This window comes from Paenibacillus sp. IITD108 (assembly GCF_036541265.1).
Lineage (GTDB): Bacteria > Bacillota > Bacilli > Paenibacillales > Paenibacillaceae > Pristimantibacillus.
The window spans coordinates 1-110,883 of sequence record NZ_JAZHCT010000024.1 but is presented as its reverse complement, the minus strand read 5'-3'; the positions used below and the strand labels follow the sequence as shown (position 1 = coordinate 110,883).

The 110,883-nt window shown below is 42.3% G+C and carries 94 protein-coding genes, 2 tRNA genes and 1 pseudogene; 82 read left to right on the top strand and 15 right to left on the bottom strand.

Going from position 1 to position 110,883, the window contains the following annotated elements:
• The 45 genes from V1L65_RS20025 to V1L65_RS19805 all read left to right on the top strand — a co-directional run.
• Positions 1 to 502, top strand: a 502-nt coding sequence (locus V1L65_RS20025) for an NUDIX hydrolase (RefSeq protein ID WP_331701010.1), incomplete at its 5' end; no start/stop codon positions are given.
• Positions 503 to 522: 20 nt separating this feature from the next.
• Complete coding sequence (locus tag V1L65_RS20020; RefSeq protein ID WP_331701009.1) at positions 523 to 1,113, top strand: hypothetical protein; 591 nt, start codon at positions 523 to 525, stop codon at positions 1,111 to 1,113.
• Positions 1,114 to 1,155: 42 nt separating this feature from the next.
• Positions 1,156 to 1,659: a DinB family protein gene (locus V1L65_RS20015; protein WP_331701008.1), complete on the top strand. Its 504-nt coding sequence runs from the start codon at positions 1,156 to 1,158 to the stop codon at positions 1,657 to 1,659.
• Between the two features lie 29 nt (positions 1,660 to 1,688).
• Positions 1,689 to 2,045, top strand: coding sequence for a histidine phosphatase family protein (locus V1L65_RS20010; RefSeq protein ID WP_331701007.1), 357 nt, complete (start codon positions 1,689 to 1,691; stop codon positions 2,043 to 2,045).
• Between the two features lie 15 nt (positions 2,046 to 2,060).
• Positions 2,061 to 2,390 (top strand): low molecular weight protein tyrosine phosphatase family protein, encoded by a 330-nt coding sequence (locus V1L65_RS20005; protein WP_331701012.1) that lies wholly within the window; start codon positions 2,061 to 2,063, stop codon positions 2,388 to 2,390.
• Between the two features lie 146 nt (positions 2,391 to 2,536).
• On the top strand, positions 2,537 to 3,292 hold the full coding sequence (locus V1L65_RS20000; protein ID WP_331701006.1) for an SDR family NAD(P)-dependent oxidoreductase: 756 nt from the start codon (positions 2,537 to 2,539) through the stop codon (positions 3,290 to 3,292).
• 35 nt (positions 3,293 to 3,327) lie between these two features.
• Positions 3,328 to 4,491, top strand: coding sequence for an N-acetylglucosamine-6-phosphate deacetylase (locus tag V1L65_RS19995; RefSeq protein ID WP_331701005.1), 1,164 nt, complete (start codon positions 3,328 to 3,330; stop codon positions 4,489 to 4,491).
• Positions 4,492 to 4,510: 19 nt separating this feature from the next.
• Positions 4,511 to 5,605: an alanine racemase gene (locus V1L65_RS19990; protein ID WP_331701004.1), complete on the top strand. Its 1,095-nt coding sequence runs from the start codon at positions 4,511 to 4,513 to the stop codon at positions 5,603 to 5,605.
• A gap of 215 nt (positions 5,606 to 5,820) precedes the next feature.
• Complete coding sequence (locus tag V1L65_RS19985; protein WP_331701003.1) at positions 5,821 to 6,747, top strand: acetamidase/formamidase family protein; 927 nt, start codon at positions 5,821 to 5,823, stop codon at positions 6,745 to 6,747.
• Between the two features lie 456 nt (positions 6,748 to 7,203).
• Positions 7,204 to 8,103 carry a carbohydrate ABC transporter permease gene (locus V1L65_RS19980; RefSeq protein ID WP_331701002.1) on the top strand — a complete coding sequence of 300 codons (900 nt, stop codon included), beginning with the start codon at positions 7,204 to 7,206 and terminating at the stop codon, positions 8,101 to 8,103.
• A gap of 32 nt (positions 8,104 to 8,135) precedes the next feature.
• The gene (locus V1L65_RS19975) at positions 8,136 to 8,963 is read left to right on the top strand and encodes a carbohydrate ABC transporter permease (protein ID WP_331701001.1); all 828 of its coding nucleotides are present in this window, start codon (positions 8,136 to 8,138) and stop codon (positions 8,961 to 8,963) included.
• 217 nt (positions 8,964 to 9,180) lie between these two features.
• Positions 9,181 to 11,055, top strand: coding sequence for a sensor histidine kinase (locus tag V1L65_RS19970; RefSeq protein ID WP_331701000.1), 1,875 nt, complete (start codon positions 9,181 to 9,183; stop codon positions 11,053 to 11,055).
• Positions 11,039 to 12,655: a response regulator transcription factor gene (locus V1L65_RS19965; protein WP_331700999.1), complete on the top strand. Its 1,617-nt coding sequence runs from the start codon at positions 11,039 to 11,041 to the stop codon at positions 12,653 to 12,655. Before V1L65_RS19970 ends, V1L65_RS19965 begins: the two co-directional genes overlap by 17 nt.
• A gap of 106 nt (positions 12,656 to 12,761) precedes the next feature.
• The gene (locus V1L65_RS19960) at positions 12,762 to 14,132 is read left to right on the top strand and encodes an ABC transporter substrate-binding protein (RefSeq protein WP_331700998.1); all 1,371 of its coding nucleotides are present in this window, start codon (positions 12,762 to 12,764) and stop codon (positions 14,130 to 14,132) included.
• Between the two features lie 84 nt (positions 14,133 to 14,216).
• On the top strand, positions 14,217 to 15,251 hold the full coding sequence (locus tag V1L65_RS19955) for a Gfo/Idh/MocA family protein (protein WP_331700997.1): 1,035 nt from the start codon (positions 14,217 to 14,219) through the stop codon (positions 15,249 to 15,251).
• The gene (locus V1L65_RS19950) at positions 15,244 to 16,263 is read left to right on the top strand and encodes a Gfo/Idh/MocA family protein (RefSeq protein WP_331700996.1); all 1,020 of its coding nucleotides are present in this window, start codon (positions 15,244 to 15,246) and stop codon (positions 16,261 to 16,263) included. Before V1L65_RS19955 ends, V1L65_RS19950 begins: the two co-directional genes overlap by 8 nt.
• A 471-nt stretch (positions 16,264 to 16,734) precedes the next feature.
• A complete protein-coding gene (locus tag V1L65_RS19945) occupies positions 16,735 to 17,295 on the top strand; it encodes an AAA family ATPase (RefSeq protein ID WP_331700995.1) in 561 nt (186 codons plus the stop codon).
• Between the two features lie 101 nt (positions 17,296 to 17,396).
• Complete coding sequence (locus tag V1L65_RS19940; protein WP_331700994.1) at positions 17,397 to 17,858, top strand: hypothetical protein; 462 nt, start codon at positions 17,397 to 17,399, stop codon at positions 17,856 to 17,858.
• Positions 17,859 to 17,888: 30 nt separating this feature from the next.
• Positions 17,889 to 18,302, top strand: a complete 414-nt coding sequence (locus V1L65_RS19935) for a GNAT family N-acetyltransferase (RefSeq protein ID WP_331700993.1) — start codon at positions 17,889 to 17,891, stop codon at positions 18,300 to 18,302.
• Positions 18,303 to 18,327: 25 nt separating this feature from the next.
• On the top strand, positions 18,328 to 18,807 hold the full coding sequence (locus V1L65_RS19930) for a DinB family protein (protein WP_331700992.1): 480 nt from the start codon (positions 18,328 to 18,330) through the stop codon (positions 18,805 to 18,807).
• Positions 18,808 to 18,831: 24 nt separating this feature from the next.
• Positions 18,832 to 19,248, top strand: a complete 417-nt coding sequence (locus V1L65_RS19925) for an HIT family protein (protein WP_331700991.1) — start codon at positions 18,832 to 18,834, stop codon at positions 19,246 to 19,248.
• 103 nt (positions 19,249 to 19,351) lie between these two features.
• A complete protein-coding gene (locus V1L65_RS19920; RefSeq protein ID WP_331700990.1) occupies positions 19,352 to 19,735 on the top strand; it encodes a VOC family protein in 384 nt (127 codons plus the stop codon).
• Positions 19,736 to 20,159: 424 nt separating this feature from the next.
• On the top strand, positions 20,160 to 20,567 hold the full coding sequence (locus tag V1L65_RS19915) for a GNAT family N-acetyltransferase (protein WP_331700989.1): 408 nt from the start codon (positions 20,160 to 20,162) through the stop codon (positions 20,565 to 20,567).
• A 42-nt stretch (positions 20,568 to 20,609) separates the two neighbouring features.
• The gene (locus tag V1L65_RS19910) at positions 20,610 to 21,038 is read left to right on the top strand and encodes an NUDIX hydrolase (RefSeq protein ID WP_331700988.1); all 429 of its coding nucleotides are present in this window, start codon (positions 20,610 to 20,612) and stop codon (positions 21,036 to 21,038) included.
• Positions 21,039 to 21,114: 76 nt separating this feature from the next.
• Complete coding sequence (locus V1L65_RS19905) at positions 21,115 to 21,570, top strand: NUDIX hydrolase (RefSeq protein ID WP_331700987.1); 456 nt, start codon at positions 21,115 to 21,117, stop codon at positions 21,568 to 21,570.
• Between the two features lie 323 nt (positions 21,571 to 21,893).
• Positions 21,894 to 22,304 carry a DUF6157 family protein gene (locus V1L65_RS19900; protein ID WP_331700986.1) on the top strand — a complete coding sequence of 137 codons (411 nt, stop codon included), beginning with the start codon at positions 21,894 to 21,896 and terminating at the stop codon, positions 22,302 to 22,304.
• A 54-nt stretch (positions 22,305 to 22,358) separates the two neighbouring features.
• The gene (locus tag V1L65_RS19895) at positions 22,359 to 22,739 is read left to right on the top strand and encodes an NUDIX hydrolase (protein WP_331700985.1); all 381 of its coding nucleotides are present in this window, start codon (positions 22,359 to 22,361) and stop codon (positions 22,737 to 22,739) included.
• Positions 22,740 to 23,147: 408 nt separating this feature from the next.
• On the top strand, positions 23,148 to 24,980 hold the full coding sequence (locus V1L65_RS19890; protein WP_331700984.1) for a sensor histidine kinase: 1,833 nt from the start codon (positions 23,148 to 23,150) through the stop codon (positions 24,978 to 24,980).
• On the top strand, positions 24,973 to 26,601 hold the full coding sequence (locus tag V1L65_RS19885) for a response regulator transcription factor (protein ID WP_331700983.1): 1,629 nt from the start codon (positions 24,973 to 24,975) through the stop codon (positions 26,599 to 26,601). The genes V1L65_RS19890 and V1L65_RS19885 overlap by 8 nt, the downstream gene beginning before the upstream one ends.
• A 179-nt stretch (positions 26,602 to 26,780) precedes the next feature.
• A complete protein-coding gene (locus V1L65_RS19880) occupies positions 26,781 to 28,166 on the top strand; it encodes an ABC transporter substrate-binding protein (protein WP_331700982.1) in 1,386 nt (461 codons plus the stop codon).
• Between the two features lie 70 nt (positions 28,167 to 28,236).
• Positions 28,237 to 29,145 (top strand): carbohydrate ABC transporter permease, encoded by a 909-nt coding sequence (locus V1L65_RS19875; RefSeq protein ID WP_331700981.1) that lies wholly within the window; start codon positions 28,237 to 28,239, stop codon positions 29,143 to 29,145.
• Between the two features lie 27 nt (positions 29,146 to 29,172).
• Positions 29,173 to 30,006, top strand: a complete 834-nt coding sequence (locus V1L65_RS19870) for a carbohydrate ABC transporter permease (protein WP_331700980.1) — start codon at positions 29,173 to 29,175, stop codon at positions 30,004 to 30,006.
• Between the two features lie 144 nt (positions 30,007 to 30,150).
• Entirely contained in the window at positions 30,151 to 32,910 is a 2,760-nt protein-coding gene (locus tag V1L65_RS19865) for a carbohydrate-binding protein (protein ID WP_331700979.1), read from the top strand.
• A gap of 394 nt (positions 32,911 to 33,304) precedes the next feature.
• Complete coding sequence (locus V1L65_RS19860; protein ID WP_331700978.1) at positions 33,305 to 33,784, top strand: GNAT family N-acetyltransferase; 480 nt, start codon at positions 33,305 to 33,307, stop codon at positions 33,782 to 33,784.
• A 91-nt stretch (positions 33,785 to 33,875) separates the two neighbouring features.
• On the top strand, positions 33,876 to 34,730 hold the full coding sequence (locus V1L65_RS19855) for an aminoglycoside phosphotransferase family protein (protein WP_331700977.1): 855 nt from the start codon (positions 33,876 to 33,878) through the stop codon (positions 34,728 to 34,730).
• Positions 34,731 to 34,795: 65 nt separating this feature from the next.
• Entirely contained in the window at positions 34,796 to 35,299 is a 504-nt protein-coding gene (locus tag V1L65_RS19850) for a GNAT family N-acetyltransferase (RefSeq protein WP_331700976.1), read from the top strand.
• A gap of 36 nt (positions 35,300 to 35,335) precedes the next feature.
• On the top strand, positions 35,336 to 35,836 hold the full coding sequence (locus V1L65_RS19845) for a hypothetical protein (RefSeq protein WP_331700975.1): 501 nt from the start codon (positions 35,336 to 35,338) through the stop codon (positions 35,834 to 35,836).
• Positions 35,837 to 36,548: 712 nt separating this feature from the next.
• Positions 36,549 to 37,193, top strand: a complete 645-nt coding sequence (locus V1L65_RS19840; protein WP_331700974.1) for an HAD family hydrolase — start codon at positions 36,549 to 36,551, stop codon at positions 37,191 to 37,193.
• A 19-nt stretch (positions 37,194 to 37,212) separates the two neighbouring features.
• A complete protein-coding gene (locus V1L65_RS19835; protein ID WP_331700973.1) occupies positions 37,213 to 37,920 on the top strand; it encodes a class I SAM-dependent methyltransferase in 708 nt (235 codons plus the stop codon).
• 16 nt (positions 37,921 to 37,936) lie between these two features.
• Positions 37,937 to 38,617, top strand: coding sequence for a class I SAM-dependent methyltransferase (locus V1L65_RS19830; RefSeq protein ID WP_331700972.1), 681 nt, complete (start codon positions 37,937 to 37,939; stop codon positions 38,615 to 38,617).
• A gap of 17 nt (positions 38,618 to 38,634) precedes the next feature.
• On the top strand, positions 38,635 to 39,246 hold the full coding sequence (locus tag V1L65_RS19825) for a transglutaminase-like domain-containing protein (protein WP_331700971.1): 612 nt from the start codon (positions 38,635 to 38,637) through the stop codon (positions 39,244 to 39,246).
• A gap of 3 nt (positions 39,247 to 39,249) precedes the next feature.
• A complete protein-coding gene (locus tag V1L65_RS19820; RefSeq protein WP_331700970.1) occupies positions 39,250 to 39,717 on the top strand; it encodes a GyrI-like domain-containing protein in 468 nt (155 codons plus the stop codon).
• 222 nt (positions 39,718 to 39,939) lie between these two features.
• Positions 39,940 to 40,392 (top strand): VOC family protein, encoded by a 453-nt coding sequence (locus V1L65_RS19815; protein WP_331700969.1) that lies wholly within the window; start codon positions 39,940 to 39,942, stop codon positions 40,390 to 40,392.
• A 70-nt stretch (positions 40,393 to 40,462) separates the two neighbouring features.
• Positions 40,463 to 41,200 (top strand): SIS domain-containing protein, encoded by a 738-nt coding sequence (locus V1L65_RS19810; protein ID WP_331700968.1) that lies wholly within the window; start codon positions 40,463 to 40,465, stop codon positions 41,198 to 41,200.
• A gap of 106 nt (positions 41,201 to 41,306) precedes the next feature.
• A complete protein-coding gene (locus V1L65_RS19805) occupies positions 41,307 to 41,858 on the top strand; it encodes a hypothetical protein (RefSeq protein ID WP_331700967.1) in 552 nt (183 codons plus the stop codon).
• 76 nt (positions 41,859 to 41,934) lie between these two features.
• On the opposite strand, the gene V1L65_RS19800 is transcribed toward V1L65_RS19805, so the two are convergent.
• From V1L65_RS19800 to V1L65_RS19780, 5 genes are all read right to left on the bottom strand, one after another.
• A complete protein-coding gene (locus V1L65_RS19800) occupies positions 41,935 to 42,567 on the bottom strand; it encodes an HAD family hydrolase (RefSeq protein ID WP_331700966.1) in 633 nt (210 codons plus the stop codon).
• A gap of 108 nt (positions 42,568 to 42,675) precedes the next feature.
• Entirely contained in the window at positions 42,676 to 43,494 is an 819-nt protein-coding gene (locus V1L65_RS19795; protein WP_331700965.1) for a class I fructose-bisphosphate aldolase, read from the bottom strand.
• A 69-nt stretch (positions 43,495 to 43,563) separates the two neighbouring features.
• On the bottom strand, positions 43,564 to 44,439 hold the full coding sequence (locus tag V1L65_RS19790) for an MIP/aquaporin family protein (RefSeq protein ID WP_331700964.1): 876 nt from the start codon (positions 44,437 to 44,439) through the stop codon (positions 43,564 to 43,566).
• 16 nt (positions 44,440 to 44,455) lie between these two features.
• Positions 44,456 to 45,409: a ribokinase gene (locus V1L65_RS19785; RefSeq protein WP_331700963.1), complete on the bottom strand. Its 954-nt coding sequence runs from the start codon at positions 45,407 to 45,409 to the stop codon at positions 44,456 to 44,458.
• Between the two features lie 417 nt (positions 45,410 to 45,826).
• A complete protein-coding gene (locus V1L65_RS19780) occupies positions 45,827 to 46,561 on the bottom strand; it encodes a GntR family transcriptional regulator (protein ID WP_331700962.1) in 735 nt (244 codons plus the stop codon).
• A 182-nt stretch (positions 46,562 to 46,743) separates the two neighbouring features.
• On the opposite strand from V1L65_RS19780, the gene V1L65_RS19775 reads away from it, so the two are divergent.
• The 8 genes from V1L65_RS19775 to V1L65_RS19740 all read left to right on the top strand — a co-directional run bounded on the left by V1L65_RS19775 (position 46,744) and on the right by V1L65_RS19740 (position 55,965).
• Complete coding sequence (locus V1L65_RS19775) at positions 46,744 to 47,391, top strand: MarR family winged helix-turn-helix transcriptional regulator (protein WP_331700961.1); 648 nt, start codon at positions 46,744 to 46,746, stop codon at positions 47,389 to 47,391.
• A gap of 166 nt (positions 47,392 to 47,557) precedes the next feature.
• Positions 47,558 to 48,883, top strand: coding sequence for a glutamate-1-semialdehyde 2,1-aminomutase (hemL, locus tag V1L65_RS19770; protein ID WP_331700960.1), 1,326 nt, complete (start codon positions 47,558 to 47,560; stop codon positions 48,881 to 48,883).
• On the top strand, positions 48,880 to 50,103 hold the full coding sequence (locus tag V1L65_RS19765; protein WP_331700959.1) for a cysteine desulfurase: 1,224 nt from the start codon (positions 48,880 to 48,882) through the stop codon (positions 50,101 to 50,103). The genes hemL and V1L65_RS19765 overlap by 4 nt, the downstream gene beginning before the upstream one ends.
• Before the next feature lie 218 nt (positions 50,104 to 50,321).
• Entirely contained in the window at positions 50,322 to 51,113 is a 792-nt protein-coding gene (locus V1L65_RS19760) for a lipid II flippase Amj family protein (RefSeq protein WP_331700958.1), read from the top strand.
• A gap of 195 nt (positions 51,114 to 51,308) precedes the next feature.
• Complete coding sequence (locus tag V1L65_RS19755) at positions 51,309 to 51,548, top strand: thioredoxin family protein (protein ID WP_331700957.1); 240 nt, start codon at positions 51,309 to 51,311, stop codon at positions 51,546 to 51,548.
• A gap of 447 nt (positions 51,549 to 51,995) precedes the next feature.
• On the top strand, positions 51,996 to 53,468 hold the full coding sequence (locus V1L65_RS19750) for an aminotransferase class I/II-fold pyridoxal phosphate-dependent enzyme (protein WP_331700956.1): 1,473 nt from the start codon (positions 51,996 to 51,998) through the stop codon (positions 53,466 to 53,468).
• Between the two features lie 14 nt (positions 53,469 to 53,482).
• Positions 53,483 to 54,718 (top strand): serine hydroxymethyltransferase, encoded by a 1,236-nt coding sequence (gene glyA / locus V1L65_RS19745; RefSeq protein ID WP_331700955.1) that lies wholly within the window; start codon positions 53,483 to 53,485, stop codon positions 54,716 to 54,718.
• 65 nt (positions 54,719 to 54,783) lie between these two features.
• Entirely contained in the window at positions 54,784 to 55,965 is a 1,182-nt protein-coding gene (locus V1L65_RS19740) for an acetylornithine transaminase (protein WP_331700954.1), read from the top strand.
• Positions 55,966 to 55,986: 21 nt separating this feature from the next.
• Here the strand turns inward: V1L65_RS19740 and V1L65_RS19735 are convergent, their stop codons facing one another.
• The gene (locus tag V1L65_RS19735; protein ID WP_331700953.1) at positions 55,987 to 56,883 is read right to left on the bottom strand and encodes a LysR family transcriptional regulator; all 897 of its coding nucleotides are present in this window, start codon (positions 56,881 to 56,883) and stop codon (positions 55,987 to 55,989) included.
• A gap of 99 nt (positions 56,884 to 56,982) precedes the next feature.
• On the opposite strand from V1L65_RS19735, the gene serC reads away from it, so the two are divergent.
• Positions 56,983 to 58,068 (top strand): 3-phosphoserine/phosphohydroxythreonine transaminase, encoded by a 1,086-nt coding sequence (serC, locus tag V1L65_RS19730; RefSeq protein WP_331700952.1) that lies wholly within the window; start codon positions 56,983 to 56,985, stop codon positions 58,066 to 58,068.
• Between the two features lie 12 nt (positions 58,069 to 58,080).
• Complete coding sequence (locus V1L65_RS19725) at positions 58,081 to 58,695, top strand: HAD family hydrolase (RefSeq protein ID WP_331700951.1); 615 nt, start codon at positions 58,081 to 58,083, stop codon at positions 58,693 to 58,695.
• Positions 58,696 to 58,735: 40 nt separating this feature from the next.
• Here the strand turns inward: V1L65_RS19725 and V1L65_RS19720 are convergent, their stop codons facing one another.
• Positions 58,736 to 58,864, bottom strand: coding sequence for a hypothetical protein (locus tag V1L65_RS19720; RefSeq protein ID WP_331700950.1), 129 nt, complete (start codon positions 58,862 to 58,864; stop codon positions 58,736 to 58,738).
• Between the two features lie 154 nt (positions 58,865 to 59,018).
• On the opposite strand from V1L65_RS19720, the gene V1L65_RS19715 reads away from it, so the two are divergent.
• From V1L65_RS19715 to V1L65_RS19660, 13 genes and pseudogenes are all read left to right on the top strand, one after another.
• Positions 59,019 to 59,092: transfer RNA gene (locus tag V1L65_RS19715), tRNA-Cys, on the top strand.
• A 27-nt stretch (positions 59,093 to 59,119) separates the two neighbouring features.
• Positions 59,120 to 59,193 (top strand) — tRNA-Cys (locus tag V1L65_RS19710).
• Between the two features lie 117 nt (positions 59,194 to 59,310).
• The gene (locus V1L65_RS19705) at positions 59,311 to 60,021 is read left to right on the top strand and encodes a type 1 glutamine amidotransferase (protein ID WP_331700949.1); all 711 of its coding nucleotides are present in this window, start codon (positions 59,311 to 59,313) and stop codon (positions 60,019 to 60,021) included.
• Between the two features lie 898 nt (positions 60,022 to 60,919).
• Positions 60,920 to 63,067 (top strand): sensor histidine kinase, encoded by a 2,148-nt coding sequence (locus V1L65_RS19700; RefSeq protein WP_331700948.1) that lies wholly within the window; start codon positions 60,920 to 60,922, stop codon positions 63,065 to 63,067.
• On the top strand, positions 63,054 to 63,785 hold the full coding sequence (locus tag V1L65_RS19695; RefSeq protein WP_331700947.1) for a response regulator transcription factor: 732 nt from the start codon (positions 63,054 to 63,056) through the stop codon (positions 63,783 to 63,785). Before V1L65_RS19700 ends, V1L65_RS19695 begins: the two co-directional genes overlap by 14 nt.
• A gap of 361 nt (positions 63,786 to 64,146) precedes the next feature.
• Positions 64,147 to 64,308: pseudogene (locus V1L65_RS28775) on the top strand (S-layer homology domain-containing protein); the annotation flags it as partial.
• Between the two features lie 15 nt (positions 64,309 to 64,323).
• Positions 64,324 to 65,970, top strand: a complete 1,647-nt coding sequence (locus V1L65_RS19690) for a clostripain-related cysteine peptidase (protein ID WP_331700946.1) — start codon at positions 64,324 to 64,326, stop codon at positions 65,968 to 65,970.
• Positions 65,971 to 66,363: 393 nt separating this feature from the next.
• On the top strand, positions 66,364 to 72,822 hold the full coding sequence (locus V1L65_RS19685) for a hypothetical protein (RefSeq protein WP_331700945.1): 6,459 nt from the start codon (positions 66,364 to 66,366) through the stop codon (positions 72,820 to 72,822).
• Between the two features lie 3 nt (positions 72,823 to 72,825).
• A complete protein-coding gene (locus tag V1L65_RS19680; protein ID WP_331700944.1) occupies positions 72,826 to 78,513 on the top strand; it encodes a dockerin type I domain-containing protein in 5,688 nt (1,895 codons plus the stop codon).
• On the top strand, positions 78,510 to 80,108 hold the full coding sequence (locus tag V1L65_RS19675) for an S-layer homology domain-containing protein (RefSeq protein WP_331700943.1): 1,599 nt from the start codon (positions 78,510 to 78,512) through the stop codon (positions 80,106 to 80,108). Before V1L65_RS19680 ends, V1L65_RS19675 begins: the two co-directional genes overlap by 4 nt.
• A 720-nt stretch (positions 80,109 to 80,828) precedes the next feature.
• The gene (locus tag V1L65_RS19670; protein WP_331700942.1) at positions 80,829 to 81,542 is read left to right on the top strand and encodes a hypothetical protein; all 714 of its coding nucleotides are present in this window, start codon (positions 80,829 to 80,831) and stop codon (positions 81,540 to 81,542) included.
• Positions 81,543 to 81,873: 331 nt separating this feature from the next.
• Positions 81,874 to 82,374 carry a GNAT family N-acetyltransferase gene (locus V1L65_RS19665; RefSeq protein WP_331700941.1) on the top strand — a complete coding sequence of 167 codons (501 nt, stop codon included), beginning with the start codon at positions 81,874 to 81,876 and terminating at the stop codon, positions 82,372 to 82,374.
• 89 nt (positions 82,375 to 82,463) lie between these two features.
• Positions 82,464 to 83,024: a GNAT family N-acetyltransferase gene (locus V1L65_RS19660; protein ID WP_331700940.1), complete on the top strand. Its 561-nt coding sequence runs from the start codon at positions 82,464 to 82,466 to the stop codon at positions 83,022 to 83,024.
• 528 nt (positions 83,025 to 83,552) lie between these two features.
• Here the strand turns inward: V1L65_RS19660 and V1L65_RS19655 are convergent.
• Positions 83,553 to 85,811 (bottom strand): helix-turn-helix transcriptional regulator, encoded by a 2,259-nt coding sequence (locus V1L65_RS19655; RefSeq protein WP_331700939.1) that lies wholly within the window; start codon positions 85,809 to 85,811, stop codon positions 83,553 to 83,555.
• Between the two features lie 241 nt (positions 85,812 to 86,052).
• Here V1L65_RS19655 and V1L65_RS19650 point away from each other — a divergent pair, with 241 nt between their 5' ends.
• The 5 genes from V1L65_RS19650 to V1L65_RS19630 all read left to right on the top strand — a co-directional run bounded on the left by V1L65_RS19650 (position 86,053) and on the right by V1L65_RS19630 (position 96,280).
• Entirely contained in the window at positions 86,053 to 86,961 is a 909-nt protein-coding gene (locus tag V1L65_RS19650) for an ABC transporter permease (protein ID WP_331700938.1), read from the top strand.
• A gap of 12 nt (positions 86,962 to 86,973) precedes the next feature.
• A complete protein-coding gene (locus tag V1L65_RS19645; protein WP_331700937.1) occupies positions 86,974 to 87,840 on the top strand; it encodes a carbohydrate ABC transporter permease in 867 nt (288 codons plus the stop codon).
• Between the two features lie 89 nt (positions 87,841 to 87,929).
• Positions 87,930 to 89,510 (top strand): extracellular solute-binding protein, encoded by a 1,581-nt coding sequence (locus V1L65_RS19640; protein WP_331700936.1) that lies wholly within the window; start codon positions 87,930 to 87,932, stop codon positions 89,508 to 89,510.
• A gap of 179 nt (positions 89,511 to 89,689) precedes the next feature.
• Complete coding sequence (locus V1L65_RS19635) at positions 89,690 to 94,753, top strand: cadherin-like beta sandwich domain-containing protein (RefSeq protein ID WP_331700935.1); 5,064 nt, start codon at positions 89,690 to 89,692, stop codon at positions 94,751 to 94,753.
• 468 nt (positions 94,754 to 95,221) lie between these two features.
• Positions 95,222 to 96,280, top strand: coding sequence for a hypothetical protein (locus V1L65_RS19630; protein WP_331700934.1), 1,059 nt, complete (start codon positions 95,222 to 95,224; stop codon positions 96,278 to 96,280).
• A gap of 415 nt (positions 96,281 to 96,695) precedes the next feature.
• Here V1L65_RS19630 and V1L65_RS19625 read toward each other — a convergent pair whose 3' ends face one another.
• Positions 96,696 to 97,025, bottom strand: coding sequence for a hypothetical protein (locus tag V1L65_RS19625; protein WP_331700933.1), 330 nt, complete (start codon positions 97,023 to 97,025; stop codon positions 96,696 to 96,698).
• A 205-nt stretch (positions 97,026 to 97,230) separates the two neighbouring features.
• Between V1L65_RS19625 and V1L65_RS19620 the strand changes: the two genes are divergently transcribed.
• Entirely contained in the window at positions 97,231 to 98,103 is an 873-nt protein-coding gene (locus V1L65_RS19620) for an alpha/beta hydrolase (protein ID WP_331700932.1), read from the top strand.
• 104 nt (positions 98,104 to 98,207) lie between these two features.
• On the opposite strand, the gene V1L65_RS19615 is transcribed toward V1L65_RS19620, so the two are convergent.
• The 6 genes from V1L65_RS19615 to V1L65_RS19590 form a co-directional block, all read right to left on the bottom strand.
• On the bottom strand, positions 98,208 to 98,561 hold the full coding sequence (locus V1L65_RS19615; RefSeq protein ID WP_331700931.1) for an STAS domain-containing protein: 354 nt from the start codon (positions 98,559 to 98,561) through the stop codon (positions 98,208 to 98,210).
• Positions 98,554 to 98,991, bottom strand: a complete 438-nt coding sequence (locus V1L65_RS19610) for an ATP-binding protein (protein WP_331700930.1) — start codon at positions 98,989 to 98,991, stop codon at positions 98,554 to 98,556. The genes V1L65_RS19615 and V1L65_RS19610 overlap by 8 nt, the downstream gene beginning before the upstream one ends.
• Positions 98,984 to 100,606 (bottom strand): PP2C family protein-serine/threonine phosphatase, encoded by a 1,623-nt coding sequence (locus V1L65_RS19605; protein ID WP_331700929.1) that lies wholly within the window; start codon positions 100,604 to 100,606, stop codon positions 98,984 to 98,986. The genes V1L65_RS19610 and V1L65_RS19605 overlap by 8 nt, the downstream gene beginning before the upstream one ends.
• Positions 100,603 to 100,728: a hypothetical protein gene (locus V1L65_RS19600; protein ID WP_331700928.1), complete on the bottom strand. Its 126-nt coding sequence runs from the start codon at positions 100,726 to 100,728 to the stop codon at positions 100,603 to 100,605. The genes V1L65_RS19605 and V1L65_RS19600 overlap by 4 nt, the downstream gene beginning before the upstream one ends.
• A complete protein-coding gene (locus V1L65_RS19595; RefSeq protein ID WP_331700927.1) occupies positions 100,725 to 101,525 on the bottom strand; it encodes a bacterial transcriptional activator domain-containing protein in 801 nt (266 codons plus the stop codon). Before V1L65_RS19595 ends, V1L65_RS19600 begins: the two co-directional genes overlap by 4 nt.
• 120 nt (positions 101,526 to 101,645) lie before the next feature.
• The gene (locus V1L65_RS19590; RefSeq protein WP_331700926.1) at positions 101,646 to 103,244 is read right to left on the bottom strand and encodes a copper amine oxidase N-terminal domain-containing protein; all 1,599 of its coding nucleotides are present in this window, start codon (positions 103,242 to 103,244) and stop codon (positions 101,646 to 101,648) included.
• Positions 103,245 to 103,353: 109 nt separating this feature from the next.
• Here V1L65_RS19590 and V1L65_RS19585 point away from each other — a divergent pair, with 109 nt between their 5' ends.
• The 8 genes from V1L65_RS19585 (at position 103,354) to V1L65_RS19550 (ending at position 110,706) form a co-directional block, all read left to right on the top strand.
• On the top strand, positions 103,354 to 104,136 hold the full coding sequence (locus V1L65_RS19585) for a DUF3891 family protein (RefSeq protein ID WP_331700925.1): 783 nt from the start codon (positions 103,354 to 103,356) through the stop codon (positions 104,134 to 104,136).
• 15 nt (positions 104,137 to 104,151) lie between these two features.
• Positions 104,152 to 104,712, top strand: coding sequence for a GNAT family N-acetyltransferase (locus V1L65_RS19580; protein WP_331700924.1), 561 nt, complete (start codon positions 104,152 to 104,154; stop codon positions 104,710 to 104,712).
• A 37-nt stretch (positions 104,713 to 104,749) separates the two neighbouring features.
• Entirely contained in the window at positions 104,750 to 105,304 is a 555-nt protein-coding gene (locus tag V1L65_RS19575; RefSeq protein ID WP_331700923.1) for a nucleotidyltransferase family protein, read from the top strand.
• A gap of 160 nt (positions 105,305 to 105,464) precedes the next feature.
• Entirely contained in the window at positions 105,465 to 106,235 is a 771-nt protein-coding gene (fabI, locus tag V1L65_RS19570) for an enoyl-ACP reductase FabI (protein WP_432504904.1), read from the top strand.
• A gap of 222 nt (positions 106,236 to 106,457) precedes the next feature.
• Positions 106,458 to 106,730 (top strand): hypothetical protein, encoded by a 273-nt coding sequence (locus V1L65_RS19565; RefSeq protein ID WP_331700922.1) that lies wholly within the window; start codon positions 106,458 to 106,460, stop codon positions 106,728 to 106,730.
• Positions 106,731 to 106,938: 208 nt separating this feature from the next.
• Positions 106,939 to 108,564 (top strand): histidine kinase N-terminal 7TM domain-containing diguanylate cyclase, encoded by a 1,626-nt coding sequence (locus V1L65_RS19560; protein ID WP_331700921.1) that lies wholly within the window; start codon positions 106,939 to 106,941, stop codon positions 108,562 to 108,564.
• 359 nt (positions 108,565 to 108,923) lie between these two features.
• Positions 108,924 to 109,619, top strand: a complete 696-nt coding sequence (locus V1L65_RS19555) for a response regulator transcription factor (protein ID WP_331700920.1) — start codon at positions 108,924 to 108,926, stop codon at positions 109,617 to 109,619.
• Positions 109,612 to 110,706 carry a HAMP domain-containing sensor histidine kinase gene (locus V1L65_RS19550; protein ID WP_331700919.1) on the top strand — a complete coding sequence of 365 codons (1,095 nt, stop codon included), beginning with the start codon at positions 109,612 to 109,614 and terminating at the stop codon, positions 110,704 to 110,706. The genes V1L65_RS19555 and V1L65_RS19550 overlap by 8 nt, the downstream gene beginning before the upstream one ends.
• The last annotated feature ends 177 nt before the right edge of the window (positions 110,707 to 110,883 follow it).

Here is a 110,883-nt window from a genome sequence, read left to right as displayed (position 1 = left end):
CATTTTTACGCTGCAATCTTCGGCACTTTTATTATGCAATAAACAACGGTACATCGATAACATCGATAATGAGGCTGAAATTGTCATTCAGAATAGGGTAAAACCGAACGAGCCAATAACAATTGAACTTCCTGGCGGGCAGGTAGAACCATTTGAATCTCTGATTCAAGCATTGAGGAGAGAAGTGAAAGAGGAAACGGGTTTAGATCTTTCTGAAATTGAAGGAGAAGATACAAGAATTGTTACAGAAGGAAGATACTTTGAAGTAGAATGTATGAAGCCATTTGCTGCTTATCAAACTGTCAAAGGTCCCGTAGATTCTGTAGGCTATTATTTTAGATGCAAAGCAAACGGTGAATTGCTAGAGTCAGGAGACGATACAACAGGAGTTAGATGGATCAAGGTAACAGATTTAAAAGAATTATTGGAAAATAATCCTCAAAACTTTTCTGATGTAGACAGGGCTGGAATACAATACTATTTGAAGCAATTATACAAATAATAAAGCTCTCTGATTTTTTGATGCCATACGTAGTTGGAAAGGAAAGCCTTATGAAAAAAAGACCATTATATATAGCTCTGTTAATGTTGGTACTCTTTTATGCCGGTTATGTAAGTTATGAATACTTTAGTGATAATAGAATATTAAGTAATGTATTGAAGCGTGATCATTACACGATTACTAAGAAAGACAATATTAAGATTGATCTTGCGATCAAACCAGAATGGATTCCTTTTGATACAGAAGAACCTCAAGAACTTAATATTAAGATTGCGGAGACCCATAACACGAATATATTACTCCAGCAGGTGTGGAATAGGGGCAATGATATTTATTTTAGTTTTCATACAACTTATAACTTAGACTTTTATAATGGAAGTTTTCTTTATAATATGCTAATTAATGATGACGGAACGTATACTTCTAGAGGGTCATATAATGATCTTCGGCTAACAGATCTCCAAGGTAATGCGATTCAGCTCGGTCAAACAGGAGCCGGACCAGGGTCCGACTTTTCTTTTGGAATTGAACCAGGTGAATATGAAAAAATTAAAAACGGGTTTAACGTGAGTTATTCAGGGCTAATTTTATATGAGTACTCAAGAAAGTAAAGTGGGTTTGGGTTAGGAAAATATTAAATGAGGGGGCTTTATATGGAACTTCAAGAAATTCATCGAAATTTAAAAGAAACAAGAGAGGATTTGCTAAAAACTCTTAATGGACTGAGTGAAGAGCAATTACATAAGCAGAAAGATTCAAATAGCTGGACTATTAATCAAATTTATCAGCATTTAATTAAGACGGAAGAATTATATGTTGCTGCTATTAAAAGGGGCTTAAAGAGTAACGAGGATTCTGTCGTAGGGGATAAAGCACTGGATTTTTTACTGGATAGAAGTAAAAAGATAGAGGCCCCAGAGATTGCTCGACCATCTAGCGGATTTATTGATCGCCAAGAAATTATTGAAAAGCTAAACCATTCAAGGGCGAAGCTAAATGAAATATTAAACACGCTTGAAGATCCCACAGTGCTAAGCAGAAGACATTTTGTTCATCCGGTTTTTAAAGAGATGTTATTAATGGAATGGGTTAAATCAATATACCTGCATGAGCAAAGACATATTAAACAGATTATTGAAATTATTGACGGCAAATAATAACGAATCGAATTGGTGGTAGAGAAGTCGTGGAAACCATCTTATATTTTGTCAGACATGCGGACTCTGTCTTTGTAGAAGGCAGTGAGCGGACTAGAGGATTATCGGATCAAGGCGTTAGAGATGCACAAGTAGTAAGAAATATTTTGAAAAATGCTCAGAAAAGAGCGGTGAATGTTATTACAAGCATTATTGAATCAAATAAAGGCAGGAAAATAGTAATTGGAACGCATGGTGACATTATGACATTAATGTTGAACCATTTCGATAACCGATATGGTTATTCTTTTTGGGAATCGACGTCGATGCCCGATATTTATAAGCTAACATTAGATGCTAACAAGTTAATTGCAGTTGAAAGAATGTGGGGAAATGGAGAACGCTAAGAATAGGTGACAAACATAAAATTACTTTTTATTTGCAGCCGTAATAAATGGCGCAGCTTAACAGCGGAGAAGATTTTTGATAAATTTAATGGGTATGAAGTGCGCTCAGCAGGGACAGAAGAAGCCGCGAGAATTAAAGTGACAGAAGGGCATATCGGCTGGGCGGATGTGATATTTGTAATGGAAAAGAAACATGTAAGAAGATTGAGGGATAAGTTCCCATATGCAATTAAACATAAGGAATTGATTTGTCTGGATATTCCCGACGATTATAAATTTATGGATACAGAGTTGATTGAAATATTGAAGTCGAGAGTATCGGATTATATAGAAGTACCGGATTAACTGAAGAGAAACTCCTTTTTGTAAGTAGGGGTTTCTCTTTTTTTGTTAGCCCCAAATAATATACTTTGCAATTTTGAAACCAAGGTTTTATAATCGAACCATATCATACCAACTTCAGGTCAATTAATTAAAGGTAGGGGAAGCTTATGCGACTAATCGGACAACATACACTAATAACAGGCGGTTCGAGCGGTATTGGTCAAGCTATTGCGTATAGATTCGCGCAAGAAGGCGCAAGAGTGACAGTGGCGGGCATTGAGGATGGTGCTTTGGAAGAAACAGTACAATCTATCCATGCTTCTGGTGGGGAAGCTATTGCGGTGAACGCTGATGTCCGGTGCAAGTCGGATGTGGAACGGATGGTCTCCGAAGCGATTGCGGCCTTTGGACCGATTGATACGCTCGTGAACAGTGCCGGTGTTTGCAAACCGGCGCCGTTCCTAGAAATTGAGGAAGAGGATTGGGATCTTCATATTGATGTGAATTTGAAGGGCTCCTTCTTGGCCTCTCAAGCTGTCGCTAAGGAGATGTCAAAGACTGGACGGGGATCGATTATTAATATCTCCAGTGTGAATGGGATAGCATCTGAGGGAGATCAAGTTCATTACAATGCTTCAAAAGCTGGAATAAATTCTTTAACTATGTCTATGGCTTTGGAATTGGCGCCGATGGGTATCCGGGTAAATGGAGTTTGTCCGGGTTTTATTGAAACGAGGCTAACAAAACCGCTCATTGATAATCAGGAAGCCATTTCCGCTTATTTGAAAACGATTCCTCTAGGCCGGGTTGGTTTGCCAGAAGAGATAGCGGCTGCAGCGCTTTTCCTTGCCTCACAGGATGCTGCCTATATGACAGGACATTCTATTGTTGTTGATGGCGGGCAGCTAATAAAACTATCTTAATTTACTAGATTATGATCATGGGGGGAAGAGTGAGTATGAAAGTGATAGTGAATGCAAAAGTTGTGATGCCCGATCGCTTGATTGAACAAGGCACCGTATGGATAGATAATGGACGCATTATAGCATGCGGCGAGGCGGAGCAGTTACAGACGCCAGAAGGAGCGGAACTGATCGATGCCAAGGGCTTATACGTGGCTCCAGGCTTTGTCGATATTCACTGCCATGGCGGGGGAGGACACTGGGCGTATCGCAATCCTGCAGCTATGGCTCGTTTTCATTTGAACTATGGCACAACATCCATTCTGCCAACTTTCTCGTACAATGAGTCGGAACAGGAGATATTCGATGGGCTACATAGGGTTTTGCAAGCACAGGAAGGAGATTATGGGAGTCTTATAGTTGGTATTCACTTGGAGGGTCCTTATATAAATCCAAAGTATGGAGCAATTACCTCTCCGATACGCCCGGTTAACCCGTCGGAGTATTTGGAAATTCTCAAATTGGCAGGTCCGCAAATCAAGGTGTGGACGCTAGCTCCTGAGCTCGAGGGTCAGCAACTATTTATGAAGGAAGCGGCACGCTATGGTATTACATTCTCGGTAGGACATTCAGAGGCTGCTGTTGAGACGATTTTGGATAGTGTGCAATATGGACTCCGAATCGGCTGCCATTGCACGAATGCAAGCGGCGTGACACCTTCGCCTTCTCGCTACGCAGGAACAAGGGAGTTAGGTGTCGACGAGGCAGTGCTCTTAAGCGACGATATTTATGCAGAGGTTATTCCGGATCGTGAAGGGCGCCACGTTCGTCCTTTAATGCTTAAGCTAATTTTGAAAACAAAAGGATCAAATAAAGTTATCATCATTACGGATGCGATGGATAGTACTGGACAAATTGACTCTTCAGTTGACGTTAATCTGATTGAAAAAAATGAGTTTTCGCCTTCTCAGGCCGAAGATTATATGTTAGCTGGAAGTCTGCTTACGATGGACCGGGCTGTATTTAATATGAAACAGCATACAGAAGCAGACATGGTCGATCTATTCAAGATGGCTTCATTGAATCCGGCAAAGGTGATTGGTATCGATCATGAAGTCGGCAGCGTGCAAATAGGAAAGCGTGCAAATCTTATTTTTGTGACGGAAGATATACAAATTCGCAGTGTCTTTCTTGACGGTGAAATTGTAAACACAAAATAAAATTAAGGGAGGCAACGACATGTTTCAAGAACAAATGGATACTCCGGCGGTAGTAGTCGATCTTGATATTTTGGATGCGAACCTGAAGCGAACAGCCGAGCTTGCCGCAAAGTCAGGCATAAAGCTGCGGCCTCATATTAAAACCCATAAAAGTGTATGGATTGCAAGGAAGCAGCTGGACTATGGAGCAAAGGGCATTACGGTCGCCAAGCTTGGAGAGGCGGAAGTGATGGCCGATGGGGGCATTGATGATATTCTCATTGCTTTTCCTCTTGTCGGTTCTGGAAAGTTGAAGCGATTGGCTGCGCTGCTTAGGCGCGGCGTGCATATAACGGTCAGTGTGGATAGCTTAGAAGCTGCACGAGGAATATCGGATGTCGGCACAGAGTTAGGCATGCAAATCTCACTGTATCTGGACATCAACACCGGGTTGAATCGTTGCGGATTGGAGCCGGGACAGGCTTCTGCGGAGCTTGCACTCGCTATTAGCGCCTTGCCGGGTGTAGCAGTAACAGGGCTTATGACGCATGCAGGTCACGCTTATGGCTGTCGAGATGCAGAAAGTGCGCAAAAAGTAGCGTTTGAGGAAGCAGAAGGATTAATTGCGACTCAGAAAATAATTACGGATAGGGGCGTTAATGTACCGGAGATCAGCGTTGGATCGACGCCGACTTCGAAGTTTGCCGGTCAGTTGTCGGGAGTTACTGAAATGCGCCCCGGCGCCTATGTGTTCGGGGATGGATCGCAGTTGTTTCCCGGCTTGATTACAGAAGAAGAATGCGCCATGCGGATTTATACAACAGTCATTAGTACCCCAAGGCCTGGATATATAATTGTGGATGCCGGCTCCAAGACACTGACGAATGATGCTAGCATACATCGCAGCGGATACGGTTATTTGCCGGATTATCCTGAGATTATGGTAGAACGGCTAAGCGAGGAGCACGGCATTTTGGCTGTACCAGACAACTGCGGGCTTCAGATTGGAGATGTCGTATCTCTTATACCGAATCACTGCTGCACTGTAGTAAATTTACGGGATGAACTGTTTGGAACCCGCGGCGGCAAGCTGGAGCAAGTACTTAAGATCGATGCCCGCGGTAAAAATACTTGAAGAAATTAGGACACCTGTAGCTGGATTGAGATTATTAAAATTACTTTTTTATACACAAAACTATGATGCCCCTTATAAATGTCAATGTATAATCATGGTAGATACAGACACACATGACCCAGCCTGAGATAGCAGTTATCTAGGGCTGGGTTATGTTGTATATGCACAAATGGTATGAGAACGTGATGTAAAAAATAAGAAGATGAGGTGTTTCCATGGCTATGCATAGTATCCCTTTAAGTGAAGAAGCTCTAGTTGGCTCATTTTCTACAGACATTAAACCATGTATTTCAATTCATTCGGGAGACACGCTTCGATTAGAAACGCTTGATGGAGGATGGGGGAAAGGCAGCAGTTATGAGGAAAGAATAAAACCATTCGCCAGAAAAGGGAAAGGACATCCTTTAGCAGGAGCAATATTTATTGAGGAAGCAAGGAAAGGCATGACTCTGAAAATTCATTTTAATGACATTAAGCCGGGGCGTTATGGGTTTACAGCAGCGGGAGGATACCCGAATTGGCAAAATCAAAAATTGTCATTGTTGAATGATAAAGAAATAATTTTAGAGTGGACACTTGATAATCAAACAATGACGGGAGCTTGTATTATTAATGAACGTAAGTTTGTAGTATCATTAAACCCTTTTCTAGGGAACATTGGTATGCCTCCCGAGGTAGGTGGAGAGCATTCTACCTGGCCGCCAAGATTTTGCGGCGGAAACATAGATTGTAAGGAATTAGTGAAAGGGAGCACTTTATACCTCCCGGTATCAGTTGATGGTGCTTACTTGGCACTAGGCGACGGGCATGCTGCGCAGGGGGACGGAGAAGTAAGCTGCCAAGCAATTGAGTGTCCAATGGAGTTGGTGGATGTAACGATTGAAGTTTTACCAGATACAGTTATTTCGCTTCCAAGAGCCAACACTCCGACTGGCTGGATTACCTTTGGGTTTCATGAAGATTTAAATGAAGCTACAGTTCAAGCTTTAGATCAAATGCTGGAGCTGCTAGGAGAGCTTTATGGGCTCAGACGAGTAGAAGCCATGGCTTTGGGAAGTTCCATTATCGACTTGCGAATTACTCAAATTGTGAATGGAGTTAAAGGTGTACATGCTTTTTTGCCACACGGAATATTGTTGTAAAAAGCACTTTTATATTCTCAATCAAGCAGCGATAGAGGAACCACCTCTGGTCGTTGCTTTTTTGTTGATGTTGAGCTCGAATGGATCCTAAAGATGCGGACACGAATGACCGTTAGCGCTCATTTTTCGCCAACCTCCACTTTCTAGCGGACAGAAATATCCGTTAGCGGGAAAAAAGCTAGAGAATTCGGCGGAATTGTCTTCTAATGGTCATAAGTGTCCGCATGTGCAACAAAAAGACTGCTTTTTGGTTCTAACGGTCATTGATGACCGCACCACAAATAGCGACGCATCGCTTGTTTTTTAACATGATGAGGGCAACAAGTTAGGTCGCCGACACTTCATTGTATAAATGCATTACATATTATAGATTTGTATTATTTTTGTCCCAAGCTCCCCTAGATACAATAAGAACATCACAGATAAAGGCGCAACAAAGTGGGAGAGTGATTGTAGATGAATGCCATGAAAATATCGAAGCGAAATAAGTTAATGGACGGACTATGGGGATACGCATTCATATCGCCTTGGCTGATCGGATTGTTTCTGCTAACGCTTATTCCGATGGGACAATCGTTATATTTTTCGTTAACGAATTATCATTTGCTGGAGAGTCCTCAGTTTTCTGGTTTAAGCAACTATAAGGAAATATTTATGAATGACCAAACATTCACGCAAGCGTTAAAGGTTACTTTTGTTTATGTAGTAGTGTCAGTACCTCTGAAGCTGGCGTTTGCACTAGGCGTGGCGATGCTTTTGTACAAATCGATAAAAGGAATGTCGATATTCCGCTCCGTCTATTATTTGCCTTCCTTGATAGGGGGCAGTGTGGCGATTGCAGCGATTTGGCGCAATTTATTCGGTTATGACGGACTGGTTAATAAGCTGCTTGGCACATTCGGAATACCTACAACGGATTTTATTAATATGCCGAACACATCGTTATCTACACTCATTGTTTTGTCGATTTGGCAATTTGGTTCATCGATGGTTATCTTTTTGGCGGGATTAAAACAAATTCCGAAGGATTTATATGAAGCGGCTGCGGTGGACGGTGCCTCAAAGATTCGTATTTTTTTCAAAATGACACTGCCGATGCTGACACCTATTATTTTGTTCAATATGGTCATGCAAACGATTAATAGCTTCCAAATGTTTACGCAGGCTTTTGTTATTACAAAGGGCGGACCGATTGATTCTACTTTAGTATACGCCTTGTATTTGTATCAAAAAGCATTTGTTTTCTTCGATATGGGCTACGCCAGTGCGCTTGCATGGATTTTGCTCGCTATTATTGGATTAGCAACGATAATTATTTTTGGCACATCGAAAAAATGGGTGCATTATGAAAACTAATGCGAATTAGAGCAACAAGGAGGAGCTACACGATGTCTCATACAAAGCTGTGGACGAAATATATTGTACTGATTGCAGGCAGTATTGTGATGATTTATCCTATATTATGGCTGTTCGGCAGCTCGGTAAAATCCAATACGGAAATGAACAACACGAGTTTATTTCCTTCTCATTTTGAATGGAAAAACTTTTTGGACGGCTGGACCGCCATACCCGGTTTTACGTTCGGACAATTTTTCCTGAATTCTTTTTTGATCGCAGGTCTATCAGTTGTTGGTACGGTGCTGTCGAGTGCGCTCGTTGCGTACGGTTTTGCGCGAATCAAGTTTCCGCTTAGAAATTTTTGGTTTGCTATTCTTATGATTACGCTCATGCTTCCAACTCAGGTTACCTTGGTGCCGCAATATATTTTGTTTAAAAATTTTGATTGGATCGGCACTGCGCTGCCGATTATTGTTCCTCACTTTTTGGCAGTAGGACCATTCTATGTGTTTCTAATTAATCAGTTTGTGCGCGGCATTCCTAATGATTTGGACGAATCAGCGAAAATTGATGGCTGCTCACAGCTCGGCATTGCGTTTCGAATTGTGCTGCCGCTATGTATGCCGGCCATTATTACTTCAGCGTTGTTTTGCTTCATTTGGACATGGGACGACTTCCTGGCACAGATGCTTTATTTGACAGATACAGCGAAATATACAGTGCCGTTAGCGCTTCGTCTGTTTTTGGATAACTCCTCGGCTGTTACTTGGGGACCAATGTATGCGATGAGCGTGCTGTCCATTTTACCATGCTTTCTTCTATTCATGTTCTCGCAAAAATATTTTGTGGAAGGGATTGCTACAACGGGAATTAAATAGATTTTCAGGCGATTGCCGTTAGAGCTTGTGAGAAAGCTATATAAGGACAAATTGGAGTAGGCAGGGTATCCACTGAAGGAGCGATAGCGTCCGCCTTTGTCTGCACTAAATATCCGTATATCTGTTCATTTCAATAAAAATTTAGTGAAGACAACAGCGGCCGTAAGGGATACCCTGCAAACGTGTAATTAATTGGTTCCGATAGTAGCTTTTATTATTGTGTACAATTGACGAAAAATCATTTAATCTATTAACCGACAACCAAGTGACTAACTACCACGAGACGAAGGTGAAGGTTATGAAAAATCCGATTAAAGTGTTTTCCCTTCAAGCCAACCTTTTCACTTCTTTTATTATTATTTCTGCTATTCTCATCTTAACGCTTGGAATAACCAGCTATATGATTACGAATCAAGAGGTCGTCGACAAGACGATCTCTTCACGCATTTTATTGCTGGATGAAATTAACAAGCAAATCGATATTCAGCTGCAGGCTGTTGAATACGATTCCTTAGTTGTGGCCAGCCATCCCTTGATCGTGGAGTATTTGCAGGAAGAGGAAAATTCATTCTCCAGAATTGAGAAAAATGAACAGGTAATCGATTTGCTGAGCAGGCAGAGCTACATTAAGGAAGGGATTCATTCTGTTCAGCTGTATGCAAAGGGCAGTACGAACAATTACTATTCTGGGGTAAATGGTATTTTTGCTTACTCGATTTTAGAGCAATCCCCTATGTATGATAGGATTCAGCATGCTGATTATATATGGCTGGGCACTAATAAGCTTATTAATGGCAGTTTTGTGCAGCGCAAGGATGACGTGGTCAGTTTTAGCCGAAAGGTGCTGTCGCCGGAGGGCAAGGAGCTTGGCGTGCTCGTTTTTAATATAAATATTTCGTATATGCACAAGCTGCTGTCCAGTAAAGCAGCGGATGACGGAAGATTTTTGCTGGATACGAATGCAAGGCTTATTGTTGATTCCAGTCAAGTGAAAAGCGATGCTTTGCCGTATTCCGCTATTTCTGAAGCGCTGCCTGATATTATGAATCAGGACAGTTTTCAAAAGCAGTATGCCATCCACCATTTCGATGAAAAACAGCTGTTAGTTTGGAGCAAGCAGCAGCGAACACAATGGGTTTCGTTAGATTTGATTTCGTGGACAAGCATTACGGCCGGCAGTCAAAAAATTAAAAATACGATTGTTATTGTGGCGGTAATTTGCGTTCTGCTGGCCATAACGTTTGCTTATTTTTTGGCGCGACAGTTTGTTCATCCTATAAAAGGGCTAGTCCATGCGATGAAGCATTTAAAAACAGGCAGGCTGAACACGCGCATCGACAACGAATACGACAATGAATTCGGTTATTTGAATAACCATTTCAATAACATGGCCATTAATATCGAGGAGCTGATCGATCAGCTGAATCGAAAAAATCAGCAAAAGCGAGAAGCGGATATTAAGGTGCTGCAGGAGCAGATGAATCCGCACTTTATTTATAACACGCTTGATGTGATGAATTGGCAGGCCATTGAAGCGGGAGCAGGCGAAATTAGCCGAATGCTTTCTTTGCTTGGCAAAATGCTTAGAATCGCGCTTTCGAGCGGCGAATCCTTTATTCCGATCAGGAAAGAGGTTGAGCATATTACATGCTATGTTGAGCTGCAAAAAATAAGATATCAGGATCAAATTCATATTCAGCTTAATATTCCAGAAACCATTTACGATTATTATTTACCTAAATTAATATTGCAGCCCTTTGTTGAAAATTCGATTATTCACGGGTTTCATTCCAGAAGAAAAGGGTTTATCGCTATACGTGCGATGGAATTACCGGAAGCTATTGTTTTTATGGTTGAGGATAATGGCCACGGCATGGAGGATACAGCCAAGGTGCGGGAACAGCAGCATCATGGCGTAAGAAATGTTTCGGAACGGATTGATTTATATTTTGGCGCTGCATATGGCGTAAAGGTAGAAAGTGTTCTTGATCAAGGAACGACGATTACGATCACGATTCCGAAGCTGACAACTATTCCGTTAGATTGGGAACGGCTAAGAGAGGGGCATGAAGGTCATGAGCGCAAAGATTAAAGCAATTATTGTAGATGATGATCAAATGACCCTGCAGGGGTTAGCTAAAACAATTGACTGGCGAAGGTTAAATGTTGAAATTGCAGGCCTCGCGATCGATGGGATGGAAGGGCTTGCGATGATTGAGGAGCATCAGCCCGATTTAATATTGACCGATATTTATATGCCTAGAATGGATGGCATCGCGATGCTGCAGGCAGCAAGACAGGCGGGCTCCAAGGCAGAGGTCATTATTCTAAGCGGGTATGAGGATTTTAAGTATGCGAAGTCTGCTTTAAAGCTGCAGGTAGCAGATTATTTGTCCAAGCCGGCAACGGTACCGGAAATTGAAGCGGTGCTTCAGGAAACGATTAAAAAGATAAAGCAAAGCAATCAGCTTGAGCAGGAAGAACGAGAGCTTAAGGAGCTTGTCAATTACCATTTGCCGGAAACGAAGAAGCAGCTGCTTAAGGGCATACTGGAGCCGCATTTTTGCGAGAAGGAGTTTTTTGGGAAGGCGACAAAGCAATTGGGGCTCAATTTTGCTAATCAGGCCTTTGCCGCTGCCGTGCTGGAATACGCTGTTCCGATCGGCAAAGCGCATTATAAAAGCAAAGATTTATTAACGTATACCTATGCCATTACAAATATTTTGGAAGAGCTGGTTGCAAAAGAATCGAGTGTTTATTTGGCCGATGTTCAAAAAGATAAATTCGTGCTCCTCTTCGCGCTGCCTGCTCATTTAAGAGCGGAGACATTTAAAAATAGAATGAAATATACGATTCAGCAGTTTATTGCGCCCATTAAAAGCTATTTAAAGCTTGATGTATGGGTTTCGTTAGGGCCGATTGAAGCGGACGTTTCCTTGGCTTGGCGTTCCTGCCGTAAGGCAATGAATGCTCTTATCGAAAGAGCTTCTGCCGAGGAGACCTGGCTAGTAGCTGATGAACAAAGCTTGAACAAGCTGCCAGCATCACTTCCGTCCAAGCCGATTGAGCATTATCAATCGCTTATGGAAGCTGTATTGGAAGGAAACTCGGATGAGCTCACAGCCCATATCACACAACTGCTTAAGACGCTGAATGATCTAAAGGCGATGAATGTGCATTACATTCGAAGTGTGGTCATTGATTTAATGGGAATGCTTACGATCAGCTTGTATCAGCAGGGTGTGCTTGTGGAGGAAATATACCCGGATGTTCGCTGGTATCAAGATTTGGAGCGCATCAATAATGCTCAGGACCTGGAATTATGGCTGAAGGAAACGATGGCTCTTTTATGCAGTGCGATGGCTAGTCGTGTAAATCATAAGCATAAGAAGACGGTTGATTATATGAAAAAGTATGTGAAAGAGCATCTGGATGAAGACATTACGCTGGATGTTATCGCAGACGAAGTGAGCTTAACGAGAAATTATTTAAGCCAAATATTCAAGGATGTCACGGGTGAAAATTACAACGGCTACGTAACGCGTGTTCGAATGGAACGGGCTAAGGAGCTTATGATGAGCGGGAAGTACAAGCTTTATGAGATTACGGCTATGGTCGGCTATAAAAATAATGCTTACTTCAGCCAGCAGTTTAAAAAGCATATGGGCTGCAATCCATCTGATTATTGTTAATCGTCTATATATTTTTAATACTTTTTATAGATTTATATTATTTTGTTTACGATGCAGGTTCCTATAATTAAAGACAGCAAGGATAATTGCACAAGGAGTGAATGACATGAAGAGCAGCAACAATTGGTTCAAGAAATCCTTAATGATCGCAGCAGTATCTGCTTTACTAATGTCGTTGTTAGCAGCATGCGGTCAAAGCGGCAGTAACGGCGGCAACAGTGCACCACAAGGGGGAAATGGCAATAAGGAGCAAGGAGCAAAAGAAGAAAAAATTGAATTGCGCTTTGCTTGGTGGGGATCGCAGGGCAGACACGACAGAACTTTGCAAGCGATTGCAAAGTTTGAAGAGAAATATCAGCACATAAAGGTCATTCCTGAATACTCCTCTTGGGACGGATATTGGGAGAAGCTTTCCACACAGGTATCAGCAGGCAACGCGCCTGACGTGATGCAAATGAGTATCTTGTATATTAAAGAATATTCTGAACGGGAAGTATTGGCGGATCTCAATCCTTTCGTTGGCAGTGCTCTAAAGGTTGAAGATTTAAATGCAGACGTGTTAAGCAATCAAGGCACAATAGGCGGAAAGCTGACAGGCATCCCGGTTGCCGATAACGCCTCTGTACTGCTTGTTAATAATGAAATGTTCGATCAAGCTAAAATCAATAAGCCCGAAAAAGATTCGACATGGGAAGAGCTGTTTGCCATATCGCGTGAGCTGAAGGCTGCGCTAGGCGACAATGTATACGGATTGTTCGATTCTTCTTCTTCTCTTGAAGCCTTTATGTACTATTTGTTCTCCAAAGGCGACAAGCTGTATTCGGAAGACAATCGACTGGGCTATAACGATGAGAATCTAAAAGAGTGGATGAGCATGTGGGAGACAGCGCGCAAGGAAGGAATCGCTCCTCCAGCCAATATTACGGCTTCTGCTTTGCCGCTGAGCAATGCAGACCCGAATAAGGATGCGTTGTTAAAAGGAACAGTAGCGATGATGGGACCTACTTGGATTGCCGCGTTCCCAGCTTATCAATCCGTTATGACAGACAATGTGGACATGATTTCTTATCCGCATGCCGAGCAAACAGGAAGCGTGCTGCAAACGGCGATGTTCTTTAGCGCTTCTGCCAAATCCAAGCAGCAGGAAGCAGCCGCATTGCTAATTGATTTTCTAGTTAACAGTGAAGAGGCAGCAGATATTTTGGAAACCGAGCGCGGACTGCCTGAAAATAAAAAAGTTCGTGAATATTTAGCTCCGAAATTTACGGATCGCGACAAAAAGATGATTGCGATGCTGGAGCATGTATCGCAAAGCAATCCAGCCTGGTATGATGCGGGTCCAAAGGGTGCTGGCGAAGTAACGGCATTGTTTGAGAAAGTCATTCAAAAGCATCAATTTGGCAAAGCTACGATCGATGAAGCGGTTAAGGAATTCCGCGTAGAGGCTGACAAGATTTTCGCTAGAAATAACGGGTAGAGTGAACGGATAGATGAGTATAGAAGACCGCTGCTGAAGCGGCCTTCTCTGTTTAATGAAATAAAGAGATAAAGGAGCAGGGTTATGGGAGAGAAAAAGTTTGCGATTATTGGCTGTCAGCATAACCATATTGAAATCTTTATTGAACAAATGTATGAGCTGGGTTATAGCTGTTTCGGAATTTTTGAGGAGCATGATAAGACACTCGCTGCAGGGATTGCACAGAAATATGAAGTTCCGTTGGTAGATGACAAGCTCTCTTTGCTGGGGGAAGACATTGGGGTTATAGGCTGTGCAAGCATAAATAATGAAAAAATAGACGTAATCGAGCTGTGTGAGCAGTATGGCAAATCGGTTATGGTCGACAAGCCGGCTGTCGTAAATAAAGAGGGGCTGGAGCGTCTGGAAGCGATCATTGAGCGAAACCAGATTAAAGTTGGGATGCTGCTAACGGAGAGATTTCACCCGGCTATTTATACGCTGAAGCAATATATCAACGAAGGAAAGCTTGGGGAGATGGTTCATATCGGCATGAGAAAGCCGCATAAGCTTAACGCCGCTTCCCGTCCTGCATGGTTTTTTAACAAAGAGCAGTGCGGCGGTATTTTAATCGATTTATTAATTCATGACTATGACCTTCTTCGCTGGTTTACGGGTCAAGAGATTAAGAGCTCGGCAGGACTGGTAGGCAAAAGCGTTCTTCCAGAGTATCCAACCTTCTATAATACGGTGAATGTGCAAGTGGAGCTTGCCGACGGTTTGCTCACGCAGCTTTACGCGGATTGGCATACGCCGCCAAAAAGCTGGACCTGGGGCGACGGGCGTATTTTTGTTACAGGAACAAAAGGCTTCGCGGAGCTTCGACTTAGCGGCGATCCACTATTAGGGTCGAGCACTCCAATCATGCTGTACGCCAGCGGGGAAGAGGAATGGAGCAGCGTAGAGCTGATCCAGCCTCCTACAACGATTACGGCAGATTTTCTTAGCTATATCGAAGGGGAAGCTTCCCTGCTTACGCATGAAGAGCTGATTAAAGCGAGCAGAGCTGTAATGGACGCCGATGCTGCTGTCCCCTATGTGTCAAATTCATCATCCAAGGAGAGTGAGCTGCATGCTTAAGCCAGTCAGCTTTGCGATTATGGGCTGCGGCGTTATCGCCGATATTCATGCGCAAGGCATTAGCAAGCTAGACGAAGCAGTATTGACTGCCGTCTGCGATGTTGACGAGGAGAAGGGAAAAGCATTTGCCGACAAGTATGGCGCCAAATACTATGCGAGCTATGAGGAAATGCTTGCAGATTCAGCTATTGAGGTTGTCAACATTTGTACGCCAAGCGGCATGCACCCTGAGCATACGACGCTTGCTGCTCGTGCAGGCAAGCATATAATTTGTGAGAAGCCGCTGGCCATCAAGCTGGACGACCTGCTGCATATGATTCAAGTATGCAAAGAGGAGAATGTAAAGCTTGCGACCGTATTTCCTAGACGGATGGCGCCTGCGGCGCAATATGTGAAGCGGATGCTGGAAGAAGGCAAGCTGGGCAAACTCACCTTATGCGATGCTTATGTCAAAATATATCGTTCTCAGCAATATTACGACAGCGCTGGCTGGAGAGGAACATGGGCGGTCGACGGCGGCGGAGCCATGATGAATCAAGGCATTCACATCGTTGATCTGCTGCAATGGTTTGCGGGTCCCGTGCAAACCATTTATGGTAAAGCTTATGCACTGCAAAGAAGCATCGAGGTAGAGGACACTGCCGTATCTTCCCTCACCTTCGAAAGAGGCGGGCTGGGTGTCATGGTCATGACGACAACCTCTAACCCGGAGCTGGGACAACGGGTAGAGCTTCATGGAGAAAGAGGCACGCTCGTCTATGAAGATGATCAAATCAAGCAGCTCATGATAGACGGTGAAGCTGTTGAGCTGCCGGCATTTGAGCCGTTCTCTGTTCTTCCTGACGGTCACCGTATTCAGATCCGCGATATGGCGTATGCTGTGCGTGAAGGCCGGGAGCCTGTCGTAACAGGCGAGGACGGCATTCATGCGCTGCAAATGATATTGGGCACGTACGAATCCTCGCGCTTAGGCAAAGAAATTGATCTGACTCCGACCACAAAAGGATTGTAACGGAACTGAGAAGCTCTATTTAGCGAAATAATGGTGTTTTGAAAACGTAACGGAACTCTGGAGCGCTATATGTGATTTTTTCCCCGTTTATGCAGGCAGTTTGAGTAAATAAGGCTTCTCAGTTCCTTTAAAATTTTAAATAAGCTGATTTTCGCACAATAGTGTTCCTGAGTTCCGTTAGCTATATAACACCTGTAACATAATTTCGTTCTGAAGAGAAATCCTGCAAAAGCACAGGTAGTTTAACTTTTTATGCCAAAAAAGGATCTGTCGCTCAAAGATCCTGCATTATCGCATTAGAATATTAAAAATCCTGAGGCTGGTTATGACTAAGCTTCGGGTTTTTTTATTATAAAACGGTTCATCTAACTGGTATATCGTGGTAAAATAGTAAAAGACGATTAAATTATTTGGGTAAGCCGAGTGTTCAAGCACTCGGCTGCTTTTATATATTAGAGAGGGGGGAGTGCTATGAAGTTTATTATTATATTTGGCCCGCAGGCAGTAGGGAAAATGACAGTAGGTCAGCACTTAGCCGATATGACGAGCTTCAAGCTGTTTCATAATCATATGTCCATTGAATTTGTGGCGCCATTTTTTAATTATGGAACCCCGTCTGGCAAGCGGCTAGTCAACTTGATACGGCAAGAAATGTTTGAGGAAGCTTCTAAAAGCGATATGAAAGGCTTCATTTTTACTTATGTATGGGGCTTTGATCTGCAAAGTGACTGGGATTATGTAAAACAGATTTCGGAGTTATTTGAATCCAGAGGCGGAACGGTTTATTTAGTAGAGCTGGAAGCTGATTTTGAAGAAAGAATAAAAAGAAATAAGACTGAAAACAGGCTCAGCAATAAACCAACGAAAAGAGACATTGAACGATCAGAAAGGGATCTAAAAACAACTTATGAAAATCATCGGCTTAACTCAAACCCCGGCGAAATAACGAGCAACAATTATATGCGAATAAATAATACGGATCTGGAACCTGATATCGTGGCAGCGAAAATAAAAGAATACTTTGGTTTTTAATAAATTTTGTAATCAAAACATTAATTTAAGAAAGGAAATGATTATGGGCGTATCCCGCACCGACTCCTTATCTGAATTCAGTGAGAGGGTGTTAAACAAAAATGAAAGAGAAAATTGAAATTCAAATACCAGGGACAGTTTATTTTCATTTGGCGGTTTCTGTATTATTAGTTTTGTTGTTGCTTAGCGGATTTATGTTTACCGAATTTAATTCTATTCCTGTTTTTCGCAGCCTGTTAGTTCTGTTCCTTATATTTGTTCAACTAACAATAATAATTGTATTGCTGAAGAGAATTCTGAAGAAATATAAGGATATAGAATTTATGCAGCATAAGATAAAGGTCAATGATACTGAAGTTTCTGCACAAGAAATTGAGAAAATCATCATTTCGGGTTATTTTATGCAAAGTATTGGCATCAAGCTCTATGGAAGGAAGCTGGTTCCAACAAAACTACATTTTAAATTTAAAAATGATGAAGAAGCCAAAATAGAAGTTTTAAAGCAGTGGGCAAGCAAAAATGGAGTAAGCGTGGTTTATGGGAAGTTTCACACTTGGCTATAGTTATATCTGATTTCAAAAGGGGGATTTTACTTGAATCAGAGGATTGAAAAGCTGTCTGATCATCAACATCTATATGAATTTCTTTCGTATTGTATGTATCCGGTGCATGAACGAATAACTAAAGAATGCGACCGTTATATGATTGAGCCAAACCGTGAATTGTATGGGATCTATACAAAATCTAAGCTGGCGGGAGTAATTGGGTTAAGGAATGTTGAACTTGAAACGGAGATATTGCATATAGCGGTGCACCCTGATTTTAGAAATAAAGGCCTCGGAAGTGCGTTAATCGAACAAGCCATTACATTAAAAGCTGCTCAAAGAATCGTTGTAGAGACCGATCATGATGCCGTTACTTTTTATAAGAAAAATGGATTTACAATAAATAGTTTAGGTGAGAAGTATCCTGGAGTAGAACGGTTTAAATGTGTGTTTGCAAACTGAACTATTTTAATGGAGGAGACGCTTGATGAAAAAAGAACAGTTAGTGTTATTGTATGAATACAATGTTTGGGCGAATGAAAGAATCATGAACCATCTCAAATCACTGCCAGACGGGATTTTTGCAAAAGAAGTGGATTTAGGCTTCAAATCTATTGCAGAAGTTATTACTCATCTGATCGCAGCTGATGAAGTATGGTTCGCTCGGATAAAAGGAGAATCACCTCCACCACTTACACGAACTCCATTCACTAATATAGAGGAAGCTAGCAGCTATCAGAACAAATTACAAACACAAATTCTTGAATTTTTATTATCTACTGACGATATCGAGAAGATTGTGAACTACAGCAATACAAGGGGAGAAAAGTTTCAAAATACGATTTTGGAAATAATACAGCATGTTGTGAATCATGGAACTTATCACAGAGGCAATATTTCTACCATACTTAACTCATTAGGTCATAAGGGGATACTAACAGATTACATTGTCTATTTAAGAAGATGATTTATAAAGTAAAGAAGGGATTTCATGGAATGTTTAGGGTGCCGGATTGTTAATGCATTAGAGCCTGAAGTGAACATTGTATACGAGAGCCAATATTTAGTATGCGTATTGGATATTGCGCCGTTTAACGACGGACACATGCTGATCATGCCCAAAGAACATTACCTGGATGTTGAAGAAATAGATGAGACTACTTTGTTTGAAATAATGAAGGTATCAACGAAGATGTCTAAGCTGCTTAAAAAAGTATTTAAACCTGATGGGATTACCATATGTCAAAATGGCGGTATCTTCAATGATTTGACTCATTATCACATGCATTTGATTCCAAGATATATTGGAGATGGGTTTAGCTGGTCGGAACCAAAGGATGAATTCAAAACAGATAAAACGTTGGGAGAAATAAAATCCATTTTAACCGAGGCTATACAAGAGAACTGAATATGCAGAAGCAATTCTTTTCTTCTTTTATCTGGAACATAATGGTACAATAGGAAAAACAATTGAAGCCCTCTATTTAACTATTAAAAATGGAGTGAAGCAAATGAATGAAGTGATCCTTACAAAATTAGAGCATATGCAAATTCCAGTAAAAAACTTGAATGAATCAATCGATTGGTATGCAGGGAATCTTGGATTTCAACTGCAGGGTAAGCACGAGGATCAGCATCAAGCGTTTTTGACCTTGCAAGAAGGACCAATGCTAATGCTATGGGAAACGAATGATGATACAAATGCTAATTTTTCATTCAATGGTCAGACTATGCCTGTGCTGCTCTATAGCACGAATCACATTCATCAATTGCATAATCACTTAAAAGGTATAGGCACGAAGATAACATTTTATCAGGATGAAGGGTTTGGCTGGGTTCTTAAATTCATTGATCCTAATGGGAACATGTGGGGAGTTATTCAAATGAACCAATAAGGCTTTTGAATAAATGAATAGCAGGTGGGCATGTTATCCTTTTTCTACGATTGATTGCATTTGAACATTTATATAATTTTATGATCTGCAAAGCAGTAACCTACCTAAGATGACGAAGCGGGTAGGTTCTTTTTATTTGTAACAGAAGTTTAGGGAGAGGTGAAATTGCTTTTGATTATAATAACGATCGTTTTAATATTAATCTTAGTTTGTTTAATAGGAATAGATGTAGCACTTAATAAACAAGTAAAGCAGATGAAAGAAGTAGAGATTGCCATTTACAGACTTGTTGAAGTAACAAAAAAACAAAAGGAAGACTGAAATTAAGTTGCGGAGGAGGTTTGAAAAATATTGATTATTATAGGGACGGCTAACCACAAAAAAGAGTAGGATGATTTCACTATGCAGACGAAGGTGATTGTTAATGATGATTAATTATGCAAGTGAAGAAGATTTTGACTATATTGTTAAGCGGGATAAACATATTTTAGTCAGTTTAGTTAAACGGAAAATTGCAGAGCAAGAAATTTTGATTTTACGAAACGAACAGAATCAGTACATAGGCTGGATGAGATATAGCTATTTCTGGGACAATACACCATTTATGAATATGACTTGGATTGACGAACCGTATCGAAGCAAGGGGATTGGAAAAGGAGCTGTACTTTATTGGGAGAGCTTGATGAGAGAGAAAGGCTTTCGGCTTGTGATGACTTCGACATTAGCTAATGAAGCTGCGCAGCATTTTTACAGGAAATTGGGCTATAAGGATGCGGGATGCTTATTGCTCGAGAATGAACCGTTGGAAATTATTTTGACGAAGACAATCTAAAAGGGAAGCTATTGAAGTAACTTCATACAAGGAGGACAGAAGGTGCAAGGATATAATGTACTAATGATTTATAACAAGGAAATGGATCAATTACTGATGTGCAAGCGGCTAAAGGACCCATATAAAGGCTTGAGTAATTTTGTCGGCGGCAAGATTGAACAAGGGGAAACAGGGTTAGAAGCAGCCTATAGAGAGCTATTCGAAGAGACGGGTGTTTCTAATGAATCTATCGACCTGCATCATTTAATGGATTTTAAATATTACTATCAAAATTGTTACGTAGAGGTTTACGTTGGCAGGTTAAAAAATGATATATTCGTATCAGGAAATGAGAATGAATTATATTGGTCTGATTTAAATAAAGACTTTTTTAATATGTCTTTGTTTGCAGGGGAAGGGAATATCGGCCATATGATTGAACAAGTTAAAATGAGCAAAGAATTGATTTTTCAAGAAGGGCTTAGGAGTTAATTCGAAAGCGCAATGACATTATAATCCAAGGAATCTAAATTCAGTTTAGATAAAAGTAAGGTGCAGGAGGTTTTTTATGGGCTACATTATGGAGCTTCGAGAATTGATTGGCACAAGGCCAATTATAATGGTTGGTGTTACCGTTTTAGTAAAAAATCAGGAGGGGCATTTATTGCTTCAAAAGAGAACGGATAGTTTGGATTGGGGAACTATTGGCGGCTCATTGGAGCTTGGTGAAACATTCGAAGAAGCTGCAAGACGCGAGCTTTTTGAAGAAGCGGGATTAAAGGCCGAGAAATTGAAATTCGTTGCTAATTTATCGGGGAAAGATTTCTACTATAAGTATCCTAATGGAGATGAAGTATTTAATACGATTGCTGTTTTTGAGGCAGTTCACGTACAAGGCATACCTACCATAAATGACGATGAAGGACTTGAATTGAAATATTTTTCAATTGATGAGCCTATTGATAACCTCAATTCTAACAGCTATATGATTTTAAAGCATTTAGGATATACGGAGAATTGGTGAGGGGTGAGCCGAGGGGGAGATGACTGTGAAGTCGATGTGGGCACCTATTGATAAGCAATAAGAAAGGGGAACGTAGAGCAAGATTGGGAATGGAGAAGCACAGCGTCCGCCTTTGTAGGCCAATTTTATCTTTTACAGGGGTTGTTTATTCCAAAAAATTGGACTACAACAGCGGTCGGAATCCCAAACTTGATCGCAGTAGCCCCCTTTTCCATCGCTAATTGTACTGTTCACAATTATTCGCTCCCCCCGCTAAGTAGCACTATTATGCCGTAAATAAACTCAAGCATTACTTTGTCGCACATTTCCGGAGGTGAGTTTAAATGAAAGACATGAATTATTACAACACATTCATTGAGGTTTCAGAAGATTGTCCTGCTCAAACCGCAGAAATACCAAAATCCAAAAATGAGAATAAAACGATACCGGTATTACAGTATGAAATGATTGCTGGTGCTCCCTATCAACATACTCAGGAGGATATACTGTTTGAGGTATTTGCTCAGCGCAATCATATTCCCGAAGAACAAAGGCAGCAGGAGTGGGAGAAGTTTTTCTCAAAAGGGCAGCCTTGTCTTCGAACGTCCTCCCTTGGCAAGCGCTACGGCTGGGGCATGCATCATAATGAACAAGGGAAAGTCGCGCTGTTTGCTGTGGAATCGGAGGAGTACAAAGCTTTGAAGAACGACAAAAGTATAAAGCAAGTTAAAGCTATGCGGTCAAGTCGAGGATAGAATAATTTCTAATGTGGAAAGTAGCCGGAGACAAAGAAGTAGATTTTAAAGTAGGTGTACACTATTATCGCTCAAGCCGTAATTATTCAAAATAACCACGTTCTAATGGTTCGACAATACGTTCAACGAGGGGATATCGTTTGGAATTTTCCTGGAGGCGGAATCGAAGAAAACGAAACCCCTAAAGATGCTTGCATTAGGGAAGTGAAGGAAGAAACAGGGATAGAAGTATTGAAGCTGCATTTGTTGTATGAACAAAATAAAAAATACACATTTGCAGTAACCGAGTTCACTGGACAATTAGCCCTGGATAAAACTAACAAAGACAATGATGATATCATTGAAGTACAATGGATTTCACTTGGAGATATAGAGAAATTTGATGATTATACTAAACCTGTGCTTGATAGAATTGTGGACTTGGAAGAGTGTTAATTTAAACAATAACATATATACTAGCATAAGCTGCAACATGGACGCCCACCTAAGACAATGACAATTGAAAGGTGGGCTTTCTTTATTGATGAACATTGGCATGGGGAATAAGCAACGAATAACTAGTCCAGCTCGGCCTCTCAAACGGCCACACGTTCCGCTATTTAGTCGAAAATGGCAGATTTGGGTGAGGAAAGTGACACACGTTCCGCTATTATCGAAAAAGTAGCACATTTTCTCTCATTTTGGGTTAAATAGCGGAACCAGTGACCGGCAAAATTGCAAAACAGGGTGTTTTGGGGCGAATAGCGGAACGAGTGGCCAACTAATCGAGCAAAAGTGGTATCCGTGACGATAGCGGAACCAGTGACTTTTTGAATCATGTCTGCATGAGGGAGAATAGCTACTATGAAATCAATCAAACATTTTATTCAGCGTTTTTTTCTCCGATCGATACGCAGGAAGCTTGTCTTCTCTTTTTTATTTCTCATTATTTTGCCGATTTCTCTATCGAGTATGTTTTCGTTTATATTTCTGCAGGATGTCGTTAAGGATAAGCTGAACATTGGCAATGAAATGGCAATTTCCCAAGCGACGATGAATATTGAGCTTGTTTTTAAAAATATGGTAGCAGCATCAAACTCCTTAATGATGGATGGGGAAATTCGGGACATTATAAAGCAATCGGCGCCCATTGAGTTTGATGAGATTTATCATAATAACACGCTGCTGAAGTCAAAGTTTTTTGCGGTGCAAACCTCGGTGCTGGATCATTATCCTAACCATTTTATTTCCTTGCTTAGTGGTCAAGGGATCTCCTATTCTACGATTTCTGCCTATGAGAATGAGAAATTTCAAGGCTCAATTCTCGCATTGCTTGATAGGGAGGGTGTTCCCCGAAAAACGAATTATGTAAAGCTGGGCGAATACACGCATGAGCTCGATTATTTTTCACATGGAAAAGTAAGATATATTATTCTTGTGCGCGCCTACATGGATGTAATAGATGGTATCAAAACAGGGGATGTCGTCATAGGAGTACCGGAGAGTGTTATTTCTGCCATACTAAATGGTATGGCAGTCAGGGAAGGAATAAAGGCACATATCGTAAACCGGCAAGGTGAAATTATTTCTTCCACGGCCAAGGAGCAAATCGGCGAAGGCTTGCCATATGCCCGCATTATAAAAGGCAATCTTCCTAAAGACACAGTAGAGTCTATCGATATGGCAGAATTCGGGGTTATGGCGAATGTGAGCCATATGGAACGCTTGGGCTGGACAGTTGTCAGTGAGATTCCGAATAAGCTGTTATTTTCAGAAATAGCGGCGGTAAGGAAGTGGCTTTTCCTTATTAATCTTGGGTTTATTGTAGCGTTTTTCTCACTGGCATATTGGATTGCAAACAGTGTTTCCAAGCCTGTCAGCAGATTGAAACGGGCTGCTTCGGAGTTCGCAACAGGGCGGCTGGATTCAAGAGTAGAAGTGGTTGGCGTCGATGAGCTCGCTTTGCTGTCCTTGAAATTCAACAAGATGGCGGAGGAGATTGGCAATCTTGTACAAAAGGTCAATGAAGATGAGAAAGCGAAGCGGGAGCTGGAAATTCAAATGCTTTATTCGCAAATAAACCCCCATTTTTTATTCAACACGCTCAACTCGATCCGATGGATGGCTGACGCAAGCAAGGTATACAATGTCAGCAAATTCATTACTTCACTGGCTCAGCTTATGAAGAGCAGCATTATTCAAAAAAATGAAATTATTCCGCTGGCAGAAGAGCTCGAAAATATTCGTCATTATATAACGATTCAAAAAATGCGCTTCTCCGCCTTGTTCACCGAGGAATATAAGATTGAAGAAGATACGTTGAACCTGGGCATTCCTAAGCTTATTTTGCAGCCGATTGTTGAAAATTCGATATTGCATGGCTTTGCTAGTATTACGTATAAAGGCATCATTCGCTTGCGCGCTTATCGTGACGAGAGCAATTTAACGATTATTATAAGTGATAATGGGGTGGGCTGTACAGAAGAGCAGCTGAAATCACTGCTTGCTGCAAAAGGAATGGAACGAGGCCGCTTTAGCGGTATCGGTATTACGAATGTCAATGAACGGCTGAAATTGCATTACGGACCGGACTATGCGCTGCGAATGGAAAATACAAGCGGCGGGGGCACGACATCGATTTTGAAAATTCCTATACATGAATTAAACCAGGAAATGAGGCGGATAGACCATGTATAAAATTATGATTGTGGATGATGAGCTGTTTGTCCGTATGGGGCTTAAAGTCGCACTGGATTGGGAGGAGCATGGCTTTGTGCTGGCAGGCGAAGCTTCTAACGGCGCTCATGCGCTTTCGTTAATGGATCAGCTGATGCCGGATATCGTCATTACGGATATTAAAATGCCAGAGCTCGATGGAATAGGCTTAATTAAAGAGCTATCGGGCAAATATCCTGCAACGAAATGTCTTGTTCTCAGCAACTATGACGAATTTGAGCTTGTTAAAGAAGCGATGAAAATGGGTGCTGTAGATTATTTGATTAAAGTAACGATTGAAGCAGACAGCTTGCTGGAGGCGCTAAAGCAGGTTTGTAATAAGCTCGATGATCAAGTAAGACAAGCTGTTAATCCACATACGTCATCAACACCGGAAAGGGAGCAGGCTCTCCATGAGAATAAACGCTGGAATCAGAAGAAGCTGATTACGGACGTTATGGCATATGGCGATCATCCAGAAATTGTTGCAAACAGCTTGAAGGGGCTCGGTATTGGCACAAACGCCAGCAAAGGGATTATTATGCTGTTGACCATAGCTGATTATGAAAATTTGCTCAAGCAACGCTTTGATGGCGAAGCAGAGCAGCTGCATGCGGTAGCGGCTGAGCTGGCAGATGGTTTAATAGATCACCGAATGAAGGGAAGAACGCTGCATTGGTCAGACGGCTGTTTTATGCTGCTTATCTCGAGCAGCTGGGAAATTGAGGATTCGATGGTCTATCATTTGGCCGAGAAAATTCAAGCGTCATTTGAAGATTATTTAAATATAGAAGCCAGCTTCATATATGGCATTTCGTACAGCGGCTATGATCAACTAAGCGATAGCCTTTGCAGGCTCAATGATACGCGTCTAATCGCTTTTTATGAAAAGCCAGGCTCAATCTTGCAGTCGAGCAACGTACAGTTTACGACAGAAGGCATGGACCAAGCTTTTCATACGCTAAAAAACCAGCTGTCTATTAGCTTGTATCGGCATCGCAGAGAGGGGCTTGATGCAGCCTGGCGCGAATTTATGGAATATGCTCGCAGCAAGCAGCTTAATCCAGCACTTATTAAAAAATATTTTGTATCGGTTGCAGGCTGGATTCAAGAAACGCTTTTGCAAATAAGTGACAAGGCGATGATGATTTGGCAATTCGATTTAACGGAGCTTGATGAAATCATGACGGCAGAGGAATTTGAGCAATTGTGTACGAAGCTGAACGACGAATGCGAGCGCACGCTCAAATTGCTGGGCAATGACAGGCAGCGTGAGGAAATATTAAAAATTACCGAATTTATTCGTCTTAATTTACAGGCCAAAATTACGCTTGAAGATATGGCTCGCTATGTTTCTATGAACAAAAATTATTTGAGCCGATTGTTTAAGAAAGAGACGGGGAAAGTGTTTCAGGAATATTTGATCGATGTCAGAATGAAAAAGGCGGGCGAGTATTTGCTGGCTACCGACCTTAAAATTTCGGATATTGCAGATCGAGTCGGTTATGCCGATATATTTTACTTTAATCGTGTATTTAAAAGCTATTACAACATGTCGCCAAGCGAATATAAAAAATCGGTAGAGGATAGCGTCCAGCGATAAGGTCACTATTTTTACAACTGTAAGTGAGAAAATTTTAAAAATAGATTGGTTTGAAAGCGTTTTCTAAAAAGAACTGTTTATTATACCTGCATGTTGTCAGCTTCCTCGATATGTTCAGAAGCAGGTACAAATTATACTGGAGGAAATTAGAAGGGAGGTCATTAAGTTTGACTACAAAAATGAGAAAACGTATGTTGCCTAGGATTATGTTGGTTATGATCGCAGCGGCATTACTGGTAGCTGGCTGCAGCGGCGGGGGAGGAAAGCCAAGCAACACAGGGACAAAAGAAAGCAATAGCGGTGCAAGCACGCAACCGCCAAGTAACGATAAAGAAGAGGTCATCGTTCTTAAGTATGCGACTACAGCGGATACAGCTGCAAGACAAAGTACGAAGGATTTGATGGCGCTTGTTGAGCAGAAGTTGAAAAATGTAAAGCTTGAGCCGCTCATTATTCCGGGGGAAGGAACAGAGTGGAATCAAAAAGTGACAATCAGCCTAATGGCTGGCGACGAAATGGACATTATTTATCAGAATGCGACGACTTACCAGAAATTTGCTACAGCTAACTTATTAGAGCCGCTCGATTCTTATATTGCCGCGGATGGTTATGACATTGAAAAAATTTACGGCAGCAGTATATCCAAGTATATGGATCAAATATATATGTTGCCAGCATTCCGCGATGTTCATGTGACGATGTACAACAAGGATTTGTTCGACAAGGCTGAGGTGCCTTATCCAGACAATGCGACCTGGACGTGGGAGAAGTATACGGAAGCAGCCAAAGCGATTACGAATGAGAAGGAAGGCATATACGGCTCCTACATGCTGGATTGGGACAATTATTTTATGTTATCAGCCAGACAGAAGCAGGTGCCAGAGTATAAGGCGGATGGAACCTCTAATTATGATGATCCTGCCTTCGCGGAATCGATGAAATTTTTCGGAGATCTTGGCAATGAGCTGAAGGTTCAGCCGGATATGATTTCATTTAAATCCAAAAAAATGCCTTGGGATTCATTCTTGACAAGCGGTACGATTGGACAGTTTGTCGTTGGGCATTGGGCGCTGCAAACGGCTATGGATAAAAATTTGTATCCGCGTGATTGGAAGCTCGGTCTCGCGATTATGCCGCAGGTTGACGAAGGCGGGAAAGCAGTAATGGGCATTATGGGCGGCTACTCCATCGCATCAACCTCCAAGCATAAGCAGGAAGCTTATGAAGCGCTTAAGGTGCTGGCAGAAAATCAGTGGACGCTGCCAGGCATAGTACCTGCGCGGGTCGATTTGAGCGACGACGAAATCAATCAAATATTCCAGCCAATGGCGGATGCGTTCAAGGATGACGGGATTACAATCGAGGAACTGAAAGCTGCTATTCTTGATCCTTCCCTTCAAATTGTAAATGAAAAAATCGTCGGTCCAGGCATGTCCAAAATTACTTCGTTAATTTCGTCGGAGGGAGAATTGTATGCCTCCAAGCAGCGAACGCTGGAGCAGACGATGGCAGAGCTTAAGAAAAAAGCTGACGAAGCGATCAAGGAAGATCAGTCAACCAAATAAATAATGCTGGTACAAGGGGGAGCTCTTCCCCCTTGGCTCTAACCAACCTGCCATAAAGAAGGGATAAACGATGAAAAAGAAAGCAAGAGGCTGGACGCTGGCAAGGCAGGAAGAAATGCTCGGCTACATGCTGATCCTCCCGTTTGCTGTCGGATTTATTTTATTTCAGCTCGCCCCCTTTGCCACTTCAATTGCGATCAGCTTCACGAACCTAAGCTTTATCAGCAATTTGAAGGACATTAAATTTATCGGCCTAGACAATTTTATTCAAATGTTTGGCGATGACAAGTTTACTGGCTCGCTGTGGCGTACGTTTTATTATGTCGCCTTGTTTGTGCCAGGTATCATCATTGCCAGCCTGTTATGCGCAATGCTGATTAATTCAAGACTTTGGTTTCGGAAAACGATTCGAACGGCTATATTTATGCCTTATGTTTCGAATTTTGTTGCTATCGCGGTTGTGTGGGCGATCATTCTAGATGTGAGAGATGGACCGGTCAATGCCTTCCTCACCTCGCTTGGCGTCAGTAGTCCGCCCCTATGGCTAGTGGGCGAGCATACGGTTATTCCGAGTATAGTGCTGATTGTGGTTTGGCAAAATATCGGATTTTTTATGCTCGTGTTTCTGGCAGCCTTGCAGAATGTGCCGTCAGAGCTTTATGAAGCTGCAAAAATAGACGGGGCTGGCAGGTTTAAAAGATTTTGGAGCATTACAACTCCAATGGTATCTCCGACTACCTTTTTGCTTATGATTACAGCCATTATTACTTCGTTCCAGAACTTCGGACCTATTCAAGTGTTGACCAAGGGCGGGCCCGGTCAAGCATCAACGACGCTGTCCATTAATATTTATCAGGAAACCTTTCTGCAATATCGGATGGGGTACAGTACAGCGCAAGCGATTTTTATGTTTTTAATTATTTTGGGCATAACAGTCGTACAATGGCGCGGGCAGAAAAAATGGGTCAATTACTCGTAAAGGAGTCATTTGGAAGGAGTATTTAAAATGAACATTACAGCAAAACGCAGCGGAAACTTAATATTGAATATTGTTGCTATCGCGTTTGGAGTCGCCAATATTTTTCCATTTATATTTATGTTGTCCTCATCCTTCAAGGTGCTGGGAAAAATATTTGAATACCCGTTTCGATTGATTCCGGATCCTTTTATCGTAAGCAATTATATTAACATTTTTGATGAAAAATATGATTTTTTACTATGGTATAAAAATTCTGCTGTCATGGTAGTCCTTACGCTTGTGATCAAATGCATCATTGTATGCATTACGGCTTACGCATTTGCCAAGCTAAAGTTCAGAGGCAGAGATGTTATCTTTATTATATTTTTGTCCGCGCTTATGCTTCCGGGAGACGCGACGATTGTACAGCGCTATATTATTTACAAAATGCTGCATTTGACTGATACGGTTTGGGCCATCGTTCTGCCGGCTGCTTTTGATATTTACTTTGTTTTTTTGCTGCGGCAGTTTTTTATTTCTATTCCGCGAGAGCTAACAGAAGCTGCCATTATAGATGGCTGCAGTCTGTTTAAAGTATTTTACCGCATCATTTTGCCTTTGGCCAAACCAGCGGTTGTGACCATGATTTTGTTCAGCTTCGTATGGGCTTGGAACGACTTTACCAACCCGTATATTTTTATAACGGATACGAAAAAGCAGATGCTTACGGTAGGAATGGCGATGTTCCAGGCTTCAAGATTTCAGGATTACGGCTTGCAGATGGCAGCTGCAGCATTAGCGCTAATTCCTGTCATTGCCTTGTTTATGAGCTCGCAGCGATATTTCGTGCAAGGAATTGCTACAACAGGGATAAAGGGCTAAAGAATATCTAGTAAATTCTTGTTTATTATGTTTCTTCCAAGGACAGAAACGATTCACGGCTTCGGCTAGCTTAAGAGAACAGCTTGCCCATGCATAAGTGATTGCAAATGTTTTGCAATAATAAATAAACAGGAGGTTTTACGAATGAAGTTCGTATCTAGCTTACTTATCGCATGTATTATTTTGCTTACGGGAGATCTATTGTTTTCGGCGCAGCAGGCGAGTGCTGCGCCGAAGATTGTTTATTTTACAGACAACTACGAGGTTATTCATGGTAATCCTTACACAGGCACAGCGTTTGATATTAATAAGTCAGGCTATACGTTCACCAATGATCCGGAAGTGACTAAATTTATTAATGGAACCGAGGTAATTCCAGCGGATGGCGATATCGTCAGAGTGCATATCGCTTGGGCTGACTTTGAACCAGCAAACAATCAATGGGAATGGGACAGATTTGATCAATTTATGAGTAAAATCAATGAGCAGGGAAAAACGGCTGAGGTTCAATTATTGATGTCTGAAAGTCCTGATCCAACAGAAGCAGGGTTTCCTCACAAATACCCTCCAGAATGGCTATTCGAAACAGCCGGCTGCCCATACCGCTGGGCGCCATACGGTGATACCCCTCATTATTCGAAGCAGCCTATTTACTATAATTCCTGTTACTTAGATGAGCTTGAGGAAGCTGTAAATGCGTTTGCTGAACGTTATGACGGCAATCCCGGCATTGCCTGGGTCGATTTGAGAGCCTTCTCTTTGTTTGGTGAATGGTCAGGCTGGAATGACGGACAGTTTTTCCCTTGGCCGGATGCAACGACTAGAACGAATACGCTGCGTCAAATCATCGACATTTATGTGAATGCTTTTCAGGAAACGATGGTTACGATGCAAAATGCAGGTGCTCATGTAAATAACAGTGATCCTGATGCCAATACCCAAGCAAAGCGTTACCAGGCGTTCGCCTTTGATTATGCTGCAGCTCAGCCCGGTTGGGGCTTCCGCTCAGACACGGTGAACAGCTCCGGCAACTGGATGGATTACTCAACATGGTCGCAGGCGCAATGGAATAATCGCAAAACAAGGCGTGATCATCTCCAGGCTTCAGAAGGTGCGAACTGGGATAACAGCTTGTATATGCTTAATAATCCACGTAAAGTTGTACAAAACGCCTTGGAGGATTATCGGTCAAATTTGCAAGGCATCAATAATACAGGCTTCGAGAAATGGAACGATATGAAGGCCGCCTATGGCGAATGGTTTACACTGCTTGGGCGTTATTCAGGCTATCGATTTTTATTAGCGAAAGCACAATACAATGATAAGGTGGCAGCCGGAGGCGAATTTGCGCTGACACAAACCTGGACGAATAACGGGGTAGGTTTTCTGCCGCGCAAATATCCGCTAAAGGTTTATTTTATCAATCCGCAAAACAACGAAGTCGTATGGAGCGCTGTCGACCAGTCATTCGATCAGACAAGATGGTTCAAAGGGGAATATCATGATGTGAAGTCTTCCTTTACGCTTCCAGCCTCGCTTGCTGCAGGAAACTATGACCTCTATATTTCAATGGTAGACGCTGCAGGTGAGCCAAAGATCAAATTGCCAATGGATAACGAAAATAATAAAAAATACAAAATCGGTTCAATTGCTGTGGCTGCAACAGCTGATGCTTATACGGCCCCTGCTCTTACAAGTCAATTTAGAGTAGAGGGAGAGGACTATACGGCGGCTCACGGAGCATACGGAACGTACTATTCTCCGGAAGGCGATCATGATTCCTTGTACATGGAAAAGAACGGCAATTGGGTGGAGTACGATAATATTGATGTTCCGCAAAGCGGCATGTATACAGTAGAATTTAGGGTTTCGTCGGAGGAGGCCAACTACTTCCATCTGGAGGTAGATGGGGTGAACGTAACCGGGGCGATCAAAGCACCGAATTCCGGCGGCTATTTGAAATTTAGAACGATTGAGCGGCAAGTGTATTTAACAGAAGGAAGACATACGTTGAAGGTAGTAAGAGGATCAATCGACAGATGGTTCTTCCTTAACTGGATGAAATTTACGTTAAATGATGCCATGGAAATCAAACTGCAGGCAGAAAATCCGAGTGACTCCAGCGGAGTGTGGCTGAATGCAACGGAATTTACTGACAACGACGGCACGCCAGGGGTATCGATTATTGATACAGGAGATTGGCTTGAGTATGAAAATGTATATATTCCTAAGTCCGGCAACTACTTGTTTGAGATGAGGTATTCGACGTTGGCAGGCTCATCTCCTCAGAAATATAAGCTGCAGGTCGATGGCGTAGATGCATCAAGTGAATTCAGTTTGCTTGATACCGGAGGCGTCAACAACATGAGAAATCAGGATGAGGTTGTTTACTTGCCGGAAGGGAATCATACGCTGCGAATTGTGTGGACGGATGCACAGTCAAGAACCATTTGGAATTGGATGAAGTTCTCCTACCAAGATGAGTATGTAAAAACGATAGAGGCAGAGCATTACACTATGCAGTGGAATTTGGATAAAGAGGATCAATGGAATGGGCATAATACAGCCGTTACGGTTGAAGATTTTAATGACGGGGGAGCTGTAAAAGCGGCTGTATTCCGTAAAAAGAACGATTATACGAAGTATGATAATGTATACATTCCCCACAACGGACATTATTTTGTAGAATTCAGAGTTGCCTCCAACGCTGCGCATCGCTTTAACTTTGAAGTGGACGGCACCGTGTACCCGGTCGACGTTCCTAACACTGGCGGCGGCTATCAATTCACAACCATCCATCGCTGGGTGAAATTGTCCCGGGGTATAAACAACATGCGTATCGTACTCGATCAGACCAATTCTAGCTCAAATTTAGCTATTAACTGGCTAAAAATTACCAAGTAATTAAGGCTGGTAAGGCTGGCTTTCCTTGTTGCTCTTGCAGCGGCAGGGAAGCCAGCTTTTTTGTGTTAAACTGCTTGATCAACAGGGATGCGGATTTCTAACGAAGCTGACAAGCGCTATTTCAACAAAAATGGCTCATTATAAATTGTAACGAAGATAAACAGCTCTATGTGTGAACAAAACACGTTTTTAGGCTCCTTTTGCCAACAATAAGGCTGCTCAGCTTCGTTAGAAATTTAAAACAAGCTTTTTTGGCTTGATAGCGCTTCTGACATTCGTTACATTTTCTAAAAAGGGATTCTCAACGTAAAAGTACGAACGATTGTTCTTTAAGGAATTGGCATATCATGGTAGAATGGTCGGTAGGAGTGAAGAAAAATAACGATGATTAGAGGTGCTTTCTATTTTTCAATTTCGAGATGCCCAACAAGAAGACTTTAAGATCATTGCCACGTTTGCCCAGAATGAAAAAGAAGCTTTTTACTTTTTTCCTAAAGCGACTTTTCCAGTAGCTCCTGAACAGCTTGAGGAGGCTGCATCGGTGCGATTTTCACCAACCGTAATTTTGCATAAGGACGAAGTAGCAGGCTATTGTAATTTCTACGAAGTTAACGAAGGGAAAGAATGCTGGCTGGGCAATGTGATCGTTAATCCCAATTATAGAAAAGGTGGAGTCGGCAGCTACTTGATTGAAGTGATGAAGAAAAAGGCTGCTGAACAATATAAAGCTAATGCTTTGAATTTAATTTGCCATAATACAAACACCAAGGCTTTATTATTTTATTATAAACAAGGCTTTAAACCATATGATATGAAGCTAATAGATTACAAGGAAGCATCGCTTATTGGAATTATGCTTTCAATCTCCCTATAAATAAATACTTCCTACAACTAGTGACCCAGCCAGAAATGAACATAATTGAAGGCTGGGTTATTTTTTATATTTACTAGAAAGGATGTGCCTAATGAGCGAACTAGTTGGAACTATTAGTTGGCAAGAAAAGAGCAATGATTTTCCAGCTTCCTTAAATACAGAAGTGAGTATGTCCCCACTAGCTGCTGGTCTGGAAGCGGACGTGTTCCAGCTTGATACAAAGGACGCACAGTACGTTTTAAAAGTATGGAACCGGATCTCGAAACCGGATCTCTCCATTCAATATAAGTTTTTAGATAGTTTGTTTAATCTTGGTGCTGCTGTATCTAGACCTTATGGCTGGGGGATTGATAAAAATAACAATGGCGTATTATTAACCAGTTATGATGGTATGCCCATTCGAAAGGTTAGTTCTTCAAAGCTAAACAACTTTGCTAAAATGCTGGTGGACATACATAAGCTTGAACTAGAAAAAACTGATTTTAGCACAATTCCTAAATGTGATTTTATTACTTACTTCTATCCGAGAATTGATGAGCATCTGGACATTAAAGAAGTATTGGTTCCACTTGTTGAAATGTCGAACATGAAAAATAGCTCTCCTATTCACGGCGACTATAACCTGGGAAATATTGTTGAGTACAATAACAAGTTCACCATAATTGACTGGACAAATATTCAATTAGGCGATCCGCGATATGATATTGCTTGGTCCATTATTTTGATGTGGATTTATGTAAGCGAACGGAACAGTAACCTTTATCGGTCTGCTTTTATTTCAGCTGGCAATTATAGTGCGGAAGAATTGGAGGTATTCGAAGCAATTGCTTGCCTACGATGGATATTGTTAAACAGACTGTTCAGCCTTCCTAAAAGAACCAATACAAAAGCTACGATAAAATCGATCATAGGAAAAAATAAATTTTTACAGGATGGTTTATTTTAAATAAAAATGAAGAAAAAAGTGATAGTTACGTAGTCTGGCAGCGACAGAATAGACGAGGTGGAATTATGGATTTTGACAACCAAGAGTTAATTATTAGGCATGCAACGATAGACGACGCTCCAATCATATTAAATCTTTGGAAGGGTTCTGCTGAGTGGCTTCAATCGAATAATATAAAGCAATGGAACCCAGAGGCTTTCAGTTTAGAGCAAGTTCTTAAATTTGTGAATGACGGATCAGATGTTTATCTTGCAACAATTGATAACGAAATTGCGGGAACTTATTTAATTACGTGGCAAGACCCTTTCATATGGAAAGAGCTTGATAATTCCGACGCTGGCTACATCCATAAATTTGCTGTGAATAGAAAATTTAAAGGCAAGGGAATTGGCTCAAAGCTTTTAAGGTCTGCTGAAGAGCAAATTAGAGACAAGGGTAAAAAATATATAAGGCTGGATTGCATGGCTGACAATAATAGGCTAAATCAATATTACAGAGATGCAGGATATCAGTTTGTTAGAAGAGTGGATTCAGAAGGCTGGAGTGCTCATTTATATGAGAAAAGATAATATTAATGCAATCACTTCTCGAAAGGGGGATGAACATTGAGCAGAAATAAATGGCGGCTAATATCAGGCGCTGTACTTGCTGCTGTGCTAGTGGTATCTATTATTTTTGTAATTAATCAGAGCCCCCTCAAAGTAAATGGCATTACAAGAGAAAATGAAGAAAATAAAGCGATTATTTTAGAGGTTATTAATAAGGGGGATTTTGATATACAGTTAGTGGAGGTTATGGTTAACAACAATAATGACCTGCAAAAAGTTGAATTAGGTGTTAGTCATTCCTTTCATGCAGTAGCAGGTGGAGGACTCGATGAGGATCCGGATATTAAGTTTGTGCCTATTACAGAACATAAAATCAAACCTGATTTGACCCCGGAAGTAAAAACTGTAAAACTTGAAAGCAAAGATTATCCTATACATTTTGGAATACGCTTGTTTAGCAATGAGCCAATTATAGATGTAAAAGTAAAATATAAATATTTTGGTTTTACATACACGAAAACGATGACGTTGGATGAATGGCCACAGTCAAATTTTTAATGATTTTTTCGAAAATAATCGCAAAATAAAGAGGATATATGCCTTTGGAGCTAACTGTATTTCCAGTAGTTGGTTTTATGAAATTTTATTTATTTGCAGTTCTAAGGGAAAAAACTCAGGCCGTTGAAAAACGCTAACGGAACTGAGGAGACTGTCGATTCATTGCGGGCAACTATTAAAAAGCAATAGAAAGGGGAAACGGAGAGCAAGAATGGGAATGGAGAAGCGGCAGCGTCCGCCTTTGTAGGCCAATTTTATCCTCAACAGGGTTTATTTATTAAGAAAAATTGGACTACAACAGCGGTCGGAATCCCAATCTTGATCGCAGTGGCACCCCTTCTTATTGCTTGTTGCCTTAACCACAATTAATCGACAGTCTCCTGAGACACGCTATTGTACGGAAATCAGCTTATTCTAAAGTCTAAAGGAACTGAGAAACCTTATTTACTCCAAATACTATCTAAACGAGGAAAAGATTACCTATAGCGCTCCACAGTTCCGTTACAGTTTTAAAACACCTTTTTATTGCTAAATAGAGCCTCTCAGTTCCGTTACAATCCTAAACAGATGGCATTACGACTTTTGCTCGGTTATTTAACTTCTACAACGAATCGACGGCTTCCCGCTTACTAGTAGTATTGTACACAAAACCCAGTCTAAGATGAGTGTTATCAGAGGCTGGGTCTTATTATATATGATGAGGGGATAAAAATTGAACAAGATTAAAGGGATTATTTTTGATATGGATAACACGATACTGCGATCAAGAATTGACTTTGCCTCGATGAAAAATGATACCTTTCAGTTTCTTGTATCCCACGGGATACTTCAACCAAATATAATACTTAACAACCATACAACGGCGACAATCATTGAGAAAGCTATAAATACTAACTTGATGACTGAACAGTTAATTCAAAAAATGTGGGAGATTCCAACTAGGTATGAAACTGAAGGAATGTTAGACGCGGATCTTGAACCAGGCGTTATAGAGCTTTTAGAACAACTAAGGAGTGAGTATTGCATGGTTATTGTAACCAATAATGCCATTGAAGCTGCAGAAACAGCGCTAACAAATAATAAAATCATGCATTACTTTGATTGTGTTGTTGGAAGGGGACTTATGGGTTCATTAAAGCCGTCTCCTGACGGGTTTCATTATATATTAAGAAAGTATGACCATATTCCGGCAGAAGAATGGATTTCTGTTGGAGATTCATGGATAGATGGCAAAGCCTCTAGAGAAGCAAATATTAATTTTATATCCTATCAAGGCGATATTGAGAAAATGAATAGGATGGGTGTTTTTCCATTTGCAGAGATTATGGATATTAGGGGACTAGTAAGGTTTTTATAGTGCGGAAGGGGATGCGCCAATGAACAGAATAGCTAATATTAGGGCAGAAGAGAAGAAATATCATGATCTCTGCTACGAGCAATATCATTTATTTGAGCCAGGCACATGGCTGCATAAACCAGTTAAAACGGTTATCGATCTTTTACAGAAATATAATAACAAAGAATACCTTAGTGTGCTTGATCTAGGGGCTGGGATTGGCCGGAATAGTATTCCTATAGCCGAGTCTATGAAAAATCGAGATGGCAAAGTAGTTTGCGTGGATATTTTAGAGTCCGCCATTAACAAATTGAATGAATACAGCAAGCAATATGGGGTTGAACCATTCATTGAGGCAAAATTATCAGATATTGAGCAATTTATAATTGAGCGGGATAAATACGATATTATTGTAGCTGTCTCCGCCTTAGAGCATGTGAGTTCAGAAAAGGCATTAATGAGTAAGCTTAATGAAATGGTTCTGGGAACCAAGCACGGCGGAGCCAATTGTATAATAATTGGATCTAATATCCGGGAAGTAGGCTTAGAAAGCGGACTAGAATTAGATCCAATGTTTGAAATTAATTTACCTACGGAAACCATGCTGGAATTACTCGACCAACAATATACTGGATGGGAAATTCAAAATAGATTCGTAAAACAGCTGAAATATGAAATTGATAGAAACGGGCAGCGTGTAGAATTAACGACAGACTGCATTACCTTTGTAGCTAAGAAGAGACTTTAACTTCGGGAGGCTGTTTATGGGAATTGAATGGTATGACATGATCGCTAGGAAGAACGGCGGTTATAAAAATACGGCTGTATTTACGATCGAAGGAACCTCTGCTGAACAAATTTTCGAAGAGCGGTTAAGAAAAGAACTATTCCAATCCCAATCCGTTTTAGATGCTGGATGCGGACACGGGGAGTTTACGCTCAAGATGTCAAAATATTCGCGATCTATTGTCGGATTTGATAACTCCATTGAAATGATTAAGATTGCTAATGCTATCCTTAAGGAAAGCAATGCAAGCAATGTAAATTTTGTCTATGCTACTACCAAAACAGATTTGCCATTTTCAGACGGGCAGTTTGACTTGATTTATAACAGAAGAGGACCAACCTCTATATTAAAGCATAGTAGAATTCTGCGTTCAGGAGGCACCGTATTTGGCATCCACTCAGGGGCGTTAGAAATGGTGAAGGAACGATTACATGGCAACGGATTTATTAATATTGAAATTGAAGAATTTAATAATGCCACGTATTACTTCCCTGATGAAATGGAGTTTGCCAAGTTTATTTCCGGAATACCAGGAAATCCCGACTATACTAAACCAGAACTTAAAGATGAATTGAACAAGTTAATTCGTGAGAATGTTGTTAATGGAAAACTTGGAATAAAAGAATACAGATATATATGGAAAGCTAATAAAATGTAGAATGTGGAGAATGAGCGATGAAACATAAACCTTTAGATGCTTACCTTCATGCATCAGCATATATTGATTATTTTGATTTACGAATACAGCAGCTTATAGCTACTTTTACACAGGAACATGAGATCGAAAAGATAAAAGCTGTCTTTGAGTATGTCCGAGATGAGATAAGCCATTCTTATGATATTAAAAATAATACAGTAACAAGAAGAGCCTCCGAGGTATTAGAAAATAAACATGGCATTTGCTATGCCAAATCACATCTGCTGGCAGCGCTATTGAGAGGAATGGGTATACCTTCAGGTATTTGTTACCAACGATTAACGCTGTATGACAAGCCGGAAGACGGGTATTGTATACATGCTTTAAATACGGTATATCTAAAAGAATACAATAAATGGATACGGTTAGATGCAAGAGGCAACAAGGAAGGCGTTAATGCTCAGTTTTCGATTCATGAAGAGCAGCTCGCTTTTCCAATCAGAGCAGCGTACGGTGAAAAAGATTATACTACTAACTTCGATGAGCCCCACCCGGATATTAGTAAAACATTAGAGGCCTATACGGATGGTTTAAGAATGTACCAGGAAGGATTGCCAGCCGATTTGAGTGAGGAAAATACGAAAGAATAAAGGGTGAAGCCATTGAAAACGGTCGTGCTTAATGAAATGAAGCTGATTGGAATTAGAGTAGTGTGTCCCGGTGATCAATACGTGTATGAAATTCCAAAGGCTTCCCACGCGCTTAAAGAAAGACTGAATGAAATAAGGAATGTGGTAAGCCCCGCAAGAGCTGTTGGAGCGTTTATTGCCGGTGATTTTACGGAAGAAGAAGATGGTTATTGGGTATGTGTAGAAGTAAATGAAGTTAGAGATGTTCCCAAAGGCATGGTTTCTTTATTGGTTCCTAAGCAGAAATATGCAGTCATTACTCATACTGGAACTAAGCATGAAATTAGGAATACGTATGAGCTTCTTCATAAATGGATTAAAGATAATGGATTTGAAAGAATTCAAAGGTCCTGGCATCTGGAAATTGCTGAAGAATGGGGAAAAAAAGATGTAGGGGAAGAGCATATCGATTTATACGACACGATTAAATAGAACAGATACAAACGACCTGGAGCATGCTCAACAGATAATAGCTAACGAAATAGGCATGAAGGAGCATACAAATGACAAACTATATTGGGATGAAAAAATTGACTACCTAATGAGAACAGCTCAATCGAGCATAGTTCGGCTTGGCGTGCTGCAGCAGCTATTTGAACAAGACACTCAGCGAAGCGGTAGTTCGAATTATAAAAACCAAAGAGGTGCAGTCCAATGAGCCAACCATTTGCATTTTCACGTATTGGATACGTATATGTGCCCACAACTAAAATCGATGAGTCTATTGCGTGGTACAAAAAGAACTTGAGTTTTAAATTAATGAACAAATTTGAGGATCGAGGTTCATTATTGGCCGTAATGCATCATCCGCATAAAAATTCTATCGCCCTGCTCTTAATAGAGACTCAGAATAGCAACCCATTGGAGATTACAAGAAACGATAAACCATTCCCAATCATGGCCATCAATTGCCCGGATATTGAATATACATATCAATTGTTAAAGAGCAGCGGAACAGAGGTTGACGAGCTGCACACCCTTGGCGCCGGGGAAGCGAAGTATTTTTATTTTAGAGATAATGAAGGGAATTTACTGGAAGCGGCATGGTCCATTTGGGATCCGAAAGATGATTTTAAGGAGGGCTTTGTACAGCAGGCTTCCAGCTAGAGGCGAAAGGTCAGTATTTGATGAAGTATCTAGCAAATTTAAAGCAAGTAGTGATTAAGGAGAGTAAATAATGGCTTGTTACGAATACTTGGAAAAAGTGAAAGAAATGTTAACTCGTGCAGCGAAGGAACAACAGCAAGTAATTGAGGATGTAATAGCTTTACTTGATCGTACTTTTTCAAATGGCGGAGTGCTGCATGTATTTGGTGCAAGTCATGCAGGTATTATAACAGAGGAATTATTTTATCGTGCTGGAGGCTGGATTCCAGTCAATCCTATATTTGCAGAAGGGCTAATGCTCAATACGAAACCAATTACAAAAACATCTGCACTGGAACGTCTTCATGGGTATGCGGAAATTGTATTGGAAGGTGTGGACTTTCAACCCAAGGACGTTTTGTTGGTACATTCTGTGTCTGGGCGAAATGCTTTAGCTATCGATATTGCAATGTTTGTAAAAGCAAAAAATATTCCCGTAGTCGCTTTGACTTCAGTAGCCTTTTCCTCCATGCAGCCATCACGACATAATAGCGGGCTTCGACTTTACGAGGTGGCTGATATTATTCTGGATAACTATGCAGAGTTCGGTGATGCTGCAATTGGGCTGCCGGGCTCCGATCTAAAAGTAGGACCAACTTCAACAGTTGTAGGTACGGCGCTTCTTCAAACGATAATGGTAGAGGTAGCTAGACGTTTTGCAGCAAGTGGAAAGCCGCTTCCTGTGTTTGTTAGTGCTAATGTTGAAAATGGCGAAGAGAAAAACGATTACTGGCTTGAGAAATATAAAGGACGCGTTAATTATATATAATTAATGCGTATTAAAATTTGCAAGCTTGTTTCTCTTGATGACATAACAATAACAAATGCTAACCAAAGCAATCTTGAAATTAATATGATCGAGAGGAGGCAAAACATTGCGATCTAAATACCTCGTATTTTGTATTTTTATTATTATTGTAAGTCTTCTTATCACACAGTCCTATTCCTCAAGCGGATATTCTTCACCTGAAAAGGCTCTGAATAATACAAACTCTCCGCCAAAAAAGATATTAGAACAAGTTGAAGTTGCTGATGGGGTTTTTCTGTTCTATGAAGAAGAAGATCAAGTTGTTGGAGCTTCTTTAATTAGAAAAAAGTCAAACAAATGGATCAGAGGCTTTGGCGACTTATTGCAACCCTATTCAACTGATCAAACCGTAACGGGCACATGGGTTAATATTGATCATTTACCTGCGGCGGGCGATGGGTATCAATTATTTTGGGGAATTGTACATGATCCAAACATTACAAAGGTAGAAATAAAATATATAGGTGATCGGAAAATAGATGGCGAAGTATATATGTTCGATACGCCTTATGGCTATAAAGTATGGTACTTAATTAGCAATAAATATTATGGGAGTATGCCCGGATTAGATATAACGGGATTTAACGATCTTGGCGAGCCGATATTCGAAAGTCACTAATGAAAGACACTCGCATCTTATGGATGTCGAGTGTCTTTACTGCTTGTAAGCTATTTGATGAAAGTCATATTGAAATTCAAGCCTGGCCAATTACTTTTAAAATATCACTGGGACGCAGTAAAACATGCCCAGCCGGCAAGCTTTTATCGACCGCTCCCCAAGCAGCTAATGCGAAATCAACACCTGCACCCTTGGCGCATTCCATATCGTACACAGAGTCTCCGATATACAACACATCATGGGCACTCAGCTTCGCCAGTTCCAAATATTTCAGAAGCGGTTCGGGGTGAGGCTTATGGCGTTCAGTATCGTCTGCACATACAGCATGCGCAAAAAAACGCTCCAATGCATGCGGAATAAACTCATGCTGAAATTGCTTTTTTGTCTTTGACGTGACAATTCCCATAGGAAAATTCACTAATGCAATAGCTGAAAGAATATCTTCAATTCCTGGAAATACGCTTATTAAATTATTGTGTTTCGCGAAATAAATAGACATGCTGTTTAAAGCAGCTTCCAATTCATGTTCACTAATGCCAAAGCTGGCAAAGGTTCGTGCGCTTGGCGTACCAAATTCTTGTGCCATCCGTTCATAGCTGATCTCAATTCCTTTGAAATTGCGCACAGTTTCTATAAGTGATAGAGTAATAGCTTTTTCAGTATCAATCAGTGTTCCGTCCAAATCAAAAGCTACAGCTTTATAGGTCATAAACATACACTTCCTTCTGTGCAAATACACAATAATAGAGATGTGAAGTGGCAACCAGGTCCCCCAACCCGATTGCCATCGCACAAAATTGCCGTATTATTAACAACGTTACGCTCTTGTCAAAGAGGTACCGTGCACGATAGAATTAAATTGCATAAGTGCTTGTGCGGGATCCGCAGCTTGCCATATGTTCCGTCCGATGACGATGCCCTTGACCCCCAATTGCATCGCTCGCTCCATCTTGGACAGGAACGCATTGAAATTGTCAGTTTGCGGTCCTCCCGCCAAAAATACCGGCGCATTAACGCTTGCCAAAATTTCCTTCAAAACTCCCTCATCCTGCGGGTAATCGATTTTTAGAATATCGGCCCCTAACTCGTATGCTATCCGTACTGTTTTTACAACTTCAGCCCCAGTAACATTACTGCCTAGTGTAAAAGCCTCGACTACCAGCGGCATTCCCGATTCTCGGCATTGCTCTGCGATCGTTGCTACATGCCTGGTATGCTCAGCATCTTGATCTTCAGGTACACCGCTAGATCGTATATACCAAATAACAGCTGCATCAGCATTGACACGTAGCGCATCCTGAACGGTAGCTATGGCGGAAATGTTTAAGTGCTGCGGTGTTGGCAGGTCAAATGCATTTGTACGATCAAGCCGCAGCCAGAAGGCCGAATGCTCCGATTGACAAAGACTTGATGCGGCCCAGAGACTAGCTTTAGGTCCCAGCAGAATGGCATCGGCACCGCCATTGATACAGGTGCTGCTTATCGCTCCAAGGTCATGCAGACCTTGCTTCACTCCTGCAGATAATCCGTGATCCAGTCCAACAACCATAGCTTTGCCGTCTTTGCGAAACAATTTGGACAGCCTTCGCTGAAAACCAAGGCCTGTTAAAGTTGTATATTGATTTGTAACTGTCATGTCGTCACCTCTCTGACCACTTTCAAAAAAAGCAGTAGTGGATATTTGTTAAGCGGTATGATTCTGCTCCTATTTGGCAGCGATAATCACATCTTTCCTTACTTTCTCCAGCGCAATACTGGGCTGGGAATGGGAGAATAGACGGGATACAACATAGCGGTATAGAACGCTCCCAATTATGCCTCCAGCTATCGGTCCGCCAATCGTAATAAGCATGGAGAGCCCTTCTCGCGGCCCAGGGAATGCTGCGGTTCCAAAGCCCATGAAGGCGAGCATGATTCTTGGACCAAGATCGCGGGCCGGGTTAAGCGTTGTCATCGTATGAGCCGCTGTTAACACCGTCAGCATAGTGATAAGCACAATTAATCCAAGCGGCAATCCCCATGAGACCGGTGAGTGGCCATTACGTGCTTCCGTTAAAACAAGTACGACGATAACGAGCACGGCTGTAGCCAGCAATTCGGTAGTGAATCCACGCCACACAGGCACAATCGAGTAGGCATGCGCATCGATGCCGACAATCCAAGGATGCGGAGAATAGGGCGCAAGCATCATGGCAACTTTCTCGCTGCCTGCCGCACCAATAACAATCCCGTTGCGTACCGCGAAGTCGCGGATAGCATCACCGAATACGAGTACAACACTTGCTGCTCCCGCCAAAGCGCCCGTTACCTGAGCCGTCCAATAAGGGAGGACTTGACGCCATGGATGACGCCCAATAACTGCAAAGCCAAGCGTAACTGCAGGGTTAAAATGTGCGCCAGAAACAGATCCGGCAACCCAGACCGCAATACCGACAGAAAATCCCCATGCCAGCCCTGCACTGAACAAATCAGATGCTTGCCCATAAATAACGGCGATGACAACAGCCGAACAGCCAAAAAGGATAAGTAAAAAAGCGCCGAGCGCTTCGCCTGCATATTTTTTCAGCCAACTGGTTTCCATGCCTGTTCCCCTCCTATTACTCCTGTTTTTCAAGCACTTGTTCAAGCAGCTCACTCAAGCGTTCATTACGGGCATAAGAGATTTGTGTACCGGAGCGTGTAACGCTATCGGAGGCAAGCAGATTAGCTAATTCAATGGCTTTGATCGGCTCAAGTCCGGCAGCTATTCCGTAGGAGAAAGCGCCGCAGAAGGCATCTCCAGCTCCTGTTGTGTCTTTGGCATTAACGATAGGCGCCGGCATAGCTAATACTTCTTGTCCGCTGCCAGCCATATAGAGTAAAGCGCCGTTTTCGCCTAGTGTAACAACCAGATTAACACCAGTATAATCACCAAATTGCCGCACAGCTTGATGCAGGTTTGCAGGATCAATGCCGGCCATTTCGTTTGCTATAAGGGCAAACTCTGTTTCATTTGGGATAAGCCAGTCTGTAAGATCCAGAATTTCTTTTAGGACAGGAGCTGCAGGGCCTGGATTCAAAATGGTCGTTGCGCCTACAGTCTTGGCTCGCTGGAAGCCGCGCAAAATAGTGGGCTGAGGTATTTCTAGCTGGGAGATGATTGCATCAGGACGCGGAAGCTGATCGAACGCTTCATCAACTAATTCAGGTGAAACATTTTCATTGGCACCAGCGCCAAGCACGATTCGATTGTCGCTAGATGGTTCCACCCAAATCGCTGCTACGCCGCTGTAATTGCCTGGTATTGTTTTTACAAACGAGGTATTAACGCTGTTCTTCTCGAATTCTTCAAACCATTTTGGCCCGAAAATATCATCGCCAACACAGGTTACCATAGATACTTTTGCACCAAGTATGGCTGACATTATCGCTTGGTTTGCGCCTTTTCCGCCGAAGCCTTGTGCGAACCCGCGCCCAAAAACAGTTTCACCGCGCTGTGGGAAACGCTCAAGATAAGATAGAAGATCGACCATATTGCTGCCTACTACCGTAATGTTTGGATGTTGTTTCATGGAAAGTGCCTCCTAAAATTTATTGTCAGTATGAATCTCTCTTTAAACATTTATTTTTGCACAGCCCATCCGACAATAGTCCAATTACACGATTCAATATAGCGCTTACATTTCTAAGCGTCAATCTTCATTTAAAACGTTGCCACAAGTTAAAGATGCTATATAGAGCAGACTCGCATCAGTGTTCATCAATCACCTCTATTCACACATTTTGGATGAAAAAGACGCCTAAAAGTAAGAGGTGATTTTTAATAGTTGTACAATAATGTATATATACCTCTATATACGTCTAGTTGAAGATTACCATAACTAATTTGAAATTGTCAATTGGCTTATTTAGATTTTTTAATTTCAATATTGACTAGAAACAAAAAAACACCTCCTGCAAGAGGAGGTGTTGCATTTGAAAGATGACCATTAGCGCTCAAGAATTGAGGTCAATTTCATAAGATCGCTGCGCAGCCACACTTCGGAATACTCGATCGGTGTATGATCCGCAGCATATGTAATCTGCTCCAAGAAGATAAGCGGAGTTCCTATATCTATTCCAAATATAGAGGAGATTCGTTCGTCAGAGCCGCGCGCAACGAATGAACGCTTGCCGTGATGAATAGCTAAGCCGTAATCTTGCTCAATAATCGAGAAGAGCGTTTCTTTTTCAAAATCATAACTGTCCAGGTTCGGAAAGAGTTTGACTGGCAAATAGTTTTCAAGATAGACAAATGGGCAATTATCTATGGATCGGACACGCTGCAGAAAGTGAATAGGGTCGCCTTTGGATAAACCTAAGTGTTTGTCGACCGGTTTGGCTGCTACTATTATATTCATGCCTAAAAGGCTTGTTGAGAAATCAATTTTCTCGCCGTAGAGTGACTCGGAAATCGATACAAGCCGTTCTGCAGCAGCCGACTCGATTTGCTTGCCAACAACGAACGTGCCCTTTCCATGAATTTGAATAAGGACATCTTCATCGATTAAGTTTTTAATAGCTTGTTTAATAGTACCTCTGCTAATTTCAAGCGATGCAGCAAGATCTGTTTCGGATAGAAGCTTATATTTAGGGCCCCATTCTCCGCTTTCGATCTTTTCTTTGATCCAATTCTGTACTTGAATATATAGTGGTTCTGGACTTTGCTTATCAATAACTAACATAGTGTCATCACCCTTATTAAACGTTCATATACATTACTATACCTTTAAGCGGTTAATATGTACATGTATTCTTTGTTTATTTATCAACAAATTAGTGAATAGATGGAAAAAATGTAACGCAAATATTGTTCTAATTCTTTTTCATTCGTGCTTTTAACTGCTCCTGTTTACATGTAAAATGGATGAAAGAATGTAAAGGGAAGGTACGGATGGTTATGATATTTAACTCACAGCATCGTGATAACAGCCGGTCGGCGCGCATAAGCATGGCTTTGTTCCGCATGTCGCAAGCTATAAAAAAACTGACACAGGCGGAAAGCGACGCGCTTGGATTGTCACCTGCACAAATTCAAGCGCTGCTGTTTGCTTCCCATACTAGAAATGATGCCGCAACGGTTGGCAATTTTGCGAAAGCAATCGGCGCTTCGCATGTTACGGCAGTAAAGATCATGAATGGTTTAGTGGGCAAGGGGCTTGTTGCCAAGGTTCAAAAAGCTGACGACCGTCGCGTTACACTGCTGGAGTTAACTTCAAAAGGCGAGGAAGTGGCGTATCAGCTTCAGCATTGGGGACAATCGCTGGAGACTGAGCTGCAGCAGATCTCAGAGGAAGCACTAGCTCATCTCGAGCTTGGTCTTGGCGCTATTATTTCAGCGATGCAAGGACGGGGGCATTTGATCGTGTCGGAGCCTTGCTTGGGCTGTATTCATTTTATGCCTAATGCTGAGGATTCGGATAATCCGCATTATTGCAAGCTCGTTCAAAAATATATTTCACATGAAGCCTCTCTCAAAGAATGCCCCGAGCATACCCCTTTTAATGGCAATTGAACAATAGCCATTGCTCTATTTCCAAGCTTCTATTTATATTGATCTAATAATAGGAATATCCTATGGAAATGATATTATTTATTGGATTGAACAATGATTCATGACCGACTATACTAAACGGAAAAGCGCACGATTCCAAGCATAGGGAAGGAGAAGGGTGGCGTTCATGACATTGAATCTGTTAAGAAAAGATGCTTTTTCCAAAGCGGCATTCGTCGAGGCAAAGCGGGTCATCCCAGGTGGAGTGAACAGTCCGGTTCGCTCTTTTTCTGCGGTCGGTTTGACACCAGTTTTTATTGTAGGCGGACAGGGCTCGCGTGTATTTGATATCGACGGCAATCAATTTATTGATTTTATCGGTTCCTGGGGTCCTCTCATATTGGGGCATGCACATCCGGAGGTCGTCGCAGCGATCAGCAATGCAGCAATGCAAGGCACAAGCTTTGGCTTGCCGACTGAAATAGAAACTAAAATGGCCAAATTGATCTGCGAAACCATTCCATCAATAGAAATGGTACGCATGGTTAATTCCGGAACAGAGGCGGCCATGAGCGTAATGCGTCTGGCAAGGGGCTATACGAAGCGGTCCAAAATTGTGAAGTTTCAAGGCGGCTATCACGGACATGCTGATGATTTGCTCATTAAGTCAGGATCGGGTGTCGCCACATTGGGGCTGCCGGATAGTCCGGGCGTGCCGAAAGAAGCAGCTGCGAATACGATAACTGTTCCCTACAACAGCATAGCCAGCGTCCGCCTTGCTTATGAGCATTTTGGCGAGCAGATTGCCGGGGTAATCGTTGAGCCGGTAGCGGGAAATATGGGAGTTGTGCCGCCTTTGCCGGGATTTCTGCAGGAACTGAGAAAGATAACAGAGCAATATGGAAGCTTGCTTATTTTTGACGAGGTCATGACTGGGTATCGTGTAGATTATCATGGCGCGCAGGGGCTGTACGGAATTATGCCTGATCTGACGTGTCTTGGTAAAATTATCGGCGGCGGGCTGCCAGTAGGTGCATATGGCGGCAAGCGGGCTATTATGGAACAGATCGCCCCGATAGGTCCGATTTATCAAGCTGGAACTTTATCGGGCAATCCGCTTGCGATGGCAGCCGGATATTCGACCTTGCAGCTTCTGGGCCAGCCGGATATTTACTATGAACTGGAACAAAAATCGGCCAGATTGGCGGAAGGCTTTATTGAAAACTCCGAAATGACGGGCATACCGCTCCAGGTAAATCGGGTTGGTTCGATGCTATGTGCTTATTTTACCGAGCAGAATGTCGTTGATTACGATACGGCACGACTATCGAATATGAATATTTTCAAAAAATACTATGCCTTAATGCTTGAATATGGCATTTTGACACCGCCGACTCCCTATGAAGCAATGTTTGTATCTGCCGCTCATTCTGAGAACGATATTGAACTTGCGATTAATGCCCACTATAAAGCTTTACTAAAAATTAGCGAGGAAATGAGGGGGGAGTTATGAACATTTCGGATGTTCGCGCTCAATTTCCAATATTAAAGCAAAAGGTTCATGGCCAGCCCCTTGTTTACCTGGACAGCGCTGCATCTGCGCAAAAGCCTGTTCAGGTTATTGAAGCGCTGAAGCATTATTATGAAAACGATAATGCAAATGTGCATCGCGGCGTGCATACGCTTGGAGCGCGTGCAACCGATGCTTATGAGGGTGCGCGGGTGAAAGCTGCGCGGTTCATTCATGCCAAATCCGAACGGGAAATCGTGTTTACCCGCGGTACAACCTCTGCTATAAATCTGGTTGCTTACAGCTACACCAGGGCAGTGTGCCAGGAAGGCGACGAGATCGTCATTTCGGCTATGGAGCATCACAGCAATTTACTCCCTTGGCAGCAGGCAGCTAAAGCTGTCGGCGCCCAACTGAAATATATTCCACTGCAGCCGGATGGTACATTTACACTTGAGGATGCGGAAAGAACGATTACAAGCCGTACCAAAATAGTAGCGACTTCGCATATATCCAATGTGCTTGGCGTCGCCAACCCTGTCAAGCAACTGGCTGCCATTGCTCATAAGCATGGTGCAGCTATTCTTATTGATGGGGCGCAAAGCGCTCCGCACATCAAGGTTGATGTGCAGGAACTCGACTGTGACTTTTACACCTTTTCGGGGCATAAAATGTGTGCGCCTACCGGCATCGGTGTTTTGTATGGCAAGAAGGCGCTGCTTGATCGAATGGAACCGGCTGAATTCGGCGGAGAAATGATCGACCATGTCGATCTGCATCATTCATCGTGGAAGGAGGCGCCGTGGAAATTCGAGGGTGGAACGCCTATTATTGCTGGTGCAATCGGACTTGGCGCGGCCATCGATTTTCTTGAAGAAATTGGGATGGACAATATTGCTGAGCATGACCGGAAACTAACAGCATATGCGGTGGAGCGTTTGAATCGGGTTGACGGTTTAACCATCTACGGCCCGGAGGATAGACGAATGGGGCTGGTAACCTTTAATTTGAATGATGTACATCCGCATGATGTTGCCACCGTACTGGATAATTACGGTGTAGCGGTTCGTGCCGGGCATCATTGCTGCCAGCCGCTTATGCGCCATTTTCAAGCTGCAGCTACAGCGCGAGCAAGTTTTTATTTGTACAATACAGAAGAAGATATTGATCGGCTTATGTTCGCGCTTCATAAAACGATACAATATTTTGACGATCAGGAATGAGAATACAGAGAGCCGTGAACGTGACGGAAGTGGGGAGTGCCAATGACTTGGCGCTCTTTTTCCATTTTAAAAAAACAACTGAACCTTTATGATACTCAGCGAGTTCCTGGTTGAACGATTACTCATTGTGTAAACATGATACAATTTTAAAATTTTGGAAAATATAGTATGATACTAATAGAAGCGGCATAGAGGCGGTGACGGAGCATTAGATGTTAATGTTAAATAGTTTAATTTTAGTATTTGTGTTAACTATGATCATACATACAGCAGAGACACTTTCTTATTCTTTAAGATACGCCGGGGTCAAAATAAATAAAATCGCTGTTGCGCTCTCTTTAACAGGCATTGTTGTACTAGTATCAAGGACAGCTAATCTCATTCAAGCGGCACCAATAGGAAGGTTTGTAGATTATGCAATGGTTGATTCAGATTTCAATTTATTGGAATATCTCAGAATAATAATGTTTGCTGCAACGATAGGAACATTAATTGCTATTATATTATTCCCGACCTTTGTGAATATTTGGAGTAGAGTCATATCCAAGCTGGAATTGACCGGTTCCTTGCCAAAGCTGATTTCCAGCGTAACGATTGCACAGTTGAAAAATACAAGGCACTATATTCGAAAGCCTTCTTTCCGCTTAGCTCAATATAGATATTTGGGCGTATCCAAACGGTTTATTTTTCTAAATATAGTCGTTACCGCGATTTATACAGTAGGGGTACTTTCTGCATTGTACGCCGCCTATTTGGTTCCAGAATTACAAATGACTGCTTCGCAATCGTCTGGATTGATCAACGGTATTGCCACTATTCTATTAACGATATTTATTGATCCGCAGGTTGGATTAATTACAGATAGAGCGATTAACAACGTAACGTATCGCGATCAGCTTGGCAAAATATATACTCTGCTTATGGTTTCACGTTTTCTAGGAACTTTGCTAGCGCAGGTGCTAATATTGCCTGCTGCTTACTTAATTACTATACTGATCAAGCTAATTTAAGCCTGGTTTATATTGTACAAAGATACAAATATCGCCTAATCAATTCTATGTTGGGGCAAGAGTATATTTTGTTTCCATATAACGATTGCTTTTGCCTATGATAATAAGAAGAAATGTGTAATTGATAATAGCTCATGACCTCCCCTATACTCAATATAAGTAGCGATGCTACATAAATTAGAGGGAGTGATGGTAATGTCTAAAGCGGTATTTTATCATGCTGGTTGTCCTGTTTGTGTTGATGCTGAGCAGGTGGTACTTCAGTACCTTGATCCGTCGAAGGTGAGTGTAGAAGTCGTACATTTTGGTACAGACAGAAGCCGTATCGGTGAAGCGGAAAGCGCTGGAGTAGTTTCCGTTCCGGCTTTGGTGCTCGATGGCAATGTGTATCATATTAACTTTGGTGCTAGCCTGGATGATGTTAAGAAGGGTTAGTAAATAAAGACTAAGAAGGCGCCTTGATGGGTGCCTTTTTTTGTTCCCCTATTCACAATGAATTTACTGCTTCCCTAGCTGGTCAGTCGTTCCGTTATTACTATAGAAATCGCAGTTTTGAGGAGGTAAAAGGACAGACGTTCCGTTATTAGCCATTAAATCACAGAAAAAGGGAGATTTGAAGTCATATAGCGGAATGAGTGTCCGCCAAATTTAAAAAATGGCGGTTTTAAAGCAAATAACGGAACGTGTGACCATGTCGATTCATTCAGAATAACCATTTGCGAGCAAAGAGGTAACGGAAGGTAAGGTTGGGACTGGAGAAGCACCAATCGATAGGATATTCCTATGAAAACCATATAATTTATTGAATTGATCAATTAATTTGTTCGCTCTATACTAAATCGAAATACGGATATCGCATTCTGAAAGGATTTGACCGCTATAATGGACCATCACCGCACCCCTTTGTTTACGGCTCTAACGGAGCATGCAAAACGCGATCCCATTCAATTTCATATACCCGGCCACAAAAAAGGGGCAGGAATGGAAAATGGATTTAAAACGTTTCTGGGCGGCAATGCCTTGTCCATCGACTTAATTAATATTGCGCCTCTGGACGATTTACACCAGCCTACCGGTGTAATTGATGAGGCGCAGCGCCTTGCTGCAGATGCGTTTGGCGCAGACTATACGCTGTTTTCTGTACAAGGTACAAGCAGCGCGATTATGACGATGATTATGGCCGTTTGCGGACCAGGTGACAAAATCATCGTGCCTCGCAATTTGCATAAATCCATTTTATCTGCGGTCATTTTTGCAGGCACGAAGCCTGTATTTATTACGCCTGAACGAGACACCCAATGGGGCGTTGATCATGGTATTTCTGTACGTTCAGTGAGAAAGGCTTTAGAGCGGCATCCGGATGCTAAAGCTGTGCTCGTTATTAATCCGACTTATTTTGGCGTATGCACGAATTTGAAGGCCATCGTGGATTTAGCTCATAGCTATGACATCCCTGTTTTAGTTGATGAAGCGCATGGCGCCTTGCTGCATTTCAACGATAAGCTTCCATTATCGGCGATGCAGGCCGGGGCCGATATGGCAGCGACAAGCATGCATAAGCTTGGCGGTTCCTTGACGCAAAGCTCGCTTCTGCAAATAAAAAAAGGGCTTATCCGCCCTCAAAAGGTGCAAACTATTTTCAGCATGCTGACCACAACCTCCACTTCTTACATTTTGTTGGCATCGCTGGATGCGGCCCGTAAGCATCTGGCTATCGAAGGACGGGAAATGTCCGAAAAAACGATTCGCTTGGCAGAATATGCGAGAGGCCGGATTAATGAAATTGACGGGCTTGCTTCCTTCGGCAGAGAAATATTATGGACGGATGCAGCATTTGACTTTGACCCGACAAAGCTTACCGTGCATGTTCGCGAGCTTGGCATCACCGGTTATGATGCGGAGAACTGGCTGCGGGAGCAATGCAATATCGAAGTGGAGCTGAGCGATTTGTACAATATATTGTGTTTAATCACACCGGGCGATTCGATTGAAGCAGTCGATAGTTTAGTCAATGCCTTAAAAGAGCTGGCCACGGAGAAGCGCAAGCAGCAAGCAGAGATTCATCCAGTGGATGTCGCGCTGCCAGATATTCCAGTGTTAGCTTTAACGCCAAGAGACGCATTCTATTGTGAAACAGAGCTGATTCCTTTCGAGCAGTCAGCCGGCAGAATTATTTCTGAATCTATTTATGTATATCCGCCAGGCATTCCTATATTGTTACCCGGTGAAGTCATCGCCAGGCAGCATATTCAATATATAATGGAGCATTTGAAGGTCGGACTGCCTGTCAAAGGTCCCGAGGATTTAACCGTTAAGCACGTCAAAGTTGCTATAGAAGAGAAAGCAATATTTTAGAGGAGGATACTGAAATGAATTACTTACTTAAACAAGATCCTGTAATTGCTGATGCGATTCAGCTGGAGCTGGGACGTCAGCGCGATAAAATCGAGCTGATCGCGTCTGAAAATTTTGTGAGCAGCGCCGTTTTGGAAGCGATGGGAACAGTTTTAACTAATAAGTATGCTGAAGGTTATCCGGGAAAAAGGTTTTATGGCGGCTGTGAGCACGTCGATGTCGTAGAAGATTTGGCGAGACAAAGAGTGAAGGATTTATTTGGAGCAGAGCATGCCAATGTGCAGCCCCACTCAGGCGCGCAAGCAAATATGGCCGTATACTTCGCCAGCGTGAAGCCGGGCGATACTATTCTTGGCATGAACTTGGCACATGGCGGACATTTGACGCATGGCAGCCCGGCGAATGCTGCGGCAAAATTGTATAACTTTGTCCCTTATGGCGTAAATAGCGAAACCTTCCGCATCGATTACGATGAAGTGCGCAAGCTGGCGCATAAACATAAACCGCGCATGATTGTCGTAGGAGCGAGTGCGTATCCGCGCACAATTGAATTTGAGCCTTTTGCCCAAATTGCAGAAGAGATCGGCGCCTTGTTCTTTGTTGATATGGCGCATATTGCTGGAATTATCGCTGCTGGCTTGCATCCCAATCCTGTCCCGCATGCACATTTTGTAACGACTACCACTCATAAAACGCTGCGCGGACCTAGAGGAGGCGTCATTTTATGCCGCAATTCATGGGCTCAAGCCATTGATAAAGCAGTCTTTCCTACTACGCAGGGCGGTCCGTTAATGCATGTGATTGCAGCTAAAGCGGTTGCATTTGGAGAAAATGCCAAGCCAGAATTTAGAGATTATATGGAGCGTGTCGTTCAGAACGCCAAAGTATTGGCGGAAGCTTTAATGGAACAAGGTTTCCATGTCGTATCTGGGGGAACGGATAATCATCTTGTGCTAATCGACCTTCGCAATATGGGCTTGAATGGAAAAGAAGCTCAGCTGCTTTTGGATAATATCGGCGTTACTGTGAACAAGAATACGATTCCTTTTGATACAGCTAGTCCTCTGATTACGAGCGGAATTCGGCTTGGAACGCCTGCTGCAACGACAAGAGGCATGGGAACCAATGAGATGAAAATGATCGCGGATATAATTGCACAAGCATTAAAAAGTCCAAATGATTCAACGATTCAGGAAAAGATGAGTCAAAGAGTGAAAGAGATAACTTCGCAATTCCCTTTGTATGATTAAAACAAAATAGCGTCTACGCCATAGGAAGCCGTACGCGCGTAATGTTCGGTGGGGAGTGAGATCATATGAATACTGTAGAGACGAGCAGCGCTTTGTTCCCGACGTATATGAAATATCCGATTACGCTTGTAAAAGGGGAAGGCAGCAAGGTCTGGGATGATGGGGGCAAGCAATATTTAGATTTTATGGCTGGGATTGCGGTTTGTAATCTGGGTCATGTGCCTGAAAAAGTAAAGAAAAAGGTGCAGGAGCAGCTTGATCAGCTTTGGCATGTTTCTAATTTGTTTCATATTCCTAATCAGGAAAGACTTGCTCAATTGCTTGCAGAAAACAGCTGTACAGATCTTGTTTTTTTCTGTAACAGCGGCGCTGAGGCGAATGAAGCTGCGATAAAATGTGCCAGAAGATATCATCAGCGGGTGCTGGGCAACGACAGATACGAAATTATCACTTTCGAGAAGTCGTTTCATGGCCGGACAATGGCGACGTTGACGGCTACCGGACAGGATAAAGTGAAGGACGGCTTTTATCCGCTGCCAGGCGGATTCTCATATGCGCCATATAATGATATTGCAGCTGTAAAAGAGAAAATTACCGATAAAACGGCTGCTATTATGCTGGAGCTCGTGCAAGGTGAGGGAGGCTTATACCCTGCGGAGCATGAATTTGTTCGCCAGCTTTCAGCCTTGTGCCAGCAGTATGGCCTGCTGCTTATTGTGGATGAGGTACAGACTGGGATAGGGCGAACGGGAAAATTATTTGCTTATGAGCATTATGGGATTGAGCCGGATATTATTACACTGGCCAAAGGGCTGGCAAGCGGCTTTCCGATAGGGGCAATGATGGGCAAGAAGAAGCTGCGCGAGGCATTTTCGGCAGGCAGTCATGCTTCCACCTTTGGAGGCGCTCCGCTCGCTGCAGCAGCAGGTATTGCTACACTAGAAACGATGGTCGAAGAGCGTTTGTATGATCGCGCGGATCAAGTTGGAGCATATGCCTTAGAGAGACTCAATAATCAGCTGCAGTCCTATTCGGCTGTGAAGTCGATAAGAGGTATCGGTCTATTGATTGGCATTGAATGTTACCAGCCCGTTGCGCCGATTATTCAGAAGCTTGTCCAGCACGGCTTGCTTGTGCTGGCAGCGGGGACGCATGTCATTCGGCTAGTACCGAATTTATATATAACGAATGAAGAAGTCGATCAAGCTGTAAATATTATTGCAAGCGTGCTGAAGGATGCCGAGTAATCGGCATCCCCTTAAGCATTCCTAGTCAAACTGATCACTTTTTACCGTTGTAATTAATTGCTCCATAAACACGCGGCTAGCTGCGCATAAATATTTGTTTTTTCGATAGGCAATACCGATTTGGGTGGTGAGCACTGGATTTTGAATCGGAATTGTCCGAATCTGCTTATTGTCGATGTAATCAAGATAAGCTTTAGGCAGGATAGTGACGCCAACCCCTTTGCAGACCATATTAACGATTGACTCCATCGTTGTCATTTCCATAATAGGCTGGGGTGCGAAGTCCTGCTCGCGGCACTTTTCATTTATTAACTGTCTCATAAAATAAGTGCTTGGCAATAAGACGGATGGAGTGTCCTTCAAAACGTCCAGCTTTACAAATGGCTTTTTAGCAATAGGATGATCAATCGGCGCCGCAAGAGCAAGATTTTGCTTGTAGAGCGGGATAGTCTCCAAATCGTCATGCTCCATAGGCAAAAATACAATGCCCAAATCAAGCTCATTTTGCAACAGGCCATTATAAATATCGCCTGTCCGCAGACCAAGTACGGATAGCTCTACATTCGGGTAGCTGCGATGGAATCCGATTACTGTAGGCGGAAGCAAGTAATTGACGACCGTAAGCAGAGCGCCGATTTTTAAAGTGCCGCGTTCTAAGCCTTGTATTTCACTAATCGCGGCTTTTGCCTGCGACAGCTCGTGAAAAACATTATAGCTATGATGGAGCAATGTTTTCCCCGCTTCGGTTATAATCGTTTTTTTGCCGACTCGATCAAATAGCGGTGTGCCGATTTCATGCTCCAAAAGACGAATTTGCTGGCTCAATGATGGCTGTGCGATGCCAAGCTTTTCAGCAGCACGTGTAAAATGCAGCTCTCGGCAAACGGCCATAAAGTACTCTAACTGCTTCAATTCCATTGGGTGTTCTCCTTTATCAAGCTATAAAATAATAGGTTATTACAATCATTGTAAGATAAATCATTCGAAATATCTATAGAATAGTAGGGGGATATGGAAATGAATCAAGTTTTTAACTTTAATGCAGGACCAGCTGGACTGCCTTCAGAAGTGATGCTTGAAGTGCAGGAGGAAATTTTGGACCTTCAAGGGACAGGATTATCCATACTCGAAATATCGCATCGAAGTAAGGAATATGAAGCGATCAACGATGAGTCTCAGCAGCTGCTCAAACAACTGCTGCAAATCTCATCTGAGTATGAGGTGCTATTCCTGCAAGGAGGCGCAAGCACGCAGTTTGCTATGGTGCCTATGAACTTCTTGACAGCTGGACGCGTAGGAAGCTATGTGCACAGCGGCACATGGTCGGGAAAAGCGATCGCCGAAGCGCTAAAGATTGGCGAGACTGCTATAGCGGCAAGCTCAGAGGAAGATCAATTTAAGAAAATGCCCGATTTACAGCATATGAAGCTTCATCCGAAAACTGCTTACGTTCACCTTACAACTAATGAGACGATTGCAGGCACCCAGTTCCAAAGCTTTACTAATACAGGAGAAATTCCGCTTATTGCGGATATGTCCAGTGATATTTTGTCCCGCTCTTTTGACGCTTCCAATTTCTCGCTGATTTATGCCGGCGCGCAAAAAAATTTAGGAGCTTCAGGTGTTGTCATTGTCATTGTGAAGCGGGATATGCTGAATCGTGTTTCTGCCCATATTCCTGATATTATGAACTATCGCGTACATGCCAATAGCGGTTCACTGTATAATACGCCGCCCGTATTTGGAGTATATCTTGTCAATCTTATGCTTAAATGGATCCGTAATAATGGAGGGGTGAAGGCCATTGAACGCCGCAACCAGCTTAAAGCTGATTTGCTGTATAGCACGATAGACGAGAGCGGCGGATTCTATATGGGACTTGCCGACCCGCAAAGCCGTTCGACAATGAATGTCACCTTCGGAATTAGCTCAGACGATTTAGAAAAAAAGTTTTTACAGGAAGCAGCACAGCATGGGTTTGTTGGGCTAAAGGGGCATCGGGATGCGGGGCATTTGCGAGCGTCGATTTATAATGCGGTAACGTTCGAACAATGTAAGGCGCTGACTGATTTTATGGCCGATTTTCAAAAAAGATTTGGCTGAGGAGGATTGAACATGTATCAGAACATTGTATTTGACGTGGATGGAACGCTTCTTGATTCAGATCAGGCCATTCTAATATCCTTGCACAAGGTTTTGCTTGAAGAGCTCGGCAGAGAGTTTTCTGCGGAAGAGCTGACGCCTGTATTAGGCATGCCGACTAAGAAAAGCTTGAAACTGCTCAAGGTTCCTGATGTTGATCGTGCAGATGCCAGACTGCTGCAATATTTGAAGGAGCATAACGATTTGATGACTCTCTATTCAGGCATTACAGATATGCTCGAAAAACTTGTGGAAGATAATATTCATATTGGAATTGTCACCTCTAAAACTCGGGAGGAGTTTCAGGTCGATTTTATACCGCTTGGCATTCACCATTATTTTTCCCATATTATTTGTGCAGATGATACAGCAAAGCATAAGCCAGAACCGGATCCTTTATTGAAATATGTAGAACAAACCGGTATAAATCCGGCAACAACGCTTTATGTTGGGGATACGGTATATGATCAGAAATGCGCGAACGGAGCTGGAATTGATTTTGCTCTCGCATTGTGGGGAGCCAAGCAGCCCGAAAGTACTGAAGCTCAACATAGATTGAGCATGCCGGAAGATATTCTTAAAATATAAGAAAGCATAAGTTTTTGCACCTTATATCTGTTCTTATATTTCATCGGTAAACGCGCCAGTCCAGAGGATGACGGAGCCGTTTATCCTTGGCCGAATAGGAAGCTGATTTTAGCATAATGAACGCAACCGGTTGATTGCGGCAATAGTCCACACCTACATGATTCGTCATTGCAGTTAGACTTCTCTTAAAAAGAAACGGTGCAATGACGAATAGAAAATGAAAGATTGATAGGCTAAACCAATCATTATTAGTAAAAAGTTGAAATTGATCATATTGATCAAAAAAAGTATTGTTAAAATATAGCTAGTTGATGTTCTTGTTAGGGAGTATAGCCAAATGGTAAGGCGAAGGCGTGCATAGCCTTAGGTTCTGGTTCAAGTCCAGATACTCCCTCCAATAAATTAGCTTGCATGCAATTCATAGGGGAGTATAGCCAAATGGCAAGGCGAAGGTGTGCATAACCTTAGGTTTTGGTTCGAATCCAGATACTCCCTCCAACAAAAAAACTATACTCATTTAGGTAGAGAGCAGGGGGGAGGCAACCCTGCTTGTCTTGTTTTATAGTTAGATATGTAGTTTTAGGTACAACAATAACGATAGAGGGTGGAATTACGATGAGAATTCACTATTTGCAGCATGTCCCTTTTGAAACGCCTGAGTATATAAGCGATTGGGCCAAAGAGAGAGGGTATATGCTGACAGGGTCTTTAACTTACGATAATCATCGATTTCCAGAACTATCTGAATTTGATATGCTCGTCATTATGGGCGGACCGATGGGTGTATACGATGAAGAGAAATATCCATGGCTTGCTCGTGAGAAGCAGTTTATAAAAAAATCCATACAACAGCGAAAGCTGGTGCTTGGCATATGCCTTGGGGCACAGCTCATTGCAGAGGCTATCGGCGGCAGGGTTTACAAAAACGAGCATAAGGAAATTGGCTGGTTTCCCATACAGTTGACGAATTGGTCTAAGCATACTGAGCTTTTCAAGGTGCTGCCCAAAGATTTTACGGCATTTCACTGGCATGGAGATACATTTGAGCTTCCACCTGCTGCCATGCGCATTGCATTTAGCAAAGGCTGCGCCAATCAAGCTTTCGAATACGATGACCACGTAGTTGGGCTCCAATTCCATTTGGAGAGCAGTAATGCGAGTATTCGAAGGCTGGTTGATCATTGCCCCGATGATTTGGAGCCAGGCATATATGTGCAGAAACCTAATGAAATGCTGGATCAAGACGAATATTTGGCTCAGTCAAATGCAATCCTCTTTACATTGCTCGATGCGATGGTAAGTAAGCATGCCAAAGGTAACTTCTAACGGTTGCCACAGGCGCTAATCATGCGAAAATGAAGCATTAAATTTTCTAACGGTTGCCATCGTGCTTAATATCGTAAAAACCGCTGATTTCTTAGGAAAATGGTCCAATAGCGCCCATGACAACCGTTAAAATATAAATTCGGTTAAAAACATCGAAATAGCCTCGTTGGCAACCGTTAGAGCGGTTTTGACGAGGAATGGGGTTGTCCGATCAACCTTAGTAAGGTATTGATTGAGAAAAGGGCTAGATTACCGTGAGATAGTTTGGAGGAAAGGTGTTGTTCAACTTTTACCTGCCTGCAAGTAAACGTCATTGAAGCTAAAAGTGTAAGTTCAAAGGGAATCTATCCCTGGAACTTACGCTTTTTTATTGAGCTGTTTCTGAGTAGTGAAGCTGCTGATGCGACAGCTTCTTTTTACTATTATTCTTGTCTCTAGTGGAGTTGTGAGCATTTCATTTTGGCGAATTCTATTGTTATCTTATGTATTACATGTATAATGAATAAATAATTTTCTGAGGCGCGTTGTCTATTAGACAATATTGGTTCGGCTAAAGTGATGGAGAAATCAGGCATGCAGTTAGAAGGTGTATTGCGGAAAGCAGTATACAATAAAGGAATCCATCAGGATTTGAAGTCTATTCTATTATATATAGTGCTGTCTAGAGAGTAAAACCATTCGATTTAAGCGCAAGGTAGCTCAAGTAAAACGTACTGTGGGTTTGCACGTTAAGGAAGCGTCCAGGGATGGACGGTTTTTCTTACGCTCACAAAAAGGACCTCATAGTGATTTTTGTGTTGAAGCCTCTCAGATATTTTAAGGGCACAAATTTCTTAAATGATGATATTATTTAGATAACTTACTTATTGCACTAATGTAGATTGGGGTCAGGTTCATAATGAGGGGTATTCTCCGATTAGGTTCTCGTACGATCTTGTTATATATAGCTGCAGCCGTTGTTGTCGGTTTGGTTGCAAGCTATGCTGTTATCCCTGCACCGGACTCCCCTAAACTCCAAAGTGAAAAAGGCGTTCTGGATTTAACGCAGGTTCATGTCAGTGAGAATCCGCTAAAGTTAAAAGGGGAGTGGGCGTTCTACTGGCAAGAGCTGCTGTCGCCGGAGGACATACAGATCCGCTTGGCAAGGGACGGAAATAATGACAGCTGGATCAGTATCCCGGGCTCCTGGCTAGGCTATTGGTTTGATGGTCAGCAACTGGACGGTACAGGCTTTGCAACCTTTCGGGTGGTCATCCAGCTTAGCGAGCAGGATCGAAATGAGAGGCTTGCTCTGAGGGTGCCGACTATTTTTCATGCGTATAAATTATGGGTGAATGGCGAGCTGCTGGCAGAAGTCGGTCTGGTTGGTCAGGACAAGAGCAGAGTGACACCTCATCTTGCAACAAAGCTGGTGTTCATCCAGCCCGAGAATGACACCGTGGAACTGGTTATACAAGCAGCCAACTTCCATCATAAGCGAGGCGGTATCACCAAGTATATCGAATTGGGCGGCAGTGATGTGTTAATGGTCAGGACAAATCTGAAAATTGCTGCTGAAATGTTCATAATCACAAGCCTGCTGGTAATTGGCATCTATCACCTGCTATTGTTCATACTGCGACGCAAAGACAGAGCCCCATTGTATTTTGGTCTGTTCACCTTGTTGTTCGGTATTCGATCCTTGCTGGTCGGCGAGCTCTTGATCACACAATTGTGGCCAGCTTTTCCATGGGAATTGCAGTTTAAGATCGAGTACCTGATTCTTTGCAGCAGTGGTTATATTATCACAAAGTACTCTAATTGCATTTTTCCGAATTATGTGTCGAGTTGGTTTCGTCTTGCCACGCGGATCGTAACCGGCGTACTCTGTCTAGTTGTTGTGGTGACCCCTGCACTAATATATTCAAAAATGTTACTGATAATCGGTGTAATCGTTGTTCTGCACATGGTGTATCTGATGGTTGGGCTGGTCCAATCGGCTGTGCGGCGTATGGAGGGAGCACTGATCTTCCTGCTGGTGTCGATGGTTGCTTTAGTGACGGTCATCAACGATTTTTTATATTACAACGAATGGTCACGAATCGGAAATACATCTCCGCTTGGTCTGTTGGTGTTTACGATCGCACAGATGATTCTGCTTTCTTCAAGATTTACGAGGGCTGCATCGAACGAAGAAAGGATTGCACGTGAACTGCAGGACGCTAACAACAAGCTGACCGAAATGAATATAAATTTGGAACGGACCGTGCAGGAACGCACGCAGGCCTTATCCGCAGCTCATGATGATCTCCGCACTTCGTATGACCGGTTGCTTCACTACGAGCAAGGGAGAAAAAAGCTTCTTGCCTATATTACGCATGATCTGCGTATGCCGCTGTCCAACATGCTTGGTTATGTAGAAGCTGTGCAGGACAAGGTCAAGCCAGAACATAATGAACAGTACCTGAAGTATATCCGGGATAACACTGTAAGGATTAACCGCATGATTGAGGAGTTATCCTTCTTGTCACATTTGGAGACGGGACAAGTCTCGTACCGAATGGAGCAGGTTCATGTGCATCACTTTTTACGTCGTTTTTTTGAACAATATGAGCTGGTTGTGCGTGATGCAGGGCTCAATTTCATGCTGGATACCAGAGATACGGAAGATCAAGGGACCAAATCACCTGTTGTCGAGATGGATGCGCAAAGACTGGAGCAGGCGTTGTTTAATCTAGTGTCGAACGCGATGAAGTTCACCTCTAGTGATGGGTTGGTGCGAATTGCGCTAGCTGTGAACGAGGTGAATCATACCCAATATGCGATTATTAGCGTACAAGATTCTGGCACGGGTATTCCTCCAGATCAGCTCGAGCAAATCTTCGATCGCAATTACAAGTATGATCGACCGGGCGTGGAGAAGAGCGTAGAAGGCAGCGGGCTCGGGCTGGCGATTTGCAGGGAAATCGTACAAGCGCATGGAGGGACGGTTCGAGCGGAGAGCGACGGCAAGACGGGGGCGATCTTCTATGTATCGATCCCTTGTATTGTAAATGAAGGAAGGTGACGATGTGGTGGCCACGCACAAAATAATGATCGTCGATGATGATCCCCATATATGTGAGATTGTTCAGGTGTATTGCGAGAGGGAGGGGTTTCTATCCTCCTACAGTCATAGCGGGACAGAAGCCATGAAGCTGCTTGAGTCTTTCGAGCCCGATTTGATTGTACTGGATGTCATGCTGGCTAATGAAAATGGTATAGATTGGTGCATGAACGCACGCTGCTACACGAATGCGCCGATTGTGTTTCTGAGCAGCCGTGAGGAAGACGAGGTGAAAATCAGCGCATTATCCTATGGCGGCGACGATTATGTAACCAAGCCGTTCAGTCCGGGAGTACTCATGGCCAAGATCAAGGCTCACCTTCGCAGAGTGTCGACGGGCAGAAAGGATCAACTGCTGGAGTTACCGGGTTTGACGCTGGATTTCTACGCTCAGTCCGTTAACATGGGGAGTGAAACCATCCTGTTAACGAAAAAAGAGTTCGGTTTAATGTCCTATATGGCACAAAACGTTAATCGTGTCGTCAGTGTCGATGCGTTGTTCCAGGTTACTTGGGGAATGGAGAGCTTGGAGGATATTAGAACGGTAGCTGTACATATCAGTAATTTACGTAAAAAGATCGAGACTGACCCTGCCAATCCTGAGAGAATTGTTACGATTCGGGGGACAGGATATATGCTGGTTGCCAGAAGTGCGTTGCAAGCGCGAACATTGCGTTAAGTTTGGTAGACTACCATATGTAGGGCGAAATATTCGTAAAATATTGGGGTTTACTTAGCCCGGCTCGGGTTGGGGATAGTTTTTATTCGTTGGAAAAAATGGGATCATGGCGTTGGGGCATTATTTGACGTTGTTGACCCATTTTTTGTTCTTTCCGCTAACTTTGCAATCGACTCTTATCCCAGTTCACGGATATGGCCAGATCCTGTAGATGAAGGCTGCCGTTATTCTAAGTGCGAACTTAAAGTTTTCTTTGTAATTCACCAGAGGTCCCATCTAGCATGATAAAATAAGTTTACAAAATTAGACATGAATTTTCCTGTCTGTTGGTCCAACGGGCGGGTTTTGAGATGTTAGTCCAACGGACTGGTTCTACGATGCGGTCGCCTATGTCCGAAAGAATGGCATATGCAGCGGAACGGGCGTTGACACCTTCTCGCCCAAGGGAACGATGACGCGTGTCATGTATGTGATGGCGCTTGCTTTTTTATTTTTTACATTTAAGAAGGAAATTTTCAAATAGAAAGGTCGGAATTTGATGAAAAATATCCGAAGTGTAATCATTTTTTTAATCTTTCTTCTTGCAATAACTCCAACAGCAGTGGCACAAAACTCAAGCTATGCAGAAGCTCTTAACCACTTGGGATTGTTCAAAGGAACGGGGAATGGATATGAACTTTCGCGGGTGCCTACCAGAGCAGAAGCCCTTGTGATGATGCTTCGACTGTGGGGGAAGGAAGGAGATATTCAGAAAAACACCTACAAAAATCCTTTTAAAGATACTGATTGGGAAAGTTCTTATGTATCGTTTGCATATACAAATGGTATAGTTAACGGAATTAATGAACATAGTTTTGGAGGTAAGCAACCAATCTCTCTCAAACAATATTGTGCAATGGTTTTAAGGGTTTTGGGATATTCAGAAACAAAAGGCGACTTTACATATGAATCCGCGGTTCCTTTTGCCTCAATAGTCTTGGGTCTAGACCTTACAAAAGAAGTCGCATTCAATCGGGGAACTCTTGCCAAAATAAGCAGCTATGCTTTAAACACAAGACCCAAAAACCAAATTGCAACATTAGGTCAAATCCTTCGCGAAACAGATGTTTTCACAACGCAACGTTTAAACGAGGCAAGATCACTTTGGGAGCAGGATAAAAAATTTGATTCCTCGACGATTTTAATATATGCCATTGGTTCTGACCTTGAATCACAACAAGGTCGGCTAACAAGTGATTTGGAAGAAATTTTTCGTGGTCAGCCTAATAAAAATACGAAAGTATTGCTTCAAACAGGTGGAACGCTTAAATATCACAACAACTACATGACTGATGGTGCAGCAGAACGTTTTGAAGTAAGCAATGGAAAACTTGAAAAGCATAAAAGTATCATCAAGACCGACGCATCAGATCCTAAAACCCTAAGGGATTTTCTTGTTTGGGGCAAAACCGTTGCACCAAATGATAGGTATATACTGATTTTATGGGACCATGGGTATGGTACAATGGGTGGATTTGGCGCAGACGAGCTAAACGACCGAAAAACGGTGAAAGTTTCGGAGCTTTCGAAAGCAATCGCTGCATCAGATATGTATTTCGACTTGATCGTCTTTGATGCCTGTCTTATGGGCACAGTTGAAACCGCCTATGCCCTTAGAAACCATGGCAAATATCTTATAGCTTCTGAAGATTTAACCCCCGCTGGAGGGTTGTATTATACGACGTGGATAAGTGCAATGGAGCGAAATCCACAAATTAGCACGGAAAGAGTGGGACGATTAATGTTAGATTCTTTTAACCTTCATTCAGGGATTGAATCTAATCTAGCAACAACAATGTCAATGATGAAGCTTTCTCAAGTAGAAGCGCTGGTTAAGGCAATAGAAGGTGCAAAATTTGATTCCTCACTAACAGACCTTGCAAACAACTCAGAGCTATTAGGCAAAACCGAAGGGATATTTGACCAATATGATCTTATAGATATAATGGGGAAATCATCAGAAATTACTGCTGCAGCCCAAGCACTTGCATTCGAAGTAAGAAATTCAGAAGGCAATAAAAATCGTAATGGCGTGGCTTTATACGTACCTAACAGGAAAATTGAACATGCACATGAAATGAAAGAAGAACTAGAAGCCATTGGTCTTAGCTCAAAGTATATAAAAACAATTTTTAATGAAAATTAGCTGTAAAGGATGATCGTTGTCCAGAATGAGGATGATGATGTCGGAATCGAATAAATATCCGGAATGAGGCTTCGCATGAGTTTACTAAACTTTTGCGAGCCTCTTTTTTGCGTGTCTTGGTCACATAAATGTAACCCTAATTAGTCAAAAAGTCCTGATTATACGGAACTATTGTTGGCTTCGTAGTCTAGTCTCTCTATGAAACTTAAAGATTTCTTTATAATCCATCATGACTACTATTAACGATGGTACTATAGGAGGAAAGTGCTGTCGAGTAGTGTCGCAATTTGGTTGTAAAGGTTCATAATTGCAGATGAACTTACTGTCGATGCAGCAGACGTAAGCGGCCGAATCAAGCCGATTTGAAAATGTTATTATACGAGGAGGTATTTTATGAAGAAGATTTTAAGCTTAGTATTAGCAATAGCTGTGCTGGCATCTGTGTTTCCGGTTTATGTTCATGCATCCACCATCTATAGATATGAGTCTGGTGTGAGCAATGGGTCAGAGCTATATCTCGATGAAAACTCGACAGGTATTGAAAAAATAGAGTGGGACGGGAAAGCTAGCGATAAAAATGGTACTTATCACGTTATGCAATTTGCAGACCCTCCTGTTATTTTCCCACCTACCGTTTCAGATGAAAGTTTTGGCGATGACTGGTATACATTCCAGCCGGCTACAAAAACGCAAAATTTAAAGTTGGAAATTGACCGGGAAAAACTTTACAATGCAATGATTGCTAAGGATAAAGCAGAGGTTTCGATCACTTATATGATTGCGTTTCCTGAAGCTACTACCGATTTGTCTAGCTTTGGTGGGACTTTTCATTATATATGGGCAGCACCTGGAATAAAAGCATGGGAAAGACTATTTATAGGGGTAGCGCCGGACATACGGTCGTACTGGAAAAAATATGTGACTACTACTTTTTATCGTAGTGTATATAACCTTGGCAATCCAAAAATAGATCAAACGACTACCTTTGCTCACAGTGATGACAATCGATATCTAAATCGAAAATTTTCAGATGTTAAGATCACAGTTGAAGTGGATTCCATTCATAAAAAAAATCCGTCAGCAGAAAATAAAGCCGAGCTTATTGAAAATTTACAAGCAACACCTTCGTTATATCTTGGAAATAGTACAGATACAAAGCTTACTACTCTTACCATGACAAAAATGCGAGGAACAGATGGAAAATACAACGGTATACTTCAGTTTACTGGAAAAGTGCCGATGGATATTAGTGGGGTTGACGGCGCGGGTATAAGACTTCAGCTTGATGATGTATCTACATACTTAACGAAGGAAAATGTAGTTCAATATTATGATTTGGAAAATCCATCAGATGGAATAAAAACATCCCAAGGCTTTTATTTTTCTACTCATAAAGTGGATACACAAACACCAACCATAAAAATTACCGATGGAAATGGACTGGATCTAACTGGACAAAATTCCATTCAAAATAACATTAAGAAAGAGCATAAGTTTTATACGGTCGCTAGCGAAACACTTTATCCAGAGGGAAGTGTCGCCCACACCAATGAAAATCAAAATTATTTTAAATACGAGTTATATAAGAAAAACGGCGATGTTTACGAACCGACAACGACTAGAATAACAAACTTTGACGGTACAGGAATTGCAAATACGGTTAAAGCACCTATTAGTACGCAAGTATTACCAGGAGTTAGTATTAACCTAAATCCTATTGATCCTACAGAAGGAGAATTTAAACTTCGTTTGTATGGATGGGACAAAGCTGACAATCCACTAGGCGGAGCTGCCGGATATACAGAAATCGACAATATTAAATTAGATAACCAGGCTCCACGTGTAACGATTGATGAAACTGTACAACCGCAAGATTCACAATCTCGTAAAAGAAATGATTATAGATTTGAAATGAACGATTATCAACAAACTAATAATGGGTGGTCTAAAACTTATTATACTTTTATGAACGGTACTGCATTGCCAGATGATACTCCAATTGATGAAATTAAGCTTGCATCAGAAGAAATATCTTCTATTCAAGGAAAGTGGGCATTTGTAGATTCAAAAGGGGAAAGTACTACTGCAATACTGTCTATTCCAAAAGGTGATAATTTTGATGGAACACTCTACTATTTCACAATGGATTCATTAGGTAACGATTCACGAGACGAGCAAGTATTAAAATATTACACAAGACCAGTACAGATTTTTAATGGTTCTGCTTCGGATACTATTGTTACAACAGAAACCAGTACCCCTAAGCAGCGTTTTGATATCAAATTTGATATTAGTAATTCAAATCTTGAAACGAGTTATAAATGGGTTTCCCATCCTAGCAATGGAATAAGTTTCACGCAAAACTACACGGTTTATGAAGCAGGCCATGATGTTGGTGCAGCCGAAAAAATTAATAGCAGCGGCACTAAAGTTACAATGGATGGAAAATATACACTTGAATATCGCGTTAGAGATAAACGTTCAGGTAACTCATTAGAGTTTTCCAGAGAGTTTACTTATGACAACAAAGCTCCAGTGATTAGCTATGTAGTTGGAAATCAACATCATCTTTTTAAGTCCACGCATCAATTTACAGTGAAAGTGAAAGATGCAAGTGGCCTTGCAAGTGCATATTACTATTTAGCTAGACCAGGAACAGATACAAGAATAGCAAATGCGGAAAACTTTCCTCTGCCACTGAAGTTAAACGGTGAAGGTATATTGGAAGTTGATCAAACTTTGACAATGACAGGAATTCCATCAGGTGCATATAGCATTGTTGTTGTGGCAACAGATCTTCATGGTAGAGAAAGCAAAGAGATTTCTCCCTATTTTGGAATGAGATCGGAAGCTGTAACGATAACGAAGTTACAACATGCTCAAACAAAGACCATTAACGGCATGGGGGCAACAACAGATGGGACATATCATGTTCTTACTTTATTGAATGAACCTCATGTTGCTTGGACTTCTGAGAGTGCAACAAAATATCAGCAGCCGATTTATTATGCATCTATAAATGGAGTGCCAACTGAAAATGGTGTTGCCGTTCAAAACTTCACAGCGAGTAATAATTCGGGTGGTCAGTATGAATTTACCCTAAATACACCTCTTCCACTGAAAGAAGGTGTCAACACCATTGATTTTCAATTTGGACTTCTAAATAATGCTGCCGACCAAAGACCAGAGTTTTTAACAGAAAGTAAATCTATCAAAATTTTATATGATAGCCAAGCACCAACTTTTGAATTGCCTGAATATAGCACAATTCAGCCAACAAACTCATCAGTAACTGTAAGAATAGAAGCAGAAGATGAGGGCACAGGAATTTGTAAATTGACAGTACCTACAGAACATGCAGACAAAATCACTATTTCTCCATATACGAACGGTGCATTTACAGTAACTGTGAGCGAGAATGTGACAACTAATCTAGTGCTTTCAGACGAACTTGGTCATAGTGTTTATGTTCCTATTACAGTTTCGAATATAGATAAAGCAGCTCCGATAGCAATTGCATCAAAAAGTGCAATCGTAAAAAATGGAGCAAGAAAAGATGGTACTGTTACGGTCGATGTCTCAGATAAGAGTGACACAACTGTTTCTTTCGCACTTGTTAAAGATCCTGCTGCAAACCATGTTCTAACCGAAGAAGACTATGAATGGTTTAGTGCAAGTGAATCAGTAACATTACAAAGTAGTCAGACTATTACTAATAGCCAAGGACACAAACAGAAAACGTATACTATTGACTTGAAAGGGCTTAATGGCATTCATGCGATTGGAATCAAAGCTACTGACAATGCAGGTAATATTACTGAAAAAGTATTCTATGACTCCAAGTTGGATTTGGTGGACGCAGAAGCAGCAATTGTAGGTGTTAGCGCCAACCCAGCAATAACAAAAACGACCTCAACGGTTACCGTTTCATTTAATGTCCCAGTAACGGTTATGCCAAATGCACCAATTGAGGGCAATAAGGTGAACGAAATGGCAGGGTCGAATCATCTATATAGAGGGCTGTTAACAACATCTGTTGATTATGTCATGAATTATGATATTGTCATTCAAAATAATAATGAAATTAGTCTATATATTCAGGATGAGGCGGGAAGGGATAGTATTGTAACGTTTACACCTGATGTTGAATTCATTGAGGGATTTGAGATTACAGGGAATGTACAAAGAAATGGAACTGCTGTGCAAAATGGTGGATTTATATCCTATAAGGAAAACGATACGCTTTATTATGTTATTGTTCCCAATCCTAAATACTCTGGGCAATATTTCTTTGTTGAAAATGCAGTGTTATCTGGATTAGAACTAAATACGGAACTAAGTGTGCTTGCTCCTTCATTTGAAGAGGTAGAAGGAAGAACGGCTTATTCCAAGCTTGTATTAGAGGCAGTAAGAGATGGCAAGACTACGAAATCAGCTTACTTCGAGGTTTATACAACTGAAGGTTTTGAAGCGGATCGGATGGAAGAAGCGTATGTCGCAATCTCAGTGGTTGATGAAACTGCACCTGTTGCTAGTGTGGAATTTTCGAATACTGAGCCAACAAATCAAAATGTGAATGCGAGGCTTTCAATATCTGACCCGGAAAGCGGAATATTAATGCTTGAACGTTCCTATGACGGAAAAAAGTTTGATAAAATCGAATCCATTGCATCTCATACTGAAAATTTTAGCCTCAATGCAACGGTATATTTTAGAGTAACTAACAAGGCGGGAATGATCACAACCCTCCCAGTTACAGTTTCAAATATTGATAAAACACCAATTACAGAAGGTGTACACTACACGGTAGATTACAGTTACGAAAATTATTTAGGAAATTGGGTTCCGATCCAAGAAGGAAAAGCTTATAGAAGAGTGATGGCAACTGTTAATTCTATCGGTGGCGGAAAAACATTATCTATGATTAACAATGCTTCCTTTTCAAAGACTCTAACGAAAGATGCTAATTCCTTTACCTTTGAATTTAAAGATCAATCAGGAAACACCCATTCTCAGAAAGTGAGTTATGATGACTTTGACAATACGATAGGTGAGACAACTTATGTATTATCAAACACTTCCAAGACGAATAAAAATATATTCGCAACAATCACTATAACGGATGACTCGGGTGAAATTTCATTCGCAGAGGTCAAGAAGGATGATGTAGTTTATCCATTCAAAGGTGAGCCGCTTGAGAATGAATATGTCGTTGAACTTGATAGCTCGGGAGTTTATTATGTGACAGCATATGATTACGCAGGAAATAAGTGGACTACTTCATTAACAGTTTCAAATATTAATAAAGTAGCACCCATTGCAACTGCAATGACGTACAGCACGCTGCCAACAGAGTTTACGACACAAAGTATCAATGTTGAGTTAACACAGTTCAGTAAAGATATTAAAACCATTAAGGTTACCAATGTTGAACCAGTGGGAAGCTTAACTTATTCCGACATCGTTCATATCCCTGGTAGTAAAGCGGTTCGTTTTAGAAAAAATGGTACTGTAGCAGTGACCTTTGTAGATGAGTACGGTAACGAAGGTAATGAAATTATTAATATTTCAAATATTGTATCTACACCACCACAAGTTAGTGCAACTGCAACATTAGCGAAGGATAAGTTGAGTGTTAATGTAACATTTGACCAAATTCGTGACCGTGATGGCGTTCCGCTAGACATTCTTAGAACGATGCAAGACCTTACCGTTTCTTATCGTGGATATGAATATGCACTTTCAACAGAGGTTAAAAATGAAGATGGTGATGTGGTGTCTTTTGAAGATACTGTTATCAACATTAAAACAAATGGGGAGCACGTATTTCAAGTTAGAGACCAAACAGGATTAACACAAAAAATTCTGTTAACGATCGAAGGAATTGAAGTTGGAGCACCAAAGATTAAAGAAATTCGTTGGTCGTATAAATATCTTGTGAAAAACGAATCTGGTCAGTGGATTGAACACGATTATCAAAACAAGATTAAAGTTGGAGTTGACACTTCAGGAAAAGAAGAAGGTTATGTTGTTGGAATTGATAAAAATCCAATAACCAATCAAGATGTCAACGTTACTGTAATCACGGATAAAGATGCTAAGTTCGTTGGAGGAAACGACGTTTGGGAACTCGATAAATCAATGAACTATAGCAATAATGGACTTTATGTATTTAATCTGCAAGGAAGAACAGGAGAGCATACTTCATACGGTGTTAACATTGGTCTCATTGATAAAACTCCTCCTGAATTAAAACTTAAAAACGGTGAGGAGCTAATCTTCATCGAGGGAATGACAGCTAAAAAAGATGCTTCAACTGCCTATGACAAATCAAAGCTATTTGATTTCGAAGCATGGGATATGGTTGCTAATAAAAAAGTTGATTTAACTAACCGAGTTAGCATTAACTATGGTGTAGGCGGGAGAGTATTTAATCCTGACAACATCTCAGCGAATGAATTTAATCGCTCAAACCCTTACTATATCGACTATACAGTAAGAGATGATGCAGGAAATCAAACTACAGTTCGTCGCACAGTTCGTCTTGTAGGTCTTTATGACACAGTAGCGCTTGTTAACGGAGCAATGCCAGACAGTTCGAATGTTGCAACGGTGAATGGAAACAAAATTGAAATTTCACTGAAAAACTTTGCAGGCATTTCGTATGCACGTTATGAAAAAGGCACCTTAACACAAGGTCAAATGAAAACAAAAGGAACTGTTATGCGGGAGAAAAACGGAGTGTATACAATTGATAATGTCTCAAATGGTTGGTATACCGTTTATATTCAAACGGATAAGCGAGACTATTTCAATATTTCTGTATATGTTTCAAACAAAGGAGGGAAATAAGCAATGACTATCTTTAGTAGATTAAAACGCGGCATAGCTATAACCACTTTTCTAGCGATGTTATTTACTTTTGCAAGTTTCCCAGTAAGTGCAGAAGCTAGCGGTGCGAATTATTCCATTGCTAATGATTTTATGAAATACTCCATTAATTCAAAAACAGGTGGATTTTCTATCGAAACCGTTGATGGTCATCCCCAAAAAGCTTTTGACAACAATATTCCGTTGCTCTATAAAGAAGATGCAGCAAGAAGCAATGGAACATCATTTACTACCGTACGTATTGACGGAAAAGATTATATTTTCGGTCAGGAATATGGATGGTTTGGAATAGATACTAAACTTCATGAGCCTGTCCTTTCTGATCAAAACAGACTAATGACGATCGCATGGGACATCAAGGGGTATACAATAACACAAAAAGTATCCATTTCAACGGATCCTAGCAACTCGTTAGTTGGAAATATTGGTATTTCATATGACGTGGTAAATAATAATTCCAAAGTGGGAACGGTAGGTATTCGTCTTCTTCTAGATAATGCCCTTGGTTCAGAAATTGATGCACCTCATGTTCTCGTTAACCGATCACAACCGACAATCGTGGAAACAGAATATAGTGGTGAGAACTTGCCGCAACAAATTAGATATTTAGATTCTCTTTCAGCTTCAGACAAAATGGGCTACGCCCTTTTGTCTGGCTGGAGTGGAAATAATGACGTAAGTGTTGATAAAGTCATTGTGGGGCACTGGGTTAATCTTGCAAATACAAGATATGATTATACACCGAATCCTAACGTTGACTTTACTAACTATTCGAATCCATATTTAACACCTGATACTGCAACAGCTTTTTATTGGAACGAAAAACCAATTGAACCAGGTAAAGTGCGAGTTTCTGAGATGCTTTATGGTATTGGTAACTTTTCAGATCAAACACAAGACAAAGATTTATCCATCGGTATCCAGACAGATAAAGTTCAATTGAACAAAGACAAAGATGGCTATCTAAACGATGGCAAATTTAAAGCAACTGTAACCATTGACAATAGTATTACTGGAGCTAAAGAGCTTATAGAACCAGTTGTTGTCCTTACTCTTGATGAGGGACTTACTTTTGCAGCAACGAATACAAGAGAATATACGGTTCAGATTTCAGGCGGGTTAAATGTGGGTACTGTATTTGATATTCCAAATATAGAAATTATTGCATCAAAGCAGTCTATGATTACCGCGAAGCGATTGATAGTATCGTTAAACGCAACAGAAATGAACGATGCAAACAAGCCCAAACTGGTTGAATATAGTGCGAATAAAAATATCTTACTTCCAGCAATTGAAGGAGAAATTCCTGATATCTCTTTAAAGCATATTTTTCCTGCAGCAGTTTATCATGAAGGAGAGAAAAATATCACCATTTCTGGAGATATGAAAGTTTTGGAAAAAGCCATTATAGGCATTGATGGATGGGATCTTTTTCTTGTCGCTAATGCAACTGGTGAGACGACGTTAATTGATAAAAGAAAAATTAGTTTTGTTGAAGAAGGTCAAGCGCTTTCGTTTTCAACTGATAGAAAGTTAGCAATTGGAAAATATAAAATTGAAATTAGATTTACAAATCAACAATTAATTGAAGCGTTTAAAGCTAAGATTATTTCGACATCGGAACTAGATGTAACAAATGACCCGAAAGATAAAAGTGCGAGTTATGGTATTGTTTCGTTAGTTAGAATTACAGACTCTTCTAATCATAGGCAGTTATACGATTATGTAAATTTTGAAAACGAAGATGTAATGAAGAAATTTATCTCTGGTGAAGTTAAAAGAAATGGTATCATTCATAAAGACATAACATATAAAGAAGGCGAAACAGAAGTACTATTGACAGTTCGTGGAAAAGTTAGATTAATGGGTTCTGGTAAAAGCAGTTATTACTCTGCTAGTAAAGCCGATGGTGATATTTCTATTAACAACATTTTGTCTTATGACAGCAACACTCCACTTACGATGACAGTTAAGGATATTGGAGCAAAATTAGAAGGCGATGGTACAGTAAAAGTAATAAACTCTATTAATATTTGGCATCATAAGTGGTTTTTTGAAGCCAAAAATGGAGTGAAATACAGCTTGGACCGGGAGGCTGTTTCCGAAAATGAGGCTAAAGCATTAGAACTGAAATTTGGAGATGCTGGTTCTATGCTGCAAAATATTGCTGGATTTTTAATCAATATTAAGTACGGTGTCATGACTCAAGATGAAGATGACTTCGGAATTAGCTTCGGCGGAAAGATTTCAATGCCTTTAAAAGCTGCAGATGAGAAAAAGAATGAATCGCATTATGACTACAAGGGTTCATTAACTGCAGAAATTAGTGATATCCAATATGGTATTAAAAACGAGAAACGTGGTTTTATTGGTATTAATACTACACTAGCTGTAGCACTGCCAGAAGATATTCTAGGTCCATTAGTAGGAAATAAATATGGTGCTATGGCAGAAGTAACGATAGACACGATTGGCGGCATCTATAAATTGGAGTATGGACTTTCTCTCTTAACAATGGAAGTGGAAGGTACGTTGGCATTTAAAGAGGTTCCAATGAACAATCTTCCAGATATCATGATTGACGAACTTACATTCTTTATAGCGAGTAAAACAAAGAAAGTTCCAATTGTTGCACCTTATGTATTTATGACGGGGCTAGGTGGAGGGGTTTCAAACCTAGCAGATACCATTTCTGGAACACCGGATGGCAAACTTCCACCTATTACACTTCATCTTCAAACAAGGTTATTAATTAATCTAGTTATTGTAGGTGACTTCAAGCTAAAAGCAAACCTATCTGGTCTTAGTCTTGAAGGTACTGCTAGATTGGAAAAAGACGATGAAGGAAGACTCTTCAATCTTAAAGCGGGAATGGATATTCAATGGATATCGCCATTTCAGTTAACTGGCTACGGTAATGTTAGCATTCATGCTGGGGCGGTTCGTGGTGGAATAACCATTAAAATTACAGAAGATTATTTTTATGGTTATGTTTATGCAGCAGTTTATATTCCAACTTCAGTTCCATTTATAGGCGGGAAGAGACTTGGTGGAATTGAGGCAGCAGTTTCATCTGACTTTATTGGTGCGAATTTTAGAGTCATTGGAATTAGAGTTGGCTTTATCTATTATTGGGATGGCGATTTTAGCTTTGGTGGTCCTGTCGATCTTTCATCTAGAGGAGGAGCTGTACACTATGTTCATTCGGAAGCGCTAGATGCGAATGGAAATCTTGTACCAACCACTGCGTTATATGGAACGAATATGCGAAGGCTCACTACAAAGGCAGTAGCTAAAACTCGAGCAGGAAAAGGAATTACAAAAGAAGTTAACCCAGCATCGAAAGATTCACTTCTCTTTGAAATCCCGCTTCGTGGCCATGTTAAACCTTCTGCATCTGAAATCATTATCACTAATCCTGCTGGGAAGCAACTGATAATGATGGAAGACGATAATAACGGAAATGGAAACTATCTTGTTCAATCTTTAGATGGTACAAATTATTTGTATATTACAATCACTGATCCCAATCTAATTGTTGCTGGTGAATGGTCAGTTTCTGTGACAACAAAAGATGTTTATATCGACAATTTTGAAGTAAACAGTGTTGAAGATTTGCCAGAGATGACAGGCATTAGTGCAACGCATAGCAAAAATACGAGCCGTGATATTAACCTTTCTTGGACAATTGACGGGCAAAGTGATTATTCAGGGGCAGTTAATGTTTATGTCACAAAAGACCCATCCATTATGCAAACCATAGAATCAGATAACACTCAAGATACTTCATCCTTAATTAGTATTGGTAATTTTGAGCTAGATAAAATTAAATCAGGCTCTCATGTATTTACACTGCCTGAGTCATTCCCTGAAGGGAATTATTATGTTGTTGCTATGCTTGTTAACCATCTAGGTGGAATGAGTAAGCAAATCACTTCAGCTCCATTCACATTTAAAAATCCATTGCTACCACAAAAACCAGAGTTAGTAGCTGCGGCCTACAATGGTGATGGCTATGTGAAGGTTGATATAACTGGAAGTGACAAAACGGCAACCCATTATTTTGTGGCAATAGAAGATGAGAACGGAGTTGAGGTTGATAGTTCCTTTGGTCAGTTTCCTGTAAATAGTGAAATTATTCTAAAACCGTTAGACCAAGCGAACAATCCTCTATTACAAGCAGGCAAGACTTATTCTATTAAAGCCAAAGCTGTTAGAATAGTCGAATCTGCACTTAATCATACGGAATATTATAGTTCTACCGAAGTTGCATCATCGGAAAGCTTTGTTATGCCTTCTATCAACAAACCTAAGCTTTTAAGTGTTGAAACAAATATCGACAAATCCAAAGAACATTATTATTTAAGGACTGATAAATTAGAGGTAAAGTACACTTTCGATACACCCGTTAAAATGACTTTGAATCTTAATAAAGAGGATAAGAACAAGCCTGAGGAATTTAAGGCGGAATGGTCATTTGAAGAAACACTTGAAGACGGCGCGCATTTGATTGACTTTACTGCAGTTAGTGAAAATCGTGACACCATTCAAGGTAGCCTGTCATCAGGGGCAATTGGTGTTACTGTCGATACAAGCGCACCTATATTACTTCTAGGTGAAGAAGTTCAACCAAGTCTAGATAAGGATCAAGTTGAAAATACAGTTAGCAATCAAGTTGTTTTTGTTAGTGCGAACGGGGGCTATAGCTTCTATGGCCTAACAGAAGCATCTGCATCATTGACTTTAGATGGTAGTTCAGAAGGTATTGTGGTGAATCCAGACGGAACATTCCAGGTTAACCGTAGGACTTCAAGTCAAGAACCAAACCAAACCTTACTGCTTAAAGCAGTTGATGAGGCTGGAAACGAAACGATTGTTCCCATTTATCTTGTGAATCGTGAATTGTCAGAGTTTGAGAGCATTAAATTAATATCTGACCTTGAAAACTCCGACCATCAACCTGATGCTATCGAGCTTGGAATAGGCGGAAAAACAAAGCTTTCTGTTAAGGCTCTTCGTAAAGTTGGCGAAACCGACTTAAAGGAAGAAGATATTGTATGGCATGTTCTATATAATCAGAACATTATCAAGCTCTCACAGGATGGTACCATTGAAGCTTTGGCTCCAGGTGAAACGGCAATCAAAGTTAGTTATAGACTTGCTGCTTTTGAAGGTGAAAATGGGAAAATAGTCTATAAAGAACTGTCAGACGTTATTAACATTAGTGTGAAAGATCTGGGATATCGTTATGAAGTTCGACAATCACAAGGATTCTCGTTGTTCACCATATACACGGAGATAAATATGGGTAAAGCAACAGTTGTGATTGGAGACAACCAACAAACACTCCTGTATGACAAACTTAAAAAAGCTTATATTGGTTCTTCAAGAGAACTTGTCACGGGTGAGCAATTAGTAGCCAAGCTTGTTTTTGAACCAACAGTGAAATCTCCTAATCTTCTTCGTGGAGACACCAATGGTAGTGGGGCTGTGGATCGAGCAGACGTTCTAGCGACAATAGATGCTCTATTAAATAATGTCTTCAACGGCTACAGTTCTTCTGAAAACTGGATGAGATCTGATTTAAATGGCGATGGCATTGTTGATATTGTAGACGCGCAACTCGCACTAATGGAGGCACTGAGAAGATGAGGAAACAATTGAAAATGATGTTGTGTATGCTGCTTCTAGTGGCTGTCTTACCATCCTATGCCTACGGCGCAAACGATGCTGCTGACCTTAGTTATCGTGTAGATATGAAAGTAACGGATCGCTCCGGTAACTCTAAATCGTCATTTGAAGTCGGAGAAGAAATTTTTGTTAAACTAAGTTTTGCCTATACTGGTGCTGGTAAAGCACCGGTATATGGCTTTCAAGGAAAGCTGCAGTTTGATTCTTATGTCTTGAAAAACACTAGTCTCAATATGGAAAAGGACATTTCAATGAAATATTCCGATGGTGTAATCAACTATGTCTATCTTGACATGACCGCGGGCGGAAAAGCTGATTCCATGCTGCAAAATATTGGAACTGCCGTATTTCAAGCTAGAAACAACGGAACCTTCAATTTTTCTTTAAGCAACTTCCTTATAACCAATAAAGATGCTACACTGCGGTATATTGAACCGTTTGAAGATGTGCAAATCATTGTTGGCAATGGAATAAAGGAAGCTTCTAAGTCTTCACTCTATGAAGACATTGAGGCTGCAAAAGCTTATCTAGCTTCAGTTACTATTGCGGATAATCCAAAAATGATATATTACCCTGATTTTTGGTATTCAACAACATCAGCTCAAAATCTTCGAAATGTTATTTCTAAAGTTGAGGCTGTTTTTGAGAATGAACACGCTCTAGATTCGGAAATTTCAGAAGCAATAGAGAAGCTGAGCATTGCCTTTTCCAATTTTGAGAATTCAAAAATAGTCGGTCCGAAACGTTGGGTTGTCACGGATATTGACTCCAAAAATAAGCTTAACTATTCTGTTAAAGCTTCTGTGCAAGGCGGAAATGGTAAAATTGCTGACGGGTTTGAAAATCAAACGATTCGTGCAACAACCTCTGCAACGATCAGAATGATTCCCGATGAAGGGTTTGAAACCGAATATATCATTATCAATGGTGAAAAATTTATAGGCCGTGACATTTATACCATTCCAGAGATTAGTCGTGACACAACTGTTGTGGTTACATTTGTGAGAAAACCTCCGTTTGCAGATATAGCACATGACGATTGGTTCTATTTTTCTGTAAGATACGCTTATAACGAAGGGCTATTCACGGGAACTTCTGAAACTAAATTTTCACCTTCTGGGAAAATGAGCCGTGCCATGCTTGCCACTGTATTATATCGTATGGAAAATCAACCAAATGTTAAGTTTTCAGATGTGTTCTCTGACGTTCAAAGCGGTCATTGGTATTCAGATCCTATTATTTGGGCCAACCAAAACCAAATTGTAAACGGATATGGTAAAGGTATATTTGCTCCCAATGCTTCAATCACTCGTGAGCAAATTGCTGTTATGCTCTATAGATACGCAAAGGGTAAAGGATTTGACCTTCGTAGCGACATTTCAAGCCTTAGCTTCAAAGATGCAAATAAAATTTCGGCCTTTGCCAAAGAGTCAGTTATTTGGGCTGTGTCAAAGGGGATTATGAAGGGCAACTCTGATTTGTCTCTGAATCCTTCTGGTCTTGCAACCAGAGCAGAGGTTGCCACTATGCTCCAAAGGTTTATCGAGTTGGAATAATCTGTGAATAATACCACAAGTAGGGTAAGTGTTCGTAAAATATTTGGGTTTACTTTGCACGGCTCTGGTTGGGGGAAGTTTTTATTCGTTGGAAAAATGGGATCATAGCGTCGGGCATTACTTGACGCTCTTGACCCATTTTTTTTCATTCCGCTAACTTTGCAATCGACTTAATTAAATGAATTCCTCAACGCAAATCTGTGCTTTTCCATTCTCGTCAAATGATGTGCCGACTCCTAGAAGGCTTAAACTATCCAATACCTCAAAATTGCCCCCGTATAGTCCGGTGTGCTCGGACGTCTCTTTACTTACGCGACGTTAGGTCTAATTGAATCCAAGTAAGCATAATTGATCAAAGCGTCTATTCTTTTCAAGAGACAGGGGGCCAGATATATGCTGTTTGCCAGCAATGCGTTGCAAGCACTAACTTAAAGTTTTCTTTAGGTTTCACAAGTAGGCTAATCCACCATGATAAAATAGAATCACTATGGTATTTAGTATCACTTTTTCGTCAGGTGCTACGAATGCAACAGCATCACTTTAAGGATCTCTACTGTGAAGCAGCCGATATAGTGGATACTACGAGAATGTCGATTAATTGTGGGAAAATTTTACCGTTAATTAAGTTGGCAGATTGAAAATAAAATGGGAGGACAAGGCATTCGCTTCTTTGGCTCATTTTTTGCTAATAACAAGATCACGAATAGTGGAGGTAAAAATATGAAAACAAGTAAGCGACAATTGAAACCGAAAGGATTTATTTGGATCTGGATGCTGATCGTCAGTATGGTTCCTCTGTTGTTGCTTGTGCAGCAGGCGACGGTTCATGCGGTTGGTTTTATGGAATGGCAAACCGTAGATAGTGCGGGTTTTCCGGGAGGTTGGGCTTATGAGTCATCGATAGCGCTAGACAGCAGCGGTACCCCTTATGTTGTCTATGCAGATGCTGGGAACGACAATAAAGTGACCGTAATAATATATAATGGAGGAAGTTGGGATCCTATAGGCGGTGCGGGTTTCTCGGCAGGTTCGGCTCATGCTCCATCGATAGCGCTAGACAGCAGCGGCACCCCTTATGTTGTCTATGCAGATGCTGGGAACGACAATAAAGCGACCGTGATGAAATACAACGGAAGCAGTTGGGTAACTGTGGGCAGTGCTGGCTTTTCGGCAGGTTCGGCTGAATATACATCGATAGTGCTAGTCAGCAACGGCACCCCTTATGTTGTCTATACAGATGCTGGGAACGACAATAAAGCGACCGTGATGAAATATAACGGAAGCAGTTGGGTAACTGTGGGCTGTGCGGATTTTTCAGCAGATTGGACTGAATATATATCGATAGTGATAGACAGCAGCGGCACCCCTTATATTGTTTATAGAGATGGCGAGAACGCCTATAAAGCGACCGTGATAAATACAACGGAGCACTGACGACAGACATTACAGATCCCGTCTGCAATGGGGGGGCGTTCGCCTAGCAGATATGCTGAACTGTATCACTGCCATACTCATCGGCTACATATCTGTAAATAAGCGACGTGAAGCAAGAAGCGTAAGTTCTAAGGGAATCATTTCCTAGAACTTACGCTTTTTTTGCATAGAGGAGCTGCTGAAGAGACAGCCTCTTCTTACTCTCTATTTTGTCTGAAGCAGCGATGTGCTCATTCATTTCTCGCGGTTACTATTGCCATCCTGTGTATTACATGTATAATGAGTAAATAATTTTCTGAAATTTCTGATAGGAATAAAGGGGGAAAGTTCAATGAAAATTAGAATGAAGCCACTAAGTTTAACCGATGGACGGGATGTTTTCGAAATGCTGCAAGAGATCGGGCTAGGGGAGAATGGTTTTAAAACAAACTTCGCCGAGCAGGATTTTGAGCAATTTAAGGACAGCTTGCCGAGGTTAGTCGAAATATCAAGTGGCATTAATCTTGCAGAGGGTAATGTCCCTCAAACGATTTATTGGATGTACGTGAACGATCAGCCGGTTGCCTACGGGAAGCTAAGACATAGATTAACAGATCAGTTAATGAAATATGGCGGACATGTTGGATATATCATTAGACCGAGTGAACGCGGGAAAGGTTATGGGAAGCTTTTTCTTAGTGAGTTAACGAAAGAAGCTAGGAAACTAGGTTTGGACAAAATACTGCTCACCTGCGACGAGGAAAATTTGCGCTCTCGAAAAGTAATTGAAAGAAACAATGGGGTAATAGACACGATCCATGATGGCATATGCCGATATTGGATACAGCTTTAAGCGGTGGACACCGCGTATTGGTATATAGTAAGTTGGTGGAAACTGGCTTAAGCAAAGCGAAAATAACTAAAGCAAAGCAGGTGCTACAAATGAAACTGGAGTCCATATTTTCTGACCTACCTACTCTTGAAACAGACAGAACTATCCTTCGCAAAATTCGCTTGGAAGACGCCCAGGATATGTTTGCTTATTGTTCCGATGATGATGTGGCGAAATATACGACATGGTATAAACACCTTTCGATCGAAGATACGAAATCATTTATTAATCATCTGCTGGGGAGATATGAGCTTGCAAAGGTTTCCCCTTGGGGCATACAAGATAAATTAACTGGCAGGCTTATTGGGACATGCGGCTTTGTACAATGGAACTCGGAACATGCAAGCGCTGAACTTGGATATGCATTATCGAAAACATATTGGAATCAAGGCTATATGACGGAGATTGTTAAAAAAATAATAGACTTCGGATTTACTGCGACTGGCTTGATAAGGATTGAGGCGAGATGCCTTGTAGACAATATCGGTTCGGCTATGGTGATGGAAAAATCGGGCATGCGGTTGGAAGGTGTATTTAGAAAGGTAGTATACACAAAAGGAATCCATCAGGATTTGAAGGTTTATTCTATTATAAAGCCCGAGTTGCTATAAACATGAATAAGTAGCTAAAATGCCAATGAAATCTCACGAGAATACTCTCGATACATAGTAGGCATGCAACAGCCCCTTTACTATTGCATGCTGCCATGTCCTCACATGCATCGATAGTCTCTCTAGCTGGTCAGTCGTTCCGTTATTACGCCCAAAGTGGCAGTTTTGAGGTAATAAGGTGACAGACGTTCCGCTATTGGTCAATAAATCGCAGAAAAAGTATCAATTAGGGCCGAATAGCGGAACGTGTGACCGCGAAAATAAAAAAATGGCGATTTTAAGGCAAATAACGGAACGTGTGACCAACAAATGCTGAAAATTTTAGTGGCACCAGCAGCCTATAAGCTAGACTCGATTGAGGCAGTAGTACGCACCGGCCAGACTCAATCGCATCAGCAGCACTCAACCATACCCAACTCAGACTCAATCGCATCAGCAGCTTTCCGCCTCAGACTAGAACGCAGCATAACCTTCTCTAGGCTGATTTTGCTAGGACGGCTTCACCAGGCTGACATTCAGCATACGGGTTCAAGAAAGCTGCCGCTTCCTGTACTCACCCGGCGTAACGCCCGCATATCGCTTGAACATGCGGATAAAGGAATTGACGCTCTGGTAGCCTAGCCGCGCCGAAATGTCATTGATTTTTAGATCGACTTCAGACAGCATTTCCTTGGCTTTAGAAATACGTACACGATTTAAGTATTCGCTGAAGCTTTCGCCTGTCTTCTCTTTAAAATAAGTAGACAAATAGCTACGCGAAATATTGAGCTTATCTGCAACCAAATCAAGCGAAATATCCTGCTCCAAATGCTCGTTCACATATTGCTGTACAAAGCTGGTGACCGGGTCTTTTTCCTCGATTTTCTCCTTCAGTAAATGCACGGTGTCCATGGCCATCCTCTCGAACAAAGCAGCGAATTGCTCTGTCGTAAAGCAGGCTTGCAGCTGCTCCCGCCATCCGACCTCAAGCGAGCTTCTATCTTTGGAAAGTCTGCGCGCATCAAGCGAATGCTTACTAACCTTCATAACTAGCTCTCCAAGCTCTGCATAAGCAGAATGAGGAGCGGCGTTTTGCTTCAGCTGCTCCAGTTGTTTATCGGTCCACTCCAATATAGCGCGGCTGTCGCCGGAGCTTATTCTCGTTGCAAGCTCATCCTCTTGCTTTGCACTTATAGCAAGTGAATAGGCAGCCCTTTTCTCAACAATAATTTGTGTATCATCGCCTGGTAGACGCTGTTTTAACATAGCTAAGGCTAACTCGTAAGCGTCAGTAAATTCAGAGGATTGCTTGAATACAGGTGTGACTGCAATGGTAAACAAAGCGAGGTCTTTATCCTGATCCAGCACCTCCTTCAAGCTCTGCAGCACATCCGGCTGTGCGTGCAGCCCGGTTTCACCAAATTCGATCACTAATATTTGATCTTGGTCAATTTGAAAGATAACACTGTCGCTTGATAGCTGAGAGAAATGATAGTTAATATATTCACGTATAAAATAAGTCGTACGCTCCGAGTCCAGCTCAGCCGCTTCAGAGGAATGAGGCAGAAAATGAACGTGGACGAGCATGAGCGAAAATGGTTTGTTCTCGTATGCGGTATCCTTCAGATCGTGAAACTGGGTATGAATTCGCTTAAATTTATTCGTATAGGCGTAGTAGCGCAGCAACGAATTTTTCTTCGATAAATCATCATTCAGATCGGTGTTAGAGTCTATAAGCTGCTTCAGCTTTTCCTGAATCACTACAAATTCACGAATGCCGCTGTCGGCCTGCGGCTCTTGATTATAATGCTGAATGGACTCCATTAACCGCTTGACGGGATGATGGAGGCGAACGCTGAACCAAAGGGATACGATAGTGCCGATAACGATCGTGGCGCCTAGAAGTGTAAGCAGCACGATATTCAGCTTGAGCAGCTGAGCAGAAATATTCGTAATCGGAACCTTGGTCAAATAAGTAAAACCGGTCTCTATTCCTTTTATATAGAAATAATAATAGCCATTCGAGGTAAAATTGCCGCCCTTGCCTGTCAAAGCGTGAAGCGGGATCGTTTCATCTGCTGCAGATGTACTGAACAGAGGTGAGCCTGTTTCATCCAGTATAAAAAACGGATGGTCCTCAGTATAATGCAGCGTACGGAACAAAGACCTGGCATCCAGCAGCACGATGAAATACATATCGTTGTATAGATTGCTTTTGACGATAATAGGCAGCAAATAGCCAAGTGATTTGGCCGTATGCATATAGATCTCTTTGAATTCAGCAGCAGGATACGTATGGAAAAAATCGCCTGAATCGAATAAGTCCTCCCAAAAGCTCAGCGGGTACTGGGGGCTTACCAAAAACTTGTCGAACATATCCTTGCTGCGGCTTGACCCTTCTTTCTCGAGTACATAGGCACCTTCCTTGAAATGAACCATCACATTCATATAATGAAGAAACGGATTCAACTGCAGCGCTTTCAATTCCTTCTGCACGCTTACCATACGGTCATAGCCGACCCCTTCGGGCAATTTCCGCAGGAAATTCAAATTCATCATCAGCTCTTCCTTCTGATAAATTCCAAGCATTAAATTTTTCGTCAAGTCGATATGGCGCTCATAGCCCTCCATCGTATGCTGCATATTCAAGTCATTGTATTTAATAATTTCTTTATGAATTTTATTTTTCAAATAAAAGAATGACAAAAAATTGAATGCAACCAAAAGCACAATTACCGCCAGAAAGCTGAGCATTAAACGAACGAATAATGAATGATTTCGCAGTGGATTACGAAATAAGCTGCGCATGACTTCCCCTCTTTCTATATCGCTTATGCACGCCTCGCTTTATGCCCTGCTTAGTACGCGATCTGTCTTTCTTCATTATAAGGAATCGATACCGTTATCCCAATACTCATTTGGTTTTATTCATGCACATTACGTTAGGTATGGTATGAAAAGGCGATTGATCGAAAACATTGCGCATTTTCTGCGCCGTTTTGCTTTGTTATGATGCAGGCAACGACAAGCAAAGAGACGGAGGATCGGTATGGAAGGAAGCTTGCTGAAGAAAGTGAACAAGACGAAATATTTGTGGCTGATGTTTTTGCCCTGCTTGCTGTATTTCATTATTTTTCGTTATGCGCCTATGTTTGGGCTGGTCATTACCTTCAAAAACTACAATTTGTTTAAAGGCGTGTTCGCGAGTGAATGGGTGAGCTTCAAATATTACATCACATTTATTCAAAATCCTGATTTCTTTATTTTGATGAAAAATACGTTTTTGCTGGGGCTGTATAAGCTGGTGTTTGGTTTTCCGGCCCCGATTATTTTAGCCATTTTGCTAAACGAGATGAGGCTTCAAGTATTTAAAAGATTTGTGCAGACGGTCAGCTATTTGCCGCATTTCATATCAAACGTTATTGTGGCGAGCATGGTCATTATGTTTTTGTCGCCGAGCGGCGGCATGATTAATCAAATGATTCAGAAGCTTGGCTTCGAGCCGATCAACTTTATGATGGAGCCGGGCATGTTCCGGGGCATCTACGTCTTGTCTGAAATATGGCAGCATCTGGGCTGGGAAACGATTATTTACTTGGCGGCGTTAACCGCGATCGCCCCCGATCTTTATGAAGCAGCCAGTATAGACGGCGCCAATCGCTGGCGCAAAATATGGCATGTTACTTTGCCGGGCATCGCTCCAGCTATCGTTATTATTTTTATTCTTAACGTCGGCAAGGTGCTGGAAATCGGCTTTGAAAAAGTATTTCTCATGTACAATCCGGCCATTTATTCTACAGCGGATATTATAAGCACCTATGTTTATCGAACCGGATTAATAGGCGGCAATTTCAGCTATGCTGCAGCGATTGATCTGTTTATGGGCATTATCAGTTTATTTTTTATCGTTATGGCCAATACAATCAGCCGAAGAATAAGCGAGAACAGCTTGTGGTAAGGAGGAAGGTTTATGCGAACTAGAATTGGACTATTTCCAATTATTAATGCGATTGTCATGCTTTTTATTGTAATCGTTACGCTATACCCGTTTGTGTATATGGCAGCTGTATCGCTGAGCAAGGATATTTATGTGTTGAAAAATGAAGTCACACTATGGCCAAAGGGCTTCAATCTTAAAATGTACGAATTGGTTTTCAGTAATAACCAAGTATGGATTGCTTACAAAAATACGATTATCTATGTTGTGCTCGGAACGGCAATCGCTCTCATTATAACCGCGCTCGGCTCATACGCCTTATCGCGCAAGGATATGATGTTCAGCCGCACCTTTACGCTGCTTATTATATTTACGATGTTTTTCAGCGGCGGCATGATACCGACCTTTCTCGTCGTTCGCGAGCTTGGGCTTGTCGATACGATTTGGGGGATGGTGCTGCCCGGTGCCGTAAGCACATGGAATCTCATTATAATGCGCACCTTCTTCAGCGGCATCCCGCAGGAGCTGGAGGAATCGGGCCGTATGGATGGCCTTACAGATCTAGGTGTTTTCTTTCGCATTGTTGCGCCGCTGTCCAAGCCGGTGTTTGCAACAATCGGATTATTTTATGCGGTAGGGCTTTGGAATAACTTTTACTTTCCGCTGCTTTATTTGCGCAATCCCGATTTGTTTCCGCTGCAGGTTTATTTACGCAATTTGATTCTTGCTGGCAGTGTGTCATCGGGCCAAGTAACTTCGATAGGAGGTGATAATCTCGTCGTTGAGGACTCGCTGAAATTCGCTACAATAATGGTTTCAACGCTTCCAATACTGCTCGTATATCCGTTTATTCAGAAGTATTTCGTAAAAGGGGTCATGATTGGGGCCATTAAAGGGTAGGCAGGAAGGCTTAAGGCTATGACTTAAAAAAGGAAAGCCAAAGGTTTAGTCGAAAACATTAGAATGAGTGAGAAGGAGCTGGCAAGAAGATGAAAAGAACGAAATGGATTGCTTTCGCAATAGCTTTAATCATGCTGTTTGCTGCAGCATGCTCGGGAGGAAATACGAACAAGCCTGATCCGAGCCCATCGAATACGTCTGGAGGCAACCAGCAGTCGGATGCGCCGTCTGCGACACCGGATGATACACCTGCGAAGAAAACCTTTACTGCGCTGCTGGACAACAATGCTACCTTCCCGTATACAAAGGAATGGCCGGTATGGGACATGATTGAGAAGAAAACAGGTGTTACGCTTGATGTGCAAATTCCTTCCGGCAAGCTGTCGGAAACGCTTAGTCTGGTTATTGCATCAGGAAGCCTGCCGGACCTTATGTATATGCACAGCCGCAAGAACGATTCCAATAAATACGGCCAGCAGGGAGCGCTAGCTAATATTCTTGACTATTTGGACATTATGCCTAATCTCAAGGCCTGGATCGAGAAATATCCGGAGGAAGCAAAGGCTGCTTTGGCTGCGGACGGCAAAATGTATATGTTCCCGAATGAAGGCTTCGGCGAAACGAACCGTATGATATGGATGTACCGCGAGGATATATTCAAAAAACATAATTTGACGCCGCCGACGACGTATGATGAGCTTTATACCGTATTGAAAGAGCTGAAGCAGCTGTACCCTGACAGCTATCCGCTTGCCATGCGCTTCGGACAAATACCGGAAGAGATGCTGGCGCATTTCACAAGCAATTTTGAAACAAGCGGCGACGTGTATTTCGATTTTGACACCAATACATGGAAGTATGGCGCTACAGAAGAGAACTATCGCGAGATGATGGTGAGCTTGAAGAAGCTGTTTGATGAAAAGCTGATTCCTTCCGATTTCCTTACGATGCAAACGAAGCAGTGGCAGGATATGGTATCGACCAGCGGCGCATTTATTACAATAGACTATATTACTCGTATCGACTTCTTCAACAATGCGATGCGTCAGGAAAATCCAGAGTACAATATGCAGTTTATGGCTCCTCCGGCTGGTCTGAGCGGCGGTAAACAGCAAAATCCTTATATGCATTTTCTTGAAGGCGGATTAACTGTACATTCCAAATCCAAGCAAATCGAGGACGTTATGAAGTATATGGATTTCTTCTATAGCGAGGAAGGCCGTACGCTTGCAAGCTGGGGAGTAGAAGGTGAAACCTACACAGACAATGGCGGCACAAAGCAATTCCTGCCTCAGTTTACCGATGTTACAGAGATGCGCAAGCAGACTGGGCTGGCAACTAGCGGAACCTATACCTGGATTGATTACAATGCACATTTGGCGCTGTTCTCAGAGGATTTGCGCAATGCTTATATTGAGGCAAGAAAATATGATATGCCGGCTATGCAGCCGCGTCCGGCTTTCCTGGAAGCAGAGAATGAATTGCTGTCCATGACAGGCCAGGCGGTCATGAAGCATCGTGAAGAAAACTTTGCGAAGTTCGTAACGGGCTCCCGCAGTCTGTCGGAGTGGGATAAATATGTTGAAGAGATCAACGGCTTAGGCGTTCAGAAGCTGCTGGATACGTATACAGAAGCACATAAGCGTCAAGCATCGATTTCTTTCAAATAAGGATAAACGGCTTCCGCTGTCCTTTGGAAGAGCGCGTTTACCGATCAAATATAGGAACAGGTATAAGATGAAACTTATACTTTCTATTATTTTAAAATGGGGCTGCATCTTGTTAAATACGCAAGGAGACAGCCCCTTCTTTTCTATGCTTCGAAACCTTCTGAAAGGGGATTAGATCTGTGATTAGAAAATTGTTCGGAAAAAAAGCAAAAATGCTTATGGCGGCAGCGCTCGTTCTTACGATGACGATATCCGGCCTGCTGCTGGAGCCGCCAAGGGCAAGCGCAGCATCGATGATTACAATAGACTCGCCGTCAAACGGGGCATCGGTTGAAAGCGGAACGGTTCGTATTTCCGGAACTTATGCAGGCTTATATGATATCAAGCTGTTCATTAACGGGACGAGACAGGTTGATGCCTTTACTTACGATCCGACTGGCAGTGACTCCGGCACTTGGCATTACGACCTGGATACCTCTATTTATAACGGGACGATTCAGCTGCGTGCGAGGGGACTTGATACGACGACCAGGTATGGCATCTGGAGCTCTGATATGCAGATCCATATTAGCAACGATGAGGCTGCCGCTCCGATTGTGACGATAGAAAGCCCGCTAGAAGGAATGCCGCTGAGCGGGATTGTGCCGATTCAGGTACAGGTGCAATCAGCCGCAGCAATTAATCGCGTGGAAGTGCGTGTTAACGGCGGACAGTGGCAAGCAGCTGCTCTGGATGGGCAGGGCTATGCATGGAGCTGGGATACAAGTGGTCTCTCTGATCAGATCGTAAGCATAGAAGCTCGTGCTTTTAATGAAAATGAGGTAAGGGGCAGAAGCTTGACTACCTATGCGCAGATTGGCGAAGGTTTATATGAGGATGTAATCGTTAATACACAGGACCGGTCCATGTGGATATGGGAAGGAGCTTCCTATAATATGCTGCTCAATCCCGGCTCACGAAACGTGCTGCTTTCCATGGGCAAGGATACGGACACCTTCGATTCTGAGCCTGTAAAGGTGCTGTACTTTGCTGTCGGGCCTTTTGCCGGCATGGATGTGATGGAGGATAGACCGGACTTGCTGCGCGACTTTATCGCTTGGGCGCATGAGCATGGCTTTGAGGTTCAAGCCTGTATTGCGGGAGGAACTTCCCCGCCATATATGGGGGCTTATCGCGCCTTTCATGATGTGGCGGTCCGTCATTTTGAGCAGGTGCTGAACTACAATCTTTCCTCTGATTCCAATGAGCGCTTTGATGGCGTGAACGTAGATATCGAGCCTTATATTTCACCAGACTTTGCAGATGAAAGCAAGTTTTTGCAGGTGGAGTATTTGGAGCTGATTGAAAAAATGATTGAACGACGCGATGCTTCCGGCTTGAATTTATCGTTTGGACCTGCCATTCCTAGATGGTACGATTCATCGGACCGCGCCAAAGATATTACATTCAATGGGCAGACAAAATGGTTATCCGAGCATATTCAAGATATGGTCGATTATATTTCGATTATGAATTACCGTGATCAGGCGGATGGCTCGGTTGGGCTTATTGCGCAGGCGCAGGGGGAGATGGATTATGCCAATCTCATCGGCAAGCCGAATTCGGTTATTATCGGTGTAGAGACGCTGGATATTGCCAATAGCGGCGATCCGGAGACGATAACGTTCCGCGAAGAAGGCAGAACGTATATGGAGGCGGAGCTTGATAAAGTGTACACAGCCTTTGCGAATGACCCAGCCTTCGGCGGTATAGCGATGCATCATTATGATTCGATCCGCTGGCTGCCTTCGCACTGGGGGCCGGATGGCGTGCTATGGCTGCCGCCAGAAGATCATGAGCCGCCTACAGCTGTAAGCAGCAATCCGTCTGCGCAGGCTGTCGACTATCAGACGATAACTCTATCCTACGGGCGGGCTTATGATAACACGGAGGTAGAAAACTATGTCATCTATCGGAGCACCGAGGCTGGTTTTACAGCAAGTGCTGAGCACGCAGTAGGCACTTCCCGAACATTGACGTACAAGGATACAGGCTTGCTGCCGGCAACAACGTATTATTATAAGGTCGCGGCAGTAGATCTGAGCGGTAATATCGGTCCTGTTTCCGAACAGACTGCAGCGACGACGGGAAATACCTCGCTCAAGCCGATGATTGTGTCATCGATGAAAGTAGAGCGGGCAGGTACAGCTTCTTCTGCTGCCATTCGAATTTCCGAATATTTGACCGGCATGCCGATTGAGGCTAATGTGGAAGGAAGATTTACGTATGCTGGAGGCCGTTATGTATCGGGTCAAACGGATGGAGGGCAAGTCTCTTTCACTTCAGAAAACATACCTGATCAATATCTGATCGGTTTTATGCCAAGGCGCGTAGTGGCAAGCGGCTATTATTGGGCGCAAGCTTATGATACGCCTAAAGCGGCTAATGTGTATCCGCGTGTAAGGCTGCAGAGCCTGGCTGTCAGCGGGGGACAGTTATCGGAAGTATTTGCGCCAGACAAAGCTCACTATAAAGTGCTGATTGAAAACCAGGCTGCTTCTATTCAAGTTACGCCAACTGCGGAGGAAGCGGGCACAGCGATACTGGTCAATGGCGTTCCCGTTGCGAGCGGCACAGCTTCCCAGCCTATACCGCTTGGAGATGAGGATACGATTATTGTCGTGCAGACGATAGCGCCTAATGCAGCGATGGACAGCTATACGATTACCGTTCAGCGCTCTGCGCCGCCTGTAGATAATGTATTTGTCGCTGTAGAGGATGCGCATGTGCATCAGAATAATCCTTCCACCAACTATGGAGCTTCTGAATATTTAAATGTGATGGATATATTGAATGCAGATGGCGGAGGCGATCAGCTCGCATATTTGAAATTCGATCTGGCAGATTATACGCTTCCTGTGGAGAAGGCAGAGCTTTTTGTTTACGCTACTGAAACCGTTTCCAAAAAGGTGAAAATCGATGTAATCGGCTATCCGGACAGCAGCTGGAAGGAAAGCACGATCGTATTCAACAACAGGCCGCTGCAAAATCCGCAAGCACTAGGCACGTTTGAGGTGCAGGAAGCTGGCTGGTATTCCATCGATGTTACGCCTTTTGTGCAAAGCAGAATGGGAGCAGGCGGTGATCAGAAGGCAACCATTCGCTTTATTATTAACGATATTCCGAATTCGTCGGGAACGTTGGTACAGTTTCATTCTCGCGAGCATGCGCTTAACCAGCCATATTTGCTAATTAATCCATCTTCAGATGCGACGCTGGCGAATTTGACGTTAAGCAGCGGCAGCTTGGAGCCGGCATTTGATCCTGGACAGCTGGAATATAGCGCGGTTGTAAGCGGTGAATCCATTACCTTGACGCCTGCAGTGTCTGAAAGTCACGCTGTCGTTACGGTAAATGGAGAGACTGTAACAAGCGGGATGCCATCACAGGAAATACCGCTTGTTGTTGGCGAGAATCCGCCGATTGCAATAGAAGTTACCGCGCAGGATGGCAGTAAAACGATGTATCAAGTAATCGTAACTTCAGTGCTGTCCAGCAATGCTGATCTGGACTCCCTTGTCTTGCGGGGGGCACAGCTGCAGCAGCCGTTTGATGCCAATGTAACGCAATATACAGGCACGGCAGCCAGCAGCGCACAATCCGTTCAAGTGGAAGCTTTTGCAAGTGATTTGCAGGCAAAAGTATACGTCAATGATCAATTGACAGCTGACGGACTTTCTGATGCTATTACATTGAATTATGGTAAAAATACGATTACAGTACGAGTAGAAGCACAGGATGGCACCGAAAAAACTTATACAGTGGATGTTACAAGACAGTCTGTTTGGTATGGTGATTCAGGAGGAAGCAGCGGCGGAACCTCTACATCGTTCATGGAGATCGATGTCAGTGAGCAGCAAATTATCGCAAAGCCGCGTACGGAGCTGATCAAAGCAGCTGATGGCAGCATGATCGGAAAGGTTCAAATCGTTGGCGACGCTGTAAGCAAGGCGCTTGAGAAAGCGAAAGCGGCAGCCCAGGAGAATGCTGATTTGCAAAGTATGATCATTTCTATTGGCAAGGATGACGAGGAGCAAGCAGCGGGATGGGAGCTGAGCATTGAGCCTCAGGCATTGACAAAGCTGCAATCTGCCGGACTTGACCTGGAGCTGCTGGGACCTGGATGGAGCTTGACGATGCCACAGCAAGCGATGGCGGGCTTAGCGCAGCATGACGAGCTTTTAACTATTCGCATTATGCAGCTGACGGATACAGCAAGTCAGAAAGCTATTGCTGAACGCCTTTCCGCCTCACCATTAGTATTATCAGAAACAAACGGAAGAAAGCCATTGTGGCATTCTGCGCCGCTGCTTGTAGAAACGAACTTTAGCGGTGAGCAGCTTGTACTGGCATTGCTGTCGAGCACGGATAATGAGAGTCTTCAATATGAGCAAATAGAAGCGGGATTAGGTGTTTATATCGAGCACAGCGATGGAGACGTATCATTCCAGAGGGGCAAAATTGTGAATGGCCCGTCAGGCAAGCCAGCAGGGGTGCAAATAACGGTCGATAAATTCAGCACCTTCACCGTTGTCGCTCTTCCGCAGAAGCTTGGCGCTTATATTAATGGCTATACGGATGGGACGTTCCGCCCCGATCACTCTATTACAAGGGCAGAGCTGGCTACACTGCTAGATAGGTTGACGACAGATACCTCTGTTTCTGCTAACAAGCAGACAGCAGACTTAGCAGCTGCTGCAGGAAAACAGACAGCGGATACCTCTTCTTCCTCTGGCAACCAGACCGGGGAACATGGGGCTAATCTATGGCGGGATGTCCAGCAGCATTGGGCAAAGAATTCAATTGAGCACTGGACTGCAAATGGAGTATTCAATGGCTATCCAAACCAAACCTTCATGCCTGGCCGGGCTGTTACAAGAGCGGAATTGGCGGCCATCGTGACGCGATGGAAAAATGTATCACTGGTGAATGCGTCTGCTGCAGGCTTGTTTACCGATACAGATGGACATTGGGCGCAAGATGCGATTGCAGCGGGGCATGCTGAAGGCTGGTGGAACGGCTACAGCGATCACAGCTTCCGTCCAGATCAAGCTGTTACAAGAGCAGAAGCGATAGCTGTGCTGAACCGGGTGACAGAACGAATTCCTTATGATGTACCAGGCAAGCTTCCTTGGAAGGATGTAGAGCTGGATCATCCGTTTGCAGGCGATATTTACATTGCTGCTTCATCAGATGAAAAGTAAACGAAATTAAGAAATAATACGACTAAATACCATGTGAAAGCCCGTCGAGCTTATTAGCTTAGACGGGCTCAACGTGTTGAAAAGCCCCCAAAGGTTACTTAATGGCGCGCGTAGCAGCGGAGTTTGGCAAGCACTTTATTTTGTAACGAATCTGAGAGGCGTTATTTTGTAAAAAATGCACCTTTTGAAATTCTAACGCTTTGTAGAAACGCTATCTGTGAACAAACGCTCATTTGGGCTGCGTTTCAGCCCTAATAAGCTCGCTCAGATTCGTTACAACTTTAAAAATAGTTTTTTCGGCATAATAGCGCTTCTTGCATTCGTTAGAGCTCCAATATATAAAAAAACGGAGCAAGCTCATCGTGTATTTCTTTTTAACAGGAAAAGCTTATCAAAACATAGAAGTAGTGGAAACAAATTTCGTCGGGTTGCGTCTAATTTTTAAACGAAATAGAAAGGGTGTATATTTTGAAAAAATTTTTGCTTGGTCTATTTCTTGGAATGGCGTTAACGATAGCTACCGCTGCATCATTGCCGGAGGTTAGGGCGGTATTATTTCCAGTTTTTATTTCCTTTGAAGAAAACGGCAAGTCTTCATCATTTGAAGGAGAGGTATTGAACTACAAAAAACATTTATATGTTCCAGTTCGTTCTTTTGCAGAGCATATGGGCAGTACGGTGGAATATGTTGCTCCGAACAGCGGCAGCAAAGCGCAAGTACATATTTTGAAGCTGAATGATCAAGATTTTACGGTGAGCGACACGTCTAAAAATGTTTCAATCGGTTTAATAGAGGAGATAGATGTTGGCAAAGGCGAGCCATTATTTATTAGGGGAGCAATCAAGTTTCACAAGTCCATTTCAGATAAGGAACAGCTTGTCATCACGCTGCTGGACAAAGACGGCAATGAAGTAGCGGCTTCAAACCCCATCAAGCTGAAATACCGGGAACCTCATGAAATGCTTGCAGGTGAATTTACCTATTTTGATACAACCTTCCCTCATATCCAACTGCCAGAGTCTTATAGCTACGGCATTAGAATTGAACAAAAGCAGGCTTGGACGATTAGACAATATCATACGGAATACGGAGCGCTAGGAGCAGGCGGATTAAATGGTTTTCCGCTTAATGCTTATATTAACGGTGGAAGTTATGTTCCCAATAAATACTTTGATATTGAACTTATATTGTTAAATTTGCATGACACGGAGAAGGTTGTTATCACAGAACCGCTTATTATAGAAGCAGAAATTTACAAGGAAGAGGTTAATGAGGAGTCGAAAATTTTAACCATTACGTCAGAGCCTTTTACCGGAACCGTGAATCAGAAAAGAGGAAGTTATATAACGAACTTGACTTGGGATTTGAAGGATTCGGCAGGCAACCCTGTTCCAAAAGGAACATATATCGTTAAGTTGAATCTGCCTGTTAAAGCTTACGGACATATGTCTGGTGATCCGAAGCAGCAGGTAGAATTTATGCTTGAACAGTCGATGCAAGCTTACAATGGTGTTGAGATTAAGTAATAATGGCAAGTCTAGCAGCACTATTTTCGAAATATTGCTTGTGTGTAGAGCTCTGGAACAGTTGGACAGCGCGCCGCATGCGAAGCTGCGAAAATTCAGAGCAACCGGTCAGACGTTCCGCTATTATGCGAAAAATCGCCGTTTTAGAGGGTGATTGTGACAGACGTTCCGCTATTGATCAAAAAAACGTTGAAAAACCACTTGTTGAAGCCAAATAGCGGAACCAGTGACCGCGAAACTCTAAAAATAGCATTTTTGAGGCAAATAGCGGAATGTGTGTCCAGTAAAACTCGCCACGTCGGGTGCTGTTGAGCAGAAGTAGAACTATCCAGTAAACTCGATACGGCGGGTGCTATTGAGCAAAAGGTTTCTGCATACTAGGCATGATGGTGCTGCTGAGTAACCAGCCAGCTGTTTATTCTTGTTTCTGATTAAAACTTTTGCCGATGACTGTTTTCTTATCCAAACTAATAAAGACGGCTAGGTCTCCATTTACATCAGTTGCAGTACGATTAAACGTGACAGAGTAAATCTCTTCCCGTCCATAAGCTTGATCTATGTAAGGTTTTATTTTTTCATGTACAGTTACTTTTTGCACGATAGAGTCTTTAGGGCTTACCGGAATTAACCCTTTTTCTTCCTCCGAAAGACTGGAAAATGCCACCATTTCAATCGGCGTTTCTAATTTAGTATTTAAACTACAGCCTGTTGAAACTGTTGCTAGCAGCAGTATCAACAGTGGCATTAGCAGCAGTATCAACAGTGGCATTAGCAGGGGGATGAACACGAGCTTTTTCAAATCATATCACCTCATTTATAAAAGACGTGTAACTTCAGCTAAAGTTTCATTCTGGATTAAGTTTAATGCTTTTCATTCACCCTTACCGTATGTATAATTACGGAATAATTGGATAATGATTGTTGCATCGTTCTAATTCGAAGGAGAGGAAATGAATAGAATGAAAGAAACAAGAGTATATAAGCAAGTAAATGGCTGTTCGATTCATGCGGATATTTACGATCAAGGTGCAGGGTCGCCAGTCGTTATATATATTCACGGCGGTGCGCTTATTTTTGGCTCCAGAGTGTGGTTTCCTGCAGAGCAAATTAAGCTTTTTAATGATGCCGGCTTCAGTGTTGTCAATATTGATTACCGCCTGGCGCCGGAAACAGCATTTGAACAAATTATTGAAGATATAAAGGATGCTTTAACATGGGTTAGAACGGAAGCTAAGCAGTGGTATGATTTCGATAGCGATAATATTGCTGTAATGGGAGGCTCAGCGGGCGGATTTCTAAGTCTATTAACAGGAACAATGGACGTCAAGCCTAAAGCGATTGTTTCCTTTTATGGGTACGGAGATATATTAGGAGATTGGCTCGCGAAGTCAAGTGATTTTTATTGCAGAAAGCCTTTGATTAATAAAATGAAAGCTCTGGCTGCTGTTAGCCATACAGAGACGACAAACGGCGAGTGGGAACGGTACAGTTATTATCTTTATTGCCGCCAGCAGGGCGTGTGGCTGCAAGAAGTAGCAGGCCTCGATCACAAAATGGATCGTCAGGCATTGAGTCCATATATTCCAATCCTTAATGTTTCGGAAGATTTCCCGCCTACATTATTGCTGCATGGCGATCAAGATACTGATGTTCCGTATGAGCAATCTGTCCTTATGCATGAGAAGCTTAAGGAGGAGGGCGTTTACTCGAAATTGATTACGATCGAAGGGGCAGACCATGTTTTTGATCAGCATTTTCATAACCCTGCCGTGCAGCAAGCTTTTACGGAAGTTGTGCATTTTTTGAAAAAACACCTTTGCTAATGGCGAAAGAAGCAATGGCAAGTGTTCAGTATGTCAAAACTTCGCTAACCGCGAAAGAAGCAATGGCGAGCATTCAGTGCGTCGAATCTTTTTCAGGTTCTATGTTATACAGTACGTAACGCTTCTTCCTGGTCTGTGCAAATACGCAGTAAATTCGTGAGCCCTACCATGCGGAGCAGCTTGGCGTAATGGTAGGTCAATCCGTAGGCGGTTATCGGGCAGCCGCCCTTGGCGCATGCCCGCGCCAGCCGGATAAGGATCGCAATACCGTAGCTGTTTATATATTGCACATCAGTAAAATTAAGCAGCAGATGATTTTTGCCGGGCACGAGTCCTTTTTCCCAGTCACGCAGCCGAAGCAGCTTTTCCTCGGCTTGGATATTCAAATCGCCTTGCAGATCCAATATGATGCATCGCTCTAATTCACGAATCGAAATTTGCAAATTGTTTTCAAGCATGATGAACTCGCTCCCTTAACAAAAAGTGCATTTCCATAAAGAATCTATCGTTTTCAAATCCTGTACGTACGGAGTCGGCCAAATTGTTTATTAGCATGACGCCCCAGCCTCGATCGGCTGAATCGTTTTTAGCTGCTGGAACCGCGGCGCGCTCTCTAGCCATAGCCGGGCTATAAGGGAAGCCTGTGCCTTCATCAGTGACGCGAAAGAGGATTTTGTCGTTCTGACCAGTCATCTCGACGAGTACATGAGCTTCAGCTCTCATCCGGTTGCCATGCTCGAATGCATTCAGGCATGCTTCCGCCACTGCCGTCATCATATCGTCTACCCGTTCATTAAAAGGCGCAGAGGCTGAAAACAGCTGCTTGATATCGTCCATTACTATTTTCTCTTGTCCAAATTGAGTGTCCAGCCGCCACCGTTTATGCATCCTCAGTCCACCTCACCATAATCAACGTACGATCGTCCTCGTATTTGGCCGTAGAACCTTCCCCAAGCCATGTTCGAAGCTCTTGGAATTGCAGCTCCAAATGCGCGTTATAATCCACTCTTTGCAAAAACTGCTCGAAGCGGTCGAAGCCGATAAACTGGCCCTGCTCATCCAGCTTTTCAATTAGACCGTCTGTATAAAGAATGAGCTGATCGCCTGGTGAAAAGGGGAAAATTGTTTCATGATATACTTCATCCTTGGCAATGCCAGCCGGCAGAGAAGAGATAACAATCTGCTCGACTTTTCCACTGCGAATGCTGTACGGAGCTACATGTCCTGCACTCGCATAGCTTGCTGACATTTGCCGCACATCTATAATAGCAAGCCCTAGTGTAATATATCTTTCCCCGCGCAGCGTTTCAACCATAAGCTGGTTCAGCCGCGTCAAGATTTGTCCAGCAGAGCCGCCGCGGCTCATTTCCATTTTGAATAAATGGATAACAGCAGACATCAATAGAGCTGCTGAAATCCCTTTGCCGGATACGTCGCCGATAATAACAGCAAAACGGTCCTTATCTATAATATAGGTGTCATAAAGATCGCCGCCAACTTCTTTCATCGATTGACAGCTCGCGTAGATATGGCAAGGGCCTATCCTCTGGCTTTCTTGCGGCAGCAGACTGCGTTGAACCTGATAAGCCAAATGCAGCTCATATTCTAAATCCGCATACTCCTTGGCAGCATAGTCTTGCAGCTCATTGAAGGCATGAGCAAGCTGGCCGACCTCGTCCTTTGATATAATGGGTATTTTTCGATGCAGCTTAATACGTTCTCCACCGATTAAGGAATGGATGCCTCTAATCATCACTTGCAGTTCATGCATAAATTCTTTGGCTGAAAACAGAAATAGAAACAAGCCAAACGCAAAGCTGACAAAGGCGATGCTGAATAAAATGGTTAAATGAATCGCCTTGTCAAAAGCAATTGCGTTGATGATATATCCGGCAATGCTGAAAATGGTAATAAGGAAAATACTAATAAAAGTAAGCAGCAGCGGGCGTAGAAAGCTTGCTTTCCATTGGATGAGCTGTAATTTTATAACCGATAGTTGTATTAAAAATGAGCGCAGATTGTACCGGAGCAAGCTGTACAGCAGCACGGCCAATGTTAGGGTTAGCGATTGATCGAATAAGAAGTCGCGCAAAAAAATTAAAATATCTTCTTTGCCCCATAAAAACAGGGGGCGCCCTAGCATCCACAAATCGATGATATGATAGGCAGGGGAGACGAATACCCCAAAAATGAGCATCGATGCAAAAACTTCATGCGGCAGCAGCAGCAGCTTGCTCCAAATGAGCTCGACATCTTTATTTTTGCCGCCGTCATCGATGATGTGCAGGATGCTCTTTAATCTTAAGTAGGAAAAAAGCATAAAGGAAATGATCATTAGAAGAGCGATGAACAGCTTTGCTTTCAAATTGAAGCGAATAAGCTCCTCCCACGAAAATCCATTAATAAACAGATTGTTGAGGGAAATGAGCAGCGTTCCGAATAAAGCGACTCCCGCATAAATCCAAAACAAGCGCAGCATGAACGAAAACCCCGTCTTTTTCATGAGTATCTCTCCGATAAAATGATAGTTGTATCGCTCATGGGTGCGGTATCAAGCTCCTGACGGAACAATTGCTCCATACGGGAATACCATTGCTTGGCGGTGTCTTTTTTATTTGCCTTCATGTATAACTTGAGCAGCTCCTGGTAAGCTCCTCCTCGTAAGGAGACAGATGAACCCATTCCAAAAAATAGGGCTCGGCTTTTTCGAAGCTTCCTGCTGCTGCGTAATAAGAGCCCAGCCGTTTTAATATACCTGTTTGCTTGAGCAGCATGTCCTTTCTATACTGATCAAGCCAATCCAAATAATGCAGCGCAGGCGCCAGTACCCCATATAATTGCTGTGCTTCATCATACAGTGTAACAGACAAGTCCGGATAGGCTGCCCATAGCTGGTTGCCTACTCTTACCAGCGTAATATATTTCTCAGCGTCTACATAATCGATCATATCTTCATCCAATTGGATCATGCCATTTTTAATGGCAATGCCTTTTGGAATATGCAAATATTTATGCAGCGTTTGTTTAACATGATGGATGATCACATATAATTGATTTGATATTTGACCGGTATCGTCGCAATAAAAGAGTATTTCGGCAACAGCTTCCTTCGTGGCGCGATAGTTCGGCTGCAGCAGCAAAAACAGGAACAGCTCCTCTGCTTTTTTGCGCTTCCACTGCATGCTGTCAATCTCTTTGCCATGCCGGATAAATGTGAAATGGTTAAAGCATTCGACTCGCCACCGGCCGATCGCTTGCTCAGGTTTTCCTTCCAGCAAAAAATGCTCGCCCAGCTTTTTTAATAAGGCGGGTGCCTTGTTTTTTTGATGAGCAGGAAGCTGCGCTTCGAGCTGCTCTTTCAAGCCTTTTGCCACTTCCTCATATTTGCCTTCAAGGATTAATGCCGCAAGCTCCCTGTACAAGCGTACCACCCGTTCTTGATTGATTTTAAAATAAAATACAGCGATTAATCTTGTATATCAATATTCTACTTGCATAGGTCATTATCCTACTAGAAAAGAGGGCAGGTTATGCCCCATTTATTATAATTCAACGGGTGTGCCAAGCTGGTAGGCGGCTGGCGGCGATGAAATTTTGATGCCATCTTTAGTTGCGGTTACATACCAATCCCAATTGAACATATAATGGAGCAAAATAACCTGACCTTCTTCATTGATTTCAATATCTCCGGTCGTTACTTTATTGTTAAAATAATTTTCCCAGGTCAAATCATCATAAATGATCAATATTCCGCCAGATGCTCCCGGAACCTGAGGATTGGCTGATGGAATCCACATATCCCAAGCCCCGGCCAGATCATTTAAAGCATAATTAATTGCAGCATCCTGTCCGCCAGACGGAGCCGGGGAATTGTCTTTGCTCATAATCGTGATTTCGCGGGTATCGTTATTGAACTTAACATCGAGATCAAGGCTTTCGCTTACAAAGCGGATCGGAACCATCGTTCTGCCTTTCATCGTCGTTGCAGGAACATCCATCACGATCTTTTTGCCGTTGACGATAGCAGTAGAGCTGTCCAGCGGCAGCTCGATTTTTTTGTCGCCGAGTGCAATAGTTGCTGTTCTAGTCGCCCCGTCCCAGCCGACTTCGGCGCCAAGTGCTTCAGATATGAAACGGACAGGGACCAGCGTACGCCCATTCACAATAACTGGGGCAACATCAAGCGTTACTTTTTTGCCGTCTACAAGCGCAGTCGTGCTCTCCAGCTTCATCGTAATTAGCCTTGTTCCTGCAATGGGATCGGTTGAGCCGGCTGGCACGATGTTAACCTTAATCGGCAAATCGATCTCCGATACGCCATACTTATCATACGCTACAAAAATATACAAGTAGGTATGGCCCGCGAAAGCGTAATGATCCGTATATTCAGGCTCCTCCAAAATAAAATCACTAACCGGCACATAAGGACCGCCATTGTCGGAACGGTACAGGTCAAAAGCAAGCTGATCCTTTAAGGCTGGAAATGATATCGTAATCGGACCTTCCTCAAATGTGTACTCCGCTCCAGGGTGACGCAAGTCGTATGCTGGATCAGCAAACGGATTTTCATCATACAGCCCTTTTTCCACATCCTCGGCAAATTGTCCCGGCTTCAAGCCTGGATTCGGCTGTTGGCTGTCTGGTTGTTTATCTTCTATAATTTGCTCTTCAATGACGTAGGAGAAGGTTACTTTGGAAAGATAGTCCATATAGCTTTTTACAACGGTATCGATTTTTATTTTTGCCCATGTGCCATCATTCAAAATAATGAGATAAACCGCTCCCTGGGAGACACTCTCATACGTTTTGAAGCTGGAGATGGAGGCGTCTGTTAAATCCTCCAGCTGCTCATTTACTTTAATAATGCCATTAGCAGCTATATAGCCTGATTGTGTAATGACAAAATCTGCTTCCTTGCTGCTTGCTGTAACATCCATAGCCGCCAGGCTGTACCCGCCCAAGCTCAGTACATCTCCTGACCAATTGAGCGTGTAGGGGGAAAGGGCGTTGTAGCTGCCTTTTTTTATTTGGCTCCACTGGACTTTTGCAGCAGCGTCAGCTGACCCAGCTGTTAAGGCTATCGAAAATAATTGAAGGAAACAAATGACTGCCATCACAATCCAACGTTTTTTTGCCTTCATGAATGTACACCAACCCTTTACTAGGAAATATGCTTCGAGCATATCGTAGCAAACAGGACTTACAAAAAACTTGCAAAAGAGTACAATGTAGTAAAGAGGAGGCGGAGCCATGATAATAAGAGAGACAGAGCACCATTTTGTGATGACGACTCAGCATGAGCATGCCAGCTTTTCAGGCAAAGTTGCCAGCTGCTTCAAGGAAAATCTATTTCTGGACAGCAGCTACATGAGCGATGTGCTAATTGCGATCAAAGAGCATGATAGAGGCTGGATTCGCTTGGATGATACGCCAGTTTGGAATGATCGTCATATGGCTCCATGTTCTTTTGGCGAATATCCGCTGCTGCCCAAGCTGGTATTGTATCGTAAAGGTTTGGATGAGATAGAGCAAATCAACCAATATGCCGCCTTGATCTGCAGCATGCATTTTTCATCCTTTAAGCACCTACAGCAATCGAAACAGACAGAATGTATCGATTTCATTCATCATGAGACGGAAAGACAAAAGCGGATAAAAGCAGGCTTGGCGCATCCCGGCGAAAACATCGTGGAACGGCATTTTAAATTGTTGCAATTATCTGACGAAATATCTCTGTACGTTTGTTTTAACCGTCCTGGCGCCGCCAAAGAGGAGGAGCATCCCTGGTATCGGGCAGGCTTTGAAACAATTATCGATGGCCAAAAAATAAACGCCCGCTGGGCGAACAGCAAGGAAATAGTGATCAGCCCCTTTTTATTTGAAAAGGAGTTTACTGCTTCTATTAAAATCAAATATGTAGCAAAGGATTTCATTAATCAGATCGGCCTTAGCGCAGCCTATAAGGAAACAGATTTGACGGAGCAGGTCGTGACATTCAGAGCCGGGGAAAATAATAGGAAGCTTAATCAATAGAAGGAGGTCGATCGCGTGGCTTATTTGAAGTCGGAGCGGATTGTGCTTAGAGAATATCGTATGGAAGATTTACCTTATATGCGGAAATGGGTGAACAACTTTGATATAACGAACAATTTGCATGATATATTTATTTATCCTCAAACGATGTACGATACGGAAAGCTTTTTGAAGATGATGGCAGAAGGAAAGGGGGAAAGCAAAGGGTTTATTATAGCTGCTCCCGATACGCTGGAATACATTGGACAAATTGATTTGCATCGGATCGATTGGAAAAATAGATCAGCCATTCTAGGCATCGTTATTGGCCGCGAGGAATATTTGAGCAAAGGGATCGGCAAGGAAGCCATTGAGCTTATACAGGAATTCGTGTTCAACACCTTAAATCTTAACCGTTTGGAGCTGGAGGTGTATGAGTTTAACGCAAGAGCGTATAAATGCTATATCAAATGCGGTTTTGTGGAAGAGGGAAGGCTAAGGAAGAAGCTGTTCAGACAAGGGAAGTATTGGGATGTGATTCAAATGGGAATTTTGAAGGAAGAGTATGAGCAGAAACGGGAAAACGCAGAGGTTTGATGTTTGTAAATTAGAAGGATTTAGACTGAGGTGTCATATGCCGCTCGAAAAAAAACTGATCGATATAATATTGACCAACGAACATGTAATAGAGGATTTAAAGCTTGTAAGAGGCTTGGAACTGCCCGATTGCTGGATAGCTGCAGGATATGTAAGAAATTATGTTTGGGATGCTGCACATGGTTATAAGGAGAGAACGCTCCTTAACGACGTCGATATTATTTATTTTGATTCAAGCGATCTTTCGGTTACTATAGAAGTGGAAGCAGAAAAGAAACTGCAGGAGCAGAAGCCGCACTATAATTGGTCAGTCAAAAATCAAGCCAGGATGCATATTAGAAACGAGTCCTTGCCTTATACGAGCACCATGGATGCCATGAGATATTGGCCTGAAACAGCGACGGCAGCAGCCATTTGCATGGATGGGGACGATCACATACATATATTGGCGCCGCAGGGGCTGGAAGATTTATTAGAATTGAAAATAAGAAAAAGCAAGTTTTTTAAGGATAAGAGCTACTTCTTAAAGAGAATTAAATCAAAAAAATGGCTGGAGATCTGGCCTATGCTGCAGCTTTTGGAAGATGAGTAAAAGATGGAATTGCGTGTTTTTTAAAAATATAAGAAAGTATAAGTTTTTTCCTTATACCTATTCTTATAATTCATCGGTAAACGCGCTCGTCCAAAGGACGGCGATAGCCGTTTATCCTTGGATTAGATCATAATGTAAGGGATTAGGCAGGAGGATTTATATGTTGCTGAAGGATAAAACGATAGTCGTTATGGGCGTCGCCAATGAAAGAAGTATTGCCTGGGGAATAACCAAATCATTGCACCAGCAAGGCGCGGGTTTAATCTTTACTTATCGGAAGGAAAGATCGCTGGAGAAGCTGACAAAATTGCTGGATGCTCATAATATTCAGCCCTTGGGTACAGTATCGTGTGATGTATTGGATGATGAAAGCTTGCGTGCTGCATTTGCAGAAATTGAAGGCAAGGTCGGAACCATTCATGGTGTCGTTCACTCTGTTGCATTTGCGGAAAAGGATGAATTGCAGGGCGAGTATGTGAATACAACTAGAGAAGGCTATATGCTGGCACAAAATTCAAGCTCGTATTCCTTGGTGGCTGTTGCCAGAGAAGCAAAGCGATTAATGAGCGAGGGCGGAAGCATCGTTACTCAATCCTATATTGGAGCAGAGCGTGTCGTTAAAAATTACAATGTGATGGGTGTGGCAAAAGCAGCCTTGGAAGCTAGCGTGAGATACTTGGCAGAGGATCTGGGCAAATACGGCATTAGAGTCAATGCAATTTCAGCGGGTCCTATTCGCACCTTGGCCGCAAAAGGCGTTTCTGGCTTCAACGACATTATGTCCACGCTTGAAGAGCGGGCTCCACTGCGCAGAAATATTGATCAGGACGAAGTCGGCGATGCGACGATGTTCCTTTTAAGCAGCCTTTCCAGAGGCATAACTGGTGAAGTTATCCATGTAGATGCCGGTTATCATATTTTAGGCATGTAATAATGTACAATCAATGACCCGGCCAAGATAGCAATATCTAGGGCTGGGTCTTGCTTTTGATCGCAGTGCCACCTTTTTCTATTGCTTGTTGCATCATTCACAATGATTATCATTCGACAGCCTGAAATATGAATCCAATTGAACGGAACGGCGTAATACACTTATCAAAAGTAAAGCTGCGCATGAATACGATTAAGTATGATCCAAAAAGGGGGGAGCTTTATGATTCATTTGGAAAAAACAAACAGACTGGCTAATTGGTTCATTGCTATTGGTGTTTTGTTTGCTCTTTTTACTTTTTTTTCTTTTTTAAATGGCGGCTTCTTTGAAGTGATGCAGTATAATTTTGTAAATGATTTAAGAGGTACACTGTTTACAGTCCTTTTCTTTATCATTTCTTTTTTCTCAATTGTAATAGCTATCGTATTGAAATGTATTGTCAAAGAAGTGAATGACGAATTAACAATGCTGGCAGAGCGTATAAAGAATGATTAAAAGTGAATCATTCAGACTGTTGAGAAAGGGGAACGAAAGAGCAAGATTGGGAATGGATAAGTGAAAGCGCCCGCCCAAACTTGATCGCAGTGTCATCTCTTTCAGTGAAAATTACTAGTATATGTTATACTATTTTTGATTCTACTAAGCTATCATACAACTACTGTGACGGCTGACAGGAAGCCGGAACTTCGAGTGGAGCAAAGATATGGGGACATCGTATTCCGCAATAATAACTCTAATTGTGACAGCAGGAGTCATTAATGTAATAATGGGCATCTACGTGCTGGCTAACCGCTCTAAACAGATGATGTCTAATATTTTTATTATTTTTTGTATGCTTGCGGCGATCTATACGTTTGGCTCAGCATTGGAGCTTGCGGCAGGATCGCTTGACGAAATAAAATTTTGGATCAAGTTTGAATATTTGGGCATGCCCTTTCTTCCTCCGCTTAATTTGCTGCTTATTATGCATTTCCTCGGTATGGACCGCTACTTTAAGCGGTTCTGGTATGTTGTATTGTTTATTATTCCGGTTATTACGGTGGCGCTCGTATTTACTAACGAATGGCATCATTTCTATTACCAGTCCGTAGAGCTAAGGACGGATACCGCGATTCTTAAGGCTAATTTGGAGATAGGCCCTTGGTACATTATTCAAGGCGGCTACACATTCGGATGCATGACGGGCGGTGTTGTGCTGCTACTGTTGAATTGGAATCGTATGAAAGCTTCCTATCGCATTCAGTTTTTCACGATGCTGTTCGGGTTATTGCTGCCGCTTGCAGGAGATTATGCATATCTCAGCCATCTTACTCCTTACGGGCTTGATCCTATTCCCGTTATGATGGCGCTTACTTCTGCGATGTATATGTGGGCGCTCACTTCAAAAGGGCTGATGAATGTCGCGCCGATTGCCAGAGACCGTTTATTTGAGAGTATGAGCGACGGTGTTTTGGTGCTGGATATGAACAACCGGCTTGTCGATTACAATCCGTCTGCCGCAAATGTAATGCCTGAATTATCGCCAGACCTTATTGGTCAAGCAATAGAGCCTTTTTGGAAAGCCCATACCGATGAGCCCTTGGTTGACTCGTTTATTTTAGAGAGAAGGCAGGACGCGGGAGAAACTGGCACGCAGCAGGAGATTTTATGGCTTCTGCAAGGGGAGAAATTTTACTACCATATCCGGTCTTCCATTGTGCGGAAGAGGAATGGCCAGCAGTCAGGCAAGCTTATTGTTATGATCGACGTCACTGAGCGGACTCGATTGCAGCAGCGACTTCGCGATATGGCCTATTATGATGGACTGACGGGTATTTTTAACCGGAGCTATTTCGTACAAACAGGCCAGACGTTACTATCGAAAACCGTTTTTCTTGGAGAACCTTTAGCCTTGGTATTGTTTGATGTGGATTATTTCAAGCGCATCAACGATACATTTGGGCATAGCGTCGGAGATGAGGCGCTGATCCACGTTGTGCAAATATGCCAAAGGGTGCTGCGTCACGAGGATGTATTCGCGCGTTACGGCGGAGAAGAATTCGTTGTGGCGATGCCAGGAGTGACGGCGGCCGAAGCCTGGGAGGCTGCAGATCAAATGCGCCGCGGACTTGCAGAGCAGCCGTTGGAGCTGACGCAAGGCCCGCCGCTGACGATAACGGCAAGCTTTGGCGTTGCCGCTGTAAATGAGGTTGACGCGGATAGTGAGGAGGACGGGCTGAATAGCCTGTTGATTGCCGCTGACCGGGCGCTTTATGAGGCTAAACGTGCCGGCCGCAATACAGTGAAGTTGGCGGACGGCGTGGAAACAGCATCTATAAGCGGAACATAGAATAGAGAGCCGGCTCGAAAGAGCTGGCTCTTATATTTAATTATAAGAATTTATGAGTTATTCCTATAAACTTGTTCTTATCATTCATCGGTAAACGCGCCTGTCCAAAGGAAGGCGGAGCCGTTTATCCTTGTAGGGATAGACTATAACCTATTTGCCATGAACGCTTGAAATTTTTAAGTGATGACTATTTTGTATTTGTTGAAATGTAGTAAAATTGTATAATTATTGAAATTGAAAATGGGCTGATGTTGGAAATCTATAAAAGCGGGACTACAATAGGGAACGAAGAGCAAGGCTGAAGCTAGAGTAGTGTAACCGGAGCCTTTTTCGACATTTTCAGGTAGGAGTGTTAACGTATGCATGCAATAACGATATTAATAGCCGATGATGATAAGGAAATAGCAAATCTGGTTGAGCTGCATTTGATGAAGGAAGGGTATCATTGCATGAAGGTATCTGATGGGCAGAAGGCGATCGAAGCTGTACGCTCATATCGAATTGACTTGGTAATTTTGGATATAATGATGCCGGAAATAGACGGCTATGAAGTGACGAGGCAAATACGCGAGCAGCATTTTATGCCGATTATTTTTCTAAGCGCCAAGGCAAGTGATCTCGACAAAATTGCTGGACTTGTCCGTGGAGCGGATGACTATGTGACAAAGCCCTTTAATCCGATGGAGCTCGTAGCTCGTGTCAATGCCCATATTAGAAGATCCAAACAATTCCATCAAGCTTCAAAAGAGACCTTATCTATAGTAGAAGCAGGAGGAATAATCATTCATCCTGAAGAGAGAGCTGTCTTGCTTTACGGTCAGCCGATTGAGCTTACGCCGAAGGAATTTGATATTTTGTATTTGTTGATGAGATACCCCAAGAAGGTTTTTAGTACGGAAAATATCTTTCAGCAGGTATGGGGGGAGGAATATTACGAGGGCAGCAATACAGTGATGGTCCATATTCGCACTCTGCGCAAAAAACTTGGCGATGACAGGCAAAAGACGAAGCTGATCAAAACAGTCTGGGGGGTCGGATATTCTTTCAATGGCTAATATAATCCGAAGCTTTAGATTCAGGATGATATTGTTGTTTGGGCTGAGCATGGCCTTCGCCGGTATTTTAACCTTTTGGCTGTACAAAGCGCTTCAGCTCTATTACTATACGACTAAATTCGAAGATCCGCTGACGAAGGTCCGCTATTTTATGAGAGAGGTTGGCGATATTAATTTCTTCCTTACGATTTTTATTCCGCTGTCCGTAATCTTCTTTTTCCTCCTTACTAGACGGTACGCTACTTATTTTCATACAATTTCTATCGGAATCAATCAGTTGGCAAGCGGCAATTTTGAGAATCATGTAGCGATTAATTCGAAGGACGAATTTGGCGATATTGCAAGAGATATCAATTTGGCGAGCAAAAAATTGCAGCAGGCTGTAGAACGAAGTAATTTTGCCGAGAACACCAAAGAGCAGCTGGTGCTGAATCTGGCGCATGATTTGCGCACACCGCTTACGTCCATATTAGGCTATCTGGATTTCATCCTTAAGGATCAACAGCTTACTCCGGAGCAAATAAGGCAGTATACACAAATTGCCTACTCGAAGTCCCAGCGTTTGGAACAGCTGATAGAGGAGCTATTTGAAATTACTAGAATGAACTATGGCAAGCTTGATATGGAGAAAAAAACGATTGTGCTGAGCGAGCTGTTAATTCAACTGAATGAGGAGCTTTATCCTGCTTTTGAAAAAAGCGGGCTTACATCAAGACTGCATGTGCAGCCAGGCGTTATGATGCAAGGGGACGGTGAAATGCTGGCGCGCGTATTCGAAAATTTACTTACGAATGCGGCGCATTATGGGAAAGCGGGCAAGTACATTGATATATTTTGTCGGACGACTGGCAGAGAAATCACGGTACAGGTAATGAACTATGGCGCTAGAATCCCCACCGAAGAGCTCCCACATATTTTTGAAATGTTTTATACAGGAGACCAGTCGAGGTCCCATCATGAGGGCAGCACAGGACTGGGACTATTCATTGCTAAAAAAATAGTAGAGCAGCATCAAGGGACAATTACTGCGTTTAGCGATGATGCTTCTACGATGTTTGAGGTTTGTTTTTCCAATGAAAAAGGATGACTAGATGCCGAAACTTGATCGCAGTGCCATCTTCTTTCGGCTGCATGTTGTCCTATTCACAATGAAGCGATAGCTTTCCTAGTTGGTCAGTCGTTCCGTTATTACGCCATAAATAGCAGTTTTGAGTCGATAAAGTGACAGACGTTCCGCTATTGATCCATAAATCGCAGAAAAAGC

Bases quoted from the DNA above. Each gene is read 5' to 3' on its own strand.
- V1L65_RS20020 (WP_331701009.1), top strand. From the start codon at position 523: ATGCCATACGTAGTTGGAAAGGAAAGCCTTATGAAAAAAAGACCATTA.
- V1L65_RS20015 (WP_331701008.1), top strand. From the start codon at position 1,156: ATGGAACTTCAAGAAATTCATCGAAATTTAAAAGAAACAAGAGAGGAT.
- V1L65_RS20000 (WP_331701006.1), top strand. From the start codon at position 2,537: ATGCGACTAATCGGACAACATACACTAATAACAGGCGGTTCGAGCGGT.
- V1L65_RS19995 (WP_331701005.1), top strand. From the start codon at position 3,328: ATGAAAGTGATAGTGAATGCAAAAGTTGTGATGCCCGATCGCTTGATT.
- V1L65_RS19990 (WP_331701004.1), top strand. From the start codon at position 4,511: ATGTTTCAAGAACAAATGGATACTCCGGCGGTAGTAGTCGATCTTGAT.
- V1L65_RS19985 (WP_331701003.1), top strand. From the start codon at position 5,821: ATGGCTATGCATAGTATCCCTTTAAGTGAAGAAGCTCTAGTTGGCTCA.
- V1L65_RS19980 (WP_331701002.1), top strand. From the start codon at position 7,204: ATGAATGCCATGAAAATATCGAAGCGAAATAAGTTAATGGACGGACTA.
- V1L65_RS19975 (WP_331701001.1), top strand. From the start codon at position 8,136: ATGTCTCATACAAAGCTGTGGACGAAATATATTGTACTGATTGCAGGC.
- V1L65_RS19965 (WP_331700999.1), top strand. From the start codon at position 11,039: ATGAGCGCAAAGATTAAAGCAATTATTGTAGATGATGATCAAATGACC.
- V1L65_RS19960 (WP_331700998.1), top strand. From the start codon at position 12,762: ATGAAGAGCAGCAACAATTGGTTCAAGAAATCCTTAATGATCGCAGCA.
- V1L65_RS19955 (WP_331700997.1), top strand. From the start codon at position 14,217: ATGGGAGAGAAAAAGTTTGCGATTATTGGCTGTCAGCATAACCATATT.
- V1L65_RS19950 (WP_331700996.1), top strand. From the start codon at position 15,244: ATGCTTAAGCCAGTCAGCTTTGCGATTATGGGCTGCGGCGTTATCGCC.
- V1L65_RS19945 (WP_331700995.1), top strand. From the start codon at position 16,735: ATGAAGTTTATTATTATATTTGGCCCGCAGGCAGTAGGGAAAATGACA.
- V1L65_RS19940 (WP_331700994.1), top strand. From the start codon at position 17,397: ATGAAAGAGAAAATTGAAATTCAAATACCAGGGACAGTTTATTTTCAT.
- V1L65_RS19930 (WP_331700992.1), top strand. From the start codon at position 18,328: ATGAAAAAAGAACAGTTAGTGTTATTGTATGAATACAATGTTTGGGCG.
- V1L65_RS19925 (WP_331700991.1), top strand. From the start codon at position 18,832: ATGGAATGTTTAGGGTGCCGGATTGTTAATGCATTAGAGCCTGAAGTG.
- V1L65_RS19920 (WP_331700990.1), top strand. From the start codon at position 19,352: ATGAATGAAGTGATCCTTACAAAATTAGAGCATATGCAAATTCCAGTA.
- V1L65_RS19915 (WP_331700989.1), top strand. From the start codon at position 20,160: ATGATGATTAATTATGCAAGTGAAGAAGATTTTGACTATATTGTTAAG.
- V1L65_RS19905 (WP_331700987.1), top strand. From the start codon at position 21,115: ATGGGCTACATTATGGAGCTTCGAGAATTGATTGGCACAAGGCCAATT.
- V1L65_RS19900 (WP_331700986.1), top strand. From the start codon at position 21,894: ATGAAAGACATGAATTATTACAACACATTCATTGAGGTTTCAGAAGAT.
- V1L65_RS19890 (WP_331700984.1), top strand. From the start codon at position 23,148: ATGAAATCAATCAAACATTTTATTCAGCGTTTTTTTCTCCGATCGATA.
- V1L65_RS19885 (WP_331700983.1), top strand. From the start codon at position 24,973: ATGTATAAAATTATGATTGTGGATGATGAGCTGTTTGTCCGTATGGGG.
- V1L65_RS19880 (WP_331700982.1), top strand. From the start codon at position 26,781: ATGAGAAAACGTATGTTGCCTAGGATTATGTTGGTTATGATCGCAGCG.
- V1L65_RS19875 (WP_331700981.1), top strand. From the start codon at position 28,237: ATGAAAAAGAAAGCAAGAGGCTGGACGCTGGCAAGGCAGGAAGAAATG.
- V1L65_RS19870 (WP_331700980.1), top strand. From the start codon at position 29,173: ATGAACATTACAGCAAAACGCAGCGGAAACTTAATATTGAATATTGTT.
- V1L65_RS19865 (WP_331700979.1), top strand. From the start codon at position 30,151: ATGAAGTTCGTATCTAGCTTACTTATCGCATGTATTATTTTGCTTACG.
- V1L65_RS19855 (WP_331700977.1), top strand. From the start codon at position 33,876: ATGAGCGAACTAGTTGGAACTATTAGTTGGCAAGAAAAGAGCAATGAT.
- V1L65_RS19850 (WP_331700976.1), top strand. From the start codon at position 34,796: ATGGATTTTGACAACCAAGAGTTAATTATTAGGCATGCAACGATAGAC.
- V1L65_RS19835 (WP_331700973.1), top strand. From the start codon at position 37,213: ATGAACAGAATAGCTAATATTAGGGCAGAAGAGAAGAAATATCATGAT.
- V1L65_RS19830 (WP_331700972.1), top strand. From the start codon at position 37,937: ATGGGAATTGAATGGTATGACATGATCGCTAGGAAGAACGGCGGTTAT.
- V1L65_RS19825 (WP_331700971.1), top strand. From the start codon at position 38,635: ATGAAACATAAACCTTTAGATGCTTACCTTCATGCATCAGCATATATT.
- V1L65_RS19815 (WP_331700969.1), top strand. From the start codon at position 39,940: ATGAGCCAACCATTTGCATTTTCACGTATTGGATACGTATATGTGCCC.
- V1L65_RS19810 (WP_331700968.1), top strand. From the start codon at position 40,463: ATGGCTTGTTACGAATACTTGGAAAAAGTGAAAGAAATGTTAACTCGT.
- V1L65_RS19800 (WP_331700966.1), bottom strand. From the start codon at position 42,567: ATGACCTATAAAGCTGTAGCTTTTGATTTGGACGGAACACTGATTGAT.
- V1L65_RS19795 (WP_331700965.1), bottom strand. From the start codon at position 43,494: ATGACAGTTACAAATCAATATACAACTTTAACAGGCCTTGGTTTTCAG.
- V1L65_RS19790 (WP_331700964.1), bottom strand. From the start codon at position 44,439: ATGGAAACCAGTTGGCTGAAAAAATATGCAGGCGAAGCGCTCGGCGCT.
- V1L65_RS19785 (WP_331700963.1), bottom strand. From the start codon at position 45,409: ATGAAACAACATCCAAACATTACGGTAGTAGGCAGCAATATGGTCGAT.
- V1L65_RS19780 (WP_331700962.1), bottom strand. From the start codon at position 46,561: ATGTTAGTTATTGATAAGCAAAGTCCAGAACCACTATATATTCAAGTA.
- V1L65_RS19775 (WP_331700961.1), top strand. From the start codon at position 46,744: ATGAAAGAATGTAAAGGGAAGGTACGGATGGTTATGATATTTAACTCA.
- hemL (WP_331700960.1), top strand. From the start codon at position 47,558: ATGACATTGAATCTGTTAAGAAAAGATGCTTTTTCCAAAGCGGCATTC.
- V1L65_RS19765 (WP_331700959.1), top strand. From the start codon at position 48,880: ATGAACATTTCGGATGTTCGCGCTCAATTTCCAATATTAAAGCAAAAG.
- V1L65_RS19760 (WP_331700958.1), top strand. From the start codon at position 50,322: ATGTTAAATAGTTTAATTTTAGTATTTGTGTTAACTATGATCATACAT.
- V1L65_RS19755 (WP_331700957.1), top strand. From the start codon at position 51,309: ATGTCTAAAGCGGTATTTTATCATGCTGGTTGTCCTGTTTGTGTTGAT.
- V1L65_RS19750 (WP_331700956.1), top strand. From the start codon at position 51,996: ATGGACCATCACCGCACCCCTTTGTTTACGGCTCTAACGGAGCATGCA.
- glyA (WP_331700955.1), top strand. From the start codon at position 53,483: ATGAATTACTTACTTAAACAAGATCCTGTAATTGCTGATGCGATTCAG.
- V1L65_RS19740 (WP_331700954.1), top strand. From the start codon at position 54,784: ATGAATACTGTAGAGACGAGCAGCGCTTTGTTCCCGACGTATATGAAA.
- V1L65_RS19735 (WP_331700953.1), bottom strand. From the start codon at position 56,883: ATGGAATTGAAGCAGTTAGAGTACTTTATGGCCGTTTGCCGAGAGCTG.
- serC (WP_331700952.1), top strand. From the start codon at position 56,983: ATGAATCAAGTTTTTAACTTTAATGCAGGACCAGCTGGACTGCCTTCA.
- V1L65_RS19725 (WP_331700951.1), top strand. From the start codon at position 58,081: ATGTATCAGAACATTGTATTTGACGTGGATGGAACGCTTCTTGATTCA.
- V1L65_RS19720 (WP_331700950.1), bottom strand. From the start codon at position 58,864: ATGACGAATCATGTAGGTGTGGACTATTGCCGCAATCAACCGGTTGCG.
- V1L65_RS19705 (WP_331700949.1), top strand. From the start codon at position 59,311: ATGAGAATTCACTATTTGCAGCATGTCCCTTTTGAAACGCCTGAGTAT.
- V1L65_RS19700 (WP_331700948.1), top strand. From the start codon at position 60,920: ATGAGGGGTATTCTCCGATTAGGTTCTCGTACGATCTTGTTATATATA.
- V1L65_RS19695 (WP_331700947.1), top strand. From the start codon at position 63,054: ATGAAGGAAGGTGACGATGTGGTGGCCACGCACAAAATAATGATCGTC.
- V1L65_RS19690 (WP_331700946.1), top strand. From the start codon at position 64,324: ATGAAAAATATCCGAAGTGTAATCATTTTTTTAATCTTTCTTCTTGCA.
- V1L65_RS19685 (WP_331700945.1), top strand. From the start codon at position 66,364: ATGAAGAAGATTTTAAGCTTAGTATTAGCAATAGCTGTGCTGGCATCT.
- V1L65_RS19680 (WP_331700944.1), top strand. From the start codon at position 72,826: ATGACTATCTTTAGTAGATTAAAACGCGGCATAGCTATAACCACTTTT.
- V1L65_RS19675 (WP_331700943.1), top strand. From the start codon at position 78,510: ATGAGGAAACAATTGAAAATGATGTTGTGTATGCTGCTTCTAGTGGCT.
- V1L65_RS19670 (WP_331700942.1), top strand. From the start codon at position 80,829: ATGAAAACAAGTAAGCGACAATTGAAACCGAAAGGATTTATTTGGATC.
- V1L65_RS19665 (WP_331700941.1), top strand. From the start codon at position 81,874: ATGAAAATTAGAATGAAGCCACTAAGTTTAACCGATGGACGGGATGTT.
- V1L65_RS19660 (WP_331700940.1), top strand. From the start codon at position 82,464: ATGAAACTGGAGTCCATATTTTCTGACCTACCTACTCTTGAAACAGAC.
- V1L65_RS19655 (WP_331700939.1), bottom strand. From the start codon at position 85,811: ATGCGCAGCTTATTTCGTAATCCACTGCGAAATCATTCATTATTCGTT.
- V1L65_RS19650 (WP_331700938.1), top strand. From the start codon at position 86,053: ATGGAAGGAAGCTTGCTGAAGAAAGTGAACAAGACGAAATATTTGTGG.
- V1L65_RS19645 (WP_331700937.1), top strand. From the start codon at position 86,974: ATGCGAACTAGAATTGGACTATTTCCAATTATTAATGCGATTGTCATG.
- V1L65_RS19640 (WP_331700936.1), top strand. From the start codon at position 87,930: ATGAAAAGAACGAAATGGATTGCTTTCGCAATAGCTTTAATCATGCTG.
- V1L65_RS19625 (WP_331700933.1), bottom strand. From the start codon at position 97,025: ATGCCACTGTTGATACTGCTGCTAGCAACAGTTTCAACAGGCTGTAGT.
- V1L65_RS19620 (WP_331700932.1), top strand. From the start codon at position 97,231: ATGAATAGAATGAAAGAAACAAGAGTATATAAGCAAGTAAATGGCTGT.
- V1L65_RS19615 (WP_331700931.1), bottom strand. From the start codon at position 98,561: ATGCTTGAAAACAATTTGCAAATTTCGATTCGTGAATTAGAGCGATGC.
- V1L65_RS19610 (WP_331700930.1), bottom strand. From the start codon at position 98,991: ATGCATAAACGGTGGCGGCTGGACACTCAATTTGGACAAGAGAAAATA.
- V1L65_RS19605 (WP_331700929.1), bottom strand. From the start codon at position 100,606: ATGAAAAAGACGGGGTTTTCGTTCATGCTGCGCTTGTTTTGGATTTAT.
- V1L65_RS19600 (WP_331700928.1), bottom strand. From the start codon at position 100,728: ATGAAGGCAAATAAAAAAGACACCGCCAAGCAATGGTATTCCCGTATG.
- V1L65_RS19590 (WP_331700926.1), bottom strand. From the start codon at position 103,244: ATGAAGGCAAAAAAACGTTGGATTGTGATGGCAGTCATTTGTTTCCTT.
- V1L65_RS19585 (WP_331700925.1), top strand. From the start codon at position 103,354: ATGATAATAAGAGAGACAGAGCACCATTTTGTGATGACGACTCAGCAT.
- V1L65_RS19575 (WP_331700923.1), top strand. From the start codon at position 104,750: ATGCCGCTCGAAAAAAAACTGATCGATATAATATTGACCAACGAACAT.
- fabI (WP_432504904.1), top strand. From the start codon at position 105,465: ATGTTGCTGAAGGATAAAACGATAGTCGTTATGGGCGTCGCCAATGAA.
- V1L65_RS19565 (WP_331700922.1), top strand. From the start codon at position 106,458: ATGATTCATTTGGAAAAAACAAACAGACTGGCTAATTGGTTCATTGCT.
- V1L65_RS19560 (WP_331700921.1), top strand. From the start codon at position 106,939: ATGGGGACATCGTATTCCGCAATAATAACTCTAATTGTGACAGCAGGA.
- V1L65_RS19555 (WP_331700920.1), top strand. From the start codon at position 108,924: ATGCATGCAATAACGATATTAATAGCCGATGATGATAAGGAAATAGCA.
- V1L65_RS19550 (WP_331700919.1), top strand. From the start codon at position 109,612: ATGGCTAATATAATCCGAAGCTTTAGATTCAGGATGATATTGTTGTTT.